This window comes from Pseudomonas sp. AU12215 (assembly GCF_001675465.2).
Classification (GTDB): Bacteria; Pseudomonadota; Gammaproteobacteria; order Pseudomonadales; family Pseudomonadaceae; genus Pseudomonas; species Pseudomonas nitroreducens.
Genome location: NZ_MACM02000039.1, coordinates 1 through 95495 on the forward strand (window position 1 = coordinate 1; position 95495 = coordinate 95495).

Sequence of the window (95495 nt, forward strand, 5' to 3'; positions counted from 1 at the left end):
GGCCTTGAGCAGGGTGCGGGTCTCGCTCGGCCCGTCGACGCCCTCGGTGCAGCCGATGAAGTCGCGGAAGTAGTCCGAGACCTTCTTGCCGCCCTTGCCCTTGATGAACGAGATGTACTGCTTGGACGTCTTGTTGTTGCGCCACTCGGAGATATTGATCCGCGCAGCCATGTGCAACTGGCCCAGGTCCAGATGGCGCGACGGGGTGACTTCCAGCGCCTCGGTGACCGCCACGCCTTCGCTGTGGTGCAGCAGGGCGATGGACAGGTAATCGGTCATGCCCTGCTGGTAATGGCAGAACAGCACGTGGCCGCCGGTGGAGAGGTTGGACTCTTCCATCAGCGTCTTCAGGTGTTCCACCGCCTGCTTGGAGAAGGCGACGAAGTCCTTGCCGTTGTCCAGGTACTCGCCCAGCCAACCACTGAACGGGTAGGCGCCGGACTCGCCCTGGAACAGGCCCCAGGCCTTGTTCGGCTTGGCGTTGTAGCTCTCGTTGAGGTCGGCCATCAGGTTCTCGATGGCCTGGGAGTCGCCCAGCTCGGCATCGCGCGCATGCAGCGTCGCGGGGTTGCCGTCGGGCTTCTTGTCGATCAGGTGGACGATGGCGTGGCGAATCGGCATGGCGGACCCGGATGTTCAGTGCCGGCGGCGCCGCGCGCATCGAAGCGGCGGCGGGGCGGGCGGATTGGAAAACGCCAGAGTTTACCCGACAAGGCACCGGGATGCGCGACGCCGATCAGTCCGCCGCCGGTGCCAGCCCCTCGTCGCGCTCGCGCCGATTGCGGCGCAGCTGGCGCAGGCGGCGAATCACGTAGTTCAGGTGCAGGTGCAGTTCGTACAGCTCGTTGTAGTAGGACAGCGGCACCTCGACCTTGGCCAGCTCGGCTTCCAGTTGTTCCAGGCGCTCGATTTCGGTGCTCAGCTCGGCGCTGCCGGTACGTTCGTCCAGGCGCCGGTCGATTTCGCGCAGGTAGCGGTACCAGCGGTAGATGCGCGCGCGGATGCGCCAGCGGTACAGCGGGCCGATGGACTTGAGCAGCGGAATGAGGATGGCGATGAAGGGGATCAGCAGGATGATGTAGCGATCCGCCAGCGAGGCGATGCGGAATGGCAGGAAGCGCTGCAGCAGCGGCGGGCCACTCTTGTAGTAGCGCTCGGCATCTTCCTGCAGGGCCAGGGTGCGCGGCTCGGCGCTGGGGAAGGCGCCGGCCGGGTCCAGCAGGGTGCCGCTCTTCATCACGGCTCGCGCGGCCTCCAGGATCAGCGGAGTGAGCGCCGGGTGGAAGTCGCCATTGACCACCAGGGTGGCAACCGGCGAAAGGGTAGCGAGGTCCTGGTCGGGCACGTTCTGCGCGAGGTTCAGCAGGCCCTCGCTGACATCGACGCGCTTGAGAAAGGGAATCCGCGCCTCGTACGCGTGGGCACGGCGAAAGCCGGTGAGCGTGAGCTCGGGGCTGGCCGCCAGGCGCTGCACCAGCGGGTTCTCCGCCGGGCCGACGAAGAAGGCCGCGTCCAGCTGGCCGGCCAACAGTTCGTTGGCCACCGCGTTGCCGCCGCGCGCCTGCCAGCCTGCCGGCAGGGGCTCGGTGGGAATCTCGTTGGCCTTGAGGATGGCCTGGGTCACCGCTTCGGTGCCGCTGCCTTCGCCGCCGATGGCGACGCGCAGGGCGAGCAGGTCGGCCAGGCGATCGATCTTCGCCTCGCGGCGCTGGAACAGCCACAGCGGCTCCTGGAACATCGCGCCGAGGGTTTGCAGGTGCTCGCGCTGCTTGGGTTCAAGCTGCTGCTCCTGGCCGCTCTGCACCAGTGCCAGGTCCACACCGCTCTTGCCGTCCAGCAGCTTGCCCAGGTTTTCCCGCGAGCCGGCGGTGCGTACCAGTTGCAGGTCGAAGCCCTGCTTGGCCAGCTCCTCTTTCAGTCGCTGGCCGAACACCGCGTAACCGCCGCCCGGCGCACCGGTGGCCAGGGTCGCGCTCATCGGCGGCGGCGGGGCGACGAAGTAGAAGACGGCGGCGACCAGTGCAGCCAGCACCGGCACCAGCCAGAGGTTGGCGCGGACCAGGATGGCGAGGTCCTTGAGCATGTTCAGAAGGCGTTGCATGGGAAGTCCTTGTGACGACGTGCTGTCCTGAAAAGATAGCCAGCCTGTGCGGCGGCGGCCGGCGAATCCGCCCCCGATGGAGCCTTAACCGCTATCATCCCCAGCTTCGAAATATGGCTGCGGACTTCACGGCATGCGCATTCTCCACACCTCCGACTGGCACCTGGGCCAGCATTTCATGGGCAAGAGCCGCGAGGCCGAGCACCAGGCGTTCTGCGCCTGGCTGATCGAACAGGTGCGCGAGCAGGCCGTGGATGCGGTGATCATCGCCGGTGACGTATTCGACACCGGCGCGCCGCCCAGTTACGCCCGCGAACAGTACAACCGCTTCATCGTCGAGCTGCGGGATACCGGCGCTCGCCTGGTGGTATTGGGTGGAAACCACGACTCGGTGGCGATGCTGGAAGAGTCCCGCGACCTGCTCGCCTGCCTCGATACGCAGGTGATCGCCGCGGTCGGCACCGACCTCGAGCGCCAGTTGCTGGTGCTGCCGCAACGTGACGGCCAGCCCGGCGCGATTCTCTGCGCGATCCCCTTCATTCGCCCACGCGACGTGCTCACCAGCCAGGCCGGACAGAGTGCGCAGGACAAGCAACTGGCGCTGCAGCAGGCGATCCAGGCGCACTACCGCGAGTTGTTCGAGCGCGCCGAGGCGCAGCGCGAGGCCCTCGGCCGGCACCTGCCGATCATCGCCACCGGCCATCTCACCACCGTGGGCGCGAGCGCCAGCGAGTCGGTGCGGGAAATCTACGTCGGTACCCTGGAAGCCTTTCCCACCAGCGCCTTCCCGGCGGCGGACTACATCGCCCTGGGCCACATCCACCGGCCGCAGAAGGTCGGCGGCCTGGAACACATCCGCTACTGCGGCTCGCCCATTGCGCTGAGCTTCGACGAGGCGACCCAGGGCAAGGAAGTGCTGCTGGTGGACCTGGATGACAGTGGCCTGCGCAGCGTCACCGCGCTGCCGGTGCCGCGCTTCCAGCCGCTGAAATCGGTGTCCGGCAGCCTTGCCGAACTGCCCGCCGAACTGGCCCGCGTCGCCCGCGAAGGCAGTGCGGAGCAACCCGTCTGGCTGGAAGTCATGGTGCACACCGATGACTACCTGACTGATATCCAGCTACGCGTCGAGAAGCTTTGCGAAGAACTGCCGGTGATCGTCCTGCGCACCCGCCGCGAGCGCGGCACCGCGCAGGCGGCGCTGTTCAGCGAAGCGAAGGAAACCCTCGACGAGCTGAGCCCCGAGGATGTGTTTCGCCAGCGGCTGGACGCCGAGGAACTGGACGCAGCGCTGCGCGAACGACTGACCGGGCTATACCGACAGGTCGTCGCCGACCTGCAGGAGGAACGCTCTTGAGAATCCTCAGCCTGCGCCTGAAGAACCTCAATTCGCTGAAGGGCGAATGGAAGATCGATTTCACTGCCGAACCTTTCGCCGGCAACGGCCTGTTCGCCATCACCGGGCCGACCGGAGCGGGCAAGACCACCTTGCTCGATGCCATCTGCCTGGCGCTGTACCACCGTACGCCACGCATGAGCGTGCTGTCGCAGAGCGGCAATGAGCTGATGACCCGGCATACTGCCGACTGTCTCGCCGAAGTCGAGTTCGAGGTGAAGGGGCAGCCCTATCGCGCCTTCTGGAGCCAGCGTCGCGCCCGTGACAAGGCCGAAGGCGCGTTGCAGGCGCCGAAGGTGGAGCTGGTGCGTATCGACCGCGCCTCCGGCGAAGGGCAGATCCTCACCGACAAGATCAACGACAAGCTCAAGCAGACCGAGACCCTCACCGGCCTTGATTTCGAGCGTTTCACCAAATCCATGCTACTGGCCCAGGGCGGGTTCGCCGCCTTCCTCGAGGCCAACGCCAACCAGCGCGCGGAACTGCTGGAGGAGCTCACCGGCACGGAGATCTACGGCCTGATTTCCCAGCGCGTCTTCGAGCGCACCCGTGAAATTCGCGGCGCGCTGGACCAACTGCGCGCCCGCGCCGACGGCGTTGAACTGCTCAGCGCCGAACAGCGCGGCGAGCTGGAGCAGCAGGGGCGCGATGCTGCGGTGCAGGAAGCGGCTTTGCAGGCGCAGCAGTCGGCCCTCCAGGCGCAGCGTCGCTGGTGCGAAGACCTCAGCCGTGCGCAGCAGCAGGTCGAGCAGGCCGGCGCGAAGGAATCCGCTGCCCGCGAGGCGCTGGAGCAGGCACGACCCGATCTGCAGCGCCTGGCGGACAGCGAGCCCGCTGCTCGTCTGCAGCCCTTGCACCAGGCCTGGCGAAGCACCCGGGAGAATGTCGATCAGGGTCGCACGGCGCTGGAGGACAATCTTGCTCAGCAGGCGCTCCGGCGAGAAGAGATCGCCCAGGCGCTGTGGGCGGCGAACCAATATGCCCAGCAATCGCAGGATGCATGCGAGGGCGAGCGCAAGGCCCTTGGCGAGCAGCGCCAGGAGCTGCAGGCGCGCCTGGCGCAGTACCCGCAGCGAGCGAAGCTGGGTGAGCTGCTCGGCGGCTGGCGGGCACAGTTCGCCCAGCGTTCGCGCCTGGCCCAGGCCATCGCCGACGTGCAGCGGCAGGCGCAGACGGCCGACCAGGCATTGCAGAGCGCGACGACACAGCGGCAGACCCTGCAAGGCAACGTCGCTTTCATGCAACAGCAGGTCGAGTCGGCAGGCGCACAGGAAGGCCAGCATCAGCAGCAGCTCTCGGCGTTGCTGGGTGGCGCTACCGAAGGTGAGCTGCGTGAGCGGCTGCAGCAGGGGCAATTGCACAGCCGCGGGCTGGACCGCCTGGAGCAACTGGCCCGGGCCCGCGCCGAGGCCGCCGCGCAACTGGCGCGCTGCCAGCCGGAGCTGGACGCGCTGCACCAGCGCAAGGCCGAGCGCGAAACGGTTATCGTCGCGTTGCGCGAGCGTTATCAGACGACCAAGCAGCAGGTTGCCGACAAGGAAAAGCTCCTGCAGCAGGAGCAGCGCATTCACCAGCTGGAGCATTTGCGTGCGCAGTTGCAGCCCGGCGAGGCGTGCCCACTGTGCGGTTCTCAGGAGCACCCGGCGGTGGCGGCCTACCAGGCGCTGGATGTGTCCTCGACACAGGCGGCGCTGGAGCAGGCGCGCCAGCAATTGGCCGAGCTGGAAAGCGAGGGCATTGCCCTGCGTGGCGAGCTGGCCGGGCTGGAGGCGCAATTGCAGCAGGGGCAGCGCCAGCTGGACGAAGCGCGGGCCGCGTTGGTGCAGCATCAGCAGGCTTGGCAGCAACTCTGCGCGGAACAAGGGGTAGCGCTGGACGACGACCAGCAGCTCCACGCCGAACGCGAGCGCCACGAGGCTTCGCTGACGGCATTGTTGCAGCAGCTGAAAACCCTGGAAGAGCACCGGCACCAGCTCCAGCAGGCACAACAGCAACGCCAGCGCGCCGAGCGCGATCACGCCGAGGCCGTACAGCAACTGGCGCTGTTCGACCAGCAGCAAACCCATGAACGCCAGCGCCAGGAAGAGCGCGCGCAGCAGCTCGCGGCCCAGCGCGCGGAGCTGTTACAGCAGGACCAGGCGTTGGCCGCCGCACTCGGCGAGCTGGGCTACAGCGTGCCGGAAGACGGCGAGCATTGGCTGGCCGAGCGCTCGGCAGAATGGCAGCAATGGCAGCAGGATCAGCAGCGCAGCCAGGAGCTGGCAGCCGCTGAGCGGGATGCCGAACAGGCTGCCCGCACGGCGCAACAGCTCGCCGCGCAATGGCAGCAGCGCTGGCAGGCCGCCGGCTTCGATGCGCGCCTGCCTCTGGTGATTCACGCGGCGCCGCAACAGGCACTGGTGCAGGCCGAGGAGCAACTGGCGGCCGCCCAGCGCCAGGCCGATGCCTTGCGAGGCCGTGAGCAGTCGCTGAGCGAGCGGCAGGAGCAGGAGCAGGCACGTCTCGCCGAACACCTGGCGAGCTGGCAGCAGGCGCTGGCGGCGAGCCCCTTTGCCGACGAGTCGACCTATCTTGCCGCGCTGCTGGACGATGCCCAGCGCAGCGAACTCAGCCAACTGCGCCAGCGCCTGGAAACGGCAATTACCGAAGCCGTCACCCTGCGTGCCGCTGCTGCGCAGGATGTCGAGCGCTTGCAGGCAGAACCCCACGGCGAACTGCCGCTGGAGGAACTCGACCTGCAATTGCAGGCGCTCGCTGCACAGTTGCGCGAGCTGGGTCAGTGCCAGGGCGAAATCCGCGCCCAGTTGCAGGGCGACGACAACCGTCGCGCCAGCCAGCAGAGCCTGTTCGCGGATATCGCCAAGCAGGAGCAAGAGCACGATCTCTGGCAGCACCTCAACAGCCTGATCGGCGCCTCCGACGGCGCGCGTTACCGGCGCTTCGCCCAGGGCCTGACCCTCGATCACCTGGTGCACCTTGCCAACCGCCAGTTGCAGCGCCTGCATGGACGCTACCAGCTGGCGCGGCGCAGCGATGGCGAGCTGGAGCTGGAAGTGGTGGATACCTGGCAGGGCGACACGGCGCGCGACTGCAAGACGCTGTCCGGGGGCGAGAGCTTCCTGGTCAGCCTCGCGCTGGCGCTGGCGCTGTCCGACCTGGTCAGCCACAAGACCAGCATCGACTCGCTGTTCCTCGACGAAGGTTTCGGCACCCTCGATGGCGAGACCCTGGAAGTCGCGCTGGATGCCCTCGACAGCCTCAACGCCACGGGCAAGACGATTGGCGTGATCAGCCACGTCGAGGCACTGAAGGAGCGCATTCCGGTGCAGCTCAAGGTGCACAAGGGCGTTGGCATGGGCTACAGCCAGCTCGACCAGCAGTTCCGATTCGACCCGGAGAAAGCCTGATGGGCCTCTCCGTGCACCGCTGCGAAGAACGGGATCTGCCCGACTGGATCGAGCTGCGTCTGCAACTCTGGCCGGGCGATCATGCAGACGCGTTCGTTGCGGAGGCGCGGGACATCCTCGCGCAGCCGCAACGCCACGGCGCCTGGCTGGCCCGCGACGAAAAGGGCAGGGCGCTGGGGCTGGCGGAGGCCTCTGTGCGCAGCGATTACGTGAACGGCACGGAGGGCTCGCCGGTGTTGTTTCTGGAGGGCATCTACGTCCGCGAAGACGCCCGCCGGCAAGGCGTGGCTCGGGCTCTGGTGGGCGTGGTGCAGGCTTGGGGCGGCACGCTCGGCTGCCTGGATTTCGCTTCCGATGCGGCGCTCGACAATACCGACAGCCATGCTCTTCATCGTGCCCTGGGCTTCATCGAAACCGAGCGTGTCGTGTACTTCAGAAAGCCGCTGCGGGGTTGATCCACATCAGGAGGAACGCGAGCGCGGCACTGCGGTCAACTTGCAATCGACGTCAGGCGAGATAGGCTCAAGACCGCGTAAGTCAGCCGCTCCCGCCTGGGTCGGCATCCACAGGTATCGTGATCTTTCGTAGAGGTGATTGGTGATGAAGAAATCCGCATCGGCTCCGAAGAAACCCGCAGCGGCCAAACCCGCCGCGAAGCCGGCTGCGAAAGCGGCCAGCAAACCTGCCGCAAAACCGGCCGCTGCCAAGCCGGCCGCCAAGGCCGCTGCCAGCAAACCCGCTGCTGCGAAGACGGCTGCTGCCAAGCCTGCCGCAAAACCGGCTGCTGCCAAGGCCGTCCCGCGCCGTGCGCCCGCGCTGGCCACGCCGTCAGACCTGAGCAAGAACGCCACCCGCGATCTGTCTGCGGCGCTCAATCGCCTGCTGGCGGATGTCTTCGCGCTCTACCTGAAGACCAAGAACTTCCACTGGCACGTGAGCGGTCCACACTTCCGCGACTACCACCTGCTGCTGGATGACCACGCCACCGAGATCTTCGCGATGACCGACGCGATTGCCGAGCGCAACCGCAAGATCGGCGGCAACACCATCCGCTCCATCGGCCACATCGCGCGCCTCAAGCGCATCCTCGACAACGATGCCGAGTTCGTGCAGCCGCTGGACATGCTGGCCGAGTTGCAGGAGGACAACAAATCGCTGACCTCCTACATGCGCGAGGTCCATGGCCTGTGCGACGAGTACCACGACATCGCCACTGCCAGCCTGATCGAGAACTGGATCGACGAGACCGAGCAGCGCACCTGGTTCCTCTTCGAGACCAGCCGCCGTGGTGATAACACCGGGCACTGATCGGTACGACAAGAAATACCAAGGCCGCCTTCGGGCGGCCTTGGTATTTGTAGGAGCGCGCTTGCTCCTACAGTGCCGGCTGGCTCTGCCAGAAGGTGGAAAATTCCTCGAACGGATAGCGCTCGCCGTCGAAGCTGACGGTCTTGCGCACAACTCTTGGGGCGCCGACATTCTCACCCGCCGATTCGCGCTGCACCTTCGAGGTGACGATCAGGTCGGCATAGCCGTGATGGACTTCCTGGCCCATCGACAGGGTGAGTTGCGAGCGTTCGATGACCGTGCGCTGATCACTGCAAGTCTGGCCCTCCAACGTCGTCCACTGCCGCAGGTAGGTGCGGAAGACTTCCTTGAGCTTGGCGCCCTGCGGCGCGTAGAGGCTGAAGTCGTCGTAGGACCAGGCGTCCGGGCAGCTCGCGCCGCGCGCCACGCTGCCAATGACCAGGCCGAAACCGCGCACATCCGGCGCCAGGCGATAGCGGGCGGTGTCGAGCCACAGGCTGGAGCTGTCGATCTCCACCATGGCGTCCTCGCCGATGCTGTCGTCGACGCGCGTCACCAGCTTGCCGCTGGCCGTGTCGAACTGGCCGACCAGCAGGTTCAGGTTGCGCTCGCCGGGCTCGGTCTTGTCGTCCGCCGTGCTGTAGGCGACTGCGACCACCTCGAGCTTCGGATCATCCGGCCAGGCCTTGCAGGCGGCAGCGACCACCGGCGTTGCCGCAGCGGACTCCGGTGCCTGCCAGCCCTGCTGGCCGAGCAGCCCGGCCAGGGTCTGCAGGGTGGCGTCGTCGCAGGGCTGTGCGGTGCGCTCCGCTGCGCCAACGCTACCGGCAAGTACCAGCAGCGCGGCGCAGGTCCATTTCCCTATGGGGTACATCAGTGGCTCCTTGTGCGAGCGGAGGATCAGCGACCGTCGCTGTCCTTCCACTTGTTCATCAGGGTGTTGGAAACCAGGCTCTCGTCGAGCAGCTTCTTCGCCGTCTCCACGCCGGCCACCGGCAGGCCGGCAGGGTCGAGCAGGCCGATCTGCACCAGCACGCTGGCCTGGTCCCAGTAGATGTGTTCGTGGCACAGCTTGTCGCCGCGGAAGCGGATCACGCCGAGCATGGGGATCTCCACGTACTTGCCGGTGGGCGGCACGCCGGGCAGCATCCAGTCGATCTCGGTGGAGTGGGTGAAGCACATGACGAATTCGTCCACCACCTGCAGCGCGCCGACGGTGCGGGAGATCGGCACCAGTTTCATGTCCGGCGGATTGCCGTGGACGAAGTGGTTGCGGTAGAAGCGCGCCAGTTCGTCCTGGCCGACGCCGCCGGTCATGGTGGGGATATGGTTGACGTAAGGCTGGGCGACCATGGTTGCCATGGTGGCGGGCACGTCGCGGGCCGCGAATTCGTGGTGGATGTGGTCTTCCCAGAGTTTCGACAGGTCGAAGTCCGGGCCGATCTCGCGCTTGAGCGCGCCGATGCTGCGCTCGTGGGCCATCAGCGCGGCGGGCTTGTCGAAGTGCACGCCGTTGGGGCGGGCGAAGGCGTGGTCGACGCCGGGGTAGCTGTAGATCTCCGCCTTTGGCAGTTTGCCCAGCACCTCGCCGATGGCCGCGCGGGCGTTGGCGTCGCAATACACGTCCTGCTCGGCGAAGTGCAGCACCAGGCGACCCCGGATGTTCTGCGCCTCGTCCAGCAGGTGCTCGATGCCCATGCCGTAGTAGCCCACCGAGCAGGCCGCGTCGGTGCGCGCGGCGGTGAGGTAGGCGAGCTTGCCGCCCAGGCAGAAGCCGACGTAGCCGATGCCGCGATCTTCGACTTCCGGCAGTGCGCGCAGGGCGTCCATGGCGGCCGCGATGTCGTCCACGCCCTTGTCCACGTCGAAGCGTTGGAACAGGTCGATGGCCTGGCCGAACTCGGCCTCGCTGTAGCCCAGCTCGAGGTTGGGCTGCAGGCGCCAGAACAGGTCGGGTACCAGGGCGACGTAGCCTTCCTCGGCGTAGCTGTCGGCTATGCTGCGCATGTTGGCGTTGACGCCGAAGATCTCCTGGCCGATCACCACGCCGGGGCCACGCCCGCTGGCCGGTACCGCGAGATAACCGCTGAAGCTGCCGCTGCCGTCACGCGCGGCGATGCTGATGCTCTTGCCCATGGTCCACTCCTGTCTGGCTCGTTGTTGTTCTGTCGGACGGGATTATTCCGGTATTCACCGGCATCGGAAAGACCGGTGCTCCCGCATCAAAGGTGTCTCAAAAATACGACACTTGCCGTATGTGCGGCCGCCACCGCCCTCCCTAAGCTGATCCCACCCAAAGGACGCAGTTCGAAGGATCATGGAGAGACCCAGGGCATGGTCGAGTCGTCGTGCCCGCTGATGGCAGCCGTCGTGGCTGTCTCCCTTTCGATCTCCTGAGCGCCGTTGCCACGGCAGCCTTCTCCTCGTCCCCCAGCCCCCCGTCGTACCGGGCATCTGTCTGCTCGGCGTCTTGCGGTGGGCGTTCCCAAACCGAGGAGAGGTTCGACGATGTCCCTGCCAGGATGTGCATCCATGATCGGTAGCGCGCTGCGCACGATCGGCCGCTGTTCCCTTCTGCTGTTCGCCGCATTGTGGCCCGGCGCTGGCAATGCCGCCGGGCCGGGTGCGGTAATCGAGAACGCGGTGCGCCAGGCCGACCGCCTGCAACGCGACTCGATCGAACGCCTGCAGCAGCAACAGCAACAGGACCGCAGTTCCGCCGAGCCACCCACGCACCTGCAGGTTCCGGCCGGCAAGGCGCGGGAGCTGCCCGAAGGCCCCTGCCGGGATATCCGCTCTATCGAGGTGCGCGGTGCGAAGCTGATCCGCCCCTCTAGCGTCGACCTGCTGGTGCAGCCCTACCAAGGCAAGTGTCTGGGCGTGCGGGAGATCGAGCAGGTGCTGTCGGCCATTACCGCGGCGTATATCGCCAAGGGCTATGTGGCGGCGCGGGCTTACCTGCCGGCGCAGGATCTTTCCGGCGGTACGCTGACGGTGGACGTGGAGGAGGGCCGGGTCGAGACGATCCGCGTGGAGGACGGCGGCGCCGGCTCCATCTCAGTGCCCAACGTCGCGCCCGGGGTGGTCGGCAAGCCGTTGAACCTGCGCGATCTCGAACAGGCGCTGGACCAGATCAACCGTCTGCCTTCCAACGACGCGGTGATGGACATCGCGCCGGGCAGTGCACCGGGTGACAGTGTGGTGCTGTTCAGCAACCATCCCATGCGACCGGCACGACTGAACCTCACCTACGACAACTATGGCCAGGATTCCACCGGGCAGAACCAGGCCGGCGCCAACCTGGCATTGGACAACCCGCTGGGCTTCAACGACTTCCTCAGCCTCACCCATCGGCGTGCCGTGCCCTATGACGCTGGCAGCCGCGCGTCGTACCTGAGCAACCTGAGCTACGTGGTGCCTTTCGGCTACGCCACGGTCAGTTTCAATGCCTCCGACACCCATTACGCCAGCCACATCCGTACGGCCGGCGGCACTCGGTTGCGCACCAGCGGCGATTCCAGTTTCTACTCGCTGCGGACCGACTACGTGGCCTGGCGTGGCCAGCAATCACTGTGGAACCTGTCGGCGACGCTGACCCGCAAGGACTTCAAGAACTACCTGGAAGACATCTACCTGGACGTCAGCAGTCGCAAGCTGACCGTGCTGGACCTGGATTCGTCCTTCACCACCCAGTTGCTCGGCGGCTCGTTCACCGTAAACGCTGGGGTTTCCCGTGGCCTGAAACTGTTCGATGCGCTGGATGACCCGTCCGGCCTGCCGGACTACGCGCCCCGTGCGCAGTACACCGCGTTCAAGTACGGCGCCAACTGGTTCCGGCCGTTCCTGATGCTCGGCCAGTCGTGGAGCTTCACCTCGCAGTTCACCGGGCAGAAGGCGCAGGACGTGCTCTACGGCTCCGAGCAGATACTCGTCGGCAGCCTCTATAGCGTGCGCGGCTTCGAGGACCAGAGCCTGTCGGGCGACAACGGCTGGTTCCTGCGCAACCAACTCAACCTGCACCGCAGCTTCGCCCTGCGCCAGGGCCTGGCCGGACAGATCCGGCCCTATGTCGCGCTGGACCACGGCAAGGTGTGGAACCGCGAGCCCGGCCTGCCGCAAGGCAAGCTGACCGGCGCGGCGCTGGGCGTCAGCAGCACCCTGGGGGTGTTCAACCTCGATGTCTTCCACGCCTGGCCTCTCGAGAAGCCGGATTTTCTCGATCGCCCCAGCGATTCCACCTACTTCAGCGCCAGCCTGAGTTTCTGAGGAAGCAGCCGTCATGAACCACGTCTATCGAGTGATCTGGAGTTTGTGCCGCAATGCCTTCGTCGTCGCCTCGGAGCACGCCTGCTCCCAGGGTAAGCGCGGCGCGGCCGGTGCGGGGAGCGCAGGGGCGGGCGGGAAGATCGGGGTGTTCGTGCTGGGCAGCCTGTCCGCCGCGCTCTACGCGCAGTCGGCGCTGGCCGGCGGGGTGCAAACCGCCGATGGCAACACCCAGGCCTACCGAGCCGGCAACGGTGTGCAGGTCATCGACATCGCTGCCGGCAATGCCGCCGGTGTCTCGCACAACCGCTACATCCAGTACAACATCGACCCCAGCGGCCAGGTGCTCAACAACAACTCGGCGAAGACGGGCACGGGAGCCCTGCAGTCACAGCTGGCAGGCCAGGTGATGCCGAACCTCAACCTGAACGATCAGGCGCGGGTCATCCTCAACGAGGTGGTGGCGAATAATCGTTCGAGCCTGCAAGGCTACGCCGAAGTGCTCGGCGGCAAGGCCGACGTGATCATTGCCAACCCATACGGCATCACCTGCGCCGGCTGTGGTTTCATCAACAGTGACCGCGCGACTCTCACCACTGGCCAGCCGGTGCTGGGCGCGGACGGTTCGGTGAGCGGCTTCCAGGTCAACCGTGGCGATATCCTGGTCACCGGCAAGGGCCTGGATAGCCAGCGCCAGGACGTGCTCGACCTGGTGGCGCGCAACGTGCTGATCGATGGCCAGGTGAACGGCAAGGATGTCGGCATCGTCGCCGGCAGCAACCGCTTCAACTATGCCGATCGCTCCGTCAACGCCCTGGCGGCGGACGGCGACAAACCGGCCTACGCCATCGACTCCACGGCGCTGGGCGGCATGTACGCCAACCGCATCCGCCTGCTCGCGACCGAAGATGGCGTTGGCGTGCGCATGCGCGGCGAGGCGGCCAGCTCCAGTGACTTCACCCTGAGCGCTTCCGGGCGGATCGAGCTGAACGGGCGGGTTGGCGCCGCGCAGAACCTGGCGGTGAAGTACACCGGCAGCCAGGTCGATGGCGGCGCTCTGCAACTCAATGGCAGCAACGCCGAACTCAGCGCCAAGGGCGATATCGGACTCGATGCGGGCGTCGGTGGTGTCAGCCTGAACGCTGGCAAGCTGACCGCCGAGCGCGACCTTGGCGTGAGCGCTGCCAGCCTGCTGGACAGCTCCGCGGGCCAGAGTCGCTTCGCCGCCCGTAACCTGCGCCTGAGTATCAGCGGCAATGCGGCGGTGGACGGTTCCGCCTGGGGGGCTGGCGGCACATCGACCCTGCGTTTCGGCAGCCTGCAGGTGGGGGCCAGCGGCGCGAGCCTGTATGCCGGCAGCGGTCTTGATCTGCGCGGCCGCGGTGATGTGAACCTGGGCACGGCGACACTGAGCGCCGGGACCCGTGCACAATTGGCATCGGAAACCGGCAGCCTGCGCAGCGCCGGCCAGGTGAAGGCGCAGAGTGGCCTGAGCCTGGAAGCGGCCGGGCAGTTGGAGAACGCCGGGCAACTGCTCAGCGGCGGCGATCTCGATGTACAGGGCGCCGGTTTGAGCAACAGCGGCACCGTGCAGGCGGCGGGTGCGCTGCGGTTGGGTGCTGCCGGGCGCGAGTTGAAGCTGGACAACCAGGCGAGCGGCCAACTGCTGGGCGATACCCTGGCGATCCAGGCCGGCGCACTGACCAATGCCGGCACGCTGCAGGCGACGCACGGCAGCCAGATCAACGCGCGAAGCCTGGACAATCGTGGGCAGATCCTCGGCTCAACGGTGGCTGGCAAGGACACGCAGATTCGCCTGAGTGGCGCGCTGGCCAACCAGGGGACTGTGCAGTCGGCCGGCGCGTTGCGCATCGACGCCGATGGGGTGCTCGGCAACCGCGGCAAACTGCTGGCGCTCGATAGCGCGCATGGTGGTAGCAATGGCGCGCTGGACGTGAGCGCACAGCGAATCGACAACAGCGGTGTGCTGGATGGAGGCGGTGACTTGCGAGCTACCGCTCGCTCGGCTGCGGCCGACAGCTTCGTCAACAATGGCACGCTGCAAAGCGCCGGCGACCTGCACCTGGACGTGGGGGGCGCATTGAGCAACGGCGCCGGCGCCCAGGTCATCGCGGATGGCGCGCTGAGCGTGACCTCGGCCCTGGGCGATTTCAGCCTGGGCAACCTGGGGCTGCTGCAAGGACGCACGGGGCTGGCGCTGGGCGAGCTGAATCGCCGCGTTGCCCTGTTCAACAACGGCCAGGTGCTGACCGGCGGGCGTCTCGTGCTCGCGGGCTCAACACTGGAGAACCGTGGCGCGATCCAGGCGGGGACCGGTACGCAAATCACGACGGGCAGCCTGCTCAATGCGGCAGCGGGCAAGCTGCTGGCGTCCACCGTGGCGGGCAGCCAGGACAACTTCAACCTGGGCAGCTTCGACAATCAGGGCCAACTGCAATCGGCTGGCAGCCTGAGCATCACCAGCAGCGACGCGCTGAAGAACAGCGGCACGCTGTGGGCCCAGTACGCCTCGGGCAGCCTGCTGTTGCAGGGCGGTGCGCTGAACAACAGCGGCAATATCGAGGGGGCGGGCGCCACGTCGCTGACCAGCGGCGGGCTACTGAGCAACAGTGGGCAGGTGCACAGCGCGGGGGATCTGGCGCTGAACGCACAGGGTGATGTGAGCAATACCGGCAGGTTGTTGGGGGACCGCAACCTCAGCCTCGATACCGCCACGGCGGCCAATCTCACCAACACCGGGCGTATCCAGGCGGCCGGCAACCTGCGCATCGGCGACAACGCCGCACGGTTTGCCGCACTGAACAACAGCCTTTCCGGCGTATTGCTGGCCGGCAATGCGCTGAACCTGTACGGCGGCTCATTGGACAACCAGGGCAAGGCCAGCGCGGCGGGCACGATCACCGCGCAGTTGGACTCGCTGACCAACGGCGCCGCGAACAACCACAGCGCGGCCATTGTTGCCGGCGGCCCCACCGGTGACAGTCAGTTCAGTATTGGCAATCAGCTGGACAATTACGGTGCCATTCACGCCAACGCCAACCTCAATCTGAACGCCAGCAGTATCAGCAACTACAACACGGGTGGGCTGTCGTCCCTGGGCGAGCTTGATGTGAGAGCTTCCAGCGGTGCGATCGACAACTACGGGGCGCTGTATGCCGGGCAGTGGTTGTGGTTGAACGCCACCGAGAACGGCGTATACAACCGCGTCGGCGCGACTATCGACAGTAGTGGCGGGGTGACCAGCAACAGCTACGACTTCGTCAACAACAGCTCGGTGGTGGCGCTGGGTGATATCGCCATCAGCGTTATCCGTAGCTTCACGAACGAAACCACGCTGGCCAGCGGGCAATCCATCAGCAAGGCGCTGGGTGGCGCAGAGGAGATTCGTAACCGCAACTCCTGGCAGATTGCCAACGAGGGCAGTCTCGACAAGGGGATAAACGCCTGGGTCTACGAAGAAGACTTCACCCGGCGTGAGTATCTGGTGGGAATCAGCGAGAGCGCGCTGCGGGCATTGCCCAAGGCGGGCATCATTGCCACCGGTGACGGATCCCGGCTGAGCGTCAACTACGGTGGTTCCGGCCTCAACAAGATCGCTGTGCTCTCGGCGAGCAACGTCTCGATTGGCGGCACGGGGACGTTTACCAACGAGGACTTGACCCTCTATTCATTCGACTACACCCGTCGCTGGATTCGAGTTGACGATGAGAAGTCGTCGGCGGATGACCACTTCGTCACCTGGGCCAGGATCAACCCCAATCGCGATGGCTGGGACGGTGACCCGGATGACGATGACAACGACATGTGGGATTGGAACCCCGGTTGGGGGTGGGCTCGCAGCGAGGAGATGTCCGGTGGCAGCTTCCCTGCGGAGCTGGAACGCTGGGCCCAGCAGGCATCCATCGCCGGGGCCGTGCGCAAAGGAACTCCGACCAACCTGGGTGGCTTCGGTGCCGGGATCTTTGCAAGCGATTTTCGCTTCACCTCGGGCACATTGAACAACGCCGGTTCTCCCTATGCTGGCGACCCTACCAGGGTTGCCCAGAGCGGTCTGATCTCTGGTTCCGTCAAGACTCGCAGCAGCGCGGGGGAGGGCAGTACAGTGGCCAGCGGTGTCAGTTCGCTGGGCGCCATCGATGCAGCCGGGCGCGCGGGTATCGTCGCCGGAGGCCCGTTGTCCTTCGCCTCCCTGGACCTGCGCCTGCCCAGCAATCCCAACGGCTACTTTGTGATCAGCCGCGAGCCAGGCGCGGGCTTCCTGATCGAAACCAACCCGCTATTCGCCGTTGGCTCCGCTTACCTGGGCTCGGATTACCTGGCGCGACTTTACGGATACGACACCGACACCCTGCAGAAACGCCTGGGCGATGCCGACTACGAGGCCTACCTGATCCGCCAGCAGCTGATCCAGCAGATCGGCAGCAACGTGATCCACGGCTACGCCAACGAAGCTGAGCAGATGAAGCAGATGATGGATCAGGCCTATGCCCAGAGCGGATCGCTGGGTCTGGAATTCGGCAAACCGCTGACAACCGAGCAGGCCGCTTCGCTGACCCAGGACATCGTCTGGATGGAGGAAGTCCAGGTGGGTGGCCAGAAGGTGCTGGCGCCGCGTGTCTATCTTGCCGCGAACACCATCGCGTCGGTCGCCACGGGGGCCGTGATTGCCGCCAATGACATCACTATCGGTGGCTCCGGTCTGAACAACACCGGCGGCACCATTGCTGGCAGCAACCGCCTGACGGTAAATACCAGCGGCGATATCAGCAACACCAGCGGCACCCTGCGCGGCGGCGACGTAAGCCTGGCGTCCAGTCAGGGCAGCATTCGCAATCAGACTCTGGCCGAGCAGAATGGCGATAGCCATACCGCATCGACGAGCATCGGCAACACGGCAAGCATCGAGTCGACCGGCAACCTGGCGATGAATGCCGGCAAGGACCTCACCGTTACCGGCGGCAACGTGGCCGCCCAGGGCAATGCGACACTCACCGCCGGCGAGAATGTCACCTTCGACACCATCGTCAGCCATACGACCACCACCACTGGCTACGTCGCGCCGGAGCACAGCGGCGGCAACGCCTGGGGATCGCAGACCACTACCGGCGATCAACACATCGGCTCTACGCTGAGCAGCGGCGGCAACCTGGCGATCAGCAGCGGCGGGGATACCACCATTGCCGGCTCGACGGTCGGCGCGGGCGGTGATCTGGCCGTGAAGACCGGCGGTGACTTCAGCCTCGAGGCACGCCAGGATACGCGTTCCACCCAGACCAGCAGTCACGTATCCGGACTGGGTGTCGGCGGTGGGCTCGCGGGCAGCGAAACTATTACCACTGACGACTTCAAAGGCACCAACGCCGGCTCCGGCATCACCGTCGGCGGCAATGCCAGCGTGGACTCCAAGGGCAGCATGGCCCTGCAGGGTTCGTCGATGAAGGTCGCAGGTGATGCCGACATCGATGCCAGCAAGGGCATCAATGTACTCGATGGGCTGGACGAGGAGCGCCACAGCAAGACGACCGAGACTACGACCTTCCTCAAGGTGGGCGGCGCCGGCAACGCTTCGTCCAGCTCAGGCAGCGGCGCTCACGCTGGAGCCGAAGGGCGCAAGGCGTCGGCAGGTGCCGAGGCGACGGCCGACGCGCAGGCCTCCGGCAACGGCGACCTGAAGTTCTCCGAGCACACCACCACCACCAGCAACTCCGGCTCGCGGACCAGCGTCGGTTCGACGCTGCAGGTAGGCGGCGACCTGCGTGCCAACACCGACGGTACGCTCAAGGTGCAAGGCTCGACGGTGCAGTCCGGCGGTGACATGACCCTGAATGCCGGAAACACCGAAGTGCTTGCTGGCCGTAACGAAACCTGGAGCAACACCAGCACCTCCCGCGAGTCAACCGGCATCTTCAGCGACGGCAGCGCGCAGGCGGGCGCCCAGGCCAGCGCCGAAGCCCAGGCCGGCGTACCCGCTGGCGCCAAGACCGGCGCACAGGCCGCAGCGTCGGCCAGCGCCGAGGGGACGGCAACCATCGGTGTGCGTACCGAGCACGACAGCAGTTCGGATTATTCCCTGCGCAACAGCGGCTCGACGCTCAAGGCCGGCGGCGACCTGAACCTGAGCAGCCAGGGCAACGCCACCTTCGTCGGGGCGAATGTGGTGTCCGGCGGCGATATCAACATCGCTGCGAAGAACATCGACAACCGCGCTGCACAGGACATCGACGAACATTCCAGCGACCATTCCTCGCAAACGGCTGGCGTCTACTTTGGTGGTGATGCCAGCGCCCAGGCCTCCGCTGGCGCCCATGGCAAGGTGGGTAGCACCGGCGCCGGCGCCAAGGCCGAAGCCAGCGTTGGCGGTGAAGCCAACGGCAGCGCCGGGCTGCGTTACCAGCGCGAAGACAGCAGCGAAACCAGCGGTTCGGTGAGGCAGGTGACCTCCAGCTTCAAGGCCGGCGGCACGCTCACCCGCACCGCCACGGGCACCCTTACCGACCAGGGAACCCAGCTGGAGGCCGGCGGTGACATCCACCAATCGGCGCGGGAAATCCGTGATGTGGCGGTGAGCGACAGCCAGTACAGCAGCAACGATGGCAGCCACCACGAGGCGCGGGTTGGTGTCGGTGCGAGCGCCGGAGCAGAAGCCGCTGCCGGTGCCAATCACAAGGGCGAAACTCAAGCCGGCGCGGGTGCCAGCGCAGGGGTGGGTATACGCGCCAGCTATGACGGTGGCAGCGAAAGCGCCGAACAGCGCGATACCCAGGCGGTGACGACTCGCTACAAGGCCGGCGGCAACATCAACTCCAGCTCCAGCGGCACCACCCGACTGATTGGTGCGCAGATGCAGGCCGGGGGCGACGTCAACCTGCAGGCCGGCACGCTGGACTACCAGGCTGCCCGTGACACCAGCAGCAGCGAGAGCCATTCGCAGAGCACCAATGCCGAGCTCAAGGTGGATGTGGTGGGCAAGGCCGGCGGCGAGATGACCGCCGGGCACAGCCAGTCGCAGTCCAGCTCAAGCAGCAGCACGGCGCAGGTCGGTGGTATCAGCGCGGGAGGCAACCTAAACATCCGCACCCGGGGCGATACCACCCTGGAGGGCACCCAACTGGCGGCCGGCAACGGCGCAAGCATCGATGCCGGCGGCAACGTCAACTTCAAGGCGGCCCACGACACCGCCGAGAGCCAGTCCAGCTCCACCAGCGTCGAGGTCGGCGGCAGCACGGAGCGGGCGGGCAGTTCGTCGGTCAACGGTGGCTTCACCCACGATGAGTCCAACGACCGGAGCGATCTGGCACGCGGCGCCAGCATCCAGGCCGGTAATGGCGGAATCAGTATCCGCAGCGGCGGCGACAGCAATTTCGAGGGCGCTCGCCTGAGCACCGGCGGGGATACCGAAATCGCTGCGGGCGGCAACGTTCGTCTGGGTGCCACCAGCGGCACCGAGACCGGCGAGGGCAAGCGCCTGGAGGTGTCCGGAGGCCTGGAAACCAACGCGGCCGGCAGCAAGAAGAAGGGCAGCCTGGGCGCCGGCGAGTCGACTACCGACCGCGCGGCGTCCAGCGGTACTCTGATCCAGTCGGGCGGCAGCACGCGAGTCGCCGGCGGCACCGTGGTGGACCAGCAGGCGAGCATAGAGTCCGGCCAGGGCACGCAGATCAGCGGGACGCTGGTGAAGGTCGGTGCCGACAGCCATGACAACAGCGACGAGCGTCAGCTCAACCTGAAGATGAACCAGGACCCGAAGGACAAACCGGCCACGGGCGCTTCGGCTCAACCCCAGGCTGCCGCACGACTTCAGGCCCCCGGTGGCACCACCACCGCTGACGCGGCGATGCTCAAGTCGCTGGCCCAGAGCGCGCCCGCGCAGGTTGCCGGCGCTGGGACGGACGCGGTGAGGGTGACGCCGGTGGACATCAATGCGCTGCTTGAGCAAGCCCCGCCGCAATTGATTGAGGACCTCGTGAAGGCCAAGCAGCAGATCGAGGCGGAGAATGCTGCCTTCATCGCGCAGAAGCAGCAAATGACCGGTACAGGAGAGTCTGAGGCCGCTAGTCCCGCCAAGCTCGCGGCGCTGGAACAGCACATGAACGACTTGATTGGGCAGTTGGAGGGGCCTGCCAAGGGCAAGCTGGATACCGCACAGCTGAATACGCTCATCGAGCAGGCAAAGCAGAAACAGAGTGGCACGCCGGACCTGACCCAAAGTCGCCCGCTGGAGCAGCCGGGCGATGCGGGCGCGCGCGAACAGGCGCAGCAGGCGCAGCAGGCGAAGGAGGCTGCCTTGAAAGCACAGGCCAGTGCTGCCGCTGATGCGAAGAGCGAGCAACTGAAGAAACGTCAGGCGCAGAAGGAGGCGGCGCTCAAGGCAGCACAGCAGACCGCCGGCAAGCCCGCCGAGAGTGAGGCTTCCGCATCGCCAGCTGCACCCGCCAGCGGGGCGCAGACCGGTCCGGGAACGGTGGCGGGACTGCCAGCCCGCACCGGCACTGCGGTCAGTGACGCCCAGCAGCAGTACCAGGACGCCATGAATGAGGCCAACGGCCTCGTCCAGCAGATCAAAGACGGGGCGAACCCTCAGCAGACCCAGGCTGTCGAGCAGATACAGCAGCTCATCGCTCGCTTGTCGAGCTCCGCCAGTCAGCCGGACAACGCGGCGCAATTCGCGCAGATACAGGCGCAGATTGATTCGCTGATCAAGAGCCTGGGCGCCGCTTCGGCCAACGACGGTGCGGGCGTGCGAGATGTGGGGGGCACAGGGGCGACCGCAGGGAAGACACTCTCCCCCGCTGCGCTGGATCAACTGCCACTGTTACTGCAGACATTGGGGGCTCAGCTTAATGCCGAACGTGTCGCTCGGGCACAATCGAAGCAGGAATCGACGGAGCAAACCATGCAGCAGGGCATGAGTGCGGCTACAGCCGTTCAGGAAAAAATGGCACAGCAGATGCAACGGGCCATCGGGGCTGGCGCTGCGCAGGTTGCCGCAGGCGCCGCAGCATCCGGAGCGGCCACCAAGGCGGCGGGCAGCGCGAAGCCGGCAGTACTCAAGCCTTGAGTTGACACCCGCGCGCGCCTGGTCGACAAAGGGATTTTCGAGAGGATTGCCCATGTTGATTCAGGCGCGTACGTCGACCCTGCTGATCATCGACATCCAGGAACGCCTGTTCCCGGCCATCCACGCCAACGCATCGGTGCTGGAACACAGCGCCTGGTTGCTGGCCATCGCGCGGCGGCTGGGCGTGCCGGTGCTGGCCACCGAGCAGTATCCGAAAGGGCTCGGGCCGACGCTGCCGGCGCTGCGCGACGAGCTGGACGAGGGCGAGCTGCTGGAGAAGGTCGCCTTCTCCGCCGTTAACGATCCCGGCCTGTTGCAGATGCCCGGTGGCGATCGCCGGCAGTTCGTGGTGTGCGGCACCGAGGCGCATGTCTGTGTGCTGCAGACGGTCCTCGGCCTGTTGGCCGAAGATCGCGAAGTGTTCGTGGTGGAGGAGGCGCTCGGTTCGCGTCGTCCGCAGGACAAGGCGCTGGCGCTGGAGCGCATGCGTCAGGCCGGCGCAGTGGTCGTCTCGCGGGAGATGGTCGCCTTCGAGTGGCTGGAGCGTGCTGGGACAGAGGTCTTCCGCGAGATCAGCAGGCAGTTCATCCGCTGACCTGCTTCATCGGCTGGCGAACAGGCGGTCGCCAAGGAAGTCGAGGAACACCCGCAACTTGAGCGGCATGCGCCGGCCTGCCGGCCACAGCGCGTGGAAGCTGCCCTGGTGCGCGGTGTGCTCGGCGAGCACCTGCACCAGCCTGCCGTCGTTCAGCGCACCGCGCACGGCGAAGTCGGGCAGGCAGGCGATGCCCATGCCCTGGCAGGCGACGTTGATCAGCATGTCGGCGGTATTGCAGATCAGCCCGCCCTCCAGGCGCGGCTCCGATTCACCCGGCGCAAGGTTCAGCGGCCAGCGTTGCACCAGCCCGCTGCTGGGGTAGCGGTAGTGCAGGCACAGGTGCTGGTTCAGGTCGGCCGGCCGGCGAGGCGTACCGTATTGGCGCAGATAGGCCGGCGCGGCTACCAGCAGCAGGCTGAAATCGCCCAGCTTGCGCGCCTTGAGCCGTGAGTCGCGCAGTTCGCCGCCGCGTACTACCAGGTCGAAACCTTCCTCGATGACGTCGACCAGGCGGTCGGTGAAGTCGATGTCCAGCTGGATGCGCGGATAGCAGCGCAGGAACTCCGGTAGCACCTGGGGCAGCAGGCCGGCCACCAGCGGCATGCTGATCTTCAGCCGGCCGCGGGCCTGCTGGGTGGACAGCGCCAGTTCCTGCTCTGCCGCCTCCAGCTCGTCGAGGATGCGTCGGCAGCGTTCGAGGAACAGCTGCCCCTCGTTGCTCAGGCTGAGGCTGCGCGTACTGCGATGGAACAGGCGCACGCCCAGGCGATCCTCCAGGCGCGCAATGCTCTTGCCCACTGCCGAGGCGGAGAGGCCGAGCAGTCGCGCGGCCTGGGCGAAGCTCAGGGTGTCGGCGACCTGAAGGAAGACCCGGAGCCCGTTGAGGCTGTCCATGTGAATGTATCCGTGTAGGCGGGCGGCCATTGTGCCGCTTGGCAGGGTATGAATTGCGGACATTGGTGTCCGTTATGTTCGGAATCCTAGCCTGTTTTTCCGTAATGCCGGGTTGTTTAGGGTGCAGCGGGTCTTCTTCGGATCATCACGGACCCACCATGAATCCCTCCCACGACACTCGACAAGACGGCAATGACGTTTCGCGCTGGTTGCTGTTGCTCGCCGCCAGCCTGACGGCGGTGCTGATTCCCCTGTGCTTCACCGGCCCGGCCGTGGTGTTGCCGGCCATTGCCCATGAACTGGGCGGTTCGGCGGTGGCGCTGAACTGGATCGTCAACGGCTACGTACTCGCCTACGGCGCGGCGATGATGGCGGCGGGCAGCCTGGCCGACGTCTATGGGCGCAAGCGCATCTGGCTGGTCGGCCTGGCGCTGTTCTGCGCGACTACCCTGGCAATTCCCCTGGCACCTTCGGTGGTGGCCATCGATGGGTTGCGCCTGCTGCAGGGCGCCGGTGGTTCGGCAGCTTTTGCCGCCGCCATGGCGGCGCTCGCGCAGGAGTTCGACGGCCCGATCCGCACGCGGGTATTCAGCCTGCTGGGGACGACCTTCGGCGTTGGCCTGGCCTTCGGCCCATTGCTGGCCGGCTGGCTCACCGATGGGCCGGGCTGGCGCTGGGTGTTCCTGGTGCCGGCGGTCTGTGCGCTGGCTTCGGTGCCGGTGGTCGTGTACTTCTGCCGCGAGACCCGCGACCCACAGGCGCGAGGCCTGGACTGGCCCGGTGCGCTCAGCTTCACCGCCGCGCTCAGCCTGTTCACCTACGGTCTGTTGCTGGCCCCGGAACAGGGCTGGAGCAACGTTGCGGTCATCGTCACGCTGGTGGCGAGTGCCGTGCTCCTGGCGGCGTTCATCGCCATCGAGCGTCGTGTCCAGCGGCCGCTGCTGGACCTCTCGCTGTTCAACCACTGGCGTTTCGTCGGCGTGCAACTGTTGGGTGCGTCGCCGGCCTTTGCCTACGTGGTGCTGATCGTGCTGTTGCCGGGACGCTTCATCGGCGTTGAGGGGCAGGGCGCGCTGCAGGCCGGCTGGACCATGCTGGCACTGTCGGCGCCGCTGTTGGTGGTGCCCTTTGTCGCAGCGCTTCTGGCAAAGCACTTCAGCGCTGGCAGCCTGTCGGCAATCGGCCTGCTGATCGTCGCGGGCGGGTTGCTCTGGCTGGCGCGCAACCTGGCGGAAGGCGTCGCGCCGGATGCGCCGCTGCTGATGATCGGCATCGGTATCGGCCTGCCCTGGGGGTTGATGGACGGGTTGGCGGTGAGTGTCGTGGAGCGCGAGCGCGCTGGCATGGCGACCGGCATCTTCAACACGGTGCGGGTGTCCGCCGATGCAGTGGCGATCGCGGTGGTCGGTGCCTTGCTGGCAACCTTGATCGCCGCGCAGTTGGAGCCGCTGGGATTGGCCCCGGCGGAGCGCCTGATGAGCGCCAACCAGTTGGCCATCGGCAACCTGGCGGCGGTGGTCGAGCAGCTTCCGCAAGTGCCGGTGGAGCAACTGCGCAGCGATTACACGGCGGTGTTCAGCCGCGTGCTGGCGTTGCTCGCCGGGATCACGTTCATTGTGGCGGGGCTGGTGTTCGTGCTGCTGGGGCGCGAGCGCATACCGGCCATGGCGGCCGAGGCCTGACGGACCATGCCGTGCGCTGGCTGACGGCGGATAACGCGTGCCGCGTTATGCGCCCTACGGCGAAGTTCGACGGTGCTCCGGCTCCAGGAAGGTCCAGGCGACGAAGCGACTCTGCTTCTGGCCCTGGGCCATGTCGACGGTGCGAATCGTGATGGCCCCGGCCTTCTTCAGGGCGCGGCGGAAGTCGTCGAGGTTGCCGGCCTTGGACACCAGCGAACTGAACCAGCGCACCTGGTGTGCGACTGTCGCGCTTTCCGTCGCCAGCTTGCGCAGGAAGGCGATTTCGCCGCCTTCGCACCACAGCTCGTTGCTCTGCCCGCCGAAGTTCAGCTTGGGCAGCTGGCGCGAGGGGTCGAGCTTGCCGAGGTTCTTCCATTTGCGCCGGCTGCCGCTGCTGGCCTCTTCCGGTGAGGAGTGGAAGGGCGGGTTGCAGAGGGTCGCGGCAAAGCGCTCATCGGCGGCCAGCAGCCCCTGGAAGATGTGCTTCGGATCGTGCTGCTGGCGCAGTTCGATGGCCTCGCCCAGGCCGGGATTGCCATTGACGATGGCGCGGGCCGAGGCCAATGCGGCCGGCTCGATGTCCGAGCCGAGGAAGCTCCAGCCGTAGTCGCGGTGGCCGATCAGCGGGTAGATGCAGTTGGCGCCGACGCCGATATCCAGCATGCGCACGTTCGGCCCGCGCGGCACATTGCCCGCGTTGTCCTCGGCGAGCAGGTCGGCGAGGTAGTGCACATAGTCCGCGCGGCCGGGAATCGGCGGGCAGAGGAAGCCGGCGGGAATATCCCACTGGCCGATGCCGTACTGCGCCTTGAGCAGCGCGCGGTTGAACACGCGCACGGCCTCGGGGTTGGCGAAGTCGATGCTCGGCTTGCCGTAGGGGTTGGTGATGACGAAGCGGCCCAGTTCCGGGCAATCCTCGATCAGCGCCGGGAAGTCGTAGTGCCCCTGGTGGCGGTTGCGCGGGTGCAGCAGGTTCGGCCGCTTCGCGGCAGGGTCGCGCAGGGGCTCGGGTTTGGCGGCAGGGCGTTTCGGCGGTTTCGGCATGGCGGGCGTGGGGCTGGAAAGCGGAGGGCGATTTTCCCACAGATGCGCTTGCCGCGCCTCAGCCGATCAGCAGGCTGCCCAGGCGGTCGAACAGCAGGCAGCACAGCAGCAGCGGAATCGGCAGGCCGAGCGCCGTACCGAGCATGTAGGGCCCGAAGCCGATGCCGGAGAGGGCCAGGCTGTAGTTCAGCGTCGGCGAGGTGATGAAGGCGTGGCGCAGGAGAAACACGCTGGTCGCCGGGCGCTGGTCGAGGTGGCTGAAGATGGCGCGGGTCATCTTGTTGTTCAGCAGCCGCAGGCCATTGCCGCCCACGGCGCGCACGATGAGGAAGGTGAATCCGCAGGAAAACAGCGCGGCGGCGTAGGTAGTCAACCCGCCCCAGAGCTTGCCCATGGCCAGCACGGCGGCGGCGAGGAACAGCAGGCCGGGGATGTGCAACAGGTTGCCCAGGGCGAACAGGCCGACGAACAGCAACAGGCCGCGCAGGCGGTTGTCAGCCAGTTCGTCGCGCAGGTAATCGAGGCTGAATTCCTCGTGCAGGCCGCTGGCGCGGTAGAGCAGGACCAGCACCACGGCGAATGCCAGCAGCAGGATCAGTCGGCGAAAGCGCCAGAGGGCGGGCGGGACGGCAAGCATGATGGCGGCTCAGGGGTACTGCAGGATGTCCTTGATCTTCGGCAGGTGCGCGGCAATCCAGCGCGGATCGATGGCGCCCCAGTCGCGGATGCGGTAGTGGCCGGCATTGTTGCGCTCGCCGTCGTGCTGCTCGAAGGCGCAGTCGATGTCCAGGTCGGCCAGCGCGGCCAGGGTGTCCTGGGCGGTGCGCCGGGGCATGCCGGTGGCTTCCATCAGCGCCGGGACGCTGGTGGCGGTGCCGCTGTCGATCAGCCAGGCGACGTACAGGCGGCGGTAGAAACTGCTCTTGGTCTTGCTCACTTCCATCGTGACGTTTCCTTGGTGATCTTGTGACGATCTTGCAGTGGCCGGCTACAGCGGCAGCAGCCAGGGTACCAGCACAACGCTGACGATCATCACCAGAATCGTGAAGGGTACGCCAACCTTGACGAAATCTCCGAAGCGATAGCGGCCCGGGCCGAGCACCAGCGTATTGACCGGCGAAGAGATCGGCGTCATGAAGGCGGCCGAAGCGGCCAGCGCGACGATCATCGCGAATGACTCGGGCGAGGCGCCCAGCGCCTTGGCCGTGGCGATGGCGACCGGGGCCATGAGCACGGCGGTGGCGGTGTTGGAGATGAACAGGCCGATCATCGCGGTCAGCGCGAACAGGCTGGCGAGGATCGCGTAGGGGCCTGCTCCGCCCAGCGCACCCACCAGCCCATTGACCGCGAGGGTGATGCCGCCGGTCTTCTGCAGCGCCAGGGCGAAGGGCAGCATGCCGACGATCAGCAGCAGGCTCTGCCAGTGAATGGCGCGGTAGGCGCTGTCCATGTCGATGCAGCGGAAGGCGCCCATCAGCAGGCAGGCGATCAGCGCGGCCATGACGTTGGGCACCAGGCCGCTGACCATCAGGATCACCATCACCGCCAGGCTGAACAGCGCGTGGGGCGCCTGGCTGGCGGCGGGGGCCGCCTCGTCGACTTCGGCCGGCAGGCTGAGCACCAGGAAGTCGCGGCTGCGCGCCTGCAGCTGGCGGATTTCCTTCCAGTCGCCGATCACCAGCAGGGTGTCGCCGACCTTCAGCTTGGCCTCCAGCAGTCCCTCCACCAGCGCTTCGCGGTTGCGCCGCAGGCCGACCACGTTGAGACCGAACTGGCTGCGGAACTCCAGGTCGCGCACGCTCCTGCCCAGCAACCCGGACTCCGGCGGCAGGGTGACTTCGGCCATACCCACCTCGTGGGCACGCTCGGTGAAATAGTCGCCCTGCAGGCTCAGCGGCTCCAGGCCGTATTCGTGGTACATGCCGAGCAGGTCATTGCGTTCGCCGGAGATATCCACCAGCAACACGTCACCGGCGTGCAGCACGATGTTGGCGCTGGGCGTCAGGATCTTCAGGCGGAAGTGCACCATGCGCTCGATGGCTACCACGTTGGTCCCGGCGCGGGCGCGCAGCTCCACGTCGGCCAGGCTCATGCCCACCAGTTGCGAGTCGGCACGGATGCGCAGGCGGCGTTCGCGGCCGGCCAACTGGTAGTCGCGGATCAGGTCGCTGAGGGTGCGGCGCTTGACGCTCTGCTTGTCGTCGCCGCCGTCATCGCCCAGCCAGCGCCGCGCCACCAGCATGTAGCCGACGCCGAGCACCAGCACGACCAGGCCGAACGGGGTAAAGCTGAAGAAGCTGAAACCTTTCGAACCTTCACGCACCAGTTCGCTGTGCACCACGACGTTGGGTGCGGTGGCGACCAGCGTAAGCATGCCGCTGATCAGCCCGGCGAAGCTCAGCGGCATCATCAGCCGGCGCGGCGACACGTGCAGGCGCGCGGCGATGCTCAGCACCACGGGAATGAAGATGGCGACCACGCCGGTCGAACTCATCACCGAACCGAGGCCGGCAACGGCGAGCATCAGCAGTACCAGCAGGCGCGTCTCGCTGGAGCCGGCGCGGCGGGTCAGCCATTCGCCGATGCGGTAGGCCACGCCGGTGCGCACCAGGCCTTCGCCGATGACGAACAGCGCGGCGATCAGGATGACGTTGGGATCGGCGAAGCCGGCCAGCGACTCCTGCACGCTGAGCACACCGGACAACGGCAGGGCGACCATCACCAGCAGGGCGACCACGTCCATCCGCGGGCGGTTGGCGACGAACAGCCCGACCGCGGTGGCGAGGAGGGCGAGGACCCAGATCAGTTGCAGACTCATGCGCTTCCCTAGCTTTATTTCGGCGCGCCATTGTGCCCGTTGTGGCAGGCACGTTGCGTTGATCCGATGCAGCTTAGCGAAGCGTGACGCCCCGCGCGCGGGGCGTTCGCCGGGTCATGGCAGGCGCGAAACCGGGGTGATCTGCTGCGGATCGGTGCGCAACTCGATCAGCGCCGGCTTGCCGCTGGCCTGGGCACGCTCGAAGGCGGCGGCGAAGTCCTCGGTACGTTCGACCAGCTCGCCGTGGGCGCCGAAAGCGCGGGCGAGGGCGACGAAGTCCGGGTTGCGCAGCTGCGTGGCACTGATGCGGCCGGGGTATTCGCGTTCCTGGTGCATGCGGATGGTGCCGAGCATGCCGTTGTTGACCACGATGACGGTCAGCGCCGCGCCGTACTGCACGGCGGTGGCCAGCTCCTGCGGGTACATCATGAAACAGCCGTCACCGGCGAAGCACACCACGCTGCGCTGCGGGTCGCGCAGCTTGGCAGCGATGGCGGCGGGGAAGCCGTAGCCCATGGCGCCGTTGGTGGGGGCGAGCTGGCTGCGTGGCGTGCGATAGCGGTAGAAACGATGCACCCAGACGGCGTAATTGCCGGCGCCGTTGCTGATCACCGCATCGTCCGGGAGCGCTTCGTTGAGGTAATTGATGACTTGCGTGAGGTCCACGCCTTGCGGTGGTTCGGCTTGCTCGGGTGGGGTGACGTAACTGAGATAGTCGGCGCGGGCCGCGGCGGTCCACTCCGCCCAGGGTGTTTCGCTCAGGGGAGCGAGCCCGGCTAGGGCAGTGGCGATCTCCGGCATGGCGGCCTCGATCATCTGGTCGGCCTGGTAGACGCGGCCCAGCTCGCTGGCATCGGCGTACACGTGGATCATGCTCTGCTGAAGGCGCGGGCTCTGGATCAGGGTGTAGCCGGCGCTGGGCGTTTCGCTCAGGCGCGAGCCGAGCACCAGCAGCAGGTCTGCTTCCTGCACCCGCGCGGTGAGCCTGGGCGAGGCGCCGAAGCCGAGTTGGCCGGCGTACTGCTCGTCGCGGTTGTCGATCAGGTCCTGGCGGCGGAACGAGGCCACCAGCGGCAGGCGGTTGGCGCGGGCGAAGGCGCGTACCTGCTCGCAGGCCTCGGTGGTCCAGCCGGTGCCGCCGACGATCAGCAGCGGGCGCCGGGCCTGGCTCAGCCGTTCACGCAGCTCGGCCAGCGCGTTGGACGTCGGCGCGGCGCGGGTGATGGGCGACGGCGCCACATCGGCGACCTGTGCCGAACCGAACAGCACCTCCTCCGGCAGCCCGATCACCACCGGACCGGGCCGCCCTGACTGGGCGACGCGGAAGGCGCGGGTGACGATCTCGGGAATGCGGCGGATGTCGTCGACTTCGGTGGCCCATTTGGCCAGACCGCCGAACATCTGCCGGTAGTCCACTTCCTGGAAGGCCTCGCGGCCCTTGAAGGCGCTTTCCACCTGGCCGATGAACAGGATCATCGGCGTCGAGTCCTGCATCGCCGTATGCACGCCGTTGGCCGCATGGGTCGCGCCCGGCCCGCGGGTGACGAAGCAGATACCGGGGCGGCCGGTGAGCTTGCCGTAGGCATCGGCCATGTTCGAGGCGGCGCCTTCGTGGCGGGTGACGATGGTCTGGATACCGGACGCGTCGTGCAGCGCGTCGAGCACCGGCAGGTAGCTTTCGCCGGGGATGCAGTAGAGGGTATCCACCGCGTGAAGCTGCAGGGCATCGACGAGGATCTGGCCGCCGTTGCGGGCCGGGAGGTCGGACATGGGGATCGGATTCCTGGAGGGCAGGGGTGGGCTGATCTTCGAACAACTGCCAGGACGAACCAAGCGAGCATTCTTCGCAAGGTTATTCCTCCGAGGAATGAATGCACTGGCCGGGAGCCGGCGCGACGACGAACCGCGCTGGCGTTTTCCCTGAGTTGTCTATGGTTGATGCACGGGCGCACCTGCGTCCGCAGGACGTTTTGCTGCAAAAGGAGAACCTCCCATGCCCCACCTCTCGACGCGAGCCCTGCTCGCCGGCCTGTTCGCCAGCTCCAGCCTGCCCCTCTTCGCCGCCCTGCCTTCGGCGCCGGGGTATGTCGATGACAGCGGCTACAGCGCCGCGGCCAAGACCCGCATCCTGCCGGCGATGTTCGAGCAGAAGCTCACCAGTACGAAGTACATCGCCAAGGCCGACAATCCGTTGATCACCCTGGCCGAGTCCAGCGGCTTCAAGGAAACCTCCGACTATCACCAGACCCGCGCCTGGCTGCAGAAGCTGGCGGACGCTTCCGGCGGCGCCATCACCCTGAGCGACCTGCCGGAGAACAGCGCCACCGGCGAGCCGATGCTGCTGGTCACGGCCAGCCGCGAGGCAGACAAGTCGGCGGAGGGGCTGAACAAGTCCGGCAAACCGACCCTCTTCGTCGAGGCGGAAATCCATCCCGGCGAGGCCAACGGCAAGGACGCGATGTTCATGCTGCTGCGCGACATGACCACCGGCGACAAGCCGCTGGCGGGGCTGCTGGACAAGGTCAATATCCTTTTCATCCCCACCGTGAACATCGACGGAGACCTGCGCCGCAGTCCCTACGGGCGGATCAACCAGAACGGCCCGGAGGTCACCGGTTGGCGGGTCAACGGCCAGAACTACAACCTCAACCGCGACTTCACCAAGCTCGACAGCGCGGAAATCCGCAACGTCGCCTCGGTGTTCAACCAATACGACCTGAGCTTCTTCGTCGATACCCATTCCACCGACGGCGCCATGTACCCCTACGACAGCTCCTATTGCCACAACGGCAACGGCTGGTCGCCGGCCTCCAGCGAGTGGATGGACAAGGTCATGCGGCCGCCGGTCTACAAGGAGCTGGAAGGCGACGGCCATGTGGTCCACGAGTGCATCAGCTTCAACGACAACCAGGATCCGACCAAGGGTTACTACCCCTATCGCACCGACCTGGCGCGGTTCTCCAACCAGTACGGCGACATGCGCAACGTGCCGTCGATCCTCATCGAGCAGCACGCGCTGCATCCCTACGAAACCCAGGTGCTGGGCAACTACGTGATGCTCAAGGCGATGTTCCAGGTGATCGGCGATAACGCCGATTCGCTCAAGCAGGCCATCACCAAGGACCGTGAGCGCCTGGCCGCGCAGAAGGACGTGATCCTCACCTGGAAGCCCGGAAAAGAGCAGCACACGCCGTTCACCGTCGGCGACTACCGCTACGAGGAATCGCCGATCACCGGCAAGAAGACCATCGTCTGGAGCAACAAGCCCAAGCAACTCGATGTGCCGATCAGCGATAACTCGGTGCCGGACCTGGTGGTGAAACGACCGAAGCAGTTCGTCGTGCCGGTGCAGTGGGGCGAGGTGATTGCGCGCCTGAAGTCCCACGGCATCCAGATGAAGACCCTGGACAAGGCCACGCCCATCGAGGTGACCCTGAACCGCATGGACGACATCAAGCTGGCCGGCGGCTTCGAGCCGGACCGTGCCGCCACCAACGAGATTCCCGGCTACGAGGGACATCTGCTGGTGAGCGGCACCGGCAAACCGTTCCAACGCCGGCAGACCTACCCGACGGGCTCCGTGGTGATCGATACGGACCAGCCGCTGGGCGTGCTGGCGATCAACCTGCTGACGGCGGAGAGCCCGGATTCGTTCTGGTCCTGGGGCTTCTTCAACTCGACGCTGGTGGTCGCCGAGGAGCCGGAGGAGTACGTGATGGAACCGATGGCGCGCAAGATGCTCGCCGAGGACCCGAAGCTCAAGGCCGAGTTCGAGAAGAAGCTCAAGGACGACAAGGCCTTCGCCAAGGACGCCCAGGCGCGCCTGCAGTGGTTTTACCAGCGCACGCCGTTCTATGACGTGAATGCCTACGTGTATCCGGTGGGGACGGTGTACTGAAGCCAGATCCGCAGAAATGACAACGGCGCCCGAGGGCGCCGTTGTTCTTACCTTTCCAGAACTTACAGGCTGGCGATCTTCTCGCGCTGCTGGATCAGGTTGGTCACCGCCTGTTCCGCTTCAGCCAGTTTGGCGCGTTCTTTCTCGATCACTTCCGGCGGTGCCTTGGCGACGAAGCCTTCGTTGGACAGCTTGCCGCCGACGCGTTTGACTTCGCCTTCCAGGCGCTGGATTTCCTTGTCCAGGCGCGCCATTTCCGCGGCCTTGTCGATCAGCCCGGCCATCGGTACCAGCACCTGCAGGTCGCCGACCAGCGCGGTGGCGGACATCGGCGGTTCTTCGCCTTCGTCCAGCACGCGGATGGTCTCGAGCTTGGCCAGCTTCATCAGCAGCGGCTCGTTGTCGGCCAGGCGGCGGTGGTCTTCGGGCGAGGCGTTGTTCAGCACCAGGTCGATGCGCTTGGCCATGGAGATGTTCATCTCGCCACGGATCTGGCGGATGCCCAGCATCAGGGCCTTGACCCACTCGATGTCGCCTTCGGCGGCGGCGTCGATCTTCGCCTCGTCGGCGACCGGCCAGGGTTGCAGCATCAGCGTTTCACCATCCTTGCCGGCGGACGCCTTGATGCGCTGCCAGATTTCCTCGGTGATGAACGGCATGAACGGGTGCGCCAGGCGCAGTGCGGTTTCCAGCACGCGCGCCAGGGTGCGACGGGTGCCGCGCTGGCGTTCGATCGGCGCGTTCTCGTCCCACAGCACCGGCTTGACCAGTTCCAGGTACCAGGCGCAGTACTCGTCCCAGATGAACTCGTAGAGGGCCTGGGTGGCCAGGTCGAAGCGGAAGGCATCGAGCTGACGGGCGACTTCGATCTCGGTGCGCTGCAGGGCGGAGATGATCCAGCGGTCCACCGAGGACAGCTCGACCGGCTCGCCATTCACGCCGGTGTCCTTGCCATCGGTGTTCTCGATGACGAAGTTGGCTGCGTTCCACAGCTTGTTGCAGAAGTTGCGGTAGCCCTCGACGCGGCCCATGTCGAACTTGATGTCACGACCGGTGGAGGCCAGCGAGCAGAAGGTGAAGCGCAGGGCGTCGGTGCCGTAGCTGGCGATGCCTTCGGGGAACTCGGCGCGGGTCTGCTTGGCGATCTTCTCGGCGAGCTTGGGCTGCATCATGCCGCTGGTGCGTTTTTCCAGCAGCTCGTCCAGGGTGATGCCATCGACTATGTCCAGCGGGTCGAGCACGTTGCCCTTGGACTTGGACATCTTCTGGCCCTGGCCATCGCGCACCAGACCGTGGACGTAGACGGTCTTGAACGGGATCTGCGCGCTGCCATCGCCGTTCTTGATCAGGTGCATGGTCAGCATGATCATGCGTGCCACCCAGAAGAAGATGATGTCGAAGCCGGTCACCAGCACGTCGGTGGGGTGGAAGGTCTTCAGGTATTCGGTCTGTTCCGGCCAGCCGAGGGTGGAGAAGGTCCACAGGCCCGAGCTGAACCAGGTGTCCAGTACGTCTTCGTCCTGGCGCAGGTTGGCGTCGCCCAGGTTGTGCTTGGCGCGGACTTCGGCTTCGTTGCGGCCGACGTAGACGTTGCCGGCGTCGTCGTACCAGGCCGGGATGCGGTGGCCCCACCACAGTTGACGGCTGATGCACCAGTCCTGGATGTCGCGCATCCAGCTGAAGTACATGTTCTCGTACTGCTTGGGCACGAACTGGATGCGGCCGTCTTCCACGGCGGCGATGGCGGGTTCGGCCAGCGGCTTGGTGGAGACGTACCACTGATCGGTCAGCCACGGCTCGATGACGGTGCCGGAGCGGTCGCCCTTGGGCACTTTCAGCGCATGGTCGTCGATCTTCTCGAGCAGGCCGGCGGCTTCGAAGTCGGCGACGATCTGCTTGCGTGCGACGAAGCGGTCCATGCCGGCATAGGCGGCGGGCAGGCTGGCGTCGAACTCGGCGTTGACGCTGCCGTCGAGCTGGAACACCTGGGCGGTGCCGAGCACGGCGGCGTTCTTGTCGAAGATGTTGATCAGCGGCAGGTTGTGGCGCTTGCCGACTTCATAGTCGTTGAAGTCGTGGGCCGGGGTGATCTTCACGCAGCCGGTGCCGAACTCGCGGTCGACGTAGTCGTCGGCGATGATCGGGATGCGCCGGCCCACCAGCGGCAGGTCGATGAAGGTGCCGATCAGGGCGGCGTAACGCTCGTCTTCCGGGTGCACGGCGACCGCGCTGTCACCCAGCATGGTTTCCGGACGGGTGGTGGCGACGATCAGGTGGTCCTTGCCGTCGGCGGTCTTGTTGCCGTCGGCCAGCGGGTAGCGCAGGTGCCAGAGGTGGCCCTTCTCGTCGTGGTTCTCCACTTCCAGGTCGGAAATGGCGGTGTGGAACTTGGTGTCCCAGTTGACCAGGCGCTTGCCGCGGTAGATCAGGCCGTCCTCGTGCAGGCGCACGAAGGCTTCCTTGACCGCTTCGGAGAGGCCGTCGTCCATGGTGAAGCGCTCGCGCGACCAGTCCACGGAGGAGCCCAGGCGGCGGATCTGGCGGGTGATGGTGCCGCCGGACTGGTCCTTCCACTCCCAGACCTTCTCGAGGAACTTCTCGCGGCCCAGGTCATGACGGGCGATGCCCTGCGCGGCCAACTGGCGCTCCACCACCATCTGGGTGGCGATGCCGGCGTGGTCGGTACCCGGCTGCCACAGGGTGTTGCGGCCCTGCATGCGGCGGTAGCGGATCAGCGCGTCCATGATGGCGTTGTTGAAGCCGTGACCCATGTGCAGGCTGCCGGTGACGTTCGGCGGCGGGATCATGATGGTGTACGGCTCGCCGGAACCTTGCGGGGCGAAGTAGTTCTCTTTCTCCCACAGGGGATACCAGTGGGATTCGATGGCGTGGGGCTGGTAGGTCTTGTCCATGAGCGCGGCGGGACCCTGATAAGGCTAGACGGAAAACCGCTGAGTATAACGGGAGGCGGGGCACTCAGGCCACCGGCGCGGATGGCCGTGTGCCCGCAAAAGGGGCATGCAGGAGCAAGCCTGCTCGCCAACGCTCTTCTGCAAGCTCGCAGTGGCGATGGTTCGCGAGCAAGGGCTAGGCACACCCTCGTTCCTCCAAAAGCGGAATGGCGCGGGATGTCAGGGCTTGCGCTGGGCCAGCAGGCGCTGCATCCGCGCTTCCAGGCGGCGCTGCAGTTCGGCTTCGATCTGCGGGGCGAAGTCGTCGATCACATCCTGCAGGATCAGTTGAGCGGCCGCGCGCAGCTCCAGGTCCAGGCGATTCAGCTCGCTAGCCTGGGCAACGGCGTTCGGCTCGACCGGTTGGATGGCAGGCGCCGCCGGGCCCTGGGGCGCGGGCGTGACGACGTCGGAGAGCAACGGGATGTTGTCCGGCTCGAAGGATTCGGTGAGCAGGGGCGGCTCGGCCGCCGATTCGTCCAGCAGATCCTGGATCTTCTTCAGGTCTTCCAGCAGGTGGTCGGGGTCGTGCGGGGGCTTGCGGTTGTCCATGGTCTTGGCGGTGACGCTCTCAAGGGCGCGGCAGGCGATGGTCCTGCAAAGGATAGCCCTGCTCGCGGTAGCGACGGAAATTCTCCCGCGCGGCCTGACGAATCGCCGGTTCCTCGATCACCAGCTCGGCGACTCGGTTGAAGCGGTCGACGAACGCAGGAATGGCCAGGGTCAGGTTGATCAGCAGGTCCCGGTGGCTCTCCGGCGGCTCGCCCAGGGCCAGCACAATGGGCGAGTCGGCGTCTTCTTCCACCGCGTTGTGTGGGATGAAGGTTTCCCCACGGAAGTTCCACAGCCGGGCATCCAGCGCGTCGCGCTGGGCCTCATCGCTGCACAGCACGAAGATGCGCATGCCTTGCCGCCAGGCCTTTTCGGCCAGGCGACAGGCGATGGTCAGGCGTGCGTCGGGATCGGCGCTGGGAATGACGTAGAAATCCACACGCGTCATGCGTTCGATCCCATCGGCAGATTGCACTGTGCCATTACTTGGCGCGGTCCAGCAGGTACTGGGTCAGCAGTGGAACCGGGCGGCCCGTGGCGCCCTTGTCCTTGCCGCCGCTGATCCAGGCGGTGCCGGCGATGTCCAGGTGCGCCCAGTGGAACTTCTTCGCGAAGCGCGACAGGAAGCAGCCGGCGGTGATGGTGCCGGCCTTCGGCCCGCCGATGTTGGCGATATCGGCGAAGGGACTGTCCAGCTGCTCCTGGTACTCGTCGAACAGCGGCAGTTGCCAGGCGCGGTCGTCGGCGACTTCACCGGCCTTGAGCAGTTGCTTGATCAGCGCGTCGTTGTTGCCCATCAGGCCCGAGGTGTTGGAGCCCAGGGCGACGATGCAGGCGCCGGTCAGGGTGGCGATGTCCACCACGGACTGCGGCTTGAAGCGCTCGACGTAGGTCAGCGCGTCGCACAGCACCAAGCGGCCTTCGGCGTCGGTGTTGAGGATCTCGACGGTCTGGCCGCTCATGGTGGTGACGATGTCGCCCGGACGGGTGGCGCCGCCGCTGGGCATGTTCTCGGCACAGGCCATCACGCCGACCAGGTTGATCGGCAGCTGCAACTCCAGCACGGCGCGGAAGGTGCCGAACACGGAGGCGGCGCCGCACATGTCGAACTTCATCTCGTCCATGCCCAGGCCGGGCTTGAGGCTGATACCGCCGGTGTCGAAGGTGATGCCCTTGCCGACCAGGACGTGCGGGGCTTCGTCCTTCTTCTTCGCGCCGTTGTACTGCAGCACGATCAGGCGCGGCGGCTGGTCGCTGCCCTGGGCGACGGCGAGGAACGAGCCCATGCCCAGCTCGCGGAGTTTCTTCTCGTCGAGGACCTCGACTTTGAGACCCTTGTATTCCTTGCCCAGCGCCTTGGCCTGTTCGCCGAGGAAGGTCGGGTGGCAGAGGTTCGGCGGCAGGTTGCCCAGGTCGCGGGTCAGCGCCATGCCGTTGGCGATGGCCTGGGCTTCCTTGGCGCCCTGTTCGACAGCGGCGGCGTCGGCCTTGTCGGCGAGCAGGGTGATCTTCTTCAGCTTCGGCGCTTCGGCCTTCTGGCTCTTGAAGCGGTCGAAGACGTAGGTGCCGTCGGCCAGGGTTTCCACCTGCAGGCGAGCCTTGCCGTGGGCATTGCGGCCTTTTACGGCCAGGTCGCCCAGGGCCAGCACGGCGTCGGCGCCGCCCAGGTTCTTCAGGTTACCGAGGACGGCGGAAACCAGTTTGCGGTAGGCGCGGTCGGAGAGTTCGCGCTCTTTGCCGGCGCCGACCAGCAGCACGCGCTCGGCCTTAAGGTTGGGTAAATCTTGCAACAGTAGAGTCTGGCCCACCTTGCCTGCCAGGTCGCCGCGCTTGAGCAGGTTGGCGATGGCACCGCCGGTGGCTTCGTCGACGGCCTTGGCGCTGGCGCCGAGCTTGCGGCCTTCGCCCACGGCGATGACCAGGGTAGCGGTCTTCAGGGTTTCCGGACGTACGCTTTTTACAAGGAATTCCATGGCTGAGTGTCCCCGGGACAAAGAGCAGAAGGGTCTGCGAATGAAGATGGACTGCGCAGTGACAGGCCTGGCGAATCGCAGGATAATGCCGGCTATTTGCGCTGGGTCGCGTCCGCGCGCACCCGGCAATGCTTCACGGCGGCTAGTTTGAGCGTAGCCGCCCGAGCGTGACAACCCTGGAGTGTCCGGTTTGATTGTCTTCCGTTACCTGTCCCGTGAAGTGCTGATCACCATGAGCGCGGTGAGCGCCGTGCTGCTGGTCATCATCATGAGCGGCCGTTTCATCAAGTACCTGGCGCAGGCGGCCCAAGGCCTGCTCGATCCGGGTTCGCTGTTCATGATCATGGGCGTGCGCCTGCCGGGCTTCCTGCAGCTGATCCTGCCGCTGGGCCTGTTCCTCGGCATCCTGCTGGCCTATGGCCGCCTGTACCTGGACAGCGAGATGACCGTGCTCACCGCCACCGGCATGAGCCAGCAGCGCCTGCTCGCCATCACCCTGGCACCGGCACTGTTCATCGCCCTGCTGGTGGCATGGCTGAGCCTGTGGCTGGCGCCGCAGGGCATCACCCAGATGCAGCTGCTGCTGAACAAGCAGGATGCGATGACCGAATTCGACACCCTGGCGCCGGGGCGCTTCCAGTCGATGCGCGATGGCACGCGGGTGACCTATACCGAAACCCTGGCCAACGAACGCACCGAGCTGGGCGGGGTCTTCATCTCGGACAAGAACCGCCCGCGCAACGGCAAGGATGGCGGCACTTCGGTGCTGGTCGGCGCCACTGGCGTGCAGGAAATCCATGCCGACGGCAGCCGCTACCTGATCCTCAAGGACGGCTACCGCTACGACGGCACGCCTGGCCAGGCTGATTACCGCGAGATCAAGTACGACACCTATGCTGCCTTGTTGCCCAAGCCGGAAGTGAGCAGCGAGATCGACGACCGCGACGCCATTCCCACCTCCGAGCTGCTGGGCAGCGACGACCCGCGCATGAAGTCCGAGCTGCAATGGCGCCTGTCCATCCCGCTGCTGGTGTTCGTGGTGACTGTGCTGGCGGTGCCGCTGTCGCGCGTGAACCCGCGCCAGGGGCGCTTCCTCAAGCTGCTGCCGGCGGTGCTGCTGTACATGGCCTACCTGGCGCTGCTGATCGCCGGGCGCGGCATGCTCGACAAGGGCAAGATCCCCATGGCCCTCGGCCTGTGGTGGATCCACGGGATATTCCTGGCCATCGGCCTGCTGTTGTTGTACTGGGAGCCGCTGCGTCTGAAGCTGGCCGCCAAGCGGGCGAAGTCGGGCGGGGAGCTGAAGCATGCGTAAGCTGGATCGTTACATCGGCACGACCGTCTTCGTTTCCATTCTCGCGGTACTCGGAGTGATCCTCGGCCTGGCCGAGCTGTTCGCCTTCGTTGACCAACTGGGGCAGATCGACGAAAGCTACACCCTGACCGAAGCCCTCAAATTCGTCCTGCTGACCGCGCCGAGCCGTGGCTACGACATGCTGCCCATGGCGGCGCTGATCGGCTGCCTGGTGGGGCTGGGTACCCTGGCCAGCAACAGCGAGCTGACCATCATGCGCGCCGCCGGCGTGTCGCTGCAGCGCATCGTCTGGGCGGTGATGAAGCCGATGCTGGTGCTGATGTTCGCCGGCATCCTGGTCGGCGAGTACGTGATTCCCTATACCGAAACCGCCGCCCAGAGCGGGCGCGCCCTGGCGCAGAGCGGCAACGGCTCGCAGAGCTCCAAGTCTGGCTTGTGGCACCGCCAGGGGCATGAATTCATCCACATCAACGTGGTGCGTCCGGACGGCGTGCTGCTGGGGGTGACGCGTTACGACTTCGACGAGAACCGTCGCCTGCAGACCGCGAGTTTCGCGCGCCAGGCGGTCTTCAAGGACAATCGCTGGATCCTTCGTGGGGTGAGCACGACCGTCTTGCATGGGGATGAGAAGCGCAGCGAGGTCATCACCAAGAAAGGTGAGATTTGGAATATCCAGCTCAGCCCGCAACTGCTCAATACCGTGGTGATGGAGCCTGAGGCGCTGTCGATCACTGGCCTGTGGAGCTACATCCATTACCTGCAAGAGCAGGGCTTGAACTCCAATCGCTACTGGCTGGCGTTCTGGACCAAGATCCTGCAGCCGCTGGTGACGGCCGCCCTGGTATTGATGGCGATCTCCTTCATCTTCGGTCCGCTGCGTAGCGTGACCCTCGGCCAGCGGGTGTTCACCGGCGTGCTGGTGGGCTTCACCTTCCGTATTGCCCAGGACCTGCTTGGCCCGTCCAGCCAGGTGTTCAACTTCCCGCCGCTGCTGGCGGTGCTGGTGCCGGCGGCCATCTGCGCTTTCCTTGGCACGTTGCTGCTGAAAAGGGCGGGTTGATCCATCGCAAATGAAAAAGCCGGCAATCGCCGGCTTTTTTGTCTGCCGGGGTCAGCCCCGGCCTTGCGTTGCCTTGCGCACCGCCTTGGGAATCTGGATCACCACGCTTTCCGAGTAGCGGTCCTGCCAGGTGCGCTTGTCCTTGTCCCAGAGCATCCAGAGGAAGCCCAGGCCGACGCAACCCCAGGAAACGATGGCAATGACGAAGCGCAGCAGCGCCTGCATCAGGCTGATGCGCGTCCCGTCCGCGTTCTGCACGCGCACGCCCCAGACCTGCATGCCCAGGGTCTGGCCGCTATGGGTCCAGAATTTCGCGAAGAAGGCGAACACGCTGATGAACAGCAGGCTGGACAGCAGCGGATCGCCGGTCAGCGCGCCCTGGTCGGCCAGCATGCGGAGTTTCTCGCTGCCATAGATCAGGCGCAGGAAGCCTTGCTGGTAGATGAGCGTCACCACCATCAGCAAGGCCACGCAGAGCAGGAAGTCGTAGAACATCGCGGCAAAGCGACGGACGAGCGTGGCGGGCGGGAAGTCTCCCGCGGGCTGGAGCTGCTGCTTGGGCATGAGCGTCTTCTATGGAGGCTGGGATCGATGGGGCCGGGATTATACGGATTCCTGCGCACGGCGCCCTGCGGCGGAGGCTGTTCTAAGCTCAAACCACGTCCGCTGCCCACGGGGAGTGGCAATGCGCCGCAGGTCGCGACGCCGTCGAGCAAGGATCAAGGATGCCGCTACGCAGTTATACCCGGCGCAGGCTGCTGCCCCGCCTGGTCTTTTCACTTTCCATGGCACTGCTGCCGCTGCTGCTGGGCAGCGCCATTATCTATTGGCAGGCCTTGCGCAGCCTGACCGTCGAGGCCAGTACCGCTGCGAACGAAGCCGTGCGCCTGTTCGATGTGATGCTCGGCAATGCCACCGGCGCGGCCCGCGTGGCGCTGCTGCACGCCGATGAGTCCTGCGACGAGGCGACCCTGGTGCTCAGGGAGCAGGTCGCCGTGGTGCCGTTCGTCCGCTCGGTCAACCTGGCCCGCGACGACGACATCTACTGTACGTCGCTGTTCGGCGAGTTCGATGAGCTGCTGGACCCTTCTCTCTATGCGCAGGGGCAGTTGCGGATGATGGCCGGGAACCGGGTGACGCCGGACTCTGCCCTGCTGATCCTGCGTCGGCAGCAGGGAATCTACGCGGCGCTTGCCACTGTTGACGGACGCTACCTGAGCAACACCCTGCAATTGGTCGATCAGCGCAGTGACCTGCAGCTGCAGGTCGGACGGCAGTGGATGGACGAGGAGGGCGCGGTGCGCGACGGCGAGCCGTTGCCGTTGCCGCTGGGGCACGTCGCGCGGCGCTCTGAGCTGTTTCCGTATGCGGTGATCGGTGGCTTCCCTGCCGGGGCGCAATGGCGGCACATCCGCGAAGACTCGCTGCCGCTGGTGGCACTGATGCTCATGTTGGGCGGCGTCTCAGGCCTTGCCTGTTTCTGGCTCTGGGGCCGCTCCGCGACCCCGAGTCTGGAGCTGGAGAGAGCCCTGCTGGCGGGGGAGTTCGTCCCTTACCTGCAGCCGCTGGTGGACGCACGGGACGGCCGCTGGATCGGCGCCGAGGTGCTGATGCGCTGGATTCACCCGCGCGAAGGGATGGTCGGGCCGGATCTGTTCATTCCCATGGCCGAACGTTCCGGGCTCATTGTGCCGATGACCCGCGACCTGATGCACCAGGTCGCCGATGGCCTGGCGCCACACGGCGAGTTGCTGGGCGATGGCTTCCACCTGGGCTTCAACATCAGCGCCCGGCACCTCACCGAGCCGGGGCTGTTCGAGGATTGCCAGGAGTTCCAGGCGCGGTTCCTGCCGCATCGTCCCGAGTTGACCCTGGAACTGACCGAGCGTGAGCTGATCGTCTCCAGTGGGGCCATCGACGAGTTGTTCGACAATCTCCATGCTCAGGGCGTCTACCTGGCGATCGACGACTTCGGCACTGGTAACTCCAGCCTGGCGTACCTGCACCGTTTCAAGGTCGACGCGCTGAAGATCGACCGCAGTTTCGTCGCGATGATCGGAGTGGACGCGCTGTCCTCGCACATCCTCGACAGCATCGTCGAACTGTGCGGCAAGCTGAATCTGCGGATCGTTGCCGAAGGCGTGGAGACCGAGGAACAGTGGCGCTACCTGGCGCAATGCGAGGTGGACGTGCTGCAGGGCTATCTGTTCGGCAAGCCGATGGCGCTGGCCGCCTTCATCGAAGCGCTGAAGGCCAGAAACGAAAAAGCCCGCTGAATGAGCGGGCTTTCAAGTGTTCCCTCCACTGAGGAGAGGGAGGATGGTGCCCGGGAGGGACTAGAACCAATCGCTACAGGCTGCATGGCTGCTGGATTTCATTGGTTTGATGTTCTGTCGATACCCCCAAATGTACCCCCAAAACGAAAAGTACCCCCCATCGTTGAAGGTGGTTTGATCGTTTTTTGATCGCCTTTGCTGGCGCCGATTTCAGCCGACGAGCGGTGCCGTATGGCTCGACCAGGCGCGCAGCGCGACCGGGTACTTTCCGTGCGTACCGAGTTGCGTATCTGCTCCAGGTGCCTGCGGCGCCAGAACGAAACTCGGACCTGTAGTTTTCCGTAGTCGCCCGGACGACTCTTCCAGGCTGGCGCTTATTTGCAGCCGGCCAGCATCAGCCCCGCGAGCTTGGCCTGCAGGTCGGCGCTGCCTTCTGGGCTGACGAAGACGCGGCGCTCTCCGCCCTCGCCTGTAAGTTCGGCTCGATAGCTGATGTCGAAGGCGCCCCCGCTGCTGTTGAGGAAGAACAATCGCCCGCTCCCTGTAGTGCTCCAGAGACTGTCCTGATGAAATGCGGACGATTCGATCTTAAAGCGGCCCTGGCAGCTAGGAACCGAATCGAGCATGGCCAGCACCTTCTGCCCATGCTGCTCCATCAGGCCGGTGGCCTTTCGCTCGAAGTCGCCGTTCAGGTTGAACTGTGCAGCCGCGTAGTAGACGCCGCCGATAATCACCAGCAGCCCAACAAGCCCAAGTACCTTGCTCATGCGTTCCTCCTTGATCGAGCCGAAATGGCTGGGCGCCAGTCTGCCATACGGGGATACGTTGATCAGCTCATGCCTGGCTTCCCCCAAGGGTACGCACAATCTGCGTACCCTTTTCGTCATCGTCGAGCAGCTCGTGCCCGGCCAATGCCGCGCGCCCGCACGACCACCATGTTAATCGGTCAGCAGTTCGCGCGTTGCCGGTTGCGAACCTTCGCGAACATCCTGTTTCCTTGGAAACCAGTCTGGAAACCGTGGCGCGGAAACCTGGCTCCAATGGGTGATCGTCTGATCGCGCAGGCCATCTCTATTCGAATCTACTCTGGAAATGGATGCCCCGCAGTCAGCGCCCGAGCCTGCGCTCGATCCTGTCGAGCATGGTGCGGACGTCACCCAAGGCGCGGCGATCCACTGCCTTCAACTGCTCGATCTTCCGGTTGAACGTCCGCCAGTGCATACCCTTGGGCTTGGGGATGCACTGGGCCGGCACTGACAGAAAGCCTTCATCGCAGCCCAGGGCATCGCGCAGCTTGAATGACCGTTCGGACGCCAGGTCGCGCTTGTTGGTCTGCTGGCAGCGATAGTTCAGGCGCAGGCAGTGGCGGCAGGCAAACATGCCGTAGGAATAGAGCTTGGCCACCCGGCGCCAGCAGCAAGGGCACAGGAACAAGGGGCGACTCCCGCCAAAGTGGCAGGGTGTCCAGGTGATCGCCACGGGGTAATCCTTCGCCTCGGTTTTGCCCTGCATCGTTACGTTGTAGCGCAGGCGCACACGCTCCAGGCTCTCGACCTCCAGGCCGATGCTGGCGCGGACCTCGCCGTCGCGTGACCACTGCCAATTGCCGCGCCAGCCGGCCACCAGTACGCCGTCCCGCTGTAACGAACGGACGTCCAGGGCGCGGTAGTCCTCGACGGCGTTCTTCTCTCGTGCTCTGCTCATTGCACCAACCTAAATGCATAGGGAAACGCATGAAAATAGTAGCCGTTGCCCTGCTGGCACTGCTCCCCATGCTGGCGCAGGCCGAACAGGTGTTTATCCAGCCGTCGGCGCCGGTGCAGGCTGGGCAGATGGTTGATGCCGACACGGTGCGAGCGGTTCTTTACCCGGGGCGCTCGTGCTCGCTTCCGTTGCCCGATGCATCGCGGATGCATCACGCCATGGTCAGTACCAGCGGATTGCGTGAGGCTCGTTGCTGGGCCTCACCGCTCGGCGACTCCATCACTACGATCAGCGCCAGCGGGAACCAGTCTTCTCTCCCTAGGAGTGAGCTGGTGCCGGCACGCACAGCCTCCGGCCTGCGGTTCGAGGTACTGGGCGCGCCAGGGCAATCGCCGTTGGACACGCCCAGCCTCTGACTACGGCGTCGGCCCTCCGCTGGTGCTGCTTCCTGCCTGGACGCCGGTGTGCTTGTGGGTCTGCAGGCTGATCGTTCCGGCCTTCACGTCGCCGGTCGTGGTCACCTTGCCGTTCACGACCACGTCGGCATTGATCGTCAGGCCGGCAGGCGCAGTGATCGCCACCGCGCCACCAGGCGCCACGGAAATGAAGGTTGCCCCGTCGTCACTCCGCAGTTGCGCTGCACTGGTGCTGACCGCGCCGATCACTCGCGGCTGCGACCGGAAGCCCAGCAGCGCGAAACCGTCGGACCTGTCGTGCATTCGGTACTCTGCTGGCGCTTGTACACCGCCCGATTGCCACCAGGCGTCAATGCAGCGCGAAGCGAACACCACCAGGCACTCGTCGCCAGGCTTCACAGGAAAGGTCAGCGTGCATCCGCCGCCGGCTGGGAACTGCACCGGGCAGTCCAGCAGCAGCGGCATATCCACCAGGGTCTGCGTACCGCTCTTGTCGCGCACCCGCGACTGGATGGCTGGCTGAACCGTGCAGGTCATCGCTACCGCGTCGAAGCTCTCGATGAGGCCGGGGAGGGCTGTCCATGTTCTGCTGCGTGAAGTATCGGCGGACACCTTCAGGGCAACCCGCAGATCCCCGTGTCGTTCCAGTTGATTCATGTGGGCATCCTCAACCGAAGGGTTTGATCGGGGTAACGGGGTCGGCTGCGGTGCTGCTGGGCAGCAGTTCGCGGGGCACGCTGGCATCGACTGCCAGGCACACTGTGTCGGTGTACCAATCGTTACCCCGGGTATCGCCGGAGTGGTTGGCGATCATCACGTAGTACAGGCCGTCGTCGTTGAGCTTGTTCTGCATGGCGATCATGGCGTTGTCGGCGCCAGCCTTGATCGAAGGGTTGAACCGGTACTGCTGGATGCTGCTGTTGTTCAGCTGGATCAGTCGCCCGATCTTCACGCTTGGGTTCAGCAGCATCTTCACGTTGATCCCGCCATTGGTCTGCTCCGGCAGGCCCACCATGCCGGTGGCGGCATTGATCGGCAGCGCTTCGCCGGGCAGGTAGTTGCCCAGGGGGATGATGTACAGCTTGCCGTCCTGGATGCTCCATTTCGCGGATGCAGCGGCGGTAATGTCGTCCAGGTAGTCGCGCACCATGCCGTGCATCACCTTGCCGCGAGACAATGCCTGCTGAGGGAGCGGCGGCGCATAGCCGAGGGTTACGCCGTGATCCTTCATGGCCTTCAGGCAGACGCCAAGTTGGTCATCGAGGGTGGCGCCAGCGGCCAGCGAGGTACTCACCACGGCGAAGTTGTAGGCGCTATCGCCGTCCACCGCCGTGATATCCAGGTAGGTATCGGTCTGGCTTTCGCGGCCACGGCGAACCTGTATCACCGTGCCGTCGAAGATCACCCCGAAGTTGCCTTCGTAGCCTGCCTCCAGCCGAACCCGGGTGAACTCCGTTTGAACCAGTTGAGCGGTCTTGTCGCTCACGTTGTAGACGCGAATGTCAGCGGTGTTGGGGGTGCTGATGTCGCCCCGGCGAATAGCAAAGCGAATCCGCAGCTCCGACAAGTCCAGGGCCTCGGTGTTATCACCGATGGTCAGCTTGATGCTGCGCAGATACTGAGGGGTGCTCATAGGTGTTTCCTCTGATTGGGTAGGGATGCAGCAGAGATGGGAAGCGATCGGGGGCGACCGGGCGCTGGCGGATACCCCAATCACGGCTTCACCTCGGCATCCGGCCAGCGATAGCGGGCGGCCTCCAGGGCCTCGGCATGGGTCATGGGCTCGCCCACCATGGTGCAGATGGGTTTGCCGCCCAAGGTGATCGTCCAGGCGTTGCGGCGCGGCTCTGCACTGATCGGCGCGTCATTGGTTGCGGGAGCGGTGTGGACTTCCTCCAGGCGTTCAGCAATGGGCGCTGGCGCCGGGTCTGGTGACAGGCCCATCAGGCCGGCGAGGCTCATCAGGTTTCCCATGGCGTTCTCCCTTTGCATTTTGCGTAGGGAACATAGGGAACATAGGGACAAGCCAGTAACGACGCGGCCTGTAGCTGTTCCCTACCGTGTTTTGCCGTAGGGAACAGAGGGAACAGCGAGGGGGCGGACATGGCGGCCTGTTCCCTCTGTTCCCTACCACAAAAAAGCGTAGGGAACAGCCGGAGGCCTTGCGGCACTAGGGCTGTCCCTATGTTCCCTACGTTCCCTGCGGAAAAATGAAGGTGCATTACTGATCCGGCCCCAGGCGCGCCGGGTTGATCCAGTACAGGCCGGGGTTGCTGCCGTCAGGAAGGCGCTTGCGATGCTGCTGCTTGCCTGGCTCCTTCTTGGCGAGCGCCCCCACCTTGTCCAGCGCCAGTGTTGCGCGGGCCAGGTCGAAGCCCTTGGCCGCTTCCTCCAGGCCGGAGCGGGTGAACAGGTACAGATGCCCATCGTTGCCGGCCTCCCAATAGCCCGCACGGTCGCGCACAACCTCCGCGCCGGCCTCCACGGACTGGAAGCGACTGCCACCGTGACGGTCGATGAAGTCAGCAACAGCGCGCAGAATCTGCCGGTCCTCGCTCGGGCCTTCGCCGCGACCGGCTCGCCACACGTTGAACAGCTCCAGCATGGCGGCGCGGACGGTGCCGGCTTGCAGCGGCAGGATGCCGAACTGAATCGCCAGCTCCCCGGCCATGGCCACCAGGGCGAAGCGTTCGGCGGCGCGGCTCTCCTGGCCGCTGGCGCTGGGGTACTGCTCGCAGAACTTGGCCAGCAGGTTCGGCAAATCCTCTAGGTCGCCAAACTCCAGCAGCTTGCGGATGAAGGCGGGGCCGGCGTGGCCGTAGTGCGTCACGCTGGCGCGCTGGATAGCGTCGGAGAACTCCCTTCCGCCCGGATGGCCGTGCAGGTTGTCCCATGCGCCGTAGGGGCGGCTGGCAGGGATATCCAGCAGGCGGATTTCCTGGCCGGCACGGGAACGCTTGCCGCCCTCTGCCATCAGCGCCGAAAGCCCCAGCTCGCCGGAAGAGAACAACATGACGCGCCAGCGCTTGGCAGCCCGGGCCGTCCCGGTGCGATTGGCCCTGGCCTTCCCAGTGCCGTTGGCGATGGCATACACCACAGAGCCAATCTCCCTGGGGTCGGCCTCACCGATTTCGTCCAGCGCCAGCAGCGTGTCATTACGTTGAGCGGCGATACCCTCCAGCCCGTTGCCGGTGGCCCGCCAGGTGCGTTTGAAGTCCTCGCCATTGCCCCAGGTGGATGCGCCGGCCAGGATAGCGCTGCTCTTGCCGGTGGAACTGTCGCCAACCAGGTGGAAGCCACCGCCCGAGCGCTGCACGTGGTACAGCAGAGGTCCGGCCAGTGCTGCGCACACGCTGAGCATCAGCAGGGGGTTTCCCTCGCACCTGGCGCCGATCTCGGATTGCCAGCCCTCCAAGGTGCCGGCCTCCCGGTAGTCGTCCAGGTTGGCGGCCTCGCTCTGGAAGATGGCAGCGCCGGTGCCGATGTTCTGCCGGGGCATGATAAACAGGGACGCGGTGTGCCATCCCGTGGTGGTGGCAGCGATCACCCGATCTCTCGGGTACTGACTGGCGATGTACTGGCATACCTGCGCCCGGCGCTTGTAGTCGATATCCAGGCCCATGCTGAGCAACACGCCAAGGATGGTGTCCGGCTTGCCGGCCAGCAACTCGTTAGGCATGGCCCAGGACAGTTCTCGGTGGTCGGCGTTGCGGAAGCGCAAGAGGCGCCCATAGTCGCCGTTCTGGCCTTCATTGCGGGTGACTGCATCGACGTGAAGAGGTCCACACAGCCACTCGTCATAGGGGATTTCCACCCCGGTTTTCTCGTCCACCTTGTGCCCGTGATACCAGACGCCAGGACGGAGCTTCTTGTTGTCCAGGGTGATGCCATGGTCATAAACGCAGTAGCAGGGACGCTCCAGCGGCGCGGCCTCAGGTTCGGGAATCAGGGCAAGGTGTTTCTCGGCAGGCGCGGTCATTGCGCAGCCCTCCAGGTGGCCAGGTCGTTGAAGTCGGTGAGGCTCAGCGGCTCATCGCCCCGCCAGGGCGGCAGGATCAGGCCGCACCCCAGCGTGGCGGCGGCCTTGACTGCAGATGTCCGCCCCGGATTGCCCTCGGTCTGGCGGTCGTCGTCGCCGGCAACGATCAGCAAGGCGTCGGGGTGATCGCGCTGGAGCTGGCGCCCGACCTCCAGCAGGTTGCCGGCGTTCATGGCGCAGGCGACGGCGGAACCGGTCTCGGCGTGGATCGTGGCGCCCGTGGCCCAGCCCTCGCAGATGTACAGGCGACCACCAGGCTCCAGGGTGCCGATGGGTGAATAGGCGCCCTTCACCCGGCCACCAGACAGAAAGCGCTTTTCCCCGTCTGCGGCGATGCGCTGCAGGTTGCACAGGTAGCCGTCGGCGTAGAGCGGCACCAGCAGCACGTCGCCTTGCTGGCGCAGGCGGTGGGCGGCGACCTGCTTGCGCGCCAGATACGGGTGATCGGCAGGCGCTGGCTCGCTGCACTCCCAGGCACGTCCAGCACGCACGGCAGCATCTAGCTGGCGCTGGTGCTGCTCGGCTTCACGCTGGCGCCGGGCCTGCTCGATGCGCTGGCGCAGCAGCTCCGACTCTCGGAAATCAGCAGGGCGGCGACTGCTCCAGGTCTGAGAGCCGCCAGCCTTCCAACTGCCGAAGCAGCCGGAGGCGATGCCGTCCAGGTACAGCACATACCAGCCGTTGAGCGTGCCGGGTTTGTCGCCAGGTACTCGGAAGCGGTGGATGGCTCCGTCTGGCTCGGGCATGAAGTCGAGCGCCCCATAGGCGCCCTGGATGGCATCGCGGAACAGGATCACGGGGTCAGTCATTGGACACCTCCCGGCGCAGCCATCTCGCAACAGTGTCGAGGGAGGGGGCGCTGCCATCGGTCATGGCGAACTCGATTAGTTCGGCGGAGACGCCCATCTTTTTCAGGAGGCGCCGGATCGTGCGGCTGCTCATGCCGGCCTTCGGGCCGTGAGTGGAGCTGGCAACCTCGAGCAGTGCCTTGCCTGGCATCAGAGCATCACTTGGGGTGGCGCTGGCTTTCTTCGGGCAAGCCGATCCCGTCGGCGCGAGGGCGCCGTTTTTTGCGGTCATGGTGGTTACTCCTGGGCTTCGGCGGCGTCGAGTTGCTTTTGCATCTCGTTGGCGCGCTGGTCCGAGTAGTTGGTCAGGTCATGGGCCAGGTAGCTGGCGAGGCTGGCCAGGTCTTTGGCGTGGCGCATCCGGGCCTCAGGAATGGCTCTTCCACTTTCCAGCGTGTCGCAGATCGCCACGGCCAAGGCATTGAGCCAACGCGACTGCTCCGTGCAGTAGCGAGCGTGCTCGATGGCGTCATCGGCGATCTGGGAGAGCTTGGTTGCCTGCTCGGTCATGCTCATTGCGCACCCCCTACCATCTCCAGGCTGCGGGCCTGGGCCATGTGGTGGTTGTAGCGAGCGAGGCGGGTGGTCAGGCTGGAGTTCGCGCGGAGGGCGGCCAAGGCCATGGCCTTGTGTGCAGCGGCGCGTGCGGACGGATTGAGGGCGTGCGAGTGCTTCATGGGTGTAGCTCCATTCGGTCGGTAGGAGCTGCCACGATTCGCCGCGAAACGAATGGAGGTGGCAGCCGTGCGCGGGTTCGCGGACCGGCCCGAATGGACGCCGGCACACCCGAAGGTGTCCCACGCACAGCTGCCACCATAGAGCGACATTGCGGACGCAAAAAAAGCGCCTGCAATGCTATGGGGGCGCTTGTGCGCCATTCGGAGGTTCGGGCCGCGACGCCCGGTCACGGGATTTACCGTGACGGGCGAACCATAGCGCCAGCGGGAACGCTTGGCAATATTGGGGAGTATCGGGAGGGCGATCATGCGGCCACCTTCCCCACCGGATCGGCGCTCAGGTAGTAGGTGGCCACCTTCTGGTGCGCACGGCCTTGGTCATCCTCCAGCCTGCTCAGGTGGGTGACGATGTTGTGGCCCATGGCACGCAGCTCGGCGATGCGGGCTGCAGGGCGCAGGATGTTGAGGTGGCGGATAGCCTGGAAGGTATTCAGGGAGCCATTCTCACGCATGTAGGCAAGTGCCCGCGCACGCTGGGCGTTGCCGCTGGTATCATCGACGCGCATTTCTTTGTGGCTGGCCTTCTGGGTTTGGCCATTTTTTTTGTCCGTCATTTAGGCGGCCTCCCCACGGCTTGCGGCGATGCGAGCGTCACACCAGGCCGTCACCTCGGATTCGATCCAGACAACAGACTTCGGGCCGAGGGTGACTTGTGCGGGGAAGGTGCCGGCAGCCATGCGGCGGTAGATCTCAGTGCAGGACAGGCCGGTCATTTCTTGCACGACCTGGCGCTTGATGAAGCGGCGGATGGGTTGGGTGGGGCTGGTGGTGTTTGCCATTCTTTGCGGCCTCCTGGGCAGCGTTGGGAATGGCTTACACGGTAAAAGCGCGGGGTAGGGTGACAGCTAGGGCTGACATAGTGTCGGTTCTTACTGACACCCCGCCTTGTCAGCCTTCCGGCAAGGCGTCCGGCTTGATGGCTGCTGCTAGTTCAATTGCTTTTCGGGCTGCTTCACCGTTCACTTGGCGGGGCAGGCCCAATGCTTCACCAATATCAATCCCGACCTCCTTCTGCGTCGGTAGGCGCTTGTCCAGGGTGTAGTCGGCCCAGTATTTCAAGGCAGCAGCGAGCATGACTTCCAGTTGCTTGGTGGCGTAAGGGAAGATCAATCCAGGCGCATCGGGCTTCGGAACGGGCACAGCTCGCTGGTTATCGTGAAGCTCCTTCAATTGCCGCGCCATCTCGCGGAAAACTGCGTCATTGCGGTTCTTTTCTTCAGTCTGTTCTGTCAGTTGATGATCAAGTGCGGCAATCATTCGCTCTGCATCTTCGGCCCGCTTCTGCATAGCGGCGAACTCTGCAGGTGTGCGCGAGAGTGCTTGGCGTATGGAATCTAGCCCGGCATTGGCGTCCTTTGCGCGGCGCTCGCGCAGCTCCGACTCTATGACTTGGCGCGCCGCCCGCTCTTGCTCCAGCTCTTGGCGAAGGGTCTCTATTTCAGCTATGTGCTCTGCTGAACCATTAATTTTCGCGCCAAGGGCTTCTATTTCTGCAGGTTTGAAGAGCGGAACTCTTCTGGCATTCGTCGTGAAAGCCTTATCAAAGACGGCGTCGCCGAAATCGCTATCGCTCATATCCCAGGCATCAGACTTGACGTTAACTGAGTACACATACAATTCGCCGAAATCAGATATGCCCCAATTAATCGTGCCGGTGATCGGAGCCATGTCGCTAATGAGTTGGTATTTCAGGTTCCCATCAGAATCGTTTACCTCCACTCCGCGGCAGTCGAGATACATCCGGCAGTGGCCGGCGTTACATAGCTCACACAGTGCGCGGTAATCCAAATCGGTTTGTGTCAGGCGCTTTAGCCAATCAATCGCCTGATCCGCGTCAATTCGGTCAAGCAGCCGGTAAACCTTCTCCATCCTCACGCCTCCCCAGGCGCCCCCACTGGATTGATCGGCCAGCCAGGCAGGTGGGGAACCTTCTTTTCGCCCCGTCGGGCTAGGCTGGCCAAACGCTGATGCCCGGATACTGGGTATCCGAACAGTGATGGCCTGATCTTAGCGGCGCTTTTACGTGGAACAAAGGGGAATCGTCGGGTGGCGCTGGCAATCATTCGTCGGGGTGGTGAAAGCGCCACGGTGTGGCGTTCACCTCACGCCTTGCGCTTGATGCTCACTACGTTGGCGCCGGTGCACAGGGCGTCGATCGAATCGGCCCATGCCTGCATCATTTCCCGGCGCTGCTCCAGGTAGGTGGCGTGGTTGTAGGTGTCGCGCATCTCGTCCGCGTCACCATGGGCGAGCTGGCGCTCGATCCAATCACGGTTGTACCCGCGGCCATTCAGCTCGGTGCTGAGCAGGTGACGGAAGCCGTGGCCGGTCTGCCGTCCTTTATAGCCAGCGTCACCCAGGGCCTTGTTGATGGTGTTTTCGCTCATGGGGCGAGCGCTGTCGTTGCGGCCAGCGAATACCAATTCATGGTGGCCGGAGATTTCGTGGAGCTGGCGCAGGATCGCCACGGCCTGGGTGGGCAGCGGCACCAGGTGCGGGCGGCGGGCCTTCATCCGTTCCTTGGGAATCGTCCAGGTGGCGGCGTCGAGGTCGAACTCGCTCCACGGTGCGGCGCGCAGCTCACCCGGGCGAACACCGGTCAGCACCAGCAGGCGGATGGCGCTGCGGGTCAGGACGTTGATGGTCGCGTCGTCGATTTCACGCAGTAGCTCGGGCAGCTCCGCCATGCTGACGTGTGGGTGGTGGCGAGTGGTTGGCGCATGGGCGGCCACCACGTCGAGGTCAGTCGCCGGGTTTGCATCCACTGCGCCCTTGGCCAGGCCGAAGCGGAAGATCTGGCTGAGCCACTGGCGAACCTTCTTGGCGACGTTGTGGGCGCCGCGGCTCTCGATGCTGCGCACCAGGTCCACCAGCTCGGGGCGGGTGATGGCTTTTGCCGGGCGTTTGCCCAGGGTGGGGATCAGGTCCGACTCCAGGTAAGCGAGGGCTTTCTCAGCAGTGGACTTTGCCCACCTGGGGGTACGGTAGGTGTGCCACTCCCGCGCCAGCGTCTCAAAGGTCAGGGCATCGCTGAGCTGAGCCGCCTTCTCGGCCTGGCGCTCGGCGCTTGGGTCTTTGTCCTGCGCCAGCAGTTCCCGGGCATCGTCACGCGCCTTCCGGGCTTGTTGCAGGCTGACAGCAGGATAGGCGCCCAGCGCCAGCAGCTTCTCTTTCCCGCTCACCCGGTACTTCAGGCGCCACAGTCTGGAGCCGTTGGGGTTCACCAGCAGGTAAAGCCCCTGGGCATCGCTGAGCTTGTAGGGCTTGGCCTTCGGCTTGGCGGTTTTGATGGCGCTGTCAGTCAGGGGCATGGCGGCAATCCTGGGGGTATCGAGCTGGACCAAACTCGGGATACCCCCGGATATACCCCCAAATCTTTGGGCTTACAAGGGAAAGGTAGGGAATCGCAGGCAACAAAAAACCGGCTCAAGGGCCGGTTTCTTTGGGGTTTCGGGTCTTTTAGGGAAGTCCCGAGAATATCGTGTGGTGCCCCGGGAGAGACTCGAACTCTCACTCTGTCGCCAGAAACGGATTTTGAATCCGCCGCGTCTACCATTCCGCCACCGAGGCAATGGGCGCGCAGTATAGGGAGCCGCTCTGCGCCGGTCAATCGGCTCGAATGGTCAGAATTTGGCATTTCCAGTAAGATACGCGCCCCTTCGAGATAGCTCTTCCCATGCGCGTCGCTGACTTTCATTTCGACCTGCCCGAGGCGTTGATCGCCCGCCATCCGCTTCCCGAGCGCCGCTCCAGCCGTCTGCTGGTGCTGGACGGTCCGAGCGGCGAGCTCAGCCATCGGCAATTCGCTGACATTCTCGGCTTCCTCCAGCCGGGTGACCTGATGGTGTTCAACAACACCCGGGTGATTCCTGCCCGCCTGTTCGGCCAGAAAGCTTCCGGCGGCAAGCTGGAGATCCTCGTAGAGCGTGTGCTCGACAGCCACCGTGTGCTGGCCCACGTGCGTTCCAGCAAATCGCCCAAGCCGGGCTCGAAGATCCTTATCGACGGCGGTGGCGAAGCTGAAATGCTGCAGCGCCATGATGCGCTGTTCGAGCTGGGTTTCAGTGAGGACGTGCTGCCGCTGCTGGAGCGCGTCGGTCACATGCCGTTGCCGCCCTATATCGACCGCCCCGACGAGGACGCCGACCGCGAGCGTTACCAGACCGTCTACGCCGAGCGCGCGGGCGCTGTTGCGGCGCCGACTGCCGGCCTGCACTTCGATGAGGCGCTGCTGGAGTCTATCCGCGCCAAAGGTGTGGAAACTGCGTTCGTGACCCTGCACGTCGGCGCCGGTACCTTCCAGCCGGTACGTGTAGAGCGCATCGAAGACCACCATATGCACAACGAATGGCTGGAAGTCAGCCAGGAGGTGGTCGATGCCGTGGCCGCCTGCAAGGCGCGTGGCGGTCGTGTGGTCGCCGTCGGCACCACCAGCGTGCGCTCGCTGGAAAGCGCCGCCCGTGATGGCGTGCTCAAGCCGTTCAGCGGTGACACCGACATCTTCATCTTCCCGGGCCGGCCGTTCCACGTGGTCGACGCCCTGGTGACCAATTTCCACCTACCCGAATCCACCCTGCTGATGCTGGTCTCCGCCTTCGCCGGCTACCCCGAGACCATGGCTGCCTACGCGGCGGCAGTGGAGCAGGGCTATCGCTTCTTCAGCTACGGCGATGCCATGTTCATTACCCGCAACCCGGCACCGCGCGGCCCCGAGGACTGATCCATGAGCTTCATGAAATTCGAACTGCTGGCCACCGAGGGCAAGGCCCGTCGCGGCCGCCTGACCTTCCCGCGCGGCGTGGTGGAAACCCCGGCCTTCATGCCGGTGGGCACCTACGGCACCGTGAAGGGCATGCTCCCGCACGACATCGAGGGCATCGGCGCGCAGATCATCCTCGGCAATACCTTCCACCTGTGGCTGCGCCCGGGCACCGAGGTGATCCAGAAGCACGGCGACCTGCATGACTTCATGCAGTGGAAGGGGCCGATCCTCACCGACTCAGGCGGTTTCCAGGTGTTCAGCCTGGGCGCGCTGCGCAAGATCAAAGAAGAGGGCGTGTACTTCGCCTCGCCGGTAGATGGCGCCAAGGTCTTCATGGGCCCGGAAGAGTCCATGGCCGTGCAGCGTGCGCTTGGCTCGGACATCGTGATGATCTTCGACGAGTGCACCCCGTACCCGGCCGAGTTCGACGTGGCCAAACGCTCCATGGAGCTGTCGCTGCGCTGGGCCAAACGCTCGAAAGCTGCTCACGGCGACAGCCCGTCGGCGCTGTTCGGCATCGTCCAGGGCGGCATGCACGAAGAGCTGCGCATGCGCTCGCTCGAGGGCCTGCAGGAAATCGGCTTCGACGGCCTGGCCATCGGCGGCCTGTCGGTGGGCGAGCCCAAGGAAGAGATGATCCGCGTGCTGGACTTCCTGCCCCGGCACATGCCGGCTGACAAACCTCGTTACCTGATGGGTGTGGGCAAACCCGAGGACCTCGTGGAAGGTGTGCGCCGGGGCGTCGACATGTTCGACTGCGTCATGCCCACCCGCAATGCGCGCAATGGCCACCTTTTCGTTGACACCGGGGTGATCAAGATCCGCAACGCGGTGCACAAGCACGACGAATCTCCGCTGGACCCGACCTGCGATTGCTACACCTGCAAGCACTTCTCCCGCGCCTACCTCTACCACCTGGACAAGTGCGGCGAAATGCTCGGCAGCATGCTCAATACCATCCACAACTTGCGGCATTATCAGCGGCTTATGGCTGGTTTGCGCGAGGCAATCCAACAGGGTACATTGGCGAACTTTGTCGACGCCTTCTACGCCAAGCGCGGCCTACCCGTGCCGCCGCTGGCGGACTGACCTTATTCATCGAAAAAGCTTTGAGACAGGAGTTTCCAATGAGTTTTCTGATCCCCGCTGCCTACGCTGACGCCGCAGCCCCGGCCGCTGCTGCTGGCCCGGCCGGTACCGGCTTCGAGTGGATTTTCCTGGTCGGTTTCCTGGTCATCTTCTATCTGATGATCTGGCGTCCCCAGGCCAAGCGCTCCAAGGAGCACAAGAACCTGCTGTCCGGCCTGCAGAAGGGCGATGAAGTCGTCACTTCCGCCGGTATCGCCGGCAAGGTGACCAAGGTGGCCGATGACTTCGTCGTCGTCGAGGTTTCCGACAACGTCGAGCTGAAGTTCCAGAAGGCCGCGATCGCCGCGACCCTGCCGAAAGGCACCCTGAAGGCGATCTGATCCACCTCTTAGAAACCCAACCGACGGGGCGCAAGATGCGCCCCGCGTCATAACGGGCGGTGTCATGCTCAACAAGTATCCCCTGTGGAAGTATCTGCTGATCCTGGCGGTCCTGGCCGTCGGTTTCATCTATTCCGCACCCAACCTCTATCCTGACGATCCGGCCGTCCAGATCAGCGGCGCGAGCACTGCGCTGCAGGTCACCCAGGCCGACGTGGACAAGGCCAGCAAGGCGCTCGCCGACGCCGGTATCGCCGTGAAGGCGGGCTCGCTGGGCAAGAACAGCGGCCTGATCCGCCTGGTCAAGCAGGAAGACCAGTTGCCGGCCAAGGACATCGTCCGCCGTGCGCTGGGTGACGACTACGTAGTCGCCCTGAACCTGGCCCAGACCACGCCGAACTGGCTGCGCAACATCGCCGCCCACCCGATGAAGCTGGGTCTGGACCTGTCCGGTGGTGTGCACTTCCTGCTGGAAGTGGACATGGACAAGGCTGTCGACGCTCGTATGAAGGTCTACGAGAACGAGGTCAAGAGCGCCCTGCGTAAAGAACGCGTGCGCTACCGCAGCCTGCCGGTGCAGGACGGCGGCATCCAGCTGGGCTTCACTGAAGAGGCCGACCTGGACAAGGCCAAGTCGATCATCGCCAAGGATTTCCGCGATTTCGAAACCGCCCAGAGCGAGCGCAATGGCATGCAGGTCCTGCGCCTGGCCATGACCGCCACCAAGCTGGCCGAAATCCGCGAATACTCGATCAAGCAGAACCTCACCACCGTCCGCAACCGTGTGAACGAACTGGGCGTGTCCGAGCCGCTGGTACAGCGCCAGGGCGCCAACCGCATCGTCGTCGAGCTGCCGGGCGTACAGGACACCGCCGAAGCCAAGCGTATCCTCGGCAAGACCGCGAACCTTGAGTTCCGCCTGGCCGCCGAGCCGGATGCGATCAAGTCCTCCACCGAAACCTTCGATTTCCGCGAGCCGCGTCGTCCGCCGGCGACCCTGGAGCGTGGCGTGATCATCACCGGTGACCAGGTCACCGACGCCAGCGCCAGCTTCGACGAGAACGGCCGTCCGCAGGTGAACATCCGTCTGGATGGCCACGGCGGCGAGCTGATGAACCGCGCGACCCGCAACAACGTCGGCCGCAGCATGGCGGTGGTGTTCATCGAGCAGAAGCCGATCACCCGCTATACCAAGCAGGTCGTCGACGGCGTCGAGCAGGAAGTCGCCGTACAGGCGTTCAAGGAAGAGAAACAGATCATCAGCCTGGCGACCATCCAGTCGCCGCTGGGCAACCAGTTCCGCATCACCGGCCTGGACGCTCCGGGCGAGTCCTCGGAACTGGCCCTGCTGCTGCGCGCCGGTGGCCTGGCTGCGCCGATGTACTTCGCTGAAGAACGCACCATCGGCCCGAGCCTGGGTGCCGACAACATCGCCAAGGGTATCGATGCATCCCTGTGGGGCATGGTCTTCGTTTCCCTGTTCATCATCGTCATCTACCGCTTCTTCGGCGTGATCGCCACCGTCGCCCTGGCCTTCAACATGGTCATGCTGGTGGCGTTGATGTCGATCCTCGGTGCGACCCTGACCCTGCCGGGTATCGCGGGTATCGTGCTGACCATGGGTATGGCGGTGGACGCCAACGTGCTGATCTTCTCGCGGATACGCGAGGAGCTGGCGGCGGGCATGTCGACGCAGCGGGCGATTCACGAGGGCTTCAACCGTGCCTTCACCGCGATCATCGACGCCAACCTGACCTCGCTGCTGGTCGGCGGCATCCTCTACGCCATGGGCACCGGCCCGGTGAAGGGCTTCGCCGTGACCATGTCCCTGGGTATTCTCACCTCGATGTTCACTGCCATTCTGGTCACCCGCGCAATGGTGAACCTGATCTACGGCGGCCGCGACGTTAAGAAGCTGTGGATCTAAGGGGCCAGAGATGAATATCAAGATCGGTACTATCAACTTCATGGGTGTGCGCAACATTGCGTTCGCCGCGACCCTGATCCTGACCCTGATCGCCCTCGGCAGCTGGGTCTTCAAAGGCATCAACTTCGGCCTGGACTTCACCGGCGGTACGTCGATCAAGCTGAGCTACGAGCAGCCTGCCGACCTCTCCAAGGTCCGCGAGCAACTGGTCGCCGCCGGTTACAGCGAGGCCGTGGTGCAGAGCTTCGGTGACACCCGCGACGTGCTGGTGCGCATGCCCAGCGAGGACCCGGAGCTGGGCAAGAAGGTCGCCACTGCGCTGCAGAAGGCCGACGCTTCCAATCCGGCCAAGGTCAACGGCGTCGAGTACGTCGGCCCGCAGGTGGGTGAAGAGCTGCGCGACCAGGGCGGCCTCGGCATGCTCCTGGCGCTGGGTGGCATCCTCTTGTACGTGGGCTTCCGCTTCCAGTGGAAGTTCGCCCTGGGGGCGATCCTCTCGCTGATCCACGATGCCATCATCGTGATGGGCGTCCTGTCGTTCTTCCAGATCACCTTCGATCTGACCGTGCTGGCCGCGGTGCTGGCGGTGGTGGGCTACTCGCTGAACGACACCATCGTGATCTTCGACCGGGTGCGCGAGAACTTCCGCGTGCTGCGCAAGGCCAGCCTGATCGAGAACATCAACATCTCGACCAGCCAGACCCTGCTGCGGACCATCGCCACCTCGGTGTCGACCCTGCTGGCCATCGCCGCCCTGCTGTTCTTCGGTGGCGACAACCTGTTCGGCTTCTCCATCGCCCTGTTCGTCGGTGTGATGGCGGGTACCTACTCGTCGATCTACATCGCCAACGTGGTGCTGATCTGGCTGAACCTGTCCAGCGAGGACCTGATTCCTCCGCCGAGCAAGGAAGTCGACGAGCGCCCGTAATAGAGCGCTCCGGGCTTTCGACAAAACTCCCGCTTCGGCGGGAGTTCTTGTTTGTGGGCAGTAGCTCACGGGTTTGTTGGAACTTTCTTACAAATCCTTTGCTCCAAGGCAGGGTAAAGGGCAAGGCCCGAATGAGAAGAAAGACCAGGAGAACCCTATGAACAAGTCGTTGCTAATCGGTACCGTGCTGGGCGCTGTAGGCGTGACTGCCGGTGGCGCCGTGGCTACCTACAGTCTGGTGGACCGTGCGCCGCAATACGCCGAGGTGCTCGCCGTTCAGCCGGTCAAGGAAACCATCAAGAATCCGCGCCAGGTCTGCAAGGACGTGGCAGTGACCCATCAGCGCCCGGTCAAGGACCAGCATCAGATCGCCGGTACCGCCATCGGCGCCATTGCCGGCGGCCTGCTCGGCAACCAGATCGGCGGCGGCAACGGCAAGAAGATCGCCACCGTGGCAGGCGCCATCGGCGGCGGCTACGCGGGTAACAAGGTGCAGGAAGGCATGCAGGAGCGTGATACCTACACCACCACCGAAACCCGCTGCAGCACCGTCAACGATACCAGCGAGAAGGTCGTCGGCTATGACGTGAAGTACCTGCTCGATGGCAAGGCTGGTCAGGTCCGCATGGATCGTGATCCGGGCTCGCAGATTCCGGTCGACAAGAGCGGTCGACTGGTCCTGGGGCAGCAATAAGCCGTCGCCAGGTGTAAGTGGAAAAGGCGCCCAATGGGCGCCTTTTTCTTTTCCACCCTTGTGTAGGAAGTGCGTTCTCGCAGGCACAAAAAAACCCGGCATCGCCGGGCTTTTTCTGGTGCCGCTCAGCTTAGCGCTTGAGCGAAGCCGGCAGGTGCGGCTGGATGCTGGTCAGCAGTGCCTTGAAGCACTTGGTGTTGCCGGCGACGATCTGGCCCTTCTCGAGGAACTCATGACCGCCGGTGAAATCGCTCACCAGGCCGCCTGCTTCCTGGATCAGCAGGGCGCCGGCTGCCATGTCCCACTCGGACAGGCCGAATTCCCAGAAGGCGTCGTAGCGGCCGGCGGCGACGTAGGCCAGGTCCAGGCTGGCGGCGCCAGCGCGGCGGATGCCGGCGGTCTGGCCGACCAGGCTGCGGAACATGCCCAGGTAGGCATCGAGGTTGTCCATCTGGCTGTCGCGGAACGGGAAGCCGGTGCCGAGCAGTGCGCCTTCCAGGCTCTTGCGGTTGCTCACGCGCAGGCGGCGACCGTTCAGTGCGGCGCCGCGGCCACGGCTGGCGGTGAATTCTTCCTGACGGACCGGGTCGAGGACCACGGCGTGCTCGAGGCGGCCGCGGTATTTGCAGGCGATGCTGACGGCGTAGTGCGGAACACCGTGGATGAAGTTGGTGGTGCCGTCCAGCGGGTCGATGATCCACAGGTAGTCGGCGCCTTCGCCGCTGCCTTCGAGCATGCCGCCTTCTTCGCCCATGATCCCGTGGTTCGGGTAGGCCTTGCGCAGGGCGGTGACGATGGAGAGTTCGGCTGCGCGATCGACTTCGGTGACGTAGTCCTTGGCTTCTTTCTCGTTGACCGACAGGGTATCCAGGCGTTCGATGGAGCGGAAGATCAGTTCACCGGCGCTGCGAGCGGCGCGCAGGGCGATATTCAGCATAGGCTGCATGGAGAGGTCACCTGGGTCGTTAAAGAAAGCCGGACATTCTAGCAGAAAGCGCCGGCGTTCATAGAGCGACCTGTCGCCTGCGTGGCGCAAGACCCACCGCTGCGGTAGGATTCCCTCCCTTTTTCGCTTTATGTGTGGAGTCGCGCGTTGCTCGACAAAATTCGCGTGGTGCTGGTCAACACCAGCCATCCCGGCAATATCGGCGGTACGGCCCGTGCGATGAAGAACATGGGCCTTTCGCGCCTCGTGCTGGTCGATCCGATGGATTTCCCCAGCGGTGAAGCGCGCGCGCGTGCTTCCGGTGCCGATGACATTCTCGACGCGGCCGTGGTGGTTCCGACCCTGGAAGATGCCCTGGTGGGCTGCAGCCTGGTACTGGGCACCAGTGCGCGCGATCGCCGTATTCCCTGGCCGCTGCTGGATCCCCGCGAGTGCGCCACCACCAGCCTGGAGCACGTCCAGCAGGGTGGTGAGGTCGCGCTGGTGTTCGGTCGCGAATACGCCGGCCTGACCAACGAGGAGCTGCAGCGATGTCAGTTCCATGTGCACATCCCGGCCAATCCCGACTTCAGCTCGCTGAACCTGGCGACGGCGGTGCAGGTGCTGGTCTACGAGGTGCGCATGGCCTGGCTGGCTGTTCAGGGGCAGCCGACCAAGCAGGAGAAGGTCGAGTCCACTGCGATGCTCAACAGCGTTCCGGTGACGTCGGACGAGCTGGAGCGTTTCTACGCGCACCTGGAGTCGACCCTGGTGGATATCCAGTTCCTCGATCCGCAGAAGCCGCGCCACCTGATGTCGCGCCTGCGCCGCCTGTATGGCCGTAGCGGGGTCAGCAAGCTGGAGATGAATATCCTGCGGGGTATTCTCACCGAGACACAGAAGGCTGCCCGCGGGGAGCTTTCCAAGCGGAGTGATGAAGATGTTTGAGCGTGTACGCGAGGATATCCAGAGCGTATTCCATCGTGACCCGGCGGCGCGCAACGCCTTCGAGGTGCTGACCTGCTACCCGGGGCTGCATGCCGTCTGGCTGCATCGCCTGGCCCATGGCTTGTGGACTTCCGGCTGGAAGTGGCTGGCGCGCATGGTGTCGAACTTCGGTCGCTGGATGACCGGCATCGAGATTCATCCGGGGGCGAAGATCGGTCGCCGGTTCTTCATTGACCACGGCCTGGGCATTGTCATCGGCGAAACCGCCGAAATTGGCGATGACGTGACCATTTATCAGGGTGTGACCCTGGGTGGCACCAGCTGGAACAAGGGCAAGCGCCATCCGACCCTGGCCGATGGCGTGGTGGTGGGAGCGGGTGCCAAGGTGCTCGGTCCTTTCACGGTGGGTGCTGGCGCCAAGGTCGGTTCCAATGCTGTGGTGACCAAGGAGGTACCGCCTGGGGCAACCGTCGTGGGTATTCCGGGTCGCATCATCGTCAAGGATGACGCGGATGCGGATCAGGCCGCCAAGCGCCAGGCCATGGCAGAAAAGCTCGGGTTCGATGCCTATGGCGTCAGCCAGGACATGCCCGACCCGGTGGCGCGCGCCATCGGTCAGTTGCTCGATCACCTGCAGGCGGTCGACGGCCGTCTGGAGGGCATGTGCAAGGCCCTGACGGCCCTGGGCAGTGACTACTGCGCGAAGGATCTTCCGGTTCTGCGGGAAGAGGACTTCGCCGGGGTCAAGGACCAGGAGAGCAGCCAGTCGGCGCAGTGATGTGCCGACGCCGCCATTACTGTTAGAATACGGCGCCGTTCGCTGGCTAAATCCGACTAAAGTAATAGGTCTTATAGTTGACTTAAATAGTCGGAAAAGAGCATACTTCCGCCATACCAGCGATTCTTCCGGATTTCCCCATGCGATTGACCACCAAAGGCCGCTATGCCGTTACCGCCATGCTTGACCTGGCGTTGCACGCCCAGCGTGGCCCGGTTTCTCTCGCCGATATCTCCGAACGCCAGGGTATCTCCCTGTCCTACCTGGAACAGCTGTTCGCCAAGTTGCGCCGTGGCAACCTGGTGGTCAGCGTGCGCGGTCCGGGCGGCGGCTACCAGTTGTCCCGTGACATGACCGGTATCCACGTCGCCCAGGTGATCGATGCAGTCAATGAATCGGTCGACGCCACCCGCTGTCAGGGTCAGGGTGACTGCCACTCCGGCGATACCTGCCTGACCCATCACCTGTGGTGCGACCTCAGTCAGCAGATTCACGAGTTTCTCAGCGGCATCAGCCTGGCCGACCTGGTCGAGCGCCGCGAAGTTCAAGAGGTCGCCCAGCGCCAGGACGAGCGTCGCTGCTCCGGCAGCAAGTCGCTGCGCCTCGACAAGATTGAAGCGTCCGCCATCGATTGAGCGAACGCCCGCCTGTAGGAGTTACCTGATGAAATTGCCGATTTACCTCGACTACTCCGCCACCACCCCGGTGGATCCGCGTGTCGCTCAGAAAATGGCCGACTGCCTGCTGGTTGACGGCAATTTCGGCAACCCGGCCTCGCGCTCCCACGTCTTCGGCTGGAAGGCCGAGGAAGCGGCTGAGAATGCCCGTCGCCAGGTCGCCGAGCTGGTCAATGCCGACCCCCGCGAGATCGTCTGGACGTCCGGTGCCACCGAGTCCGACAACCTCGCCATCAAGGGTGCCGCGCACTTCTACGCGACCAAGGGCAAGCACATCATCACCTCGAAGATCGAGCACAAGGCGGTCCTGGATACCTGCCGCCAGCTGGAGCGCGAAGGCTTCGAAGTGACCTACCTGGAGCCGACTCCCGAGGGCGTCATCACCCCGGCGATGGTCGAGGCCGCCCTGCGTGACGACACCATCCTGGTGTCGGTCATGCACGTGAACAACGAAGTCGGCAGCATCAACGACATCGCCGCCATCGGCGAGCTGACCCGCGCCCGTGGCATTCTGCTGCACGTCGATGCCGCCCAGTCCGCCGGTAAAGTCGACATCGACCTGGAGAAACTCAAGGTCGACCTGATGTCCTTCTCCGCCCACAAGGTCTACGGCCCCAAAGGCATGGGCGCTCTGTACGTGCGTCGCAAGCCGCGTGTGCGCCTGGAAGCCCAGATGCACGGTGGCGGCCACGAGCGCGGCATGCGTTCGGGCACCCTGGCGACCCACCAGATCGTCGGCATGGGCGAAGCCTTCCGCATCGCCAAGGAAGAAATGCACCAGGAAATGGCCCGCATCGAAGGCTTGCGCAAGCGCTTCTTCGATCAGGTGCAGGACCTGGAAGAGCTGTACCTCAATGGCAGCCCGGTTTCCTACGCGCCGAACATCCTCAACGTCAGCTTCAACTACGTCGAGGGCGAGTCGCTGATGATGTCGCTCAAGGACCTGGCCGTTTCGTCCGGTTCCGCCTGCACCTCGGCCTCGCTGGAGCCGTCTTACGTGCTCCGCGCCCTGGGTCGCAACGACGAGCTGGCGCACAGCTCCATCCGTTTCAGCTTCGGCCGCTTCACCACCGAAGAAGAGGTCGATTACGCCGCCAAGAAGGTGGTGGAAGCCGTTTCCAAGCTGCGTGAGCTCTCGCCGCTGTGGGATATGTTCAAAGAGGGTGTCGACCTGTCCAAGGTCGAATGGCAGGCCCACTGACCCGCCCCGTAGAAGTGAGGATTAGCCATGGCTTACAGTGACAAGGTCATCGACCACTACGAAAACCCGCGCAACGTCGGCAAGCTCAACGCCGAAGATCCGGATGTCGGCACCGGCATGGTCGGTGCTCCCGCTTGCGGCGACGTGATGCGCCTGCAGATCAAGGTCAACGAGCAGGGCGTCATCGAAGACGCCAAGTTCAAGACCTACGGCTGCGGTTCGGCCATCGCCTCCAGCTCCCTCGCCACCGAGTGGATGAAGGGCAAGACCCTGGACGAAGCCGAATCGATCAAGAACACCACCATCGCCGAAGAACTGGCCCTGCCGCCGGTGAAGATCCACTGCTCGGTACTCGCCGAGGACGCCATCAAGGCGGCCGTGCGCGACTACAAGCAGAAGAAAGGTCTGCTCTGAAGCGATTCGTTGAGTAAGGAGTTCCCATGGCCATCAGCATGACCGAAGCCGCCGCCAACCACGTTCGCCGCTCCCTCGAAGGGCGCGGCAAGGGCGAGGGCATTCGTCTTGGCGTGCGTACCACCGGCTGTTCGGGCCTCGCCTACGTGCTGGAGTTCGTCGACGAACTGGCAGCCGAGGACGAGGTGTTCGAGAGCCACGGCGTGAAGGTCATCATCGACCCGAAAAGCCTGGTCTACCTCGACGGCACGGAGTTGGACTTCACCAAGGAAGGCCTCAACGAGGGCTTCAAGTTCAACAACCCGAACGTGCGCGGTGAGTGTGGCTGCGGCGAAAGCTTCAACGTCTGAGGCTGGGTGTGGGTAGTCCCTGTCACTTCGCGCTGTTCGACCTGCAGCCGGGCTTCCGGATCGATCTGGAAGCCCTTGGCAATCGCTATCGGGAGTTGGTGCGTACCGTCCATCCGGATCGTTTCGCCGATGCTTCCGAGCGCGAGCAACGACTGGCGCAGTCCAAGGCCGCCGAGCTCAACGATGCCTACCAGACGCTGAAGAGCGTCCCGCGTCGCGCGCTGTACTTGCTGGCCCTGCGTGGCGATGCATTGCCGCTGGAAGCCACGGTGCAGGACCCGGAGTTCCTGCTGCAGCAGATGCAGCTGCGCGAGGATCTGGAAGATCTGCAGGACAACGCCGATCTTGATGGCGTGGCGCAGTTCAAGCGTCAGCTGAAATCCGCCCAGCAGCGTCTGGAAGAGGATTTCGCCGATTGCTGGGATGATGCCGCCCGTCGTGAGTTGGCCGAGCGTCTGGTTCGCCGCATGCAGTTCCTCGACAAGCTGGCGCAGGAAGTGCGGCAGCTCGAAGAGCGACTCGACGATTAATCCGCGCGGCCCGCGCCGCGCCCGATAGCCTGATTAGAAACCGCATGGCCCTACTGCAGATCGCCGAGCCCGGACAAAGTCCCCAGCCACACCAGCGCCGCCTGGCGGTAGGGATTGACCTGGGCACCACGAATTCCCTGGTCGCTGCCGTGCGCAGCGGCGTCGCAGCGCCCTTGCCCGATGATCGCGGCGAAGTGATCCTGCCTTCTGCGGTGCGCTATCTCGCCGATCGCATCGAGGTGGGGGAGAGCGTTCGCGCCAACGCCTCGCAAGACCCCTTGAACTCCATCATCTCGGTCAAGCGCTTCATGGGGCGCGGCCTGGAAGATGTGAAGCAACTGGGCGGCCAGCTGCCGTATCGCTTCACCCAGGGCGAATCGCACATGCCCTTCATCGAGACAGTCCAGGGGGCCAAGAGCCCGGTGGAAGTCTCGGCTGAGATCCTCCGTGTCCTGCGTCAGCGCGCCGAGTCGACCCTGGGTGGCGAGCTGGTGGGCGCGGTGATCACCGTTCCCGCCTATTTCGACGACGCCCAGCGCCAGGCCACCAAGGACGCCGCGCGTCTGGCCGGCCTCCACGTTCTGCGTCTGCTCAATGAGCCGACCGCTGCGGCCGTGGCCTATGGCCTGGACAAGAACGCCGAGGGCGTGGTCGCCATCTATGACCTGGGCGGCGGTACCTTCGATATTTCCATCTTGCGCCTGACCCGTGGCGTCTTTGAGGTCCTGGCCACCGGCGGCGATACCGCCCTGGGCGGCGACGACTTCGACCATGCCATTGCGGGCTGGATCATCGAGCAGGCCGGTCTCTCGGCCGACCTCGATCCGGGCGCCCAGCGCCGTCTGCTGCAGACTGCCTGCGCGGCCAAGGAAGCGCTGACCGACAGCGCCAGCGCGGCCGTTGCTTATGACGGCTGGTCTGGTGAACTGACCCGCGCCCAGCTCGAGGCTCTGATCGATCCGCTGATTCAGCGCAGCCTCAAGTCCTGCCGTCGCGCAGTCCGTGATTCCGGTGTCGAGCTGGAAGAGGTCAGCGCCGTCGTCATGGTGGGCGGCTCGACCCGCGTACCTCGGGTGCGCGAACTGGTGGGCGACCTGTTCGCTCGCGACCCGCTGACCGATATCGATCCGGACCAGGTGGTCGCCATCGGCGCGGCCATCCAGGCTGATGCCCTGGCCGGCAACAAGCGCGGCGAAGAGTTGCTGCTGCTGGACGTGATTCCCCTGTCGCTCGGCCTGGAAACCATGGGCGGGCTGATGGAGAAGGTGATCCCGCGCAATACCACCATTCCGGTGGCCCGCGCCCAGGAGTTCACCACTTACAAGGATGGCCAGACGGCCATGATGATCCACGTGCTGCAAGGCGAGCGCGAGCTGGTCAAGGACTGTCGATCCTTGGCGCGCTTCGAGCTGCGCGGCATTCCGCCGATGGTGGCTGGCGCGGCGAAGATTCGCGTCAGCTTCCAGGTCGACGCCGACGGGTTGCTGGGCGTTTCCGCCCGTGAATTGTCCTCGGGCGTCGAGGCGAGCATCCAGGTCAAGCCTTCCTACGGCCTGACCGATGGCGAAATCGCCCGCATGCTGCAGGACTCCTTCCAATATGCCGGCGATGACCTTGCCGCCCGCGCCCTGCGTGAACAGCAGGTCGAGGCCCAGCGCCTGCTGGAGGCCGTGCAGTCGGCGCTGGACGCTGACGGCGAACGCCTGCTGAAGGCCGACGAGCGCCTGGTCATCGATGCCGGCATGGACTCGCTGCGCGAGCTGGCCACCGGCAGCGATACCGTCGCCATCGAACAACAGATCAAGCGTCTGTCCCAGCTGACCGACGCCTTTGCCGCGCGCCGTATGGACGCCACCGTCAAAGCCGCATTGGCCGGTCGCCGGCTCAACGAAATCGAGGAATAAGCGAAGATGCCGCAGATTGTCTTTCTGCCCCACGCCGAGCACTGCCCTGAAGGCGCGGTGATCGAAGCCCAGCCGGGCGAAACCATCATGAAGGCAGCGCTGCGCAATGGCATCGAGATCGAGCATGCCTGCGAGATGTCCTGTGCCTGCACCACCTGCCACGTGATCGTGCGGGAGGGCTTCAATTCGATGGAAGCCTCCGACGAGCTGGAAGACGACATGCTGGACAAGGCCTGGGGTCTGGAGGCGGATTCGCGCCTGTCCTGCCAGGCAGTGGTCGGCGAGACGGACCTGGTGGTGGAGATTCCGAAGTACACCATCAACCAGGTGTCCGAAGGTCACTGAGGCGGAGCGTTCACATGAGTCTGAAATGGGTTGATGTGCTCGAAATCGCGATCCAGCTGGCCGAGTCCAAGCCGGATGTCGATCCGCGCTACGTGAATTTCGTCGATCTGCACCGCTGGGTGCTGGCATTGCCGGAGTTCAGCGACGATCCTTCCCGCGGCGGGGAAAAGGTCCTGGAGGCCATCCAGGCCGCCTGGATCGACGAAGCCGACTGAGGGGGCGGCTCACCAGAGCCGCGTACCCATTTGTCATGAACCCGCGTATAATTCGCGGGTTTTATCTTTAGGTGAGCTGTCGAAAATTTCCCCAGGGGAATTTTCCAGTCGCCGGCCCTGTCGCAGTCGGGCCGGTTTCGCGGCCTTCGCCCTGCGGGCTCGGCACGCGGCAAACCCTAGAATCGCAGGAGCTCCTGGCCATGCCAGGGGCTTCTTGGCATTACCAACCTTGCTTTTCGGAGTTATTTCCATGGCCCTGCAACGTACCTTCTCCATCATCAAGCCCGACGCCGTTTCCAAGAACGTCATCGGCGAAATCCTGACCCGCTTCGAGAAAGCCGGTCTGCGCGTTGTCGCTTCGAAGATGGTTCAGCTGTCCGAGCGCGAAGCTGGCGGTTTCTACGCCGAGCACAAAGAGCGTCCCTTCTTCAAGGACCTGGTTTCCTTCATGACCTCCGGCCCGGTCGTCGTTCAGGTTCTGGAAGGCGAAGATGCCATCCTGCGCAACCGTGAGCTGATGGGCGCCACCGATCCGAAGAAAGCCGACGCCGGCACCATCCGTGCCGACTTCGCCGTTTCCATCGACGAGAACGCCGTACACGGTTCCGACTCGGAAGCTTCGGCTGCCCGCGAAATCGCTTACTTCTTCTCCAGCACCGAGGTGTGCGAGCGCATTCGCTGATCCGTCAGTGAATGAGCGAGGGTGAATCCATGACTGATACCGCTGTAAAGGCCAACCTGCTGGGCATGACCAAGCCCCAGCTCGAGGAATTCTTCGAGTCCATCGGTGAAAAGCGCTTCCGCGCCGGCCAGGTGATGCAATGGATTCACCACTTTGGCGCCGTCGATTTCGACGCCATGACGAACGTCGGCAAGGCCTTGCGCGAAAAGCTCAAGGCCGTTGCCGAAATTCGCCCGCCGGAGATCGTCAGCCAGGACATTTCCTCTGACGGTACCCGCAAGTGGGTCGTACGCGTGGCCTCGGGCAGTTGCGTCGAGACCGTGTACATCCCGCAGGGCGGCCGCGGCACCCTGTGCGTGTCGTCCCAGGCCGGTTGCGCGCTGGACTGCAGCTTCTGCTCCACCGGCAAGCAAGGCTTCAACAGCGACCTGACCTCCGCCGAGATCATCGGCCAGGTGTGGATCGCCAACCAATCGTTCGGGACCATCCCGGGCAAGATCGACCGTGCCATCACCAACGTGGTGATGATGGGCATGGGCGAGCCGCTGCTGAACTTCGATAACGTCGTGACTGCCATGAGCATCATGATGGAGGACCTCGGCTACGGCATTTCCAAGCGCAAGGTGACCCTGTCCACCTCCGGCGTGGTGCCGATGATCGACAAGCTCGCCGAGGTGACCGACGTGTCCCTGGCACTGTCGCTGCACGCGCCCAACGATGAACTGCGCAACAAGCTGGTGCCGATCAACAAGAAGTACCCGCTCGAAATGCTGCTCGACTCCTGCTACCGCTACATCACGCGCCTGGGCAAGGAGCGCGTGCTGACGGTGGAGTACACTCTGCTGGCCGGCGTCAACGACCAGCCCGAGCATGCCGAGCAGTTGATCGCATTGCTCAAGGATTTCCCTTGCAAGATCAACCTGATTCCGTTTAATCCGTTCCCGCATTCCGGCTACGAGCGTCCGAGCAACAATGCCATCCGCCGTTTTCAGGACATGCTGCACAAAAGCGGCTTCAACGTTACGGTTCGCACCACTCGCGGCGACGACATCGATGCCGCCTGTGGTCAGCTGGTAGGCCAGGTGATGGACCGCACCCGCCGCAGCGAACGCTATATTGCCGTACGACAGCTGGCCGCCGATGCCGAACAGGCTCCGACCAACGCCACTCGAAACTGAACTAGGGAGGAATCCGATGACCCTGCGCGCCGCGCTGTTCTTACTGTTGGCAACCGTGCTGACGGGTTGCGTGACGACTGGTAAACAGGATCCTCTGAAAACCGAGAAGGGCCGGGACGAGGCGCGTGACGCCTACATCCAGCTTGGTATCGGTTACCTGCAGATGGGCAATACCGAGCAGGCCAAGGTGCCGTTGCGCCAGGCGCTGGAGATCGACTCGTCCAGCGCTGACGCCCACGCTGCGCTGGCGGTTGTCTACCAGACCGAAATGGAACCCAAGCTCGCCGAGAGCGAGTACCGCAAAGCGCTGTCCGCGCGTTCGGGAGATGCCCGTATCCTGAACAACTACGCGAGTTTCCTGTTCGAGCAGAAGCGCTACAAGGAAGCCTACGACACCTATATGAAGGCCACCGAAGACGGCCTTTACTCCGAGCGCTCGCGCATCTTCGAGAATCTCGGCATCGTCAGCCTCAAGCTCAACGACCGGGTCCAGGCCAAGCAGTACTTCGAGAAGGCCGTGCGCCTGAATCGCAATCAGCCGGGGGCACTGATCGAACTGGCTGACCTGAACTACCAGGATCGCGAGTACGTGCCGGCCCGGACTTTCTACGAGGAATACCTCAAGCAGGGCCCGCAAACCGCACGCAGTTTGCTGCTGGGGATTCGACTGGCGAAGATTTTCGACGACCGGGATACCGCTGCCAGCTACGGGCTGCAACTCAAGCGCCTGTATCCCGCTTCTCCTGAATACCAGGCATACCAGGCGGATAAATGATGAATACGTCGCAGTCCGATGTCATCGGCACGACCCGCGCCAATCCTGGCGAGACCCTGCGCCAGGCGCGCGAGAACAAGGGCTGGAGTACCGCTCAGGTCGCCGGTCAGCTGAATCTCACCGAGAATGCGCTGCGCCAGCTGGAGCAGGGCTCCTTTGACCAGTTGCCGGGCCACACCTTCGCCCGTGGCTACATCCGCGCCTACGCCAAGCTGCTGGGCATGGACCAGGCCCAGATGGTCACTGCCTTCGATCAGTACACCGGCACCGATGCCAGCGGCAGCAACGTCCAGGCGCTCGGCCGCGTGGTCGAGCCGGTGCGCCTGTCGCGCAACCTGTTGCGCCTGTTCAGCCTGGCCCTGTTGGCCGTGCTGATCGGCTTCGGTTACTTCTGGTGGCAGGAACGCTCCGCGCGTCCGGCCGAGACGGGCAGCCTGAACATGGAGCACGTCGAGGTCGAAAGCGCCGACGGCACCACTGAAATCCACACCCTCGACGAGCCGGAAGATCAGGCCGTCGCCGAGGACCAGGCCAATACCCCGCCGGTTCCGTCCGAGCCCGCTGGCGACAGCGGCACCGCCGAGGCTCCGGCCGAAGGTACTCCGCCGGCCACTGCCGCACCTGTCGCTCCGGGCACACCCGCCGTACCTGAAGCCGCACAGGCTCCCGCACCGGCAGTTCCAGCCCCGGCGCAACCGCCGGCTGCGCAACAGCCCGCCGTACCGGCGAACCCCGCTGCACCGGCCGAGGCGCCGGCTGCTCCTGTGGTCGCGGCCGCCGGGCAGGGCGTGGTCAAGGTTCAATTCACCGCCGATTGCTGGACCCAGGTGACCGATGCCGACGGCAAGGTCATCCTCGAGGGCCTCAAGCGCAAGGGTGATTCGCTGGAAGTCGCCGCCAAGGCGCCGGTCCAACTGCGCCTTGGCTTTGCCCAGGGCGCCCAGGTCAGCTACAACGGCCAGCCAGTTGAAGTTACCCCTGCGCGCGGTGGCACCGCACGCCTGAAGTTGGGTGGACAGTAAGATGCATTGCGAGTCTCCGATCAAACGTCGCCTGTCCCGGAAAATCTGGGTAGGTAACGTGCCGGTAGGTGGGGATGCCCCCATTGCCGTGCAGAGCATGACCAACACCGACACCCTGGATGTGGCGGCCACCGTGGCCCAGATCCGCCGTCTGGAAGACGCCGGTGCCGACATCGTCCGCGTCTCCGTGCCGGACATGGACGCCGCCGAGGCGTTCGGCAAGATCAAGCAGCAGGTGAAAGTCCCGCTGGTGGCCGATATCCACTTCGACTACAAGATCGCCCTGCGCGTGGCCGAACTGGGCGTCGACTGCCTGCGTATCAACCCCGGCAACATCGGTCGCGAAGACCGGGTCAAGGCCGTGGTCGATGCCGCCCGCGAGCGCAATATCCCGATCCGCATCGGCGTCAACGCCGGCTCGCTGGAAAAGGATCTGCAGAAGAAGTACGGCGAGCCGACTCCCGAAGCACTGCTGGAGTCGGCCATGCGCCACGTCGACCACCTGCAGCGTCTGGACTTCCAGAACTTCAAGGTCAGCGTGAAGGCTTCCGACGTGTTCATGGCCGTCGCCGCCTACCGACTGCTGGCGAAAGAGATCGAGCAACCCCTGCACCTGGGCATCACCGAAGCCGGTGGCCTGCGTTCGGGCACCGTGAAGTCGGCCGTGGGCCTGGGCATGCTGCTCGCCGAAGGCATCGGCGACACCATCCGAATTTCCCTCGCTGCCGACCCGGTGGAAGAGATCAAGGTCGGCTTCGACATCCTCAAGTCGCTGCGCCTGCGCTCCCGTGGCATCAACTTCATCGCCTGCCCGAGCTGCTCGCGGCAGAACTTCGATGTGGTGAAGACCATGAATGAGCTGGAAGGCCGCCTGGAGGACCTGTTGGTTCCGCTGGACGTCGCCGTGATCGGCTGCGTGGTCAACGGCCCGGGCGAAGCCAAGGAGGCCCACATCGGCCTTACCGGTGGTACGCCGAGCAACCTGATCTACATCGACGGCAAGCCGACGCAGAAGCTGCAGAACGATAACCTGGTGGATGAGCTGGAACGGCTGATCCGCGAAAAAGCGGCCGAGAAGGCCGAGGCCGACGCCGCACTCATCGTGCGCGGCTGACCGCAACAAGGATCCTAAGTGAGCAAGTCCCTGCAAGCCATCCGTGGCATGAACGACATCCTGCCGGACCAGACCCCGGCCTGGCGCTATCTGGAGCGCACTTTCGCCGATCTGCTGGACGCCTATGGCTACAGTGAAATCCGCATGCCGATCCTGGAATTCACCGAACTCTTCGCCCGCGGCATCGGTGAAGGCACAGACGTGGTCGACAAGGAGATGTACACCTTCCTCGATCGCAACGGCGAATCCCTGACCATGCGTCCGGAGGGCACTGCCGGTTGCGTGCGCGCTGTGCTTGAGCACGGCCTGTCCGGTGGCGGCCAGGTACAGAAGCTCTGGTACACCGGCCCGATGTTCCGCTACGAGAAGCCGCAGAAGGGCCGTTACCGCCAGTTCCACCAGATTGGCGTGGAAGTCTTCAACCTGCCCGGCCCGGACATCGACGCCGAGCTGATCATCCTCACCTGGCGCCTGTGGCAGAAGCTGGGCATGGCCGACGCCGTGACCCTGCAACTGAACACCCTGGGCTCCGGCGAAGCTCGGGCGCGTTTCCGCGAGGACCTGGTGGCCTACCTGCAGGAGCGCTTCGACCAGCTTGATGAAGACAGTCAGCGCCGCATGACCACCAACCCGTTGCGTATCCTCGACAGCAAGGTGGAGGCCACCCAGGCCCTGCTGGTCGGTGCACCGAGCCTGCATGATTACCTGGACGAAGAGTCGATCGCCCACTTTGAGGGCTTGAAGGCCCGCCTGGACGCGGTCGGCCTGCGCTACGAAATCAACCAGAAACTGGTGCGTGGCCTCGACTACTACTGCCGCACGGCTTTCGAGTGGGTCACCGACAAGCTCGGCGCCCAGGGCACCGTATGCGGCGGGGGCCGCTACGACGGCCTGGTCAGCCAGTTCGGCGGCAAGCCGACGCCGGGCGTGGGCTTCGCCATGGGCGTGGAGCGCCTGGTGCTGCTGCTGGAAACCCTGGGCGTGGTCCCGGCGGAGCTGAATCGCCCGGCCGACCTCTATGTCTGCGCCTTCGGCGAGCCGGCCGAGCTGGCCGCGCTGACCCTGGCGGAACAACTGCGCTCGGCTATCCCGGGGCTGCGCCTGCTGGTCAATGCCGGCGCCGGCAGCTTCAAGAGCCAGTTCAAGAAGGCCGACAAGAGCGGCGCACAGTTCGCCATGATTCTGGGTGACGACGAACTGGCCAACCGCGTGGTAGGTTTCAAGCCCCTGCGTGGCGAGGGCGAACAACAGAATATCGCCTGGGATGCTCTGCCCGAGCACCTGGCTGCCTGCCTCCAGCAGGCCTGAATCGAGCGGATAGGAGTATTGGGGTGAGTAACCGTACCGAAGAAGAACAGATCGCTGACATCAAGGACTGGTGGCAGCGTAACGGCATGCCCCTGCTGACCGGCGCCGCTCTGGCGCTGATCGTGGTGTTCGGCTGGCAAGCCTGGAAAAAGTACCAGACCAACCAGTCCCAGGGCGCTTCCATCATTTACCAGGCCCTGCTGGAAACCGCGTTGAACCCGGCCGGCAAGCCCGACACCGCCAAGGTCGCCGAACTCGCTGGCAAGCTGACCACCGAGTACGCCGGTACTCCGTATGCCCAGTACGGCCGCCTGTTCGTCGCCAAGGTCGCCGTGGACAACGGCAAGCTGGATGATGCTGCCCTCGAGCTCAAGGCCGTGGTCGACAAGCCGGTGGATGCCACCCTTGGCGAACTGGCCCGGCAGCGCCTGGCGCGTGTCCTGGCTGCCCAGGGCAAGGCCGAGGACGGTCTCAAGCTGCTCGACGGCAACGTCGACAAGGCCTATGTAGCCACTCGCGAAGAACTGCGCGGCGACCTGCTACTGCAGCTCAAGCGCAACGACGACGCCCGTGTCGCCTACGAAAAGGCCAAGGCTGCCCTGCCGGAAGACGCCGCCGTTGGCGCCCTGCAGATGAAACTCGACGACCTGGCCAAGGGAGACGCCTGAGATGTTGCGTTGGAAACACGTTGCACTGCTGGCACTGACCCTGATGGCTGTGGGTTGCAGCAGCAATAGCAAGAAGGAACTGCCGCCGGCCGAGCTGACCGATTTCAAGGAAGAGGTCCGCCTGGAGAAACAGTGGAGCCGTTCGGTCGGTGACGGCCAGGGCGACCTGTACAACCTGCTCGAGCCCGCTGTGGATGGCCAGACCATCTACGCCGCGTCTGCCGAAGGCCGCGTCATGGCCATGCAGCGCGAAACCGGCGAAGTGCTGTGGAAGAAAGACCTCGACCTGCCCATCTCCGGCGCCGTCGGCGTGGGTAACGGCATGGTCCTGCTGGGCACTCTGCGCGGTGACGTGATCGCCCTGGATTCCGGTTCGGGCGAGCAGAAGTGGCGCGCCAAGGTGAGCAGCGAAGTACTGGCAGCCCCGGCCACCAACGGTGACGTGGTAGTCGTGCAGACCCAGGACGACAAGCTGATCGGCTTCGATGCCGCCACCGGCAATCAGCGCTGGATCTACGAAGGCACCGTGCCGGTGCTGACTCTGCGTGGCACCGGCGCTCCGCTGATCGCTGGCCGCCTGGCCCTGGCCGGCCTGGCCAGCGGCAAGGTCGTCGCCGTGGACGTCGAGCGTGGCCTGCCGGTTTGGGAGCAGCGCGTTGCCATTCCGCAAGGCCGTTCCGAGCTGGACCGCGTCGTCGACATCGACGGCGGTCTGCTGCTGGTCGACAACGTTCTCTACGTCGCCAGCTACCAGGGCCGCGCCGCGGCGCTGGACGTAGGCACCGGCCGCGTGCTCTGGCAGCGTGAAGCTTCCAGCTACGTCGGCGTCGCCGAAGGGACTGGCAGTGTGTTCATCAGCCAGGCCAGCGGCACCGTGGAAAGCCTCGACTCCCGTGGTTCGTCCTCGCTGTGGAGCAACGACGCGCTGGCTCGCCGCCAGCTGTCCGCTCCGGCCGTGCTGTCGAGCAACGTGGTTGTCGGTGACCTGGAAGGCTATGTGCACCTGCTGAGCCAGGTGGACGGTCGTTTCGTTGGCCGCGAGAAGGTTGACGGTGACGGCGTGCGGGTTCGCCCGCTGGTAGTCGGCAGCTGGATGTACGTGTTCGGCAACAGCGGTAAGCTGGCCGCCTACACGATTCGCTAAGCTGAGTGTTACTGCCGGCCGCTGCCGTGAAAAACGGCAGCGGCCGTCGTGTTTTCTGAAAATCAAATTTCCTGGAGAGCCGCATGGTTCCCGTAATAGCCCTGGTGGGCCGCCCGAACGTCGGCAAGTCCACCCTGTTCAACCGCCTGACCCGCACCCGTGACGCCATCGTCGCCGAGTACGCAGGTCTGACCCGCGACCGCCAGTACGGCGAGGCCAAGTGGCAGGGCAAGAAATTCATCGTCATCGATACCGGCGGTATTTCCGGTGACGAAGAGGGTATCGACGCCAAGATGGCCGAGCAGTCGCTGCAGGCCATCGAAGAGGCCGATGCCGTCCTGTTCATGGTCGACTCCCGCGCGGGCCTCACCGCCGCCGACGAGATGATCGCCGACCACCTGCGCAAGAAGAACAAGCGCACCTACCTGGTGGCGAACAAGGTCGATACCGTCGATCCGGACATCGCTCGCGCCGAGTTCAGCCCGCTGGCTCTGGGGCATGCGATCCCGATCGCTGCTGCCCACGGCCGTGGCATCACCCAGATGCTCCAGGAAGCGTTGGGCGAGATGTTCGCCCCGGAGCCCGAGGCGCCGGAAGACAACGACCTGCCCAGCGAGCTGGAAGAGGTCGCCGAGGGCGAGGAAGCCAAGCGCATCCCCGGCCCGAGCGAGAAGGATGGCATCAAGATCGCCATCATCGGTCGCCCCAACGTCGGCAAGTCCACCCTGGTCAACCGCATGCTCGGTGAAGAGCGGGTGATCGTGTACGACCAGGCCGGCACCACCCGCGACAGCATCTACATCCCCTTCGAGCGCAACGAAGAGAAGTACACCCTGATCGACACCGCCGGCGTACGTCGTCGCGGCAAGATCTTCGAGGCGGTGGAAAAGTTCTCGGTGGTGAAGACCCTGCAGGCGATCCAGGACGCCAACGTGGTCATCTTCGTCATGGACGCCCGCGAAGGTGTGGTCGAGCACGACCTCAACCTGCTTGGTTTCGTGCTGGAGACCGGCCGCGCGCTGGTCATCGCGCTGAACAAGTGGGATGGCATGGAGTCGGCCGAGCGCGACTACGTGAAGACCGAGCTCGAGCGCCGGCTGATGTTCGCCGACTTCGCCGACATCCACTTCATCTCCGCGCTGCACGGCACTGGCGTTGGGCACCTGTACAAGTCGGTGCAGGATTCCTTCCGCTCCGCCGTGACCCGCTGGCCCACCAGCAAGCTGACGCAGATCCTCGAGGACGCCATCCAGGTCCACCAGCCGCCGATGGTCAACGGCCGCCGCATCAAGCTGCGCTATGCGCACCTGGGGGGCGCCAACCCGCCGTTGATCGTGATCCACGGCAACCAGGTGGATGCGGTGCCCAAGGCCTACACGCGCTACCTGGAGAAGACCTTCCGCCGCGTGCTGAAGCTGGTCGGTACGCCGATCCGCATCGAGTATAAGGGCGGCGACAACCCGTTCGAGGGCAAGAAGACCCAGCTCACCGATCGCCAGGTCAACAAGAAGCGCCGCCTCATGTCTCACCACAAGAAGGCGGAGAAGAAGAAGAAGGACAAACGTAAATAACGTCTGTCAGGCTTTAGACCGCAAGCCGCAGGCGATAGAGTAGGGACTTCCCTCCCATCGCCTGCAGCCTCCAGTCACGCCATGCTTACCAGCAAACTGCCGAATGTCGGCACCACTATCTTCACCCGCATGTCCCAGCTCGCCGCCGAAAGCGGGGCGCTGAATCTCTCCCAGGGCTTCCCGGACTTCCCCGGCCCCGCGCCGCTGCTCGAGGCGGTCGCCCGCCATGTCATGGCCGGAAACAACCAATACAGCCCGATGACCGGCCTGCCGGCGCTGCGCGAACAAGTAGCGATCAAGGTTGCCAGCCTGTATGGGCGTAGCGTCAGCGCCGACACCGAGGTGACTATCGTTCCTGGTGCGACGGAAGGTATCTTCTGCGCGGTGCAGGCTCTGATCCGCGCCGGTGATGAGGCCATCGTCCTCGATCCTTGCTACGACAGCTACGAGCCTTCGGTAGAGCTGGCCGGTGGTCGCTGCGTGCATGTCGCCCTGAGCCAGCCGGATTTTCGCATCGACTGGCAGCGCCTGGCGGATGCCATCACCCCGCGCACGCGCCTGATCTTCCTCAACAGCCCGCACAACCCCAGCGGTGCGCTGATCGACCGAGCCGATCTGGATCGCCTGGCCGAGCTGATCCGCGACCGAGAGATCTACGTGGTCAGCGACGAGGTCTATGAGCACCTGATCTACGACGGCGTGCAGCACGCCAGCGTGCTGGCCCATGACGAACTGTATCCGCGCGCCTTCGTCATCAGCTCCTTTGGCAAGACCTACCACGTTACCGGCTGGAAAACCGGCTACGTGGTGGCGCCGCCGGCGCTGTCGGCGGAGATGCGCAAGATCCACCAGTACGTGAATTTTTGCGGCGTGACGCCGCTGCAGTGGGCGCTGGCCGATTTCATGGCCGCGCATCCCGAGCACTTGCGCGAGCTGCCGGGCTTCTACCAGGCCAAGCGCGACCTGTTCTGCGACCTGCTGGAAGGCTCGCGCTTCACCTTCCAGCGCGCCGCCGGCACCTATTTCCAGGTGGTCGATTACTCGGCGATCCGCCCGGACCTCGATGACGTCGCCATGTCCAAATGGCTAACCCGCGAGCACGGCGTGGCTGCCATTCCGGTCTCGGTGTTCTACCAGCAGGCCCCGGCGGACATGCGCCTGGTGCGCTTCTGCTTCGCCAAGAAAGAGGAGACGCTGCGCCAGGCAGCGGAACGACTATGCGCGATCTGAGCCAACTATCAGACCTCAAGCTTGCCCTCGTGCAGACCACCCTGGTCTGGCACGACGCCAAGGCCAACCGCGAGCGCTTCGAGGCGCTGCTGGAAAGCGCCCGTGGCGCAGACGTGGTGATCCTGCCGGAGATGTTCACCACCGGCTTCTCCATGGATTCCGATGCGCTGGCCGAAGCGGAGGAGGGCGAGACTTACGTCTGGCTGCGCGAACAGGCGGCGAAACTGGACGCCGTAGTCTGCGGCAGCGTGATCATCCGCGCCGCTGACGGCAGCCATCGCAACCGCCTGCTCTGGGCGCGCCCGGATGGCGAAGTGCAGCACTACGACAAGCGCCACCTGTTCCGCATGGCTGGCGAGCACAAGCACTACACGCCGGGCGAACAGCAGGTGCTGCTGGATTGGAAGGGCTGGCGGATTCGCCCGCTGGTCTGCTACGACCTGCGCTTCCCGGTGTGGAGCCGAGATGCCCAGGACACTGACCTGCTGCTCTACACCGCCAACTGGCCGGCCGCGCGCCGCCAGCACTGGAATCGGCTGTTGCCGGCGCGGGCCATCGAAAACCTGTGCTACGTCGCGGCAGTCAACCGGGTCGGTGAAGACGGCAAGGGCCACGCCTATTCCGGTGACAGCCAGGTGCTGGATTTCCAGGGAGACAATCTGCTGGCCGCCGGGAATGCCGATGGCGTCTTCCAGATAGCCTTGAGCGCGGCGGAGCTGGCGGCTTACCGGGAACGCTTCCCGGCCAATCTCGACGCCGACCAGTTCGATATCCGTTTGTAGTCGCAGGCCAGTCGCCCCGCTCAATACGCACTGGCAGCATTCAATCGCTGGATCGCCTCATCGCTCAGCTTCAGGTCGACTGCTGCGATCAGGTCCGGCAACTGTTCCAGTTTCGAGGCGCTGGCAATCGGCGCGGTGATGCTGGGACGTGCCATCAGCCAGGCGAGGGCGACCTGCGTCGGCGTAGCGCGGAGTTCGCCGGCCACTTCCTCCAGCGCGTCGAGAATGGCAAAGCCGCGCTCGTTCATGAAGTTCTTCACCTTGTAGCCGCGTACGCTGCTCTTGCCCAGGTCCGCCTCGCTGCGGTACTTGCCGGTGAGGAAGCCCGCCGCCAGCGAATAGAAGCTGATCACGCCCAATCCCAGTTGCTGCACCGTGGGCTCCAGGTTGGTCTCGTAGTTGGCGCGGTCGTAGAGGTTGTAGTTGGGTTGCAGGCTCTGGTAGTTCGGCAGCTTCAGGCGGTCGCACACTTCGCACGCTTCGCGCAGGCGCCTGGCCTCCAGGTTCGACGCGCCGATCACCCGCACCTTGCCGCTCTTCACCGTTTCGGCGAAGGCGCCCATGGTTTCCTCCATCGAGGTGTGCGGGTCATCGCAGTGGGACTGGTAGAGGTCGATATAGTCGGTCTGCAGACGCCTGAGCGAGCGTCCCAGGGCCTGTTCGATGTATACCGCCGACAGGCCCTTGTGACCGTTGCCCATGTCCATGCCGACCTTGGTGGCGATCTGTACCTGGCTGCGCTTGCCGGTTTTCTTCAGCCATTTGCCGATCAGGATTTCTGACTCCCCGCCCTCGTGCCCCGGCACCCAGCGCGAGTACACGTCGGCGGTGTCGATGCAGTTGAGACCGGCGTCGAGCAGCGCATCGAGCAGACGGAAGGAGGTCGCTTCGTCGGCGGACCAGCCGAACACATTGCCGCCGAAGACCAGCGCGGGAATCTTCAGGCCCGATTGTCCGAGTTCGCGTGTACGCATCGGCTTTGCCTCCTCAGGGGTGTGCGAGAACCCTCAGTGTAGACGCCGCCTCTGCCCGCGCCGGGCGGAATAACCGGCAGCCGGCAGCCAGCTGGTCTATCATGGCGGCCAGCCCAATTTCCGAGTGCCAAAGATGACCACGACTCCCTACCTGCTGGACCAGCTGGAAACCGCCGACATGCTCTTGATCGACGGCCTGCATGCCTGGCAGTTCGAGCTCAACGAGGCACTGCTGGACCAGGCGGACGCCGCCGCAAACGCCGGGCAACCCTTCGCCAGCGAAGACGTGGTGCTGCAGATCGAATCCATCGACGGTCGTGACCGCCGCGAATGGCGCTTCAGCTACAACCAGGTGATGGAGGCCAGCTACCAGGCCGAGGACGAGAGCTGGCTGCTGCAGGGCGGGGAGCAGCAGCACCGTCTGTGTTGCCTGGGCGCCGTGACGGCCAGTGGCGACGATGAATGAAGAAGGCCCCGAAAAGGGGCCTTCTTCGTTTCAGGGCCTTCAGAACGCCAGCGGGTAACTGGTGATGAAGCGCACCTCGTCATAATCGCTGGCGTAGCTGCTGCGCACGGTGGAGGTGCGCATCAGGAACGACAGTGCCTTCAACGGTCCGTCCTGGATGGTGTAGCCGATATCCGTATCGCGTTCGTACTCGTGGCCATCGCCCTTGCCAGGGCGCGCAATGTCGGTGCCCTTGGTGTAGCGTGTCATCAAGGTCAGGCCCGGCAGCCCGAGGCTGGCGAAGTCGTAGTCGTAGCGCAACTGATAGGAGCGCTCCTGCGCCCAGAAGAACCCGCCGTTGGTGACCCAGTTGACCAGGTAGGGTTGCGGCGTGTTGCCCAGCAGCATGGGGAACATGTCCTCGCCCAGCATGCGCTGGTAGGTGGCCGACAGCGTGTGGCCGCCGTGCTTCACGCCCAGCCGCGCCCCGTAGGCGCGGTTGTCGATACGACCGGACAACGCCTGCCCGGATTCCTCGTTGTGGAAATAACTCAGGGTGCCGAGCAGCGCGGTGTTCTCCCCGACCGGCTGTTTGAAGTTGGCTCCCACATAGTGTTGGTCATAGATGTCCTCGAGTTGGGCGACGTAGTAGCTGGTGGACAGCCCCGGCGTCCATTGCGCGTCGACGCCGCCCAGGTTCAGCTTGTTGCTGTCCTGGCTGGCGGGTCGAGTGGCGAGGTAGAACGACTCGCGATCGCTGGAGGCGCGGGTGCTGGTGTTCCACAACTGGGCCGCAGTGAACTTGAAGCGCTCCGACTCCTTCGACTCCAGCATCACGCCCTGGAAGGTCTGCGGCAGTACGCGCACATCGTCCTGGAAGATCACTGGCAGACGCGGCTCCAGCAGGCCGACCTTCAGCGTGGTCTTCGAATAGCGCAGCTTGAGCGTGGCGCCACCACGGCTGAAGTCGTCCACCGGCTCGCCGGTCGAGCGGTCATAGGGCAGGTTGCTGTCGTTGCTGGTGCCAGCGCCGCCGTCGAGCTTCAGGGCGTAGAAACCGGTGAAATCCACACCGACACCGAGGGTGCCTTCGGTAAAGCCCGAGCTGAAGCGTGCCAGCACGGCTTGGGACCAGCTACCCGCCTGGGACTGCGGAGCGTTGTCCTGGCGGTAGTCGCGCAACATGTAGAAGTTGCGCAGGGTGGTGTCCAGGCGGCTGTCGTCGATCAGGTCGGCCTGGGCGCAGAGGGGCAACAGCGCGCTGGAAAGCAGCGCACTGGCAAAGCGATTACGCAACATCGTCATCTCCTGGGCTCGGTTCGCCGGGGCGCGGGGCGACCCGCCGGCGAACGGCCCTATGTCTTGTCGGGCGGACGCGGTCAGTTCGCAGCGGCTGTGGTGCTGTTCAGCGGCGCGGCGGCTTCGGGCCGGGCCCGTTGCTCTTCGCCCAGGCTGCGGCGGAAGTGCTTGCGACCGCTGCCCAGCAGCCACAGGCAGAGCAGCCCGGCGAGGGTGACAATGATGCCGATGGAGGAGCCGACGGCCTTCGGGTCCTTGAAGTAGTGGTCGGTGAGCAGAGCCACCAGCGTGGTGCCGACGCCCAGGCCGATCAGGTTGGAGACCAGCAGGAACAGCGCCGACACCTGCGCGCGCAGGCGGTTGGGCGTGAGCACCTGCATGGCGGCCGCCGAGGTGGAGATGCAGAAGGCGCAGAAGAACATCGCCGGGCCCATCAGCAGCACCGACAACTGCAGGTTACCGGCTGTCACGGAGCCGATGACGAAAGGAATGGTGCAGGCGGCGCCGAGCATGCCGCTGATCAGCGCGGCGTCGCTGCGCCCGCGCTTCTGCAGCCCGTCCACCAGCCAGCCGGCGCAGAACACCCCGGCAGTGTTGAGCACCAGCAGGATGCCGCCGAGGATGTAGCCCACCTCCAGTGGCGACAGGCCGTATTGGCGGATGTACATGGCCGGTGCCCAGCCCATCAGCGCGTACTGGCACATGGCGAAGAAGGAGAAGCCCAGGTAGTGGCAGGCGAAAGTGGCGCGATGGCGGCGCAGGAAACGCAGCCCGTCACGAACCGTTGCCTTTTGTTCCCGATCGCCCAGCTTGCGCTCCGGGTCGCGGATGGTCAGCGCGATCAGCAGCGCCACTAGCACGCCGGGCAGGCCGACGATGAAGAATGCGATCTGCCAGGAGCGCACCTGGCCCAGCCAGCCCAGGTCGATGGCCGGCACGTCGCGCAGCGCCTCGATCACGTAGCCGCCGACCAGGAAGGCCAGGCCACCGCCGAGGAAGGCACCCATGGAGTAAAGCCCCAGTGCGCGGCCGAGCTTTTCCTTGGGGAACAGGTCGCTGAGCATCGAATAGGTCGCCGGAGTCAGCGCGGCCTCGCCGACGCCCACGCTCATGCGCGCCAGGAACATCTGCAGGAAGTTCTTCGACAGCCCGCACGCGGCGGTGGCGATGCTCCAGAAGGCCACGCCGATGGCGATGATCCTGACCCGCGAGGAGCGGTCGGCGAGGTAGGCAATGGGCAGGCCCATGAAGGCATAGAACAGCGAGAAGGCCAGCCCGCTGAGCAGGCTGAACTGGGTGTCGCTGATCTGCAGATCGGCTTTGATCGGCTCGATCATCAGCGAGAGGATCTGCCGATCAACGAAGGAGAAGATGTAGGCCACCATGCATAGCACGACGACATACCAGGAATAACGGGAAGCACGGACGGATAGCGGGTGGGGAGATTGCGGGTTCACGGTTACTGGCTCCTGAAGCGGGTGAAGGCAGATGGCCAAGCACGTCGAGCTCGTTGTTGTTGTAGGTAACCAGGCGCCTCTGTACGCAAGGCAGGGGCGGCCGAAAGTGTCTGATTGCGTGACACGATTTTTTGTTTGCCTGCCGCTTTCACGGCAGTGCACGCAAGACTAGGGAAGGGGAGAGCGGGGAGTAATCGGGGCGAGCCCCAGCATTGCGGAGACTTCCCCCTAGGGGGCTAGGGGGAATCTTTAGGTGATGTGCGGAGGATGATTCAGATCAGTCCGAACAGAGCCAGGACAAAGGCTCCGCCGAAGACCACGGCCATGACGGCGAGCAGGAACAGCAGGCTGACGCCGAAAGCGCGCCAGTTGGAGGCGAACTGGCCACCCTGGGCCGCATGCTGCTCGACGGCGCCGCCGGTGTGCTGCTTGGCGTAGTGATACATGCCGAAGACGGCGGCAATGTTGATGGGAGTGGCGGGGACGCTATCCGGCAGGAACATGCCCAGCAGGAAGATCGCGATGAGGGCACCGATGCCGGTGATCCAGGCTTTGCGCACCTGGGCGTGGCGGCCCAGACGTTTGAGGTTCTGGACGATGATCCAGGCTCCGGCGACCGGCGTGCCGAAGAAGGTGGCGATGCCCACGGCGGCGAGACGGTAGAGCGGTTCGCCCGTGGCGACGGCGGGGCCGTCCTGAAGTGCGGCGGCGGGCGTCTGGAAGGGGTTGTCCTGCGATGTATCGGTCATGTTTTCACTCCGTTGAAAACAGCCCCGGACGCACGAGGCGTCCGGGGCAAAGGGGGACTACGGTTGAACCAGACTTACGCTGCTTTCGCGTGGCCCAGCGTCACCGCACGGTTCAGGGCGCTGAACAGCGCGCGGAAACTGGCGGTGGTGATGTTTTCATCGATGCCGATGCCGTGCAGCGAACGACCACCCTCGACGCGCAGTTCGATGTAGGCGGCCGCGCGGGCGTTGGTGCCGGCGCCGATGGCGTGCTCGTTGTAGTCCATGATCTCGACATCCACCGGCAGCGAGGCGACCAAGGCTTCCAGGGTGCCCTTGCCCTTACCGTGCCAACGGTGCTGTTCGCCCTTGTGAGTCACGTCGATGTCGATGGCGCAGATACCGTTCTCTTCCTGCAGGCGGTAGTTCTTCAGGCCGAACGGGGAGACGGCCTGCAGGTACTCGGTCTGCAGCAGGGTGTAGATCTGCTCGGCGGTCATTTCCAGGCCGAGGCGGTCGGTCTCGTTCTGCACGACCTGGCTGAACTCGATCTGCATGCGGCGCGGCAGGCTGATGCCGTATTCCTGTTCGAGCAGGAAGGTGATGCCGCCCTTGCCGGACTGGCTGTTCACACGGATCACCGCTTCGTAGCTGCGGCCGATGTCCGCCGGGTCGATCGGCAGGTACGGCACTTCCCACACGGCGTCGTCTTTCTGCTGGGCGAAGCCCTTGCGGATGGCGTCCTGGTGGGAGCCGGAGAAGGCGGTGTGGACCAGGTCGCCCACGTACGGGTGGCGCGGGTGCACCGGAATCTGGTTGCACTCTTCCACCACCTTGCGCACGGCGTCGATGTCGGAGAAGTCCAGCTCGGGGTCGATGCCCTGGGTGTACATGTTCAGCGCCATGGTCACCAGGCACAGGTTGCCGGTGCGCTCGCCGTTGCCGAACAGGCAGCCTTCGACGCGGTCGGCACCGGCCATCAGCGCCAGTTCCGACGCGGCTACGCCCGTGCCACGGTCATTGTGGGTGTGCAGGCTGATCAGCACGCTGTCACGCTTGTTGATCTGGCGGCCGAACCACTCGATCTGGTCGGCATAGTTGTTCGGCGTGGCGCACTCGACGGTGGCAGGCAGATTGAGGATCAGACGGTTCGCTGGGGTCGGCTGGAACACGTCGATCACCGCGTTGCACACCTCGACGGCGAAATCGGTCTCGGTGGAGCTGAACACCTCCGGCGAGTACTCGAAGCCCCACTGGGTTTCCGGCGCGGCGGCGGCCAGGCGCTTGATGGTCTGGCCAGCGGCCACGGCGATGGCTTTCACGCCGGCCTTGTCCTGGTTGAAGACGATCTTGCGGAAGCTCGGTGCGCAGGCGTTGTAGTAGTGGACGATGGCTTTCTTCGCGCCCTTGAGGGACTCGAAGGTGCGCTCGATGAGGTCATCGCGAGCCTGGGTCAGTACCTGGATGGTGACGTCATCGGGAATGTGGCCGCCCTCGATCAGCTCACGAACGAAGTCGAAGTCGGTCTGCGAGGCGGACGGGAAGCCCACTTCGATTTCCTTCAGGCCGACCTGCACCAGGCACTTGAAGAAGCGCATCTTCTTCTCGGCGTCCATCGGCTCGATCAGGGACTGGTTGCCGTCGCGCAGGTCGGTGGACAACCAGATCGGCGCCTTGTCGATGATCTTGTCCGGCCAGGTACGGTCGGGCAGGGTGATCTGGGTGAAGGCGCGGTATTTCTTCGACGGGTCTTTCAACATGCTCATGAGCGGAATCCTTGTTCTCTGCGGCCTGCGGGGCCGGCGCATAAAAATCTGAATGAGGCGAAACCGGGGGAGGGGGGCTCAGCCACGCAGTCGCGGGCTGACCAGGCGCAGGCAGGCGTGTTGGCGAAGCAGGATGAGGGTGTGTGCGGTTTTCATGAGTGCCAAGCTAAAGGCCTGGAAGACCAATGGCAAGCATTTGGGGAAATTTGGTAGAAATAGTCTCTGGAGAATGTCCTGTGAGATTAAATTGTTTGAATAATTGATTTTGAGCAATTTTTCCTAGCGCTTAACGCTGTGCTTAACTGATTCTGCGTCTACTTGCCGCAGCGGAGCTTTGTCACTCCATGCGATCATTGCGCACCTCGCCTCAGGCGGGGCCCACCATCCCCAAGGACATTTCGTGACCCGTCGCACGCGACAAGGCGTAGGAACCTGGCTGGCGCTGTTCGCCATGCTGATGATCTATGTCGGCCCGCTGGTTTCCCAGTCGATGCCGATGGATCACGCCATGCCTATGGATCACGTCATGCCGATGGAGCATGGCAAGGCCATGGACCATGGTGCGGCGGTCGCCGCCATGGACGAGATGGCCTGTTCGGACGGGCACCGGGCTGCTGCACAACACGCGGCACCGACTTCCCACGGCGAGCAACCGCTCACAGCCGACGCCCTCATGGAGAAGTGCGGCTACTGCAGCCTGCTGATCCACAGCCCGCCGCTGACGCCGCCACCGGTTCTGCTCGATCACAGCATGCCGGTCGCTGGGGCCCCTGTCGCACAGCTCTCCTCCTCCAGTATTCCCGCCTCGCCGGTCTTTCCCGGCGCCCGCTCGCGCGCACCTCCTGCCCTGATCGGCTGACCCGCAATCCCGACTCCCCGACCCCGGCGCGGATGCCTGCATTCGCTTGCGCGCCGTGCGAGTACGCGTGGAGCGGGCGTCATCACCGATCATGGAATTAATGGAATGTCCCGCATGCAAATGCGCCGTCGGCAACGTGCCGTCGGCTTGCGCGCCCTGTGCGCGCTGACCGCCCTTGGCGGTTTCACTGCCGTCCCGGCGATGGCCGAAGAGGAAGATCACTCTTCGCATGTCACCGAACTGTCGCCCAGCGTCATTACCGCCGTGGCGCAGAGTTCGCCGCTGACCATCGTCACCGACCCCAAGCAGCCGCGTCAGCCGATCCCCGCCAGCGACGGCGCCGATTATCTCAAGACCATTCCCGGCTTCTCCGCCATCCGCAACGGCGGCACCAACGGTGACCCGGTGCTGCGCGGCATGTTCGGCTCGCGCCTGAACATCCTCACCAACGGCACCACCATGCTCGGTGCCTGCCCGGCACGGATGGACGCGCCCACCTCTTATATCTCGCCGGAAACCTTCGACAAGCTCACCGTGGTCAAGGGCCCGGAGACCGTGATCTGGGGCCCCGGCGCCTCGGCCGGCACCATCCGCTTCGACCGTGAGCCGGAGCGCTTCGGCGAACTGGGCACGCGAATCAACGGCAGCCTCACCGCCGGCTCCAACGGCCGCTTCGACCGCGTGCTGGACGCCGCCGCCGGTGGACCGCTGGGCTACGTGCGGGTCATCGGCAACAAGTCGCAGTCCGATGACTACGAGGACGGCAGCGGCAACACCGTGCCCTCGCGCTGGAACAAGTGGAACGGCGACGTGGCCGTGGGCTGGACGCCGGACGCCGACACCCTGGTCGAGCTCACCGCCGGCAAGGGCGACGGTGAAGCGCGTTACGCCGGACGCGGCATGGATGGCTCGCAGTTCAAGCGCGAGAGCCTCGGCCTGCGCTTCGAGAAGTCCAACATCGGCGAAGTGCTCGACAAGCTGGAGGCGCAGGTCTACTACAACTACGCCGACCACGTGATGGACAACTACAGCCTGCGCACGCCGTCGGGCATGGGCATGATGGCCGGCCCCATGGCTTCCAACGTCGACCGCCGGACCCTCGGCGGGCGCCTGGCCGCCACCTGGCGCTGGGACGACTTCAAGTTGATCACCGGCGTTGACGCGCAGACCAACGAGCACCGCGAACGCTCCGGCATGGGTATCAATACTTATGACGAGCAGCCGTGGGACAAGGATGCCGTGTTCCACAACTACGGCGCTTTTGGCGAGCTGACCTGGTACGCCGCCGACCGCGACCGCGTGATCACCGGTGCGCGCCTGGACCGCGCCTCGGCCAAGGATTATCGGCAGAGCACCGGCTCGGGGATGATGGCGATGCCCAACCCCACGGCCGACGACACCCGCGCCGACACGCTGCCCAGCGGCTTCGCGCGCTATGAGCACGACCTGGCCGACACGCCGACCACGCTCTATGTCGGCCTTGGCCACGTGCAGCGCTTCCCCGACTACTGGGAGCTGTTCTCCCCGGACAAGGGACCGACCGGCTCGGTCAACGCCTTCGACAGCATCAAGCCGGAGAAAACCACCCAGCTGGACTTCGGCGCGCAGTACGAGGACGAGAAGCTCAAGGCCTGGGCGTCCGGCTATGTCGGCGTGATCCGCGACTACATCCTGTTCGACTACATGCCCGGCGGCATGATGGGCCGCACCTCCCAGGCGCGGAACGTCGATGCACGGATCATGGGTGGCGAACTGGGCGCGGCTTACGCGCTGACCAGCAACTGGACCGCCGACGGCACCCTGGCCTACGCCTGGGGCAAGAACACCACCGACGATACTGCGCTGCCGCAGATGCCGCCGCTGGAGGCGCGTTTCGGCCTGAGCTACGAGGAAGGCGACTGGAGCGCCGGCGGTCTCTGGCGCGTGGTCGCGCACCAGGGCCGTATCGCCGAGAACCAGGGCAACGTGGTCGGCTACGACTTCGACGAAAGCCCCGGCTTCGCGGTGTTCTCGCTCAACGGCGCGTACAAGCTGAGCAAGAACCTCAAGGTCAGCACCGGCGTCGACAACCTGTTCGACAAGGACTACGCCGAGCACCTGAACCTGGCGGGCAACGCCGGCTTCGGCTACCCGGCCAACGACCCCGAATCGATCCACGAGCCGGGACGTACGTTCTGGACCAAAGTGGACTTCTCGTTCTAATGCCCGACCGGCCCCCGCCGGTCGGGGGCCTCCTTGCGTGAGGAGATCAACGAATGCAGAAGAAGACATTCGATTTCTACAACCAGGCCTGGCGCTGGCACTTCTATGCCGGGCTGTTCGTCGCGCCGTTCATGATCCTGCTGTCGCTCACCGGGATCATCTACCTGTTCAAGCCACAGCTCGACCCACTGATGTACAGCGACCTGCTGACGGTGAAGCCGGGTGAGGTGCGGCTGTCCGCCGACGAACAACTGATGCATCTGCATCACCAGAACCCGCAGTTGCAGGTCAGCCAGTACCTGCCGGCACCGGCTGCCAACCGCAGCGCGCAGTTCGTTGCGCAGTTGGACGGGCGCGAGGTGAATGCCTTCGTCGACCCCTACAGCGGCAAGCTGCTCGGTGTGCAGGACGCGAAGTCCAACCTGCAGGCGATGGCCCGTGCGCTGCACGGCGAGCTGATGATCGGCACCGTCGGCGACCGACTTATCGAGCTGGCCGCCGGCTGGGGCATCGTATTGGTGGTGTCTGGCCTGTACCTGTGGTGGCCGCGCAAGCGCTCTCTGCGGGTGCTGCTGTGGCCGGACCTGTCCCGCCGCGGCCGCGCGCTGTGGCGCGACGTGCACATGGTGGTCGGTTTCTGGGGCTCGCTGCTGATGCTGTTCATGCTGCTCACCGGCATGACCTGGACCGGCTTCTGGGGCAAATCCTTCGCTGATGTCTGGAACCGCTTCCCGGTAGCCATGTGGAACGACGTGCCCAAATCGGACCTGGAGGCGCGCACGCTCAACGAGGCGCACCGCCAGACCATTCCCTGGGCGATGGAAAACACCCCGATGCCGATGTCCGGCGGCGCCCACGCCGAACACATGGCCCATGGTTCCGGCGGCATGGCGATGCCGCAGATCAGCTTGCAGCAGGTGGTCGATACCGCCGACAAGGCCGGCGTGGTGCCGGGCTATGCCGTCGCCCTACCCAAGGGCGAGCAGGGCGTTTTCACCGTCTCGGTGTTCGCCGACGACTCGCGCAACGACGCCACCCTGCACATCGACCAGTACACCGGCAAGGTGCTCGCCGACGTGCGCTGGAAGGACTACGGGCTGGTGGCCAAGGGCGTCGAGTCCGGCGTGATGCTGCATGAGGGCAAGATGTTCGGCCTGTTCAACCAACTGCTCATGCTCGGCGTCTGCCTGATGATCCTGCTCAGCGCCGTCAGCGGCCTGTGGATCTGGTGGAAGCGCCGTCCGCAGGGGCGACTCGGCGTGCCGCCGATGCCGCACGCGCTGCCGGTATGGAAGGGCGGGGTGGCGCTCATGATCATCCTCGGTGTCGCCTTCCCGCTGGTGGGCGCGTCGCTGCTGCTGGTGTGGGCGCTTGACTGGGCGGTGCTGTCGCGCCTCAAGTCGCGCAGCCCGGCGCTGGGTTGATGCGTGCGCTGTTCAACCCTGACGCCTGCCGCGAGGCAGGCTATGCTGCGGCGCGATCGTTTCGTCCGCCGCCCGATGTTTTGCCGCCGATCCGGCGGAACCGATCACAAGCCAACTGGAGTCTCGAACATGCGTAAAACCCTGCTCGCTTTCGCTGTCCTGCTGGGCTTCTCCGGGGCCGCCATGGCCCACGAATACGAGGCTGGCAACCTGCATATCGACCATCCCTGGTCGCTGTTGCTGCCGGCCAACTCGGTGAACGGCGCGGCCTACTTCATCGTGCAGAACCACGGCAAGGACGCGGACCGCCTGCTCGGCGCCGACACCGACCGCGCCGCCAGCGCCGAAATCCACCAGCACGTGGAGAAGGACGGCATGATGAAAATGCAGAAAGTCGAGGGCGTGGATATTCCTGCCGGCGGCAAGGTCGTCTTCGCGCCTGGCCAGTACCACCTGATGCTGTTCGGCCTGAAGAAGCCGCTCACCGATGGCGAGCGCTTCCCGCTGACCCTGCACTTCCAGAAGGCCGGCGACGTGAAGGTCGAGATCGCGGTGCAGAAAGAAGCCCCACTCTCTAAAGGAACAGAAGGGGGCACCGACATGGGCCACGACATGCACGGCATGCAGATGAACTGATGAGCGACCGGCTCCTGCGCCCCTTGGTGTGGGCGCAAGACGGCGAGTGGCTGCTGGGTTTCGACGGCAGCTACTCGAGCGACTCGATCCTGCGTGTCGAGAGTGCCGCCGATGGTTTCATCCTGCGCGAGGAGCGACTGGCCGAGACGCAGACCAAGCGCTATCCCTTCGCTGATCTGAAAGATGATGTCACGGCGGCCGACTGGACCGCCGTGGTCGTCGACGAAGAAGGCGAACGCCTGGGCTTCGCTATCGCCCGCTACGAAATCTGGAATCGCCGTGCGGTACTGGACGACCTGTTCGTCCTCCCCGAGGCGCGCGGGTTGGGCGTAGGCAAGCAACTGCTGGAAGGCTGCCTGGATTGGGCGCGCGGCACCGAGGCGCGCCACCTGTGGCTGGAAACCCAGAACCTCAACCTGCCGGCGGTAGGCTTCTACCGCTCGCGCGGCTTCTCCCTCAGCGGGCTTTCCACCGACCTCTACGACCCGGCGCAGGTGCTGCCCGGGGAGATGGCGCTGTTCTTCAGTTACCCGCTGGCCTGAGAGCCAAGCGGGTCTGCCGCGCCGCGAGAATCAGCGCGAAGCCGATGCCGTAGGCCAGCACGTCCAGCCAGTCCGGCGTGGCGCCCAGCACGATGCGCAGTGCGCGGTTGCCGATCTGCCAGTGGAGGGTCGCGGCGAGGAACTGGCCGAATTCGATCAGCAGCCCGCAGGCCAGCGCTGCGCCGGCGAGCCAGTGCGCCGGTGCATCCAGCGCCGCGCGAAACAGGCAGTACAGCCAGATCACCGCCAGCACGTCGCCGCCGAAGCCGCGCAGCCAGCCGAGGTGCGCGCCGGCCGTGGCCAGCCAGACCAGCACGGCGAACCAGAGCAGCGCGAACAGCGCACTGCGTCCATCGAAACGAAGTCGCATCAGGGCTTGAACGCGCCGATGAAGATCGCCGGGTCGACGCGGGCGTCGTTCAGGCTGACGTTCCAGTGCATGTGCGGCCCGGTGGCGCGGCCGGTGGCGCCGACACGGCCGACCACGCCACCGCGTGGGAGCTGATCGCCGAGTTTCACGTCGATCTTCGACATATGGCAGAACATGCTGATGAAGCCCTGGCCGTGGTCGACGAACACGGTGTTGCCGTTGAAGAAGTAGTTGCCGATCAGGATTACCTTGCCGGCGGCCGGTGTCTGGATCGGCGTGCCGGCGGGCACGGCGAAGTCGAGGCCCGAGTGCGGGTTGCGCTCCTCGCCATTGAAGAAGCGGCGCAGGCCGAAGGGGCTGGAGAGCGGGCCGTTGACCGGCTTGTCGAGTACCAGGTTGCTCGGTGTGCCGGGGCTGAAGCTGCGGTACGCGGCGGTCTGCTCGGCCAGCTCGCGGTTGATGCGCTTGAGGTCTTCGGGCAGCGGGTTCACCTGGCGGGTGTTCTTCAGGGTGATGTGCTGCTCTTTATAGTGCTTGGCGCCAACGGTGAAACCGAGGTTGCGGCTCGCGCCGGCCTGCTTCACGGCGATCTGCTGGTTGCCGGCCTTGGTGGTCAGCGGGATGCCGACGATGGCGATCCAGTCGCGGCCTTCCTCACGCACCACCAGCACCGGCTTGCCCTGGAAGGTGGCGGTGGGCACGGCGGCATCCTGGCCCAGTTGCACCACGGCGACACCGCCGGGCACCGGCTTGTTCAGGGTACGGCTGATGAAGCCTTCGGCGTGGGCGGGCAGGGCGAGGAGGGTGGCGGCGAGCAGGCAGAAGAGTCGGAACATGGCGCAATCCGTGGACGTGTCGGCGGATGAAGCGGGCAGTCTACACGGCGCTCTCCGGCGAGCGGGACGATTTCGTCGAAAGCGGAACGTCGTGGCAGGGCGCTCCTGCAGGTCCGGGCTCCCCGGCAGAGGAGAAAGCTAGCGGAGCAGGCCCTCCAGCTGCTGGCGCCACAGCTGTTCCAGCGGCAGCACCTGCGCCGGGCCATAGATGGCGTGGGGCTTGCCCAGGTGCGCGGCCCACAGCTGGTCGCCGTAGTCGTAGTGCCACCATTCGCTGGACAGGTTGCTGAACCCTGCATCGCTCATGGCGTTGAACAGGATCCGACGGTTGTCGCGGATGCGCCGCTGCTGCTCGTCCGGCGCGGCGATCTCTTCGTAATGGCGGGTATAGGAGCGCGGCGTGGCTTCGTCGAACAGGCTGCCCATGTCCAGCCAGCGGCCTTCGCTGTCGCACAGGGTCAGGTCGATGGCGCCGCCGGTCAGGTGCGGGCTCGGCGATTCGGCGCGGGTGCTGGGCGGCGCGACGAATTCGCGGGTGCGCCGGGTCAGCTCGGCTGGGTCGGCGTCTGGCTGGTGCTGGCGGAGGATGTCGTAGAGCGTGTCGTACAGGTGTTGCTGCACGGCGAACGGCCGCCAGGCGTCGAGGATGACCAGGCGCAGGCCATCGGGCAGCAGGCTGGCAGCGTGCAACAGGCGCTCGAATATTCCCGTTCGGGCATAGCACTCCGGTTGTGCGTTGGGCACGCCGAGGCGGTGATAGGCCGGCCATACCGCGAAACCCGTGGCGATGCCCATGGCCTGCAGCGGTTGGTGGCACTCGACGATAGGCACGCGGAAGGCCTCGGCCCAGTCCGGATCGGGTTGCGGCAGGATTGGTGCGAGCAGGTCGGTCATCGGTTCTCAGTCCAGCAGCGACAGGGTGACGGGCGCCTGGTGGTTGTCTTCCACGCGCACTTCCAGCTCGCCGTCGCCCAGCTTGGCCTTGAGGCGCTGACCGTTCTTCGTCTGCGTGGCGCTGCGGATCGCCTGGCCCTTGTCGTCCAGCAGGATGCTGTAACCGCGCCCCAGTGTCGCCAGCGGGCTGACGATGTGCAGCGTCTGCATCAGGCTGTCGAGGCGCTGGCGCTGTTCGCGCAGGATCGCGTTGGTAGCGCGGGGCAGGCGGGCGCTGAGATTGTCCAGGCGCTGGCGCAGCAGGGCCAGGTTGCGCCCAGGGTGTTGCGCGGCGAGGCGAGTATCCAGACGTGCCACACGCTCCTGGCGGATCTGCAGCTGGCGCTCGAAGGCCCGGCGCAGGCGCATGTCCAGGTCATCCAGGCGCTGGGATTGCTGGCGCAGGCGCTCGCCGGGGTGGCGCAGGCGCCGCGCGGTGCCTTCCAGGCGCAGCCGTTCGCGGGTCAGACGGTCCTGGATGCGCAGGATCAGCCGGCGGCGCAGGCTGTCCAGGCGCTGTTGCAGGTCGCCGCTGTGGGGCGCCAGCAGCTCGGCGGCGGCCGAGGGCGTCGGTGCGCGCACGTCGGCGACGAAATCGCTGATGGATACGTCGGTTTCGTGGCCCACGGCGCTGACGATGGGCGTCACGCAGGCGGCGATGGCGCGGGCCACCGGTTCCTCGTTGAAGCACCAGAGGTCTTCCAGCGAGCCGCCGCCACGGGCCAGGATCAGCGCGTCGAAGCCCTGCGCGTCGGCCAGCTTGAGTGCGCGGACGATCTGCCCGATGGCTTCGCGGCCCTGTACGGCGGTGGGGACCAGGGTCAGCTCGACCTGCGGCGCGCGGCGGCGGAACACGCTGATGATGTCGCGGATTACCGCGCCGGTGGGCGAACTGACGATACCGATGCGCCGGGGATGGGCCGGAAGTTCGCGCTTGCGCTCGGCGGCGAACAGGCCTTCGGCGGCGAGTTTCTCTTTCAGCGCCTCGAAGGCCAGTCGCAGCGCGCCATCGCCGGCGGGTTCGACGGTGTCGGCGATCAATTGGTAGTCGCCGCGCCCTTCGAACAGCGAAATCTTGCCGCGCACCCGCACGGCCAGGCCGTCGCGCAGGGCCTGGCCGTGCGGGT

General features: G+C 65.1%; 85 protein-coding genes and 1 tRNA gene. 46 read left to right on the top strand and 40 right to left on the bottom strand.

The features are described 5' to 3' along the window. Positions 1-621 (bottom strand): nucleoid-associated protein (locus A9513_RS09880; RefSeq protein ID WP_176707228.1); only part of this gene is annotated, 621 nt, incomplete at its 3' end. 115 nt (positions 622-736) lie between these two features. Further along, complete coding sequence (locus A9513_RS09885) at positions 737-2101, bottom strand: TAXI family TRAP transporter solute-binding subunit (protein WP_054909113.1); 1365 nt, start codon at positions 2099-2101, stop codon at positions 737-739. Positions 2102-2234: 133 nt separating this feature from the next. On the opposite strand from A9513_RS09885, the gene sbcD reads away from it, so the two are divergent. From sbcD to A9513_RS09905, 4 genes are all read left to right on the top strand, one after another. Next, positions 2235-3455, top strand: coding sequence for an exonuclease subunit SbcD (gene sbcD, locus A9513_RS09890; protein ID WP_065084631.1), 1221 nt, complete (start codon positions 2235-2237; stop codon positions 3453-3455). Further along, positions 3452-6901, top strand: coding sequence for an AAA family ATPase (locus A9513_RS09895; protein ID WP_065084632.1), 3450 nt, complete (start codon positions 3452-3454; stop codon positions 6899-6901). Before sbcD ends, A9513_RS09895 begins: the two co-directional genes overlap by 4 nt. Then, positions 6901-7356 carry an aminoglycoside 6'-N-acetyltransferase gene (gene aac(6') / locus A9513_RS09900; RefSeq protein ID WP_038803279.1) on the top strand — a complete coding sequence of 152 codons (456 nt, stop codon included), beginning with the start codon at positions 6901-6903 and terminating at the stop codon, positions 7354-7356. The genes A9513_RS09895 and aac(6') overlap by 1 nt, the downstream gene beginning before the upstream one ends. A gap of 361 nt (positions 7357-7717) precedes the next feature. Continuing rightward, positions 7718-8209, top strand: coding sequence for a Dps family protein (locus tag A9513_RS09905; RefSeq protein WP_037006658.1), 492 nt, complete (start codon positions 7718-7720; stop codon positions 8207-8209). Positions 8210-8276: 67 nt separating this feature from the next. On the opposite strand, the gene A9513_RS09910 is transcribed toward A9513_RS09905, so the two are convergent. Beyond that, complete coding sequence (locus tag A9513_RS09910) at positions 8277-9083, bottom strand: hypothetical protein (RefSeq protein WP_065084633.1); 807 nt, start codon at positions 9081-9083, stop codon at positions 8277-8279. 26 nt (positions 9084-9109) lie between these two features. Next, positions 9110-10345: a dienelactone hydrolase family protein gene (locus A9513_RS09915; protein WP_065084634.1), complete on the bottom strand. Its 1236-nt coding sequence runs from the start codon at positions 10343-10345 to the stop codon at positions 9110-9112. A gap of 372 nt (positions 10346-10717) precedes the next feature. On the opposite strand from A9513_RS09915, the gene A9513_RS09920 reads away from it, so the two are divergent. The 3 genes from A9513_RS09920 to A9513_RS09930 are packed head-to-tail and all read left to right on the top strand — an operon-like array spanning position 10718 to position 22146. After that, positions 10718-12475 carry a ShlB/FhaC/HecB family hemolysin secretion/activation protein gene (locus A9513_RS09920; RefSeq protein WP_083196082.1) on the top strand — a complete coding sequence of 586 codons (1758 nt, stop codon included), beginning with the start codon at positions 10718-10720 and terminating at the stop codon, positions 12473-12475. 13 nt (positions 12476-12488) lie between these two features. Next, entirely contained in the window at positions 12489-21551 is a 9063-nt protein-coding gene (locus A9513_RS09925) for a hemagglutinin repeat-containing protein (protein WP_065084636.1), read from the top strand. A gap of 52 nt (positions 21552-21603) precedes the next feature. After that, positions 21604-22146 (top strand): hydrolase, encoded by a 543-nt coding sequence (locus tag A9513_RS09930; RefSeq protein WP_065084637.1) that lies wholly within the window; start codon positions 21604-21606, stop codon positions 22144-22146. Between the two features lie 6 nt (positions 22147-22152). On the opposite strand, the gene A9513_RS09935 is transcribed toward A9513_RS09930, so the two are convergent. Further along, the gene (locus tag A9513_RS09935; RefSeq protein ID WP_024762877.1) at positions 22153-23043 is read right to left on the bottom strand and encodes a LysR family transcriptional regulator; all 891 of its coding nucleotides are present in this window, start codon (positions 23041-23043) and stop codon (positions 22153-22155) included. Positions 23044-23201: 158 nt separating this feature from the next. Between A9513_RS09935 and A9513_RS09940 the strand changes: the two genes are divergently transcribed. Beyond that, positions 23202-24725, top strand: coding sequence for an MFS transporter (locus A9513_RS09940; RefSeq protein WP_065084638.1), 1524 nt, complete (start codon positions 23202-23204; stop codon positions 24723-24725). Between the two features lie 54 nt (positions 24726-24779). Here the strand turns inward: A9513_RS09940 and rlmF are convergent, their stop codons facing one another. From rlmF to A9513_RS09965, 5 genes are all read right to left on the bottom strand, one after another. Beyond that, on the bottom strand, positions 24780-25769 hold the full coding sequence (gene rlmF / locus A9513_RS09945) for a 23S rRNA (adenine(1618)-N(6))-methyltransferase RlmF (protein ID WP_065084639.1): 990 nt from the start codon (positions 25767-25769) through the stop codon (positions 24780-24782). Positions 25770-25827: 58 nt separating this feature from the next. Beyond that, entirely contained in the window at positions 25828-26406 is a 579-nt protein-coding gene (locus A9513_RS09950) for a VTT domain-containing protein (protein ID WP_024762880.1), read from the bottom strand. Positions 26407-26415: 9 nt separating this feature from the next. Continuing rightward, complete coding sequence (locus A9513_RS09955; RefSeq protein WP_024762881.1) at positions 26416-26712, bottom strand: helix-turn-helix domain-containing protein; 297 nt, start codon at positions 26710-26712, stop codon at positions 26416-26418. Between the two features lie 45 nt (positions 26713-26757). After that, positions 26758-28587, bottom strand: coding sequence for an SLC13 family permease (locus A9513_RS09960; protein ID WP_037013073.1), 1830 nt, complete (start codon positions 28585-28587; stop codon positions 26758-26760). A gap of 114 nt (positions 28588-28701) precedes the next feature. Next, positions 28702-30357 (bottom strand): thiamine pyrophosphate-binding protein, encoded by a 1656-nt coding sequence (locus A9513_RS09965; protein ID WP_065084640.1) that lies wholly within the window; start codon positions 30355-30357, stop codon positions 28702-28704. A gap of 223 nt (positions 30358-30580) precedes the next feature. On the opposite strand from A9513_RS09965, the gene A9513_RS09970 reads away from it, so the two are divergent. Continuing rightward, on the top strand, positions 30581-32485 hold the full coding sequence (locus A9513_RS09970) for a M14 family metallopeptidase (RefSeq protein ID WP_065084641.1): 1905 nt from the start codon (positions 30581-30583) through the stop codon (positions 32483-32485). 62 nt (positions 32486-32547) lie between these two features. Here the strand turns inward: A9513_RS09970 and A9513_RS09975 are convergent, their stop codons facing one another. The 4 genes from A9513_RS09975 to A9513_RS09990 form a co-directional block, all read right to left on the bottom strand. Continuing rightward, positions 32548-35397 carry a valine--tRNA ligase gene (locus A9513_RS09975; protein ID WP_065084642.1) on the bottom strand — a complete coding sequence of 950 codons (2850 nt, stop codon included), beginning with the start codon at positions 35395-35397 and terminating at the stop codon, positions 32548-32550. A 219-nt stretch (positions 35398-35616) separates the two neighbouring features. Further along, positions 35617-35988 carry a DNA polymerase III subunit chi gene (locus tag A9513_RS09980; protein ID WP_065084643.1) on the bottom strand — a complete coding sequence of 124 codons (372 nt, stop codon included), beginning with the start codon at positions 35986-35988 and terminating at the stop codon, positions 35617-35619. 19 nt (positions 35989-36007) lie between these two features. Then, complete coding sequence (locus A9513_RS09985; protein ID WP_024762886.1) at positions 36008-36436, bottom strand: DNA polymerase III subunit chi; 429 nt, start codon at positions 36434-36436, stop codon at positions 36008-36010. A 34-nt stretch (positions 36437-36470) separates the two neighbouring features. After that, on the bottom strand, positions 36471-37961 hold the full coding sequence (locus A9513_RS09990; RefSeq protein ID WP_024762887.1) for a leucyl aminopeptidase: 1491 nt from the start codon (positions 37959-37961) through the stop codon (positions 36471-36473). Between the two features lie 190 nt (positions 37962-38151). Here A9513_RS09990 and lptF point away from each other — a divergent pair, with 190 nt between their 5' ends. Beyond that, positions 38152-39276 carry an LPS export ABC transporter permease LptF gene (gene lptF, locus A9513_RS09995; protein ID WP_065084644.1) on the top strand — a complete coding sequence of 375 codons (1125 nt, stop codon included), beginning with the start codon at positions 38152-38154 and terminating at the stop codon, positions 39274-39276. Next, positions 39269-40336 (top strand): LPS export ABC transporter permease LptG, encoded by a 1068-nt coding sequence (lptG, locus tag A9513_RS10000; RefSeq protein ID WP_065084645.1) that lies wholly within the window; start codon positions 39269-39271, stop codon positions 40334-40336. The genes lptF and lptG overlap by 8 nt, the downstream gene beginning before the upstream one ends. Before the next feature lie 51 nt (positions 40337-40387). Here lptG and A9513_RS10005 read toward each other — a convergent pair whose 3' ends face one another. Beyond that, entirely contained in the window at positions 40388-40900 is a 513-nt protein-coding gene (locus A9513_RS10005) for an RDD family protein (protein ID WP_024762890.1), read from the bottom strand. A 161-nt stretch (positions 40901-41061) separates the two neighbouring features. Here A9513_RS10005 and A9513_RS10010 point away from each other — a divergent pair, with 161 nt between their 5' ends. Further along, entirely contained in the window at positions 41062-42612 is a 1551-nt protein-coding gene (locus A9513_RS10010) for a cyclic diguanylate phosphodiesterase (protein WP_065084646.1), read from the top strand. Positions 42613-42986: 374 nt separating this feature from the next. Here A9513_RS10010 and A9513_RS10015 read toward each other — a convergent pair whose 3' ends face one another. Next, positions 42987-43379: a hypothetical protein gene (locus A9513_RS10015; protein WP_065084647.1), complete on the bottom strand. Its 393-nt coding sequence runs from the start codon at positions 43377-43379 to the stop codon at positions 42987-42989. Between the two features lie 340 nt (positions 43380-43719). Beyond that, positions 43720-44316 (bottom strand): hypothetical protein, encoded by a 597-nt coding sequence (locus tag A9513_RS36005; protein WP_176707229.1) that lies wholly within the window; start codon positions 44314-44316, stop codon positions 43720-43722. A gap of 29 nt (positions 44317-44345) precedes the next feature. Here A9513_RS36005 and A9513_RS10025 point away from each other — a divergent pair, with 29 nt between their 5' ends. After that, complete coding sequence (locus tag A9513_RS10025; protein WP_065084648.1) at positions 44346-44732, top strand: hypothetical protein; 387 nt, start codon at positions 44346-44348, stop codon at positions 44730-44732. Here A9513_RS10025 and A9513_RS10030 read toward each other — a convergent pair whose 3' ends face one another. The 13 genes from A9513_RS10030 to A9513_RS10085 all read right to left on the bottom strand — a co-directional run bounded on the left by A9513_RS10030 (position 44733) and on the right by A9513_RS10085 (position 53926). Next, a complete protein-coding gene (locus tag A9513_RS10030) occupies positions 44733-45389 on the bottom strand; it encodes a Gp138 family membrane-puncturing spike protein (RefSeq protein WP_083196083.1) in 657 nt (218 codons plus the stop codon). A 10-nt stretch (positions 45390-45399) separates the two neighbouring features. After that, positions 45400-46365, bottom strand: coding sequence for a hypothetical protein (locus A9513_RS10035; protein WP_065084650.1), 966 nt, complete (start codon positions 46363-46365; stop codon positions 45400-45402). A gap of 80 nt (positions 46366-46445) precedes the next feature. Continuing rightward, positions 46446-46706: a hypothetical protein gene (locus A9513_RS10040; protein WP_065084651.1), complete on the bottom strand. Its 261-nt coding sequence runs from the start codon at positions 46704-46706 to the stop codon at positions 46446-46448. A 247-nt stretch (positions 46707-46953) separates the two neighbouring features. Next, positions 46954-48711, bottom strand: coding sequence for a DUF927 domain-containing protein (locus A9513_RS10045; protein WP_065084652.1), 1758 nt, complete (start codon positions 48709-48711; stop codon positions 46954-46956). After that, entirely contained in the window at positions 48708-49580 is an 873-nt protein-coding gene (locus A9513_RS10050; RefSeq protein ID WP_065084653.1) for a toprim domain-containing protein, read from the bottom strand. The genes A9513_RS10045 and A9513_RS10050 overlap by 4 nt, the downstream gene beginning before the upstream one ends. After that, complete coding sequence (locus tag A9513_RS10055) at positions 49573-49851, bottom strand: hypothetical protein (RefSeq protein ID WP_065084654.1); 279 nt, start codon at positions 49849-49851, stop codon at positions 49573-49575. The genes A9513_RS10050 and A9513_RS10055 overlap by 8 nt, the downstream gene beginning before the upstream one ends. A gap of 5 nt (positions 49852-49856) precedes the next feature. Then, positions 49857-50135 (bottom strand): hypothetical protein, encoded by a 279-nt coding sequence (locus A9513_RS10060; protein WP_255302836.1) that lies wholly within the window; start codon positions 50133-50135, stop codon positions 49857-49859. After that, positions 50132-50296: a hypothetical protein gene (locus A9513_RS36010; RefSeq protein WP_176707230.1), complete on the bottom strand. Its 165-nt coding sequence runs from the start codon at positions 50294-50296 to the stop codon at positions 50132-50134. The genes A9513_RS10060 and A9513_RS36010 overlap by 4 nt, the downstream gene beginning before the upstream one ends. 305 nt (positions 50297-50601) lie before the next feature. Then, positions 50602-50910, bottom strand: a complete 309-nt coding sequence (locus A9513_RS10065) for a helix-turn-helix domain-containing protein (RefSeq protein WP_065084656.1) — start codon at positions 50908-50910, stop codon at positions 50602-50604. Next, positions 50911-51135, bottom strand: a complete 225-nt coding sequence (locus A9513_RS10070) for an AlpA family transcriptional regulator (RefSeq protein ID WP_065084657.1) — start codon at positions 51133-51135, stop codon at positions 50911-50913. A gap of 109 nt (positions 51136-51244) precedes the next feature. Next, positions 51245-52225, bottom strand: coding sequence for a hypothetical protein (locus tag A9513_RS10075; RefSeq protein ID WP_065084658.1), 981 nt, complete (start codon positions 52223-52225; stop codon positions 51245-51247). 233 nt (positions 52226-52458) lie between these two features. Next, on the bottom strand, positions 52459-53667 hold the full coding sequence (locus A9513_RS10080) for an integrase arm-type DNA-binding domain-containing protein (RefSeq protein WP_065084659.1): 1209 nt from the start codon (positions 53665-53667) through the stop codon (positions 52459-52461). A gap of 173 nt (positions 53668-53840) precedes the next feature. Then, a tRNA-Leu gene (locus tag A9513_RS10085) sits at positions 53841-53926 on the bottom strand. Positions 53927-54032: 106 nt separating this feature from the next. Here A9513_RS10085 and queA point away from each other — a divergent pair. The 6 genes from queA (at position 54033) to A9513_RS10115 (ending at position 60136) form a co-directional block, all read left to right on the top strand. Further along, complete coding sequence (gene queA, locus A9513_RS10090) at positions 54033-55076, top strand: tRNA preQ1(34) S-adenosylmethionine ribosyltransferase-isomerase QueA (protein ID WP_065084660.1); 1044 nt, start codon at positions 54033-54035, stop codon at positions 55074-55076. 12 nt (positions 55077-55088) lie between these two features. Continuing rightward, positions 55089-56207 carry a tRNA guanosine(34) transglycosylase Tgt gene (gene tgt / locus A9513_RS10095; protein ID WP_089285745.1) on the top strand — a complete coding sequence of 373 codons (1119 nt, stop codon included), beginning with the start codon at positions 55089-55091 and terminating at the stop codon, positions 56205-56207. A 38-nt stretch (positions 56208-56245) separates the two neighbouring features. Next, positions 56246-56587 (top strand): preprotein translocase subunit YajC, encoded by a 342-nt coding sequence (yajC, locus tag A9513_RS10100; RefSeq protein WP_024762947.1) that lies wholly within the window; start codon positions 56246-56248, stop codon positions 56585-56587. Positions 56588-56651: 64 nt separating this feature from the next. Further along, entirely contained in the window at positions 56652-58514 is a 1863-nt protein-coding gene (gene secD, locus A9513_RS10105; RefSeq protein ID WP_024762948.1) for a protein translocase subunit SecD, read from the top strand. Positions 58515-58524: 10 nt separating this feature from the next. Beyond that, positions 58525-59442, top strand: coding sequence for a protein translocase subunit SecF (secF, locus tag A9513_RS10110; RefSeq protein WP_024762949.1), 918 nt, complete (start codon positions 58525-58527; stop codon positions 59440-59442). Between the two features lie 157 nt (positions 59443-59599). Then, positions 59600-60136: a glycine zipper 2TM domain-containing protein gene (locus tag A9513_RS10115; RefSeq protein WP_037010115.1), complete on the top strand. Its 537-nt coding sequence runs from the start codon at positions 59600-59602 to the stop codon at positions 60134-60136. A gap of 130 nt (positions 60137-60266) precedes the next feature. Here A9513_RS10115 and suhB read toward each other — a convergent pair whose 3' ends face one another. Further along, positions 60267-61082, bottom strand: coding sequence for an inositol-phosphate phosphatase (gene suhB, locus A9513_RS10120; protein ID WP_024762950.1), 816 nt, complete (start codon positions 61080-61082; stop codon positions 60267-60269). A 147-nt stretch (positions 61083-61229) separates the two neighbouring features. Here suhB and trmJ point away from each other — a divergent pair, with 147 nt between their 5' ends. The 21 genes from trmJ to A9513_RS10225 all read left to right on the top strand — a co-directional run bounded on the left by trmJ (position 61230) and on the right by A9513_RS10225 (position 79897). Beyond that, on the top strand, positions 61230-62009 hold the full coding sequence (gene trmJ, locus A9513_RS10125) for a tRNA (cytosine(32)/uridine(32)-2'-O)-methyltransferase TrmJ (RefSeq protein WP_024762951.1): 780 nt from the start codon (positions 61230-61232) through the stop codon (positions 62007-62009). Next, positions 62002-62787 (top strand): serine O-acetyltransferase, encoded by a 786-nt coding sequence (cysE, locus tag A9513_RS10130; protein WP_024762952.1) that lies wholly within the window; start codon positions 62002-62004, stop codon positions 62785-62787. Before trmJ ends, cysE begins: the two co-directional genes overlap by 8 nt. A 140-nt stretch (positions 62788-62927) precedes the next feature. Beyond that, the gene (gene iscR / locus A9513_RS10135) at positions 62928-63422 is read left to right on the top strand and encodes a Fe-S cluster assembly transcriptional regulator IscR (protein ID WP_024762953.1); all 495 of its coding nucleotides are present in this window, start codon (positions 62928-62930) and stop codon (positions 63420-63422) included. A gap of 28 nt (positions 63423-63450) precedes the next feature. Further along, positions 63451-64665 (top strand): IscS subfamily cysteine desulfurase, encoded by a 1215-nt coding sequence (locus A9513_RS10140; RefSeq protein WP_065084661.1) that lies wholly within the window; start codon positions 63451-63453, stop codon positions 64663-64665. 27 nt (positions 64666-64692) lie between these two features. Continuing rightward, positions 64693-65079, top strand: a complete 387-nt coding sequence (gene iscU / locus A9513_RS10145) for a Fe-S cluster assembly scaffold IscU (RefSeq protein ID WP_015478505.1) — start codon at positions 64693-64695, stop codon at positions 65077-65079. A 26-nt stretch (positions 65080-65105) separates the two neighbouring features. Then, the gene (gene iscA, locus A9513_RS10150; RefSeq protein ID WP_024762955.1) at positions 65106-65429 is read left to right on the top strand and encodes an iron-sulfur cluster assembly protein IscA; all 324 of its coding nucleotides are present in this window, start codon (positions 65106-65108) and stop codon (positions 65427-65429) included. An 8-nt stretch (positions 65430-65437) separates the two neighbouring features. Further along, on the top strand, positions 65438-65959 hold the full coding sequence (gene hscB, locus A9513_RS10155; protein WP_024762956.1) for a co-chaperone HscB: 522 nt from the start codon (positions 65438-65440) through the stop codon (positions 65957-65959). 44 nt (positions 65960-66003) lie between these two features. Then, on the top strand, positions 66004-67863 hold the full coding sequence (gene hscA, locus A9513_RS10160) for a Fe-S protein assembly chaperone HscA (RefSeq protein ID WP_065084662.1): 1860 nt from the start codon (positions 66004-66006) through the stop codon (positions 67861-67863). Between the two features lie 6 nt (positions 67864-67869). After that, positions 67870-68208, top strand: coding sequence for an ISC system 2Fe-2S type ferredoxin (fdx, locus tag A9513_RS10165; protein ID WP_024762958.1), 339 nt, complete (start codon positions 67870-67872; stop codon positions 68206-68208). 14 nt (positions 68209-68222) lie between these two features. Continuing rightward, positions 68223-68423: a Fe-S cluster assembly protein IscX gene (gene iscX, locus A9513_RS10170; RefSeq protein WP_024762959.1), complete on the top strand. Its 201-nt coding sequence runs from the start codon at positions 68223-68225 to the stop codon at positions 68421-68423. A gap of 250 nt (positions 68424-68673) precedes the next feature. Further along, positions 68674-69105 (top strand): nucleoside-diphosphate kinase, encoded by a 432-nt coding sequence (gene ndk / locus A9513_RS10175; protein WP_024762960.1) that lies wholly within the window; start codon positions 68674-68676, stop codon positions 69103-69105. A gap of 29 nt (positions 69106-69134) precedes the next feature. Beyond that, the gene (gene rlmN / locus A9513_RS10180; protein ID WP_024762961.1) at positions 69135-70283 is read left to right on the top strand and encodes a 23S rRNA (adenine(2503)-C(2))-methyltransferase RlmN; all 1149 of its coding nucleotides are present in this window, start codon (positions 69135-69137) and stop codon (positions 70281-70283) included. A 16-nt stretch (positions 70284-70299) separates the two neighbouring features. After that, on the top strand, positions 70300-71058 hold the full coding sequence (gene pilW, locus A9513_RS10185) for a type IV pilus biogenesis/stability protein PilW (RefSeq protein WP_024762962.1): 759 nt from the start codon (positions 70300-70302) through the stop codon (positions 71056-71058). Then, a complete protein-coding gene (locus A9513_RS10190) occupies positions 71055-72080 on the top strand; it encodes a RodZ family helix-turn-helix domain-containing protein (RefSeq protein ID WP_024762963.1) in 1026 nt (341 codons plus the stop codon). The genes pilW and A9513_RS10190 overlap by 4 nt, the downstream gene beginning before the upstream one ends. A 1-nt stretch (position 72081) precedes the next feature. Next, a complete protein-coding gene (gene ispG / locus A9513_RS10195; protein WP_024762964.1) occupies positions 72082-73194 on the top strand; it encodes a flavodoxin-dependent (E)-4-hydroxy-3-methylbut-2-enyl-diphosphate synthase in 1113 nt (370 codons plus the stop codon). An 18-nt stretch (positions 73195-73212) separates the two neighbouring features. Then, complete coding sequence (gene hisS, locus A9513_RS10200) at positions 73213-74502, top strand: histidine--tRNA ligase (protein WP_024762965.1); 1290 nt, start codon at positions 73213-73215, stop codon at positions 74500-74502. A 23-nt stretch (positions 74503-74525) separates the two neighbouring features. After that, on the top strand, positions 74526-75170 hold the full coding sequence (locus A9513_RS10205) for a tetratricopeptide repeat protein (RefSeq protein WP_037014564.1): 645 nt from the start codon (positions 74526-74528) through the stop codon (positions 75168-75170). Between the two features lies 1 nt (position 75171). Beyond that, positions 75172-76314 (top strand): outer membrane protein assembly factor BamB, encoded by a 1143-nt coding sequence (bamB, locus tag A9513_RS10210; RefSeq protein ID WP_024762967.1) that lies wholly within the window; start codon positions 75172-75174, stop codon positions 76312-76314. An 83-nt stretch (positions 76315-76397) separates the two neighbouring features. After that, the gene (gene der, locus A9513_RS10215; RefSeq protein WP_024762968.1) at positions 76398-77885 is read left to right on the top strand and encodes a ribosome biogenesis GTPase Der; all 1488 of its coding nucleotides are present in this window, start codon (positions 76398-76400) and stop codon (positions 77883-77885) included. Between the two features lie 81 nt (positions 77886-77966). Then, a complete protein-coding gene (locus A9513_RS10220; RefSeq protein WP_024762969.1) occupies positions 77967-79115 on the top strand; it encodes a pyridoxal phosphate-dependent aminotransferase in 1149 nt (382 codons plus the stop codon). Further along, positions 79103-79897: an amidohydrolase gene (locus tag A9513_RS10225; RefSeq protein ID WP_024762970.1), complete on the top strand. Its 795-nt coding sequence runs from the start codon at positions 79103-79105 to the stop codon at positions 79895-79897. Before A9513_RS10220 ends, A9513_RS10225 begins: the two co-directional genes overlap by 13 nt. A gap of 20 nt (positions 79898-79917) precedes the next feature. Here A9513_RS10225 and A9513_RS10230 read toward each other — a convergent pair whose 3' ends face one another. Continuing rightward, the gene (locus tag A9513_RS10230; protein WP_024762971.1) at positions 79918-80871 is read right to left on the bottom strand and encodes an aldo/keto reductase; all 954 of its coding nucleotides are present in this window, start codon (positions 80869-80871) and stop codon (positions 79918-79920) included. 133 nt (positions 80872-81004) lie between these two features. Between A9513_RS10230 and A9513_RS10235 the strand changes: the two genes are divergently transcribed. Beyond that, entirely contained in the window at positions 81005-81337 is a 333-nt protein-coding gene (locus A9513_RS10235; protein ID WP_037006648.1) for a DUF5629 family protein, read from the top strand. A gap of 39 nt (positions 81338-81376) precedes the next feature. Here the strand turns inward: A9513_RS10235 and A9513_RS10240 are convergent, their stop codons facing one another. The 4 genes from A9513_RS10240 to leuA form a co-directional block, all read right to left on the bottom strand. Then, complete coding sequence (locus tag A9513_RS10240) at positions 81377-82615, bottom strand: OprD family porin (RefSeq protein ID WP_083196084.1); 1239 nt, start codon at positions 82613-82615, stop codon at positions 81377-81379. Positions 82616-82695: 80 nt separating this feature from the next. After that, complete coding sequence (locus A9513_RS10245; RefSeq protein ID WP_065084664.1) at positions 82696-84072, bottom strand: MFS transporter; 1377 nt, start codon at positions 84070-84072, stop codon at positions 82696-82698. Positions 84073-84344: 272 nt separating this feature from the next. Further along, positions 84345-84821 carry a hypothetical protein gene (locus A9513_RS10250; protein ID WP_065084665.1) on the bottom strand — a complete coding sequence of 159 codons (477 nt, stop codon included), beginning with the start codon at positions 84819-84821 and terminating at the stop codon, positions 84345-84347. A 74-nt stretch (positions 84822-84895) separates the two neighbouring features. After that, on the bottom strand, positions 84896-86566 hold the full coding sequence (gene leuA, locus A9513_RS10255; protein WP_024762976.1) for a 2-isopropylmalate synthase: 1671 nt from the start codon (positions 86564-86566) through the stop codon (positions 84896-84898). Between the two features lie 400 nt (positions 86567-86966). Between leuA and A9513_RS10260 the strand changes: the two genes are divergently transcribed. The 5 genes from A9513_RS10260 (at position 86967) to A9513_RS10280 (ending at position 92229) form a co-directional block, all read left to right on the top strand. Continuing rightward, positions 86967-87425, top strand: a complete 459-nt coding sequence (locus tag A9513_RS10260) for a DUF2946 domain-containing protein (RefSeq protein ID WP_083196085.1) — start codon at positions 86967-86969, stop codon at positions 87423-87425. A gap of 105 nt (positions 87426-87530) precedes the next feature. After that, complete coding sequence (locus A9513_RS10265) at positions 87531-89627, top strand: TonB-dependent copper receptor (protein WP_038803284.1); 2097 nt, start codon at positions 87531-87533, stop codon at positions 89625-89627. A 53-nt stretch (positions 89628-89680) separates the two neighbouring features. After that, complete coding sequence (locus tag A9513_RS10270; RefSeq protein ID WP_065084667.1) at positions 89681-91051, top strand: PepSY domain-containing protein; 1371 nt, start codon at positions 89681-89683, stop codon at positions 91049-91051. Positions 91052-91180: 129 nt separating this feature from the next. Beyond that, positions 91181-91687: a copper chaperone PCu(A)C gene (locus A9513_RS10275; protein WP_037015862.1), complete on the top strand. Its 507-nt coding sequence runs from the start codon at positions 91181-91183 to the stop codon at positions 91685-91687. Continuing rightward, positions 91687-92229 (top strand): GNAT family N-acetyltransferase, encoded by a 543-nt coding sequence (locus A9513_RS10280; protein WP_037015865.1) that lies wholly within the window; start codon positions 91687-91689, stop codon positions 92227-92229. Before A9513_RS10275 ends, A9513_RS10280 begins: the two co-directional genes overlap by 1 nt. Here A9513_RS10280 and A9513_RS10285 read toward each other — a convergent pair. From A9513_RS10285 to xseA, 4 genes are all read right to left on the bottom strand, one after another. Then, positions 92210-92599, bottom strand: coding sequence for a DUF2809 domain-containing protein (locus A9513_RS10285; protein ID WP_065084668.1), 390 nt, complete (start codon positions 92597-92599; stop codon positions 92210-92212). The genes A9513_RS10280 and A9513_RS10285 overlap by 20 nt on opposite strands. After that, entirely contained in the window at positions 92599-93435 is an 837-nt protein-coding gene (locus tag A9513_RS10290; RefSeq protein ID WP_065084669.1) for a M23 family metallopeptidase, read from the bottom strand. Before A9513_RS10290 ends, A9513_RS10285 begins: the two co-directional genes overlap by 1 nt. A 138-nt stretch (positions 93436-93573) precedes the next feature. Next, positions 93574-94329, bottom strand: a complete 756-nt coding sequence (locus A9513_RS10295; protein WP_065084670.1) for a M15 family metallopeptidase — start codon at positions 94327-94329, stop codon at positions 93574-93576. Between the two features lie 6 nt (positions 94330-94335). Then, on the bottom strand, positions 94336-95495 hold a 1160-nt coding region (xseA, locus tag A9513_RS10300; protein WP_065084671.1), incomplete at its 5' end, for an exodeoxyribonuclease VII large subunit.

What these genes read in the sequence shown, in the direction of transcription:
- rlmN (WP_024762961.1), top strand. Translation starts at nt 69,135, where the DNA reads ATGACTGATACCGCTGTAAAGGCCAACCTGCTGGGCATGACCAAGCCC.
- A9513_RS10240 (WP_083196084.1), bottom strand. Translation starts at nt 82,615, where the DNA reads ATGTTGCGTAATCGCTTTGCCAGTGCGCTGCTTTCCAGCGCGCTGTTG.
- suhB (WP_024762950.1), bottom strand. Translation starts at nt 61,082, where the DNA reads ATGCAGCCTATGCTGAATATCGCCCTGCGCGCCGCTCGCAGCGCCGGT.
- A9513_RS10055 (WP_065084654.1), bottom strand. Translation starts at nt 49,851, where the DNA reads ATGACCGCAAAAAACGGCGCCCTCGCGCCGACGGGATCGGCTTGCCCG.
- ispG (WP_024762964.1), top strand. Translation starts at nt 72,082, where the DNA reads ATGCATTGCGAGTCTCCGATCAAACGTCGCCTGTCCCGGAAAATCTGG.
- A9513_RS09925 (WP_065084636.1), top strand. Translation starts at nt 12,489, where the DNA reads ATGAACCACGTCTATCGAGTGATCTGGAGTTTGTGCCGCAATGCCTTC.
- iscX (WP_024762959.1), top strand. Translation starts at nt 68,223, where the DNA reads ATGAGTCTGAAATGGGTTGATGTGCTCGAAATCGCGATCCAGCTGGCC.
- A9513_RS10040 (WP_065084651.1), bottom strand. Translation starts at nt 46,706, where the DNA reads ATGGGAAACCTGATGAGCCTCGCCGGCCTGATGGGCCTGTCACCAGAC.
- A9513_RS10225 (WP_024762970.1), top strand. Translation starts at nt 79,103, where the DNA reads ATGCGCGATCTGAGCCAACTATCAGACCTCAAGCTTGCCCTCGTGCAG.
- A9513_RS36005 (WP_176707229.1), bottom strand. Translation starts at nt 44,316, where the DNA reads ATGAGCAGAGCACGAGAGAAGAACGCCGTCGAGGACTACCGCGCCCTG.
- A9513_RS10030 (WP_083196083.1), bottom strand. Translation starts at nt 45,389, where the DNA reads ATGAATCAACTGGAACGACACGGGGATCTGCGGGTTGCCCTGAAGGTG.
- yajC (WP_024762947.1), top strand. Translation starts at nt 56,246, where the DNA reads ATGAGTTTTCTGATCCCCGCTGCCTACGCTGACGCCGCAGCCCCGGCC.
- iscU (WP_015478505.1), top strand. Translation starts at nt 64,693, where the DNA reads ATGGCTTACAGTGACAAGGTCATCGACCACTACGAAAACCCGCGCAAC.
- A9513_RS10045 (WP_065084652.1), bottom strand. Translation starts at nt 48,711, where the DNA reads ATGACCGCGCCTGCCGAGAAACACCTTGCCCTGATTCCCGAACCTGAG.
- A9513_RS09940 (WP_065084638.1), top strand. Translation starts at nt 23,202, where the DNA reads ATGAATCCCTCCCACGACACTCGACAAGACGGCAATGACGTTTCGCGC.
- A9513_RS10050 (WP_065084653.1), bottom strand. Translation starts at nt 49,580, where the DNA reads ATGACTGACCCCGTGATCCTGTTCCGCGATGCCATCCAGGGCGCCTAT.
- pilW (WP_024762962.1), top strand. Translation starts at nt 70,300, where the DNA reads ATGACCCTGCGCGCCGCGCTGTTCTTACTGTTGGCAACCGTGCTGACG.
- tgt (WP_089285745.1), top strand. Translation starts at nt 55,089, where the DNA reads ATGAAATTCGAACTGCTGGCCACCGAGGGCAAGGCCCGTCGCGGCCGC.
- A9513_RS10265 (WP_038803284.1), top strand. Translation starts at nt 87,531, where the DNA reads ATGTCCCGCATGCAAATGCGCCGTCGGCAACGTGCCGTCGGCTTGCGC.
- A9513_RS10025 (WP_065084648.1), top strand. Translation starts at nt 44,346, where the DNA reads ATGAAAATAGTAGCCGTTGCCCTGCTGGCACTGCTCCCCATGCTGGCG.
- A9513_RS09965 (WP_065084640.1), bottom strand. Translation starts at nt 30,357, where the DNA reads ATGTCCGACCTCCCGGCCCGCAACGGCGGCCAGATCCTCGTCGATGCC.
- ndk (WP_024762960.1), top strand. Translation starts at nt 68,674, where the DNA reads ATGGCCCTGCAACGTACCTTCTCCATCATCAAGCCCGACGCCGTTTCC.
- A9513_RS09915 (WP_065084634.1), bottom strand. Translation starts at nt 10,345, where the DNA reads ATGGGCAAGAGCATCAGCATCGCCGCGCGTGACGGCAGCGGCAGCTTC.
- A9513_RS10140 (WP_065084661.1), top strand. Translation starts at nt 63,451, where the DNA reads ATGAAATTGCCGATTTACCTCGACTACTCCGCCACCACCCCGGTGGAT.
- A9513_RS09910 (WP_065084633.1), bottom strand. Translation starts at nt 9,083, where the DNA reads ATGTACCCCATAGGGAAATGGACCTGCGCCGCGCTGCTGGTACTTGCC.
- A9513_RS09970 (WP_065084641.1), top strand. Translation starts at nt 30,581, where the DNA reads ATGCCCCACCTCTCGACGCGAGCCCTGCTCGCCGGCCTGTTCGCCAGC.
- A9513_RS09975 (WP_065084642.1), bottom strand. Translation starts at nt 35,397, where the DNA reads ATGGACAAGACCTACCAGCCCCACGCCATCGAATCCCACTGGTATCCC.
- A9513_RS10285 (WP_065084668.1), bottom strand. Translation starts at nt 92,599, where the DNA reads ATGCGACTTCGTTTCGATGGACGCAGTGCGCTGTTCGCGCTGCTCTGG.
- secF (WP_024762949.1), top strand. Translation starts at nt 58,525, where the DNA reads ATGAATATCAAGATCGGTACTATCAACTTCATGGGTGTGCGCAACATT.
- A9513_RS10230 (WP_024762971.1), bottom strand. Translation starts at nt 80,871, where the DNA reads ATGCGTACACGCGAACTCGGACAATCGGGCCTGAAGATTCCCGCGCTG.
- A9513_RS10015 (WP_065084647.1), bottom strand. Translation starts at nt 43,379, where the DNA reads ATGAGCAAGGTACTTGGGCTTGTTGGGCTGCTGGTGATTATCGGCGGC.
- A9513_RS10075 (WP_065084658.1), bottom strand. Translation starts at nt 52,225, where the DNA reads ATGGAGAAGGTTTACCGGCTGCTTGACCGAATTGACGCGGATCAGGCG.
- A9513_RS10290 (WP_065084669.1), bottom strand. Translation starts at nt 93,435, where the DNA reads ATGTTCCGACTCTTCTGCCTGCTCGCCGCCACCCTCCTCGCCCTGCCC.
- A9513_RS10220 (WP_024762969.1), top strand. Translation starts at nt 77,967, where the DNA reads ATGCTTACCAGCAAACTGCCGAATGTCGGCACCACTATCTTCACCCGC.
- bamB (WP_024762967.1), top strand. Translation starts at nt 75,172, where the DNA reads ATGTTGCGTTGGAAACACGTTGCACTGCTGGCACTGACCCTGATGGCT.
- A9513_RS09930 (WP_065084637.1), top strand. Translation starts at nt 21,604, where the DNA reads ATGTTGATTCAGGCGCGTACGTCGACCCTGCTGATCATCGACATCCAG.
- A9513_RS10060 (WP_255302836.1), bottom strand. Translation starts at nt 50,135, where the DNA reads ATGAGCATGACCGAGCAGGCAACCAAGCTCTCCCAGATCGCCGATGAC.
- A9513_RS10235 (WP_037006648.1), top strand. Translation starts at nt 81,005, where the DNA reads ATGACCACGACTCCCTACCTGCTGGACCAGCTGGAAACCGCCGACATG.
- leuA (WP_024762976.1), bottom strand. Translation starts at nt 86,566, where the DNA reads ATGAGCATGTTGAAAGACCCGTCGAAGAAATACCGCGCCTTCACCCAG.
- secD (WP_024762948.1), top strand. Translation starts at nt 56,652, where the DNA reads ATGCTCAACAAGTATCCCCTGTGGAAGTATCTGCTGATCCTGGCGGTC.
- A9513_RS09990 (WP_024762887.1), bottom strand. Translation starts at nt 37,961, where the DNA reads ATGGAATTCCTTGTAAAAAGCGTACGTCCGGAAACCCTGAAGACCGCT.
- der (WP_024762968.1), top strand. Translation starts at nt 76,398, where the DNA reads ATGGTTCCCGTAATAGCCCTGGTGGGCCGCCCGAACGTCGGCAAGTCC.
- A9513_RS10190 (WP_024762963.1), top strand. Translation starts at nt 71,055, where the DNA reads ATGATGAATACGTCGCAGTCCGATGTCATCGGCACGACCCGCGCCAAT.
- lptG (WP_065084645.1), top strand. Translation starts at nt 39,269, where the DNA reads ATGCGTAAGCTGGATCGTTACATCGGCACGACCGTCTTCGTTTCCATT.
- A9513_RS10280 (WP_037015865.1), top strand. Translation starts at nt 91,687, where the DNA reads ATGAGCGACCGGCTCCTGCGCCCCTTGGTGTGGGCGCAAGACGGCGAG.
- A9513_RS09885 (WP_054909113.1), bottom strand. Translation starts at nt 2,101, where the DNA reads ATGCAACGCCTTCTGAACATGCTCAAGGACCTCGCCATCCTGGTCCGC.
- A9513_RS09985 (WP_024762886.1), bottom strand. Translation starts at nt 36,436, where the DNA reads ATGACGCGTGTGGATTTCTACGTCATTCCCAGCGCCGATCCCGACGCA.
- A9513_RS09935 (WP_024762877.1), bottom strand. Translation starts at nt 23,043, where the DNA reads ATGGACAGCCTCAACGGGCTCCGGGTCTTCCTTCAGGTCGCCGACACC.
- rlmF (WP_065084639.1), bottom strand. Translation starts at nt 25,769, where the DNA reads ATGCCGAAACCGCCGAAACGCCCTGCCGCCAAACCCGAGCCCCTGCGC.
- A9513_RS09950 (WP_024762880.1), bottom strand. Translation starts at nt 26,406, where the DNA reads ATGCTTGCCGTCCCGCCCGCCCTCTGGCGCTTTCGCCGACTGATCCTG.
- A9513_RS09960 (WP_037013073.1), bottom strand. Translation starts at nt 28,587, where the DNA reads ATGAGTCTGCAACTGATCTGGGTCCTCGCCCTCCTCGCCACCGCGGTC.
- A9513_RS10070 (WP_065084657.1), bottom strand. Translation starts at nt 51,135, where the DNA reads ATGGCAAACACCACCAGCCCCACCCAACCCATCCGCCGCTTCATCAAG.
- A9513_RS10080 (WP_065084659.1), bottom strand. Translation starts at nt 53,667, where the DNA reads ATGCCCCTGACTGACAGCGCCATCAAAACCGCCAAGCCGAAGGCCAAG.
- A9513_RS09980 (WP_065084643.1), bottom strand. Translation starts at nt 35,988, where the DNA reads ATGGACAACCGCAAGCCCCCGCACGACCCCGACCACCTGCTGGAAGAC.
- fdx (WP_024762958.1), top strand. Translation starts at nt 67,870, where the DNA reads ATGCCGCAGATTGTCTTTCTGCCCCACGCCGAGCACTGCCCTGAAGGC.
- cysE (WP_024762952.1), top strand. Translation starts at nt 62,002, where the DNA reads ATGTTTGAGCGTGTACGCGAGGATATCCAGAGCGTATTCCATCGTGAC.
- iscR (WP_024762953.1), top strand. Translation starts at nt 62,928, where the DNA reads ATGCGATTGACCACCAAAGGCCGCTATGCCGTTACCGCCATGCTTGAC.
- A9513_RS10250 (WP_065084665.1), bottom strand. Translation starts at nt 84,821, where the DNA reads ATGACCGATACATCGCAGGACAACCCCTTCCAGACGCCCGCCGCCGCA.
- A9513_RS10010 (WP_065084646.1), top strand. Translation starts at nt 41,062, where the DNA reads ATGCCGCTACGCAGTTATACCCGGCGCAGGCTGCTGCCCCGCCTGGTC.
- A9513_RS10005 (WP_024762890.1), bottom strand. Translation starts at nt 40,900, where the DNA reads ATGCCCAAGCAGCAGCTCCAGCCCGCGGGAGACTTCCCGCCCGCCACG.
- A9513_RS36010 (WP_176707230.1), bottom strand. Translation starts at nt 50,296, where the DNA reads ATGAAGCACTCGCACGCCCTCAATCCGTCCGCACGCGCCGCTGCACAC.
- A9513_RS10065 (WP_065084656.1), bottom strand. Translation starts at nt 50,910, where the DNA reads ATGACGGACAAAAAAAATGGCCAAACCCAGAAGGCCAGCCACAAAGAA.
- A9513_RS10270 (WP_065084667.1), top strand. Translation starts at nt 89,681, where the DNA reads ATGCAGAAGAAGACATTCGATTTCTACAACCAGGCCTGGCGCTGGCAC.
- A9513_RS09955 (WP_024762881.1), bottom strand. Translation starts at nt 26,712, where the DNA reads ATGGAAGTGAGCAAGACCAAGAGCAGTTTCTACCGCCGCCTGTACGTC.
- A9513_RS10295 (WP_065084670.1), bottom strand. Translation starts at nt 94,329, where the DNA reads ATGACCGACCTGCTCGCACCAATCCTGCCGCAACCCGATCCGGACTGG.
- iscA (WP_024762955.1), top strand. Translation starts at nt 65,106, where the DNA reads ATGGCCATCAGCATGACCGAAGCCGCCGCCAACCACGTTCGCCGCTCC.
- A9513_RS10035 (WP_065084650.1), bottom strand. Translation starts at nt 46,365, where the DNA reads ATGAGCACCCCTCAGTATCTGCGCAGCATCAAGCTGACCATCGGTGAT.
- A9513_RS10275 (WP_037015862.1), top strand. Translation starts at nt 91,181, where the DNA reads ATGCGTAAAACCCTGCTCGCTTTCGCTGTCCTGCTGGGCTTCTCCGGG.
- hscA (WP_065084662.1), top strand. Translation starts at nt 66,004, where the DNA reads ATGGCCCTACTGCAGATCGCCGAGCCCGGACAAAGTCCCCAGCCACAC.
- queA (WP_065084660.1), top strand. Translation starts at nt 54,033, where the DNA reads ATGCGCGTCGCTGACTTTCATTTCGACCTGCCCGAGGCGTTGATCGCC.
- A9513_RS09920 (WP_083196082.1), top strand. Translation starts at nt 10,718, where the DNA reads ATGTCCCTGCCAGGATGTGCATCCATGATCGGTAGCGCGCTGCGCACG.
- sbcD (WP_065084631.1), top strand. Translation starts at nt 2,235, where the DNA reads ATGCGCATTCTCCACACCTCCGACTGGCACCTGGGCCAGCATTTCATG.
- A9513_RS10115 (WP_037010115.1), top strand. Translation starts at nt 59,600, where the DNA reads ATGAACAAGTCGTTGCTAATCGGTACCGTGCTGGGCGCTGTAGGCGTG.